At 64.7% G+C, this 112,430-nt stretch carries 111 protein-coding genes (2 of these 111 cut by a window edge); 74 read left to right on the forward strand and 37 right to left on the reverse strand.

Features of this window, described 5'->3' with window-relative positions; genetic code table 11:
• The 12 genes from RBJ75_RS27090 to RBJ75_RS27145 form a co-directional block, all read right to left on the reverse strand.
• Positions 1-259 carry the 5' portion of a hypothetical protein gene (locus RBJ75_RS27090; protein ID WP_044408684.1) on the reverse strand. The gene continues 773 nt to the left of window position 1, outside the view, so only the first 259 of its 1,032 coding nucleotides appear in the window; it begins with the start codon at positions 257-259; the stop codon falls past the left edge of the window.
• Complete coding sequence (gene hybE / locus RBJ75_RS27095; protein WP_052628878.1) at positions 256-735, reverse strand: [NiFe]-hydrogenase assembly chaperone HybE; 480 nt, start codon at positions 733-735, stop codon at positions 256-258. The genes RBJ75_RS27090 and hybE overlap by 4 nt, the downstream gene beginning before the upstream one ends.
• Positions 736-755: 20 nt before the next feature.
• Positions 756-971 carry a rubredoxin gene (locus RBJ75_RS27100; protein WP_044408681.1) on the reverse strand — a complete coding sequence of 72 codons (216 nt, stop codon included), beginning with the start codon at positions 969-971 and terminating at the stop codon, positions 756-758.
• Positions 968-1,834: a hydrogenase expression/formation protein gene (locus RBJ75_RS27105; protein ID WP_044408678.1), complete on the reverse strand. Its 867-nt coding sequence runs from the start codon at positions 1,832-1,834 to the stop codon at positions 968-970. The genes RBJ75_RS27100 and RBJ75_RS27105 overlap by 4 nt, the downstream gene beginning before the upstream one ends.
• A complete protein-coding gene (locus RBJ75_RS27110) occupies positions 1,831-2,274 on the reverse strand; it encodes a hypothetical protein (RefSeq protein ID WP_044408714.1) in 444 nt (147 codons plus the stop codon). Before RBJ75_RS27110 ends, RBJ75_RS27105 begins: the two co-directional genes overlap by 4 nt.
• Positions 2,275-2,522: 248 nt before the next feature.
• Entirely contained in the window at positions 2,523-2,819 is a 297-nt protein-coding gene (locus RBJ75_RS27115) for a HypC/HybG/HupF family hydrogenase formation chaperone (protein WP_044408675.1), read from the reverse strand.
• Positions 2,820-2,829: 10 nt separating this feature from the next.
• Positions 2,830-3,441, reverse strand: a complete 612-nt coding sequence (locus tag RBJ75_RS27120; RefSeq protein WP_044408672.1) for a HyaD/HybD family hydrogenase maturation endopeptidase — start codon at positions 3,439-3,441, stop codon at positions 2,830-2,832.
• Between the two features lie 5 nt (positions 3,442-3,446).
• The gene (gene cybH, locus RBJ75_RS27125; protein ID WP_052628877.1) at positions 3,447-4,181 is read right to left on the reverse strand and encodes a Ni/Fe-hydrogenase, b-type cytochrome subunit; all 735 of its coding nucleotides are present in this window, start codon (positions 4,179-4,181) and stop codon (positions 3,447-3,449) included.
• A 104-nt stretch (positions 4,182-4,285) separates the two neighbouring features.
• Positions 4,286-6,079, reverse strand: coding sequence for a nickel-dependent hydrogenase large subunit (locus RBJ75_RS27130; RefSeq protein ID WP_044408669.1), 1,794 nt, complete (start codon positions 6,077-6,079; stop codon positions 4,286-4,288).
• 15 nt (positions 6,080-6,094) lie between these two features.
• Positions 6,095-7,225, reverse strand: a complete 1,131-nt coding sequence (locus RBJ75_RS27135; protein WP_044408666.1) for a hydrogenase small subunit — start codon at positions 7,223-7,225, stop codon at positions 6,095-6,097.
• Between the two features lie 244 nt (positions 7,226-7,469).
• Positions 7,470-8,906 carry a nickel-dependent hydrogenase large subunit gene (locus RBJ75_RS27140; RefSeq protein WP_044408664.1) on the reverse strand — a complete coding sequence of 479 codons (1,437 nt, stop codon included), beginning with the start codon at positions 8,904-8,906 and terminating at the stop codon, positions 7,470-7,472.
• Positions 8,903-9,898 (reverse strand): HupU protein, encoded by a 996-nt coding sequence (locus RBJ75_RS27145; protein WP_044408661.1) that lies wholly within the window; start codon positions 9,896-9,898, stop codon positions 8,903-8,905. Before RBJ75_RS27145 ends, RBJ75_RS27140 begins: the two co-directional genes overlap by 4 nt.
• A 258-nt stretch (positions 9,899-10,156) precedes the next feature.
• Between RBJ75_RS27145 and nikR the strand changes: the two genes are divergently transcribed.
• The 4 genes from nikR to RBJ75_RS27165 all read left to right on the forward strand — a co-directional run bounded on the left by nikR (position 10,157) and on the right by RBJ75_RS27165 (position 17,021).
• Positions 10,157-10,606 carry a nickel-responsive transcriptional regulator NikR gene (nikR, locus tag RBJ75_RS27150; RefSeq protein ID WP_044408708.1) on the forward strand — a complete coding sequence of 150 codons (450 nt, stop codon included), beginning with the start codon at positions 10,157-10,159 and terminating at the stop codon, positions 10,604-10,606.
• Between the two features lie 178 nt (positions 10,607-10,784).
• A complete protein-coding gene (locus RBJ75_RS27155) occupies positions 10,785-12,011 on the forward strand; it encodes an exonuclease SbcCD subunit D (protein ID WP_044408658.1) in 1,227 nt (408 codons plus the stop codon).
• On the forward strand, positions 12,008-15,466 hold the full coding sequence (locus RBJ75_RS27160) for an ATP-binding protein (RefSeq protein WP_276156301.1): 3,459 nt from the start codon (positions 12,008-12,010) through the stop codon (positions 15,464-15,466). The genes RBJ75_RS27155 and RBJ75_RS27160 overlap by 4 nt, the downstream gene beginning before the upstream one ends.
• 241 nt (positions 15,467-15,707) lie before the next feature.
• Positions 15,708-17,021: a DUF2254 domain-containing protein gene (locus tag RBJ75_RS27165; RefSeq protein ID WP_044408566.1), complete on the forward strand. Its 1,314-nt coding sequence runs from the start codon at positions 15,708-15,710 to the stop codon at positions 17,019-17,021.
• 13 nt (positions 17,022-17,034) lie between these two features.
• On the opposite strand, the gene RBJ75_RS27170 is transcribed toward RBJ75_RS27165, so the two are convergent.
• Positions 17,035-19,263, reverse strand: coding sequence for a trehalose-6-phosphate synthase (locus RBJ75_RS27170; RefSeq protein WP_044408563.1), 2,229 nt, complete (start codon positions 19,261-19,263; stop codon positions 17,035-17,037).
• 205 nt (positions 19,264-19,468) lie between these two features.
• Positions 19,469-20,725, reverse strand: a complete 1,257-nt coding sequence (locus RBJ75_RS27175; RefSeq protein ID WP_276156303.1) for a cation:proton antiporter — start codon at positions 20,723-20,725, stop codon at positions 19,469-19,471.
• Positions 20,726-20,939: 214 nt separating this feature from the next.
• On the opposite strand from RBJ75_RS27175, the gene RBJ75_RS27180 reads away from it, so the two are divergent.
• From RBJ75_RS27180 to RBJ75_RS27285, 22 genes are all read left to right on the forward strand, one after another.
• Entirely contained in the window at positions 20,940-21,629 is a 690-nt protein-coding gene (locus RBJ75_RS27180; protein WP_044416755.1) for a haloacid dehalogenase type II, read from the forward strand.
• Positions 21,630-21,992: 363 nt separating this feature from the next.
• The gene (locus RBJ75_RS27185) at positions 21,993-23,342 is read left to right on the forward strand and encodes a substrate-binding protein (protein WP_044414174.1); all 1,350 of its coding nucleotides are present in this window, start codon (positions 21,993-21,995) and stop codon (positions 23,340-23,342) included.
• 274 nt (positions 23,343-23,616) lie between these two features.
• Positions 23,617-24,624 carry a branched-chain amino acid ABC transporter permease gene (locus RBJ75_RS27190; RefSeq protein ID WP_044414177.1) on the forward strand — a complete coding sequence of 336 codons (1,008 nt, stop codon included), beginning with the start codon at positions 23,617-23,619 and terminating at the stop codon, positions 24,622-24,624.
• 4 nt (positions 24,625-24,628) lie between these two features.
• Positions 24,629-25,852 carry a branched-chain amino acid ABC transporter permease gene (locus tag RBJ75_RS27195; protein WP_044414179.1) on the forward strand — a complete coding sequence of 408 codons (1,224 nt, stop codon included), beginning with the start codon at positions 24,629-24,631 and terminating at the stop codon, positions 25,850-25,852.
• Positions 25,849-26,619 carry an ABC transporter ATP-binding protein gene (locus RBJ75_RS27200; RefSeq protein ID WP_044414182.1) on the forward strand — a complete coding sequence of 257 codons (771 nt, stop codon included), beginning with the start codon at positions 25,849-25,851 and terminating at the stop codon, positions 26,617-26,619. The genes RBJ75_RS27195 and RBJ75_RS27200 overlap by 4 nt, the downstream gene beginning before the upstream one ends.
• Positions 26,616-27,365, forward strand: a complete 750-nt coding sequence (locus RBJ75_RS27205) for an ABC transporter ATP-binding protein (RefSeq protein WP_044414185.1) — start codon at positions 26,616-26,618, stop codon at positions 27,363-27,365. The genes RBJ75_RS27200 and RBJ75_RS27205 overlap by 4 nt, the downstream gene beginning before the upstream one ends.
• 360 nt (positions 27,366-27,725) lie before the next feature.
• A complete protein-coding gene (gene atpD / locus RBJ75_RS27210; RefSeq protein WP_044414188.1) occupies positions 27,726-29,192 on the forward strand; it encodes a F0F1 ATP synthase subunit beta in 1,467 nt (488 codons plus the stop codon).
• Positions 29,167-29,571, forward strand: a complete 405-nt coding sequence (locus RBJ75_RS27215) for a F0F1 ATP synthase subunit epsilon (protein ID WP_201776322.1) — start codon at positions 29,167-29,169, stop codon at positions 29,569-29,571. Before atpD ends, RBJ75_RS27215 begins: the two co-directional genes overlap by 26 nt.
• Complete coding sequence (locus RBJ75_RS27220) at positions 29,564-29,902, forward strand: AtpZ/AtpI family protein (RefSeq protein WP_044414191.1); 339 nt, start codon at positions 29,564-29,566, stop codon at positions 29,900-29,902. The genes RBJ75_RS27215 and RBJ75_RS27220 overlap by 8 nt, the downstream gene beginning before the upstream one ends.
• Positions 29,895-30,209, forward strand: a complete 315-nt coding sequence (locus RBJ75_RS27225; RefSeq protein WP_044414194.1) for an ATP synthase subunit I — start codon at positions 29,895-29,897, stop codon at positions 30,207-30,209. The genes RBJ75_RS27220 and RBJ75_RS27225 overlap by 8 nt, the downstream gene beginning before the upstream one ends.
• Positions 30,199-30,894 carry a F0F1 ATP synthase subunit A gene (locus RBJ75_RS27230; protein WP_044414197.1) on the forward strand — a complete coding sequence of 232 codons (696 nt, stop codon included), beginning with the start codon at positions 30,199-30,201 and terminating at the stop codon, positions 30,892-30,894. The genes RBJ75_RS27225 and RBJ75_RS27230 overlap by 11 nt, the downstream gene beginning before the upstream one ends.
• Before the next feature lie 30 nt (positions 30,895-30,924).
• On the forward strand, positions 30,925-31,206 hold the full coding sequence (locus RBJ75_RS27235) for a F0F1 ATP synthase subunit C (protein ID WP_044414199.1): 282 nt from the start codon (positions 30,925-30,927) through the stop codon (positions 31,204-31,206).
• A 2-nt stretch (positions 31,207-31,208) separates the two neighbouring features.
• Positions 31,209-32,129 carry an ATP synthase subunit B gene (locus RBJ75_RS27240; protein WP_044414202.1) on the forward strand — a complete coding sequence of 307 codons (921 nt, stop codon included), beginning with the start codon at positions 31,209-31,211 and terminating at the stop codon, positions 32,127-32,129.
• Positions 32,126-33,691 (forward strand): alternate F1F0 ATPase, F1 subunit alpha, encoded by a 1,566-nt coding sequence (locus tag RBJ75_RS27245; RefSeq protein WP_044414205.1) that lies wholly within the window; start codon positions 32,126-32,128, stop codon positions 33,689-33,691. Before RBJ75_RS27240 ends, RBJ75_RS27245 begins: the two co-directional genes overlap by 4 nt.
• Positions 33,688-34,590 (forward strand): F0F1 ATP synthase subunit gamma, encoded by a 903-nt coding sequence (locus tag RBJ75_RS27250; protein WP_044414208.1) that lies wholly within the window; start codon positions 33,688-33,690, stop codon positions 34,588-34,590. The genes RBJ75_RS27245 and RBJ75_RS27250 overlap by 4 nt, the downstream gene beginning before the upstream one ends.
• Positions 34,587-35,456, forward strand: a complete 870-nt coding sequence (locus RBJ75_RS27255) for an ADP-polyphosphate phosphotransferase (RefSeq protein ID WP_044414211.1) — start codon at positions 34,587-34,589, stop codon at positions 35,454-35,456. Before RBJ75_RS27250 ends, RBJ75_RS27255 begins: the two co-directional genes overlap by 4 nt.
• A 140-nt stretch (positions 35,457-35,596) precedes the next feature.
• On the forward strand, positions 35,597-36,358 hold the full coding sequence (fabI, locus tag RBJ75_RS27260; RefSeq protein WP_044414219.1) for an enoyl-ACP reductase FabI: 762 nt from the start codon (positions 35,597-35,599) through the stop codon (positions 36,356-36,358).
• Positions 36,359-36,383: 25 nt separating this feature from the next.
• Positions 36,384-37,778, forward strand: coding sequence for a bifunctional enoyl-CoA hydratase/phosphate acetyltransferase (locus RBJ75_RS27265; RefSeq protein ID WP_276156307.1), 1,395 nt, complete (start codon positions 36,384-36,386; stop codon positions 37,776-37,778).
• Complete coding sequence (locus tag RBJ75_RS27270; RefSeq protein WP_044414995.1) at positions 37,775-38,977, forward strand: acetate/propionate family kinase; 1,203 nt, start codon at positions 37,775-37,777, stop codon at positions 38,975-38,977. The genes RBJ75_RS27265 and RBJ75_RS27270 overlap by 4 nt, the downstream gene beginning before the upstream one ends.
• A gap of 269 nt (positions 38,978-39,246) precedes the next feature.
• Positions 39,247-41,652, forward strand: coding sequence for a plasma-membrane proton-efflux P-type ATPase (locus tag RBJ75_RS27275; RefSeq protein ID WP_234707481.1), 2,406 nt, complete (start codon positions 39,247-39,249; stop codon positions 41,650-41,652).
• Positions 41,653-41,684: 32 nt separating this feature from the next.
• Positions 41,685-42,815: an alpha/beta fold hydrolase gene (locus RBJ75_RS27280; RefSeq protein ID WP_044414999.1), complete on the forward strand. Its 1,131-nt coding sequence runs from the start codon at positions 41,685-41,687 to the stop codon at positions 42,813-42,815.
• A 168-nt stretch (positions 42,816-42,983) separates the two neighbouring features.
• On the forward strand, positions 42,984-43,196 hold the full coding sequence (locus tag RBJ75_RS27285) for a hypothetical protein (protein WP_044415001.1): 213 nt from the start codon (positions 42,984-42,986) through the stop codon (positions 43,194-43,196).
• On the opposite strand, the gene RBJ75_RS27290 is transcribed toward RBJ75_RS27285, so the two are convergent.
• From RBJ75_RS27290 to RBJ75_RS27310, 5 genes are all read right to left on the reverse strand, one after another.
• On the reverse strand, positions 43,163-44,083 hold the full coding sequence (locus RBJ75_RS27290; RefSeq protein WP_044415003.1) for a LysR family transcriptional regulator: 921 nt from the start codon (positions 44,081-44,083) through the stop codon (positions 43,163-43,165). The genes RBJ75_RS27285 and RBJ75_RS27290 overlap by 34 nt on opposite strands.
• A gap of 22 nt (positions 44,084-44,105) precedes the next feature.
• Positions 44,106-45,158, reverse strand: coding sequence for a YeiH family protein (locus RBJ75_RS27295; protein WP_044415005.1), 1,053 nt, complete (start codon positions 45,156-45,158; stop codon positions 44,106-44,108).
• Between the two features lie 120 nt (positions 45,159-45,278).
• Entirely contained in the window at positions 45,279-46,613 is a 1,335-nt protein-coding gene (locus tag RBJ75_RS27300; RefSeq protein ID WP_044415007.1) for an ATP-binding protein, read from the reverse strand.
• Positions 46,610-47,275: a response regulator transcription factor gene (locus tag RBJ75_RS27305; RefSeq protein WP_044415009.1), complete on the reverse strand. Its 666-nt coding sequence runs from the start codon at positions 47,273-47,275 to the stop codon at positions 46,610-46,612. Before RBJ75_RS27305 ends, RBJ75_RS27300 begins: the two co-directional genes overlap by 4 nt.
• A gap of 32 nt (positions 47,276-47,307) precedes the next feature.
• Positions 47,308-47,676, reverse strand: a complete 369-nt coding sequence (locus RBJ75_RS27310; protein WP_044415011.1) for a hypothetical protein — start codon at positions 47,674-47,676, stop codon at positions 47,308-47,310.
• 161 nt (positions 47,677-47,837) lie between these two features.
• On the opposite strand from RBJ75_RS27310, the gene RBJ75_RS27315 reads away from it, so the two are divergent.
• From RBJ75_RS27315 to RBJ75_RS27340, 6 genes are all read left to right on the forward strand, one after another.
• The gene (locus tag RBJ75_RS27315; RefSeq protein ID WP_044415013.1) at positions 47,838-48,317 is read left to right on the forward strand and encodes a hypothetical protein; all 480 of its coding nucleotides are present in this window, start codon (positions 47,838-47,840) and stop codon (positions 48,315-48,317) included.
• A gap of 49 nt (positions 48,318-48,366) precedes the next feature.
• Positions 48,367-48,669, forward strand: coding sequence for a hypothetical protein (locus RBJ75_RS27320; RefSeq protein ID WP_044415019.1), 303 nt, complete (start codon positions 48,367-48,369; stop codon positions 48,667-48,669).
• 271 nt (positions 48,670-48,940) lie between these two features.
• Entirely contained in the window at positions 48,941-49,447 is a 507-nt protein-coding gene (locus RBJ75_RS27325; protein ID WP_080901152.1) for a PadR family transcriptional regulator, read from the forward strand.
• Positions 49,448-49,517: 70 nt separating this feature from the next.
• A complete protein-coding gene (petA, locus tag RBJ75_RS27330; protein WP_276156309.1) occupies positions 49,518-50,048 on the forward strand; it encodes a ubiquinol-cytochrome c reductase iron-sulfur subunit in 531 nt (176 codons plus the stop codon).
• A 91-nt stretch (positions 50,049-50,139) separates the two neighbouring features.
• Positions 50,140-50,553, forward strand: coding sequence for a NifB/NifX family molybdenum-iron cluster-binding protein (locus RBJ75_RS27335; RefSeq protein ID WP_044408438.1), 414 nt, complete (start codon positions 50,140-50,142; stop codon positions 50,551-50,553).
• Positions 50,554-50,648: 95 nt separating this feature from the next.
• A complete protein-coding gene (locus RBJ75_RS27340) occupies positions 50,649-51,026 on the forward strand; it encodes a rhodanese-like domain-containing protein (RefSeq protein WP_044408440.1) in 378 nt (125 codons plus the stop codon).
• Between the two features lie 275 nt (positions 51,027-51,301).
• Here the strand turns inward: RBJ75_RS27340 and RBJ75_RS27345 are convergent, their stop codons facing one another.
• Entirely contained in the window at positions 51,302-51,505 is a 204-nt protein-coding gene (locus tag RBJ75_RS27345; protein WP_044408443.1) for a DUF2892 domain-containing protein, read from the reverse strand.
• A gap of 106 nt (positions 51,506-51,611) precedes the next feature.
• On the opposite strand from RBJ75_RS27345, the gene RBJ75_RS27350 reads away from it, so the two are divergent.
• Genes RBJ75_RS27350 through RBJ75_RS27360 form a run of 3 tightly spaced genes read left to right on the forward strand, consistent with a single transcriptional unit; the run spans position 51,612 to position 56,177 of the window.
• Positions 51,612-51,932, forward strand: coding sequence for an ArsR/SmtB family transcription factor (locus RBJ75_RS27350; protein ID WP_173427331.1), 321 nt, complete (start codon positions 51,612-51,614; stop codon positions 51,930-51,932).
• Positions 51,933-51,939: 7 nt separating this feature from the next.
• Positions 51,940-52,929 (forward strand): efflux RND transporter periplasmic adaptor subunit, encoded by a 990-nt coding sequence (locus RBJ75_RS27355; RefSeq protein ID WP_152647656.1) that lies wholly within the window; start codon positions 51,940-51,942, stop codon positions 52,927-52,929.
• A complete protein-coding gene (locus RBJ75_RS27360; RefSeq protein WP_044408451.1) occupies positions 52,926-56,177 on the forward strand; it encodes an efflux RND transporter permease subunit in 3,252 nt (1,083 codons plus the stop codon). The genes RBJ75_RS27355 and RBJ75_RS27360 overlap by 4 nt, the downstream gene beginning before the upstream one ends.
• A gap of 30 nt (positions 56,178-56,207) precedes the next feature.
• Here the strand turns inward: RBJ75_RS27360 and RBJ75_RS27365 are convergent, their stop codons facing one another.
• A complete protein-coding gene (locus tag RBJ75_RS27365) occupies positions 56,208-58,751 on the reverse strand; it encodes an ATP-binding protein (RefSeq protein ID WP_044408456.1) in 2,544 nt (847 codons plus the stop codon).
• On the opposite strand from RBJ75_RS27365, the gene RBJ75_RS27370 reads away from it, so the two are divergent.
• The 15 genes from RBJ75_RS27370 to RBJ75_RS27440 all read left to right on the forward strand — a co-directional run bounded on the left by RBJ75_RS27370 (position 58,714) and on the right by RBJ75_RS27440 (position 74,605).
• Entirely contained in the window at positions 58,714-58,860 is a 147-nt protein-coding gene (locus RBJ75_RS27370; protein ID WP_317528571.1) for a hypothetical protein, read from the forward strand. The genes RBJ75_RS27365 and RBJ75_RS27370 overlap by 38 nt on opposite strands.
• A gap of 581 nt (positions 58,861-59,441) precedes the next feature.
• Positions 59,442-59,738, forward strand: coding sequence for an STAS domain-containing protein (locus RBJ75_RS27375; protein WP_234707355.1), 297 nt, complete (start codon positions 59,442-59,444; stop codon positions 59,736-59,738).
• 1 nt (position 59,739) lies between these two features.
• Positions 59,740-60,105, forward strand: coding sequence for a response regulator (locus RBJ75_RS27380; protein WP_044408454.1), 366 nt, complete (start codon positions 59,740-59,742; stop codon positions 60,103-60,105).
• Positions 60,102-62,186: a chemotaxis protein CheA gene (locus RBJ75_RS27385; RefSeq protein ID WP_276156310.1), complete on the forward strand. Its 2,085-nt coding sequence runs from the start codon at positions 60,102-60,104 to the stop codon at positions 62,184-62,186. Before RBJ75_RS27380 ends, RBJ75_RS27385 begins: the two co-directional genes overlap by 4 nt.
• Entirely contained in the window at positions 62,176-62,721 is a 546-nt protein-coding gene (locus tag RBJ75_RS27390) for a chemotaxis protein CheW (RefSeq protein WP_080900873.1), read from the forward strand. The genes RBJ75_RS27385 and RBJ75_RS27390 overlap by 11 nt, the downstream gene beginning before the upstream one ends.
• A 53-nt stretch (positions 62,722-62,774) precedes the next feature.
• Complete coding sequence (locus RBJ75_RS27395) at positions 62,775-65,132, forward strand: methyl-accepting chemotaxis protein (protein ID WP_044405860.1); 2,358 nt, start codon at positions 62,775-62,777, stop codon at positions 65,130-65,132.
• A gap of 67 nt (positions 65,133-65,199) precedes the next feature.
• Positions 65,200-66,027 (forward strand): CheR family methyltransferase, encoded by an 828-nt coding sequence (locus RBJ75_RS27400; protein WP_044405858.1) that lies wholly within the window; start codon positions 65,200-65,202, stop codon positions 66,025-66,027.
• A complete protein-coding gene (cheD, locus tag RBJ75_RS27405; protein ID WP_080900871.1) occupies positions 66,024-66,662 on the forward strand; it encodes a chemoreceptor glutamine deamidase CheD in 639 nt (212 codons plus the stop codon). The genes RBJ75_RS27400 and cheD overlap by 4 nt, the downstream gene beginning before the upstream one ends.
• A gap of 8 nt (positions 66,663-66,670) precedes the next feature.
• Positions 66,671-67,732 carry a chemotaxis response regulator protein-glutamate methylesterase gene (locus RBJ75_RS27410; protein ID WP_044405856.1) on the forward strand — a complete coding sequence of 354 codons (1,062 nt, stop codon included), beginning with the start codon at positions 66,671-66,673 and terminating at the stop codon, positions 67,730-67,732.
• A gap of 10 nt (positions 67,733-67,742) precedes the next feature.
• Positions 67,743-68,864, forward strand: coding sequence for a methyl-accepting chemotaxis protein (locus tag RBJ75_RS27415; RefSeq protein ID WP_234707312.1), 1,122 nt, complete (start codon positions 67,743-67,745; stop codon positions 68,862-68,864).
• A gap of 10 nt (positions 68,865-68,874) precedes the next feature.
• Positions 68,875-69,174: an STAS domain-containing protein gene (locus tag RBJ75_RS27420; RefSeq protein ID WP_044405854.1), complete on the forward strand. Its 300-nt coding sequence runs from the start codon at positions 68,875-68,877 to the stop codon at positions 69,172-69,174.
• A 4-nt stretch (positions 69,175-69,178) separates the two neighbouring features.
• Positions 69,179-69,838, forward strand: a complete 660-nt coding sequence (locus RBJ75_RS27425) for an ATP-binding protein (RefSeq protein WP_044405853.1) — start codon at positions 69,179-69,181, stop codon at positions 69,836-69,838.
• On the forward strand, positions 69,835-71,154 hold the full coding sequence (locus tag RBJ75_RS27430; protein WP_080900869.1) for a PP2C family protein-serine/threonine phosphatase: 1,320 nt from the start codon (positions 69,835-69,837) through the stop codon (positions 71,152-71,154). The genes RBJ75_RS27425 and RBJ75_RS27430 overlap by 4 nt, the downstream gene beginning before the upstream one ends.
• Positions 71,151-71,531: an Hpt domain-containing protein gene (locus RBJ75_RS27435; RefSeq protein WP_044405852.1), complete on the forward strand. Its 381-nt coding sequence runs from the start codon at positions 71,151-71,153 to the stop codon at positions 71,529-71,531. The genes RBJ75_RS27430 and RBJ75_RS27435 overlap by 4 nt, the downstream gene beginning before the upstream one ends.
• Complete coding sequence (locus tag RBJ75_RS27440) at positions 71,528-74,605, forward strand: ATP-binding protein (protein WP_052628814.1); 3,078 nt, start codon at positions 71,528-71,530, stop codon at positions 74,603-74,605. The genes RBJ75_RS27435 and RBJ75_RS27440 overlap by 4 nt, the downstream gene beginning before the upstream one ends.
• A 45-nt stretch (positions 74,606-74,650) precedes the next feature.
• Here RBJ75_RS27440 and RBJ75_RS27445 read toward each other — a convergent pair whose 3' ends face one another.
• Positions 74,651-75,424: a gamma-glutamyl-gamma-aminobutyrate hydrolase family protein gene (locus RBJ75_RS27445; RefSeq protein ID WP_044405851.1), complete on the reverse strand. Its 774-nt coding sequence runs from the start codon at positions 75,422-75,424 to the stop codon at positions 74,651-74,653.
• A 358-nt stretch (positions 75,425-75,782) separates the two neighbouring features.
• Here RBJ75_RS27445 and atzF point away from each other — a divergent pair, with 358 nt between their 5' ends.
• The 5 genes from atzF (at position 75,783) to RBJ75_RS27470 (ending at position 81,700) form a co-directional block, all read left to right on the forward strand.
• The gene (atzF, locus tag RBJ75_RS27450; protein WP_044405862.1) at positions 75,783-77,582 is read left to right on the forward strand and encodes an allophanate hydrolase; all 1,800 of its coding nucleotides are present in this window, start codon (positions 75,783-75,785) and stop codon (positions 77,580-77,582) included.
• A 284-nt stretch (positions 77,583-77,866) separates the two neighbouring features.
• Positions 77,867-78,682, forward strand: a complete 816-nt coding sequence (locus RBJ75_RS27455) for a ubiquinol oxidase subunit II (protein ID WP_044405850.1) — start codon at positions 77,867-77,869, stop codon at positions 78,680-78,682.
• A gap of 20 nt (positions 78,683-78,702) precedes the next feature.
• Positions 78,703-80,766: a cbb3-type cytochrome c oxidase subunit I gene (locus RBJ75_RS27460; protein ID WP_044405848.1), complete on the forward strand. Its 2,064-nt coding sequence runs from the start codon at positions 78,703-78,705 to the stop codon at positions 80,764-80,766.
• Complete coding sequence (locus tag RBJ75_RS27465; protein ID WP_044405846.1) at positions 80,763-81,389, forward strand: cytochrome c oxidase subunit 3; 627 nt, start codon at positions 80,763-80,765, stop codon at positions 81,387-81,389. Before RBJ75_RS27460 ends, RBJ75_RS27465 begins: the two co-directional genes overlap by 4 nt.
• On the forward strand, positions 81,386-81,700 hold the full coding sequence (locus RBJ75_RS27470) for a cytochrome o ubiquinol/quinol oxidase subunit IV (protein ID WP_044405844.1): 315 nt from the start codon (positions 81,386-81,388) through the stop codon (positions 81,698-81,700). The genes RBJ75_RS27465 and RBJ75_RS27470 overlap by 4 nt, the downstream gene beginning before the upstream one ends.
• Before the next feature lie 14 nt (positions 81,701-81,714).
• Here RBJ75_RS27470 and RBJ75_RS27475 read toward each other — a convergent pair whose 3' ends face one another.
• From RBJ75_RS27475 to RBJ75_RS27505, 7 genes are all read right to left on the reverse strand, one after another.
• A complete protein-coding gene (locus RBJ75_RS27475) occupies positions 81,715-82,449 on the reverse strand; it encodes a GntR family transcriptional regulator (protein WP_044405842.1) in 735 nt (244 codons plus the stop codon).
• The gene (hpxZ, locus tag RBJ75_RS27480) at positions 82,446-82,841 is read right to left on the reverse strand and encodes an oxalurate catabolism protein HpxZ (protein WP_044405840.1); all 396 of its coding nucleotides are present in this window, start codon (positions 82,839-82,841) and stop codon (positions 82,446-82,448) included. The genes RBJ75_RS27475 and hpxZ overlap by 4 nt, the downstream gene beginning before the upstream one ends.
• A gap of 1 nt (position 82,842) precedes the next feature.
• On the reverse strand, positions 82,843-84,294 hold the full coding sequence (locus RBJ75_RS27485) for an AtzE family amidohydrolase (RefSeq protein WP_411194486.1): 1,452 nt from the start codon (positions 84,292-84,294) through the stop codon (positions 82,843-82,845).
• Entirely contained in the window at positions 84,242-84,421 is a 180-nt protein-coding gene (locus RBJ75_RS27490) for a DUF4089 domain-containing protein (RefSeq protein WP_044415220.1), read from the reverse strand. Before RBJ75_RS27490 ends, RBJ75_RS27485 begins: the two co-directional genes overlap by 53 nt.
• A gap of 373 nt (positions 84,422-84,794) precedes the next feature.
• Positions 84,795-85,271, reverse strand: a complete 477-nt coding sequence (locus RBJ75_RS27495; RefSeq protein ID WP_044415218.1) for a hypothetical protein — start codon at positions 85,269-85,271, stop codon at positions 84,795-84,797.
• Between the two features lie 338 nt (positions 85,272-85,609).
• Entirely contained in the window at positions 85,610-85,858 is a 249-nt protein-coding gene (locus tag RBJ75_RS27500; protein WP_044415216.1) for a hypothetical protein, read from the reverse strand.
• Positions 85,859-85,962: 104 nt separating this feature from the next.
• Entirely contained in the window at positions 85,963-86,133 is a 171-nt protein-coding gene (locus tag RBJ75_RS27505) for a hypothetical protein (protein WP_160297956.1), read from the reverse strand.
• 296 nt (positions 86,134-86,429) lie between these two features.
• Here RBJ75_RS27505 and RBJ75_RS27510 point away from each other — a divergent pair, with 296 nt between their 5' ends.
• The 7 genes from RBJ75_RS27510 to RBJ75_RS27540 all read left to right on the forward strand — a co-directional run bounded on the left by RBJ75_RS27510 (position 86,430) and on the right by RBJ75_RS27540 (position 92,524).
• Positions 86,430-87,434: an ABC transporter substrate-binding protein gene (locus RBJ75_RS27510; protein ID WP_044415214.1), complete on the forward strand. Its 1,005-nt coding sequence runs from the start codon at positions 86,430-86,432 to the stop codon at positions 87,432-87,434.
• Positions 87,435-87,480: 46 nt separating this feature from the next.
• Complete coding sequence (locus tag RBJ75_RS27515) at positions 87,481-88,296, forward strand: ABC transporter permease (protein WP_044415212.1); 816 nt, start codon at positions 87,481-87,483, stop codon at positions 88,294-88,296.
• 3 nt (positions 88,297-88,299) lie between these two features.
• A complete protein-coding gene (locus RBJ75_RS27520) occupies positions 88,300-89,085 on the forward strand; it encodes an ABC transporter permease (RefSeq protein ID WP_044415210.1) in 786 nt (261 codons plus the stop codon).
• Positions 89,082-90,164, forward strand: a complete 1,083-nt coding sequence (locus RBJ75_RS27525) for an ABC transporter ATP-binding protein (protein ID WP_044415208.1) — start codon at positions 89,082-89,084, stop codon at positions 90,162-90,164. Before RBJ75_RS27520 ends, RBJ75_RS27525 begins: the two co-directional genes overlap by 4 nt.
• The gene (locus tag RBJ75_RS27530) at positions 90,164-91,042 is read left to right on the forward strand and encodes a phosphodiesterase (protein WP_044415223.1); all 879 of its coding nucleotides are present in this window, start codon (positions 90,164-90,166) and stop codon (positions 91,040-91,042) included. The genes RBJ75_RS27525 and RBJ75_RS27530 overlap by 1 nt, the downstream gene beginning before the upstream one ends.
• 126 nt (positions 91,043-91,168) lie before the next feature.
• Positions 91,169-91,543 carry a response regulator gene (locus RBJ75_RS27535; RefSeq protein WP_044415206.1) on the forward strand — a complete coding sequence of 125 codons (375 nt, stop codon included), beginning with the start codon at positions 91,169-91,171 and terminating at the stop codon, positions 91,541-91,543.
• A gap of 147 nt (positions 91,544-91,690) precedes the next feature.
• Positions 91,691-92,524 carry an alpha/beta fold hydrolase gene (locus tag RBJ75_RS27540; protein ID WP_276156821.1) on the forward strand — a complete coding sequence of 278 codons (834 nt, stop codon included), beginning with the start codon at positions 91,691-91,693 and terminating at the stop codon, positions 92,522-92,524.
• A gap of 52 nt (positions 92,525-92,576) precedes the next feature.
• On the opposite strand, the gene RBJ75_RS27545 is transcribed toward RBJ75_RS27540, so the two are convergent.
• Positions 92,577-93,851: an NAD(P)/FAD-dependent oxidoreductase gene (locus RBJ75_RS27545; RefSeq protein ID WP_276156822.1), complete on the reverse strand. Its 1,275-nt coding sequence runs from the start codon at positions 93,849-93,851 to the stop codon at positions 92,577-92,579.
• Positions 93,852-94,381: 530 nt separating this feature from the next.
• On the opposite strand from RBJ75_RS27545, the gene RBJ75_RS27550 reads away from it, so the two are divergent.
• The 5 genes from RBJ75_RS27550 to RBJ75_RS27570 all read left to right on the forward strand — a co-directional run bounded on the left by RBJ75_RS27550 (position 94,382) and on the right by RBJ75_RS27570 (position 99,505).
• Positions 94,382-95,062, forward strand: a complete 681-nt coding sequence (locus RBJ75_RS27550; RefSeq protein WP_044414597.1) for a Crp/Fnr family transcriptional regulator — start codon at positions 94,382-94,384, stop codon at positions 95,060-95,062.
• Positions 95,063-95,215: 153 nt separating this feature from the next.
• Entirely contained in the window at positions 95,216-96,871 is a 1,656-nt protein-coding gene (gene pgm, locus RBJ75_RS27555) for a phosphoglucomutase (alpha-D-glucose-1,6-bisphosphate-dependent) (protein ID WP_044414598.1), read from the forward strand.
• Positions 96,872-96,893: 22 nt separating this feature from the next.
• Positions 96,894-97,586, forward strand: coding sequence for an NnrU family protein (locus tag RBJ75_RS27560; protein WP_044414599.1), 693 nt, complete (start codon positions 96,894-96,896; stop codon positions 97,584-97,586).
• A 98-nt stretch (positions 97,587-97,684) separates the two neighbouring features.
• Positions 97,685-98,914: an NnrS family protein gene (locus tag RBJ75_RS27565; protein WP_044414600.1), complete on the forward strand. Its 1,230-nt coding sequence runs from the start codon at positions 97,685-97,687 to the stop codon at positions 98,912-98,914.
• A 69-nt stretch (positions 98,915-98,983) separates the two neighbouring features.
• Positions 98,984-99,505, forward strand: coding sequence for a MaoC family dehydratase (locus RBJ75_RS27570; RefSeq protein WP_411194487.1), 522 nt, complete (start codon positions 98,984-98,986; stop codon positions 99,503-99,505).
• Between the two features lie 442 nt (positions 99,506-99,947).
• On the opposite strand, the gene RBJ75_RS27575 is transcribed toward RBJ75_RS27570, so the two are convergent.
• From RBJ75_RS27575 to RBJ75_RS27585, 3 genes are all read right to left on the reverse strand, one after another.
• On the reverse strand, positions 99,948-101,207 hold the full coding sequence (locus RBJ75_RS27575) for a CaiB/BaiF CoA transferase family protein (protein ID WP_080901136.1): 1,260 nt from the start codon (positions 101,205-101,207) through the stop codon (positions 99,948-99,950).
• Between the two features lie 136 nt (positions 101,208-101,343).
• Positions 101,344-102,015 carry a response regulator transcription factor gene (locus RBJ75_RS27580; RefSeq protein ID WP_044414602.1) on the reverse strand — a complete coding sequence of 224 codons (672 nt, stop codon included), beginning with the start codon at positions 102,013-102,015 and terminating at the stop codon, positions 101,344-101,346.
• 27 nt (positions 102,016-102,042) lie between these two features.
• Positions 102,043-104,331 (reverse strand): GAF domain-containing protein, encoded by a 2,289-nt coding sequence (locus RBJ75_RS27585; RefSeq protein WP_234707472.1) that lies wholly within the window; start codon positions 104,329-104,331, stop codon positions 102,043-102,045.
• A gap of 390 nt (positions 104,332-104,721) precedes the next feature.
• On the opposite strand from RBJ75_RS27585, the gene pufB reads away from it, so the two are divergent.
• The 7 genes from pufB to RBJ75_RS27620 all read left to right on the forward strand — a co-directional run bounded on the left by pufB (position 104,722) and on the right by RBJ75_RS27620 (position 109,939).
• Positions 104,722-104,877 (forward strand): light-harvesting antenna LH1, beta subunit, encoded by a 156-nt coding sequence (gene pufB, locus RBJ75_RS27590; protein ID WP_276156357.1) that lies wholly within the window; start codon positions 104,722-104,724, stop codon positions 104,875-104,877.
• Between the two features lie 12 nt (positions 104,878-104,889).
• On the forward strand, positions 104,890-105,078 hold the full coding sequence (locus RBJ75_RS27595) for a light-harvesting protein (protein ID WP_044407992.1): 189 nt from the start codon (positions 104,890-104,892) through the stop codon (positions 105,076-105,078).
• A 222-nt stretch (positions 105,079-105,300) separates the two neighbouring features.
• Positions 105,301-106,725 carry a PucC family protein gene (locus RBJ75_RS27600; protein ID WP_276156358.1) on the forward strand — a complete coding sequence of 475 codons (1,425 nt, stop codon included), beginning with the start codon at positions 105,301-105,303 and terminating at the stop codon, positions 106,723-106,725.
• An 18-nt stretch (positions 106,726-106,743) separates the two neighbouring features.
• Positions 106,744-107,412 carry a hypothetical protein gene (locus RBJ75_RS27605; protein ID WP_044407983.1) on the forward strand — a complete coding sequence of 223 codons (669 nt, stop codon included), beginning with the start codon at positions 106,744-106,746 and terminating at the stop codon, positions 107,410-107,412.
• 9 nt (positions 107,413-107,421) lie between these two features.
• The gene (locus tag RBJ75_RS27610; RefSeq protein WP_276156359.1) at positions 107,422-107,715 is read left to right on the forward strand and encodes a hypothetical protein; all 294 of its coding nucleotides are present in this window, start codon (positions 107,422-107,424) and stop codon (positions 107,713-107,715) included.
• Between the two features lie 137 nt (positions 107,716-107,852).
• Positions 107,853-109,364 carry a flavin-containing monooxygenase gene (locus tag RBJ75_RS27615; RefSeq protein WP_276156360.1) on the forward strand — a complete coding sequence of 504 codons (1,512 nt, stop codon included), beginning with the start codon at positions 107,853-107,855 and terminating at the stop codon, positions 109,362-109,364.
• A 137-nt stretch (positions 109,365-109,501) separates the two neighbouring features.
• Positions 109,502-109,939 (forward strand): hypothetical protein, encoded by a 438-nt coding sequence (locus RBJ75_RS27620; RefSeq protein WP_044418969.1) that lies wholly within the window; start codon positions 109,502-109,504, stop codon positions 109,937-109,939.
• A gap of 97 nt (positions 109,940-110,036) precedes the next feature.
• Here the strand turns inward: RBJ75_RS27620 and RBJ75_RS27625 are convergent, their stop codons facing one another.
• The 4 genes from RBJ75_RS27625 to RBJ75_RS27640 form a co-directional block, all read right to left on the reverse strand.
• Positions 110,037-110,486, reverse strand: a complete 450-nt coding sequence (locus RBJ75_RS27625) for a DUF2383 domain-containing protein (RefSeq protein ID WP_276156361.1) — start codon at positions 110,484-110,486, stop codon at positions 110,037-110,039.
• 131 nt (positions 110,487-110,617) lie between these two features.
• The gene (locus RBJ75_RS27630) at positions 110,618-111,844 is read right to left on the reverse strand and encodes a Coenzyme F420 hydrogenase/dehydrogenase, beta subunit C-terminal domain (protein WP_173427344.1); all 1,227 of its coding nucleotides are present in this window, start codon (positions 111,842-111,844) and stop codon (positions 110,618-110,620) included.
• Entirely contained in the window at positions 111,844-112,341 is a 498-nt protein-coding gene (locus RBJ75_RS27635; RefSeq protein WP_044409838.1) for a DUF427 domain-containing protein, read from the reverse strand. Before RBJ75_RS27635 ends, RBJ75_RS27630 begins: the two co-directional genes overlap by 1 nt.
• Positions 112,342-112,404: 63 nt before the next feature.
• Positions 112,405-112,430: the final stretch of a CIA30 family protein gene (locus RBJ75_RS27640; RefSeq protein ID WP_276156995.1), read on the reverse strand. Its footprint extends 466 nt past the window's final position; only the last 26 of its 492 coding nucleotides appear in the window; the start codon falls outside the window, past its right edge — the gene reads right to left on this strand; it ends in the stop codon at positions 112,405-112,407.

Raw genomic sequence — 112,430 nt, forward strand, 5'->3', positions numbered from 1 at the left:
GCGCCGCGTGACGGAAGCGGCGTTGCTGCGGCGAGGTCGCGATGCCGCGCGCGGCATCGACCGCGGTTTGGGCGGCGACACGATGCGCCGTGGAGCATAGCGCGAACAGCCGCGGCAGCAGCACCAGCATCTGCGCCACTTCGCGTCCCGCCAGCAATTTGCCCAGCGCCGGCAGCCGCCGCGGCACGATGCCGACATCGGCCACGCGACCATCATCGAGCAGCAGCGCGATATCGATGTCTGCACCGGGCGTGCTCATGGCCGCGGCTCCGTCACCGCGCCGCGCAAAAAACTGCGGCGATCGAGCGCGGCGACCACGCGGGTCTTCGGCATCTCCGGCGCGGGATGGCGGATTTCGGCGATCGCGGCTTCGGCATTGGCACGCGCTGACGCCATGTCGGCGAAGTCGAACATCGGGGAAAACAGCGAGCAACTGGCGATCCGCCCCATTCCGTCGATTTCGCCGACGGTGAAGTCGAAGGCGCCGACCGCAAAATCGTGGCTGAACGATGCGCCGCGCGCGCGCGCCGCCGGCGATCCGTCAGACGGCAGCAGCATCAGGTTCATGAACCAGGGTGTGATCAGGATGCCGCTGATCGCATCGTCATGGCTCTCGAAGCCGATCGCTTCGACCGTCAGCGCGTCATGATAGATCGGCAGGCCACGCATCGCGGTGTCGCCGATGCGGCGATAACAGGCCTCCAGCGAGGCCGCATAGGCGATGGCACTTGTCATCCGCGTCCTTCCGCCAAGCGTCAGTTGTCGCCTTCGATCATCATGAATTTGCCCCGCACCGCGTCGCAATTCGGGCAGGTCCAGTCCGCCGGCAAAGCCGTGAACGGCGTGCCGGGCGGAATCTGCGCCACCGCGTCGCCCTGCGCCGGATCGTAGACGGTCCAGCAGATGCCGCATTCCATCCTTGCGGCGTCGGCGATATCCTCGCGGACGCCGAAATTCTCAAAGCTGCTCATTTGAAATAGGCCTCTCTGATCTCGGCCAGCCGCTCGGCGGAATCCTCAAAATCCTCATTGGCGGCGATCGCAACGGTCGGCACGCCGCCGACCTCGAGCGTGTCGAGAATGATCATGTCCATGGCGTTGAAAAACTGCACCGACCAGACATTACGGACCCCGGTGGCCAGCACACGGCAGGTGCCGTAGCCGCGCGACACCAGGCGGATCGGCCCGTTGCGCAGGGTCTGCTGCAGGAAGGTCATGTCGACCGGGCTCATCGGCAGCAGCGTGAAGTTGATGACGCGCGACGGATCGCCAGGCTGATAGGCCAAAGCACGGTCGCGGATTTCGCTCAAGACCGGCATCACATTCATCGCGTCGGGCGGCGGCGTGCCGGGGACGAGATCCGGCGCGGTCAGGTCGGAGGCGGCGCGCAGCACCAGTTCGGGGATTGCCGCGACCTCGACATAGTCCCTGGGCGCGTCGCCACCCTCCAGCCTGATCTGCCACAGCCCGGCCAGCACCGATTCCTGGATCTGCGCCACCGATCCATCCGGCAGCGCCACCACGCCGCTGACCTCGCCTTCGCCGAACACGTCGGCGACCAGCTTGCGCTCCATCGCGGTGAAATCGTCGAGCCGGAATGCGCGTGACGGCGCGTCGGCGCGCTGGCTGGCGAGCGCCGCGGTGAGTTGCTCCAGCAGCGCCATCGCGCGCGGGCATTGCGCGGCCAAAGCGGCGCCGTCGAACGACGCCAGCGCCTTGATGGCACCGGCGCCGGTCAGGCTGCCGTGCCGGGCGTCGAGGCTTTCGTCGCCGATCGGGAATACATTGATCGGCTGTTCGGCGCCTTCCGGCGCCACCCAAAAACCCTGCTTCATGACGCCCCCCGATTCAAAAACGACATCGACTTGACCACCTTGGCGCTGCTGCGCGCCGGCTGGCCGCCACGGTCGAGTACCGCGCTGATCCGCGCGACGTAAACCGACCAGTCCTTGATCTTGGGAATGATCTCCAGCACCTCGCCGCCGCCCCACAGCACCAGGCTCGGATAGACCTGAACCGAGAAGCGGGTTGCCAATGCGGCCTCGGCCTGCGGCGCGATAACCGCGCCGTGCAGCCGGCCCTGGAACGCCTCGATCAATTCGGGAAGCACCACGGCGACATCGGCGGCTTCGGGCCAGCGCTGGACGTCGCCGGAAAACAGCAGGATCGGCACCGCGCCTGCTGCCTCAGCAGATGTCAGGAATGCGTCCACCTCCGCGACATCGAGTGTCGGCAGACCGGGCCGGAGACGGATGGATGGCGTGCGCGATGTCATGTTTCCTCCCATTGGACGGGTTTCCGCCTCTTGTTGGGCAATTTAGTTGTCACTCGAGTAGGTCGTATACCAACGTGAGCAAGTTGCATGCCAGCGCTGGATATCGATTATCCACCCGTAACACATTGTAATACCGCCTCATTGGCGGTGTCGGAGACCATCTGCCCAAAGGGGTGTTAATCTACCTCGCTTCATTGGATAGTTGCTTTCCACCGCCGCCATGGTGACGGTCGCGCTCCTCCGGGCGGCTAACCGTCCCGCAGATGGGGCGGCAATTGCGGCTCGCGATCGATCAGGTCGGCGAACAGATGGTCGAAGCTGTCGCCGTTGCAGGCCGCCGCCAGCCCCTCGAGGGCATTGTCGATCTGTTCGGCTTCCACGGCGTCCAGCAGCCGAACCGCATTGTCGATGAACACCAGCACCCGGGCGCCGACCGGCGGGCGGTCGAGCAGCAGCACCGAGACCCGGCGCTGCTCGCCGCGCCGTTCGCACAGCGCCGACATGCCGTTGGTTTCGACGATCGTCATGGGGATGCCGAGGCACATCGAAGGTGACCTATCCGTTGACGTTGGCGGCGTCGCGCCGCTCATAGCGCGCAAGATCGATATCATTGCCGAGCAGGCCTTCGGATTCGGCGAGCGGCGTGGTGCGCGCACTGACCGGCACGTCCCATTCGGCGAGCACCGCGCAGGCCGCCGCGATCGCCGGACCGATCTGCGCGCGCACCGGGTCGGTGAGGGGGCCGCCCCAATCCTCCAGATCCAGCGCCTGGCAGCCGATCAGCACCAGGCGCGCGGGATATCGCCCGAGCAGATCGGCCGCGCTCAGCACCTCCTGAAAGCCGGTCTGGTGTAGGCTCATCTTCTTGACGCCGGTGAATTTCGGCACCTCGTCGTCGCGCACCAGCTTCAAAGTGCCGGGGGCGACGCCGTAGTCGATGGCGTCGAACACGATCAGATCGTCGGCCTCCTGGACGAAATTGACCAGGTACAGCCCCTGGGTGCCGCCGTCGAGCAGGGTGACGTTGTCGGGCATTGTGAAGCGGCGGTGGAATTCCTCCACCACCCGGACGCCGAAGCCTTCATCCGCCCACAGAATATTGCCGATGCCGAGCACCAGCACGCGGCGCGGCCGATCCAGAGTCTGCTGCCTGTCGCGTGCGATCATGGTGCTCACCGCGGAAAATCGTCGATGTCGTCGCGGAACAGGCGTTCGCCGGACACCATCGACGAGATCATGCTCTGGCGGCTCAGGATGTCCTCGCGCACCGCGGCATAGACATGCACGATCGCGAAGATGGTGATCGCCCACATCCCGAGATGATGCCAGGTGTGCAGCGATTGGCTGTTGGGGAAGACCCAGAACATGAAGCCGAAGACTTTGTGTTGCCAGCTATCGATGCCTTCGCCTTCGGAATACAGTGCCATGCCGCTCAGCATCATGAAGATCAGGAACAGCATGAAGGAGAACATCGCCACATGCGCCAGCGGGTTGTGGCCGATATATTTCTTCGGGTCCCTGACCATGAACATGTACCATTTCAGCTCGTACAGGATGCCCCACCACCAGACCCGGTTGAAGATCGGCAGATAGAAGACCTGGCGGGAGAATTTATTGCCGACAAAGGCCCAATATAGCCGCAGCAGAAAGAACACGATCAGGGTCTGGCCCGCGGCGAAATGCGCGAAGCGGATATAGCCCATCTGGAAGCTCGCCGAGGCCTCGCCGGGGACCGACGGCAAGGGCGTGCCGATGAAATAGCCGGTGACGCATAGCACCAGGATCAACGCCGCGTTGACCCAATGCCAGATCCGCACCGGCGCTTCGTAGACGTAGACGGTCTGCAGCGATTTCACGCGCTCGCCATTGGCGTCGAGAACGCCATGCATCCGTGCAATCTCGGTCATGATCCTCTCCCTGCGGCCCGCGCTCGCCCGGTGGGCGATTCGCGCATGGGCCCTATTGCGATATGCCGGACGGGGCGGCGAGGGTGATCGCCGCCCGCGATGCATCAGCGAACCGTGACCCGGCTCTTTTCCTGGCCGTCCTCGCTCATCACATGGGTCGAGCAGGCCAGGCATGGATCGAAAGAATGCAGCGTGCGCAGGATCTCCAGCGGCTTTTGCGGATCCGCCATCGGCGTATCCATCAACGACGCCTCGAACGCGCCGATATTGCCCTTGGGGTCGCGCGGCGAGCCGTTCCAGGTGGTGGGAACGACGCATTGATAGTTGTCGATCTTGGTGTCCTTGATCTTGATCCAATGCGCCAATGCGCCGCGCGGCGCCTCAGTGAAGCCGTAGCCCTTGGCATTGGCGGGCCAGCTTTCCGGCTTCCATTTTTCGACATTGGCGGTCGACGAATCGCCGTTTTTGATCCGGTTGACCAGCTTGTCCTGGAAATGCCGCATCTGATGCGCCGCCCATTGGCATTCCAGCGCGCGCGCGGCGGTACGGCCGAGCGTTGAGAACAGAGCGGGCAGCGGCAGGCCGAGCGTCTTCAGCAGTTGGTCGGTCGGCTCCTTGAATTCCGGCTTGTTCTGCGCATAGCCGACGATATAGCGCGCCAGCGGTCCGACCTCGACCGCGTGACCGCGCCAGCGCGGCGATTTGATCCAGGAATACTTGCCGCCCTCGTCGAGCTCCTTGATGTCGGTCTTGGTGCCCTTGGCGTTGGGACCGAGCTGGTAATTCGGCTCGGTGACGCCGTCCCAGGGATGCAGGCCCTTGGTCTCGTCGGGATATTTGTACCAGGAATGGGTGACGAATTCCTGGATCTGCTCTGGATCGCCGTGATCGATCGGCAGCACCTCGCCCAGATTGCCGTTGATGATGACGCCGCGCGGCAATTTCAGGTTCGCCGACGCGTAATCATTGGCGTTTTCCGGGATGTCGCCGTAACTCATCACGCTCTTGCTGGACAGGCCGCCGCCATGCAGCCAGTCCTTGTAGAACGAGCCGATCGCGATCACGTCCGGCACATAGACCTTCTCGGCGAACTCGATGCTGCGATCGATGATCGACGACACCAGGTTGAGCCGTTCCATGTTGATGGCGCCGACCGCGCCGGTGCCGTCGACATTGATCGCGCAGGGAACGCCGCCGACCAGCCAGTTCGGATGCGGGTTCTTGCCGCCATAGATGGTGTGGATCTTGACGATTTCCTTCTGGAAATCCAGCGCTTCCAGATAATGCGCCACCGCCATCAGATTGGCTTCCGGCGGCAGCTTGTAGGCGGCGTGACCCCAATAGCCGTTCTTGAACGGGCCGAGCTGTCCGGATTCGACGAATTTGGTCAGCCGGGTCTGCAGGTCCTTGAAATAGCCGGGTGACGACAGCGGCCAGCTCGAGACCGATTGCGCCAGCAGCGAGGTCGCCTTCGGATCGGCCTTCAGCGCCGAGACGACGTCGACCCAGTCGAGCGCGTGCAGATGATAGAAATGCACGATGTGGTCGTGCACCTGCAGGCACAGCTGCATGATGTTGCGGATCGAATTGGCGTTGTCCGGGATCATGATGCCGAGCGCGTTCTCGACCGCGCGGACCGAGGTCAGCGCGTGGGTGCCGGTGCAGACGCCGCAGATCCGTTCGGTGAAGGCCCAGGCGTCGCGCGGGTCGCGGCCGCGCAGGATGGTCTCGATACCGCGCCACATCGTGCCGGTGGACACCGCGTTGCGGATCACATTGTCGGAGTCGACATTGACCTCGACGCGCATGTGACCCTCAATCCGGGTCACCGGATCGACGACGATGCGGCGTCCGGAATTGTCGAGCGAAAAGCCGTTCGGCGTGGTGATGTTGGTCATGATGCGTCCTTCCGATCAGCCGGCCGACTTGCCATTCGATGTGCCGTTCGATGTGCCGTTGCCCGGCGGGCTGTCGTCCTTGCGCCGCGCCAGATTCCGGACCGCAGTGACCCCCGCATGGGCGGCGATCGCCCCGCCGACCACCACGGCGGCGGTCTGGCCGATCTTGTCGGCATTGGCCTCGATGCCGAATTGCTTGATCGTGGTGAGCCGATCGTAAAAGCTGCCATTGTCCCAGAAGCCGTCTTCCGAGCAGCCGATGCAGCCATGGCCGGATTGGATCGGGAACGAGACGCCGTCGTTCCAGCGCACCGTCGAACAGGCGTTGTAGGTGGTCGGGCCCTTGCAGCCCATTTTGTACAGGCAATAGCCCTTGCGCGCGGCGTCGTCGTCCCATTCCTCGACGAATTGCCCGGCGTCGAAATGCGGCCGGCGATAGCATTTGTCGTGGATGCGCTGCGAGTAGAACATTTTCGGTCGGCCCTGCCGGTCGAGTTCCGGCAGCTTTCCGAAGGTGGTGATGTAGCTGACCACGCCGGTCATCACTTCGGCGATCGGCGGACAGCCCGGCACCTTGATGATCGGCTTGTTGCTGATCACCTTGTCGATCGGCACCGCATGGGTCGGGTTCGGCTTCGCCGCCTGGACGCAGCCCCACGAGGCGCAGGCGCCCCAGGCGATCACCGCCATCGAATCGTCGGCCATCAGCTTCAGCTTCTCGACGAAGGGTTTGCCGCCGTCGATACAGAACATGCCGCCTTCATTGAGCGGCGGATTGCCCTCGACGGCGAGAATGTACTGGCCTTTGTACTTCGCCCGGGTTTCCTCGAGGATCGCCTCGGCCTGATGGCCGGCCGCCGCCATGATGGTGTCGTCATAGTCCAAGGAGATCATCGACAGCACGGCGTCCTTGGCCAGCGGATGCGCCGAGCGCAGAAAGCTCTCCGAACAGCAGGTGCATTCGAGGCCATGCATCCAGATCACCGGCACGCGCGGCTTGGTTTCCAGCGCATTGGCGATCCGGCTGGCGCCGAGCGTGCCAAGGCCGAGGCTGGTCGCGGTCAGGCTGCAGAATTTGTGAAAGCTGCGACGCGTGATGCCCTGGCGGCGTATCACGTCGTAAAAAGTCTCTGTGCCAGCGCCCATGGCCCCTCTCTGACTGTTTCCTCAATTCGCCCCGATATGGCCGAGGTCGATAGCAGAAAGGTATCAGCAAGAAGCAGGCCAACCCTTCGGAGGCCACAATGAGCCGCGAAACAGCTGGATTTCGTCGCGTGGAGATCAATTAGGACGCGGTGCAACGCAGCATCGCCCTGCCGGGGCCGAAAGGAAGTTATCCTGGGTGGTAAGCAGCTATCCGGCCGCGGTGCTGCGAGGCGCGCGCCTTGGTTTAGTGAGCGGTGCAGACCATGCAGGGATCGAACGATCGCACCACATGTTGCACGGCGACAGACTCCGCGCCCGCACTGCCAACCGCGGTGCCGACCAAGGCTTGCTCCAGCGGGCCGGGCTGGCCGTCGGCATCGCGCGGCGAGAAATTCCAGGTGGTCGGCGCGATGATCTGGTAGCGGGCGATCTTGCCGTGGCGAAGCTCGATCCAATGGCCGAGACTGCCGCGCGCGGCTTCGACCATCCCGGCGCCGCGGCCCTCGTCGGGTGGCGCGACGTCGGCGCAGAACGGCTCGTTGAGCCGCAGCGCACGCACCCATGTCTCCATCGCCAGCGCCAGATGGGCGGTCTCGAGCAAGCGGGCGATGACGCGGTTGCGGACATTGCTGCCGGACTGGCTCACCAATGCGCGCAGCAGGGCATTGCCATTGACGGCCTGCCGCGCCAGCGCGCCGACTTCGACCGGGCGGCCGCCCAGCCGCGGCGCCTTGGCCCAGCTATAGGCGCCTGGTTTGTCGGCATCGGGAATCGTCGTGCTCAGCGCCGGATCGGTGGCGCCGTCGCGCATCCATGCGTGCGATACGTCCTCGGCGATCTCGGCCGTGGCAAGCGCCGCGCCGCCCGCTTGATCGAATATGCCGCGTTCGAACAGCGCGCCGTGCTCGCCATGATAGGCGCCAAAGCTCATCAAGGTGCCTGGACCCTTGCCGAGCCGATCGAGTTGCAGCGCGTCGGCGATCGCGAGGAAGCGGCCGAGATCGCCCGCGCGGCCGTCGCGCCAGCGATCGAAGGCGGCGATCGTGTCGAGCGCAAGCACCGCCTCGAGCCGGTCGCCGAACACGGAGGTCTCCAGAAACGACCGAAAGCCGCCGACGATCGATAAGAGCCGGATCCGCTCGCCGAGGTCGATCGCCCGCGTGGTGCCGCCGGGTTGAAACGCCAGGCTGTGCGGCCATTTTCCGGCGATAATGCCCATGATCTCCAACAGCCGCGCGCGGGCCGGCAGCGCGTCGCGGCTGGCGCTGCCGGTGGTGGCGGCGAAGCGTGCGGCGGTCGCCTGGTGCCAGGGCGCAGCGGCGTAAGCGTCGCGCGCGAAATCCGGCATGAAGAAAATGTAGAAATGCGTCAGATGATCGGCGGCATTTTCGGCCGCATGCGCGATATTGGCCGTCAGCACGCCGTTCGGCGCGGGCGCGATCCCGAGCGCACCGCGCAACGCCGCGACCGCGGCGATTGATTGCGACACCGAACAGATGCCGCAGATCCGCGGCGCCAGCGCCAGCGCGTCGAGCGCCGGGCGGCCATCGAGGATCTGCTCGAAGCCGCGATACAGCGGCACGGAAACTTCGGCCGTAGCGACCACGCCATCGGCGATCTCCAATCTGACTTCGAGATCGCCCTCCACCCGGTTGAACGGGCCGATGATGAGGCGCGTCATGAGGTCTGCTTGCCGCCGCGGCTGGGCGGTACCACGATGTGATCGGAGGTGGCATTCGCCCGCACGCGCTTCGGCGTGGCGGATTTCGACAGCGCCGACAGCGCGACGAACCAGGCCTTCGGCATGTCGAGCGGCAGGCCGACCGGAATGCCGGCGAGTTTGCTGGTGGCGAGAAAATTCCGCGCTGTCTCGAAGCCCGGCGAGGTGCAGGCGATGCAGGCATAGCCGCCTTTGGTGCAGGAGCCGCCGCCGTTCCAGGAGCGCTGATTGCAATCGCCCACGGCCTGGGTGGCCTTGCAACCCAGATGTTCCATCAAGCAGCCGCGCTCCGACATCGTTTCGGCGCTGGCCTTGAATTCGTAGAATTCGTTGCGCGCGCAGCCGTGATGGGCGAGGTGGTTGGCGATGAATTTCGGCCGACCATAGGGGTCGAGCTCACTGGTTGCGAGGTCGCCGCCGGACAGCGCGATCAGCGTCTCCATGATCCAGCCGGGGTGCGGCGCGCAGCCGGCGATGTTGATCACCGGCGCGCCGCGCCGCGATCGAAACGATTCGCCCAGCGCGCCGCCCGGCGCGGTGCCGTCGAACTGCAAGCCGGTGGCATCGGTGGGATTGTTGCCAGCGGCCGGAACCCCGCCATAGGCCGCGCAGCTGCCGACCGCCACCACATAATCGGCCAGCTCGGCCAATTCGGACACCCAATGATAGATCGACCGGCCGGTGCCGGCGAACATGTTGAAGCGACCGCTGCCCTGCGGGCCGCGTAGCACCGATCCTTCCAGAATCAGCGCATCGAGGGCAATCGACCCCGCCCGCACCTGGTCGAGGATCGCGACAACTTCGTGGCCGGTGGCTTCGCTCACCGAGGGGTGCCAGATCAGCCGGATTCCGAAGGATTTGAGCTCTTCGAACCAGCCGGACTGGCCGGATTCAAGCACCGCCATGGTGCAGCCGCCGCAACTGCCGCCCTGCAACCAAAGCACATTGAACATTGGCGGATGAAGGGCTTGCTGCATTCACACGGCCATCTGTTCCCTGGGATTATTCTTGAGCGATCGAGCGCTTGCGCCGATCCTAATCGGTTTTCGCCGGCAGCGTAAAGATGCGCCGTGCCGCGCGCCTATCGGGATCATCCCGGAGGTGCTCCGCCTCCGTCAAATGGCTCGGCCTTCGTCTATTCGCGCCGAAAGCTGTGCTACGATCGTTCGATCACCGGGTCATCGGACCTGCGCGCTCGCGGAGAGGCCATCATGCAACGCATCACCATCACCCTCGACGACGATCTGATGGAGGACCTCGACCGGATGATCGCCGAACAAGGCTATCAGAACCGCTCCGAGGCGATCCGGGATTTCACCCGGGCCGGGATGCAGCAGGCGGCGCAGAAGGCCGGAAAGTCCGGGGACTGCGTGGCCGCACTGGTGTATGTCTACGACCACGCCGCGCGCGATCTGTCGCGCCGCCTGGTCGAGAATTATCACGGCCACCACAATCTTTCGCTGGCGACGCTGCACGTCCATCTCGACGACGACAATTGCATGGAAATCACCGCGCTCAAGGGTTCCAACCGGGAGGTTCAGCATCTGGCGGAACACATCATCGCCGAACGCGGCGTGCGCTATGGCCGGCTGGTGATGATCCCCAACGCAGCCGCCAAGCCGCCTGCCGCGAATCGCAAAATATCCGGGCATTCGCACTGACGCCGCATTCCGCGGCCTCCGGTCACGCGGGCCCGCGGGCGACCATGTGGCGGGGCTGCCGACGATAGTCTTGATCGCAGCTTGAGCTTCTCCCTATAAGATGGCGCTCGCGCGATATCGCGCGTGACGCGAATCGATGTCGGGCCGGGTTGCGGCCGCGACGTCAGCACCGGATCTCATGCGCTTCACATTCATCCACGCCGCCGATCTGCATATCGATAGTCCGCTGGCCGGGCTCGGCCTGAAGGACAAGGCGGTCGCCGCCCGCTTTGCGCAGGCCGGCCGCCGCGCGGTCGAGGCGCTGATCGAGGAGACCATCGCCAGCAAGGCGGCGTTCCTGATCATCGCCGGCGACATTTTCGACGGCGACTGGAAGGACGTCACCACCGGACTGTTCTTTGTCCGCGCCATCAGCGCGCTGCATCGCGCCGGGATTCCAGCCTTCATCGTCAAGGGCAATCACGACGCCGCCAGCCTGATGTCGCGGGAACTGCCCTATCCGGACACGGTGACGACCTTCGCCTCCGGCAAGGCGGAGACCGTTATGCTCGACGCCTGGCGGGTCGCGCTGCATGGCCGCAGCTTTCCGCAGCGGCTCACCTCCGAATTCGTCGAGAGCTATCCGGCACGCCGCGACGGCTGGCTGAATATCGGCGTGCTGCACACCTCGCTCGACGGAACCCGTGGCCATGAGGGCTATGCGCCGTGCTCGATCGAGGATCTCAAACGCTTCGGCTATGATTATTGGGCGCTCGGTCACGTCCACGCCGCCGACATCGTCAGCCGCGATCCGTGGATCGTCTATCCGGGCAATCTGCAGGGCCGCAGCGTGCGCGAGACCGGCGCCAAGGGCGCGATGCGGGTCACCGTCGAGGACGGCCGCATCGTCGATGTCACGCCGCTGGCGCTCGACGGCGCGCGCTGGGCGCAGCTGTCGGTCGATGTCGCGGGCCTGGCGTCCGAGGACGAGGTGATGACGCGGGTCCAGGACGCGCTGGCGCAGGCTCAGGCGCAAAGCGAGGGCCGGCCGCTGGCGGCACGCGTGACGCTGGTCGGCGCGACGCTGCGGCACAATCATCTGCTGGCCCGGCGCGAGGCGCTGCAGGACGATGTGCGCGCCAGCGCCTTTCAATTGTCGGCCGATTGCTGGGTCGAACAGCTCAAGGTCAAGACCAGCCTGCCGCCGCAGCCGCACGCGGCGCTGTCGACGGCCGATGTGCTCGATGTCGATCGTCTGGTCGCGGAGGCTGCTGACGATCCGGACTTCGCCGCGGCGCTGGCCGAGCTCACCGACGCGATCAAGGCGAAACTGCCGAAAGACCTGCATGACGCGTTCGCGCGATCCGACGCGCTGGCGACGCTGATCGACGACGCGCGCGCCACGTTGGCCGGAGATCTGTCGTGAGGATCGAACGGCTGGTGCTCGAGCGCTACGGCGCCTTTGCCGACAGGACGCTGTCATTCGCCCCCGGCGCCGCGCTGCATGTCGTGCTCGGCGCCAACGAGGCCGGCAAGACCACGGCGCTGTCGGCGATCGGCGACCTGCTGTTCGGCTTCGGCGGCCGCACCGCCTATGATTTCCGGCACGACAGCAAGATGTTGCGGATCGGCGGCAGCTTTCGTCATTCCGATGGTCGGCTGATCACCGCACGGCGCCGCAAGGGCAACAAGAATACGCTGATCGACGCCGACGACCAGCCGCTGCCCGACGATCTGCTGGCGCCGCTATTGGCCGGATTGTCGCGCGAGGCGTTCGGCCGCGAATGCGGTCTGACCGCGCAGGCGCTGCGCGACGGCGGCCAGGAGCTGCTCAATGCCGGCGGCCGGCTGGCGGAAACGCTGGCGGCGAGTTCGGCCGGCATGGCGGCGCTGTCGCGGACCAGGCAGCGGCTGCAGGACGAGGCCGACGAGCTGTTCACGCCGCGCAAATCCGCCGGCAAGCCGTTCTATGTCGCGCTCGAACGCCGCGACGATTCCGACCGGGCGCTGCGCGATGCCATCGTCACCCGCGAGGCGATCGCGCAGGCCGAGGCCGCTGTGCTGCAGGCGCGCGAACAGCTCGCGGCGCTGAACGCGGCGCATGCCGAGATCGGCGGCGCGCTGGCGCTGTGGCAGCGTACGCTGCGGGTCCGCTCGCATTTGGCGCGGCTCGACGGCATCGGCGCCGAACTGGCCGCGCTGGCCGATCTGCCGCCGGTCGCCGCTCCCTCGGTGGCGGAATGGCGCGCCGCGCTCGATAGCCACGCCGCGCTGGAGCGCGAGATCGCCGCGCTCGACGCCGACGCGGCGGCCGACGCCGCGGAGATCGCCGCGATGGCGGTCGACGAGAGGCTGCTGTCGGAAGGCGCCGCCATCGATGCATTGCGCGAACGGCTCGGCGCGGTGCGCAAGGCGCTCGACGATCTGCCGCGCCGCCGCCAGGCCCGCGAATTGGCGCAGGCGCAGCTCGACGACGCGGCGCATCGTCTGGGGTTGGCATCCCATGCGGAGCTGCTGGCGCGCCTGCCGAGCGATCCGGCGCTGGCGCAAGCGCGCGAACTGATCGAGCGCAACCGGCGCGCCGCGCAGGCGATCACCGAGGCCGAGGCGCGACATGCGCGCGCGCGGCAGGAGCGCGACGACTTCATGGCCGAGGACGGCGTGGCCGATGCCGTCGTCGATATCGAACAGCTGCGGCAGCGTTTCGATGCACTCGGCGATATTCCGGCCCAGGCCGACCGGCTGCGCCGCGACGGCGCGGCCTTGAGCGCCGACAATGCGACGCTGCAGGCCTCGGTGGCGTCGCTCGATCCGTCGCCGGGCGCGCTCGACCGGTTGCGGGCGATGCCGCTGCCGGATCATGCGGCGATCGCGAAATTCGCCTACGCCACCGAACTCAGCGAGGCCGACGCCAAGCGGCTCGCCGAAGCGGCGAGTACCCAGGAAGACGCTATCGTCGCCATCGAGGCCGAATTGGTCGGGCTGTCGAGTGCCGGCACCGTGCCCAGCCGGGCGGATCTGTCGCGCGCGCGGATCGAACGCGATGGCCGGCTCGACGGCTTGCGCACGGTGCTGGATGGCGACCCGAGGGCTCGGGCGCTGCAATTCGATGAAGTGGTGCGGTCGTCGCAGGCGATCGATCGCGTCACTGACCTGTTGCTGGCCGATACCGAGCGCGCCACTCGCCACGATGACGCGCGGCTGCGGCTTGCGGCCTTTCGCGAGGAGCGCGATCGCGTCGCCGCCAAGCTCGCCATCTTGCAGACCAGGATTGCCGAGGTCGAAATCGCGTGGCGGCATGCCTGGGCCGCCTCCGGGATGACGCCCCGCTCTGCGCCGGAAATGCTGCGCTGGCGTGAGCGGTTCGACGAAATTCTGGCGCGTCTCGGCAGGCGCGACGCGCAGCAGGCCGAGATCGACGCGCTGGCGGCGCAGCTGGCGCAGGGCAAAGCCGCCATCCTCGCCTTCCTGGCCAGTACCGGGCGCGTGCCCGACGACACGCTGCCGCCGGATCTGCTGTATCGCGAGGCCAAGGCCCGGTTCGAGCAATTGCAATCCGCCTGGGCCGAGGCCAAGGCGCGTGACGTCGCCAAGCAACGCATTGACCGTGATCTGACAGAAGCTCAGGCGGCGCGCGAGCAGGCGCAAGCCGAACTGTCCGCTGCGCGCGACGGCTGGGCCGCGGCGATGGCCGGCATCGGCCAGCCCGACGCAGCCACGACGGCGCAGGCCGAAGCGGCACTCGCGGTGTGGCAATCGGTGGCGGTGCCGAAGGCGAGCTTCGAGGGCGAGGGCCATCGGGTCGTGACCATCGAGACCGACCTTGAGGCGTTCGATCGTGATGTCTTCGCGGTGGTCGATCGCGCGGCGCCGCAGTTGAAAACGCCATCGGCGCAGGACTCGTTGGCGCGGCTGACGCAGACGCTCGCCACCGCCCGCCGTGACAGCGAAACCTGCCGGCGGCTCAGCGACGCCGCGATCAAGCGCGCGGCGAGCCGCGACGCGCTGCTGGTCCGGCGCGGCGCCGCCGAAGCGGTGCTGAGCGAGGCCTGCCGGATGCTGGGCGTGGCCGGTTTCGCCGAGCTGGCGAACCCGCTGCAACGTGCCGCCGAGCGGCATCGCCTTGAGACTGATCAGGCCGGGCTGCGGCGCGATCTTTACGAGATCGGCGACGGCCGTGACGAAGCCGCGTTGCGGCTGGAGCGCGACGACCTCGATCTCGACCTGCTGCCCGGCGACATCGACCGCGAGCGGCAACGGCAGGCGCAGCTGCTGAACGACATCGCCGCGGCGTCGGCGCTGCAACATCAGGCGCAGGTCGAGCGCGATGCGTTGGTGAAGGGCAAGGACGCCGCGGCCCAAGCCACCGAGCGCGCCGACGCCGCCGCCGAATTGCTGTCGATCGCCGAACGCTGGCTGCTGCGCGCGGCGGCGGCGCGGCTTGCCACCCGCGCCATCGAGCGGCATCGCGCGATGGTGCAGGATCCGCTGATCGCGCGCGCCAGCACGCTGTTTGCGACCGCGACCGACAACGCCTTCGGCGGTCTCGGCGTCGACTATGGCGACGACGATCAGCCGATGCTGGTGGCTACGCGCGCCGATGGCGACCAGGTGCAGGTTGCCGGGCTCAGCGAAGGCAGCCGCGATCAATTGTTCCTGGCGCTGCGGCTGGCGCTGCTGGAGCGCCATAGCTCCGAACCGATGCCCTTCATCGGCGACGATCTGCTGACGAGCTTCGACGACAAGCGCACGCTGGCGACGTTGCGGTTGCTGGCCGCCGCCGGGCAGCAGCGTCAGATGATTCTGCTGACGCATCATCGTCATGTCGTCGACCTGGCGAAGTCGGTGCAGGACCAGGCGATCGATTTGATCGAGCTGTGACAGCGCATTTTGATCCGGCCGTCGCGGCCGCTCAACCGCGGGGCCGTGGCGCGGGGCACCGGCGTGGTCGTGAAATACCGTTGGATGCCGGCTTGCTAATTTGGGCGGGGGAGTGGAACTTTCAGGGCTCGCGGGAACTTTGTCCAGCATGTGGCGATGTCGTCCCGACTGGCCGGCATCGGATGGTTCTCGCCGCGATGCGCCCGGCCTCAGCCGCATGCTCGCATGACAAGGAGTTATGGTGACCGCGCGGCTTCGTAAATTTCTGTCTGACCTGGCCGAGACCTTCTGGCTGGTCCCGGCTCTGCTGGTATTGGCCGGCATCGTCGCGGCGCTCGGGTTAATTCATGTTGATCGCGTCGGTGTCGTGCCGACCGTGCTGCTGGAAAACTGGCTCTACAATGGCGGCGCCACCGGCGCCCGGACGCTGCTCGGCGCGGTGGCGTCGTCGACCATCGGCGTCGCCGGCACGGTGTTTTCCATCACCATCGCGGCGCTGTCGCTGGCCGCAGGCCAGATGGGGCCGAGGCTGCTGCGCAACTTCACCCATGACCGCGGCAACCAGCTCACCCTGGGAATCTTCTTGGGGACGTTCTGCTACACGCTGGTGGTGTTGCGCAGCGTGCGCACGCCGGACGAGGGCGCGTTCATTCCGCATCTGGCGCTGGGCGTCGGCATCGCGTTGGCATTCGTCTGCGTCGGCACGCTGGTCTATTTCGTCGGACATATCGCCAGCCGGATCAATGTCGATACCGTGGTCGGGCTGGTCAGCGAGGACGTCCAGGAGGCGATGGGGTGGTTGACCACCGACGAGCGGCAACCCGAGCCGCCGCCGCTGTCTTTCTGGCGTGACGCCGAGCCGATCCACGACTCCCGGCAGGGCTATTTGCAGCAGCTGGACGAGGAGGGCCTGGCAACCTGGGCCACGGAAAACAACACCGCGATCCACCTCCTGGTGCGGCCCGGCGATTATGTGTTTCCGGGCGCGCCGATCGCAGTGATCAAGCCGCCTTGCGAGGGGGCCGATCAGGCAGTTCGCAACGCCACCGCGCTGGGTCCGCAGCGCGTCAGCTCCACCGACCTGCGCTTCGCGATCCGGCAACTCGTGGAGGTGGCGGTGCGGGCGCTGTCGCCGGGGATCAACGATCCGCACACCGCGATCAGTGTGATGGATCGGCTCGGTACCGCGCTGTGCGAGATGGCGAAGCTCTATCTGCCAACCGGCGTGACCAAGGCGGAGGGCCGGCCTGTGTTGGTGGTCCCCCATATCCAGTACGAGGAATTGGTCGACGCCATGTTCCACATGATCAGGCAAAACGCTGCGGGGCAGCCCGTGGTGCTGATCCAGTTGCTGGAGGTGCTGACCCAGGTGGTCAGCGTCGAGCGAAAGCCCGATCGCATGGCGCTGGTCAGAAAACACGCCGATCTGGTGCTGCGCGATGCCGAACGCGATATCGCCACGGCATCCGATCTGAGTGACTTGCGGCGCCGGCATCGCGCCTTTGTGACCATGCTCCAGCACGGCCCGATGGGCCAATTCGACGCGCAGAGCTGAAGTCGCGTCGCGATCAGCTGAGATTGGCCAGATCGAGGATGCGCTGCCGCCGCCGGCTCGATGCCGCGTCGATCAGCATCCGTCCGGCCCAGCGATAGACGTTCCATTCCCTGATCTGCTGGCGCATCGAGCGCATCCGTTCCTGCTGCTCGCGCTCCGGCATCCGCAGCGCGATGTCGAGCGCGGTGGCCATTTCATGCAGATTGTAGGGATTGACGATCAACGCCTCGTTCAATTCGCGCGAGGCGCCGGTGAAGCTCGACAGCACCAACACGCCGCGTTCGTCGTCGCGCGCGGCGACGAATTCCTTGGCGACCAGATTCATGCCGTCATGCAGGCTGGAGACGATGCACAGATCGGCGGCGCGAAACAGCTTGAACACCTCGACTGCCTCGTGATGGCGAATCAACAGCCGGATCGGCTTATAGGTCTCCGAGCCGTGCCGCTGGTTGATCTCGTCGGCGAGGGCCTCCGCGTCGGCTTGCAGCGTGCTGTAGCTGGCGAGTTTGCTGCGCGTCGGGGCGGCAACCTGAACGAACACCAGCCGGTCCTTCCAGTGCGGTTCGCGTGTCAGCAGATCGTCGACCGCTCTCAGGCGATCCAGAATGCCCTTGGTGTAGTCAAAACGCTCGATGCCGATCGCCAGTTTGATATCGGCGCCGATGCCGAGCGCCGCCCTGACCTCCAACCGGCAGACCTCGACCGGGGGTTGGCCTTCGAGCGCGACGGGGGGCCACTCGATCGAGATCGGATAGGGTCGAATCATGGTTTCGTGACCGCTGAGCGTGACCGTGGCGTGCTCGCGATCGATCCGGCTTTCGACGAAGCGATCCACCGTCTCGAAGAAATTGTTGCAGTGAAACTGGGTATGAAAGCCAACGATGGTGCTGCCGAGCAGGCCATCGATGATCTGCTCCTTCCACGGACAGATGCTGAAGGTCTCGGCATTGGGCCAGGGGATGTGCCAGAAGGTGATGATGGTCGCTTTCGGCAGCCGTTGCCGGATCATCCGCGGCGCCAGCGCGAAGTGGTAGTCCTGGACCAGCACGATCGGATTGTCGGTCTTCGCCTCTTCGACCACGGCGGCGGCGAACCGCTCATTGATCGCCTGATAGTAATTCCAGTCCGACTCGCGAAACAGCGGACGCACAAAGGCGATGTGGCACAGCGGCCATAGGCCCTCATTGGCGAAGCCGTAATAGAAGCCGTCCTGTTCTTCGTCGGTGATCCACAGCCGGCGCAGCGTGTAGGCCGGATGATCCGGCGGAACGCCGAGCCTGTCGTGACGATCGACGGTGTCGCGGTCGGCGTTGCCGCTGCCATGCGCGATCCAGGTCCCGCCGCAGGCGCGGATCACCGGCTCCAGCGCCGAGACCAGGCCGCTCGCCGGCACCTGCACGGTGATCTCGCCGCTGTTGGCATCGCGGTTGTGGATATAGGGCTCTCGGTTGGACACGATCAGCACCTCGGCGTCGGGAAGCGTGCTGCGCAGCAGTTCCTGCAAGGTGTGCGGCGACCAGTCGATCTGCGCGCCCTTGATCGAATTCGGACCGCCCTCGATCTCGCCGAGCAGCTTCTTGATCTGAATGTCGATCGCCGAGCTGTCGCGGCGTCGTTCCAGCGGTATCGAACCGGAGCGAACCTCCTCGACGGCGCGGCGCAGCGAGTTCATCCAGCCGCGCAGCATCACGAACACGAACAGGGCGGCGCTGCCGGCGATGGCGACGGCCACGCCGATCAATGTCGCGATCATGAAGCCCTGGGCTTCGTTGGAGCGCGCATCGATGAAGCTGAGATCGTGCAGGATCACCAAATAGGATTTCTGATTGCGTTCGACAATCGGAAACGCGCCGACCATAATGCGCCGGCCATCATTGCGGATGTTGGAGAAGCTCACGGCCTCCGAACGCGCCACCTTCTTGCAGGAAAAAGTCGTCGGCATCAGTTTGGTGGGGGCGATCAGGTTCCCCGCTTCATTGCATAACCCGACCGCGAGAATCCGCGGGTCCAGCGCGACGCCTTCGAAGAGAACGGAGAGTTGCACGCTGTCGTCGTCGGCGATCGCGCGGACCACCGGGCCCTGAATCGCGTTATAGACGAGGCGCGATCGGGCCTCGACGTCGCTGCGCGACCATTGTTCGATCAGGCGCTTGGAAAACGGCGCGATGGCCAGTCCGAGAAGCACCGTTGCCGCAATTCCGAGCCCGAGATATTTGAGGGCGGCCTTGTAGCGATGCTGCATGTCTGGAATCCCCTGCGCGTCACGCCGTGTCTACACCACGAGCCCCGCCGCGTCAGGTCGATTCCGCTTCGCGATGGGTGGCCGGCCAACGCGGCAAGGCATGCCGCCGCAACGGCCGCGAGGCTCGTCATGGCGGTTTCGTAGGGCGAGCGGCGTCTTCATGCAACGGCCAGTCCGACAAAGCGCCGATCTGAAACGCACAGGATTATTTCTTCGTGCCGACGCCGAGCTTGCCGACCATCCAGGCGAGGCTGAGGCCCTGCACCACGATGGTAAAGACCGCGACGGTGTAGGTTGCCGCGGCCAGCGCCGGCTTGAACTCGTTGGGTGAGATCGCCAAGACCAGCGCCACCGAAATGCCGCCGCGCACGCCGCCCCAGGTCAGGATCCGGACGGTTCCCCTTTCGAAGCGATAGCCCAGCCGCAGCAGATTGATCGGCAGCGAGACCGAGAGAAATCTGGCAATCAGCACGATCGGTATCGCGGCGAGCGCGAGCGGCGCCAGCGTGAGATCGGCGCCGAGCACCAGCACTTCAATGCCGATCAGCAGGAATAGAACGGAATTCAGCATCTCGTCGATCAGCGTCCAGAACCCGAACAGATAACGGCGGGTGACGTCGCTCATCGCCAATTCGGCGCCGCGATTGCCGATCAGCACGCCGCAGGCCACGACCGCGATCGGACCGCTGACATGAAGCCTTGCGGCCAGGGCGTAGGTCCCCGTCACCAGCGCGATCGAGATCAGGACCTCGATCGGATAGTCGTCGAGCATCCGCATCCCCCGATAGGCGATGTAACCGGTCACGAGGCCCAGCAGTGCGCCGCCGCCGGCCTCGACGGCGAACAGACGGGCGAATTCGATTGGTCCGAATTCGCCGCCGGCGGTGGTCGCCGCGGCTAACAGAATCGTGAACAGCACGACGCCGACGCCATCGTTGAACAGCGCCTCGCCGGAGATGTCCATTTCCAGCGACTCAGGAATCGAGATCGTCTTCAGCGTGCTGAGCACTGCGATCGGATCGGTGGGGCTGATCAGGGCGCCGAACACCAGCGCCCAGGCGAACGGCATCGCGATGCCGAACAGTTTCGCGGCCAACCAGAATCCGGTGCCGACCAGCGCCGTCGAAATAAAGACGCCGAGCGTCGCCATGGTGCCGACGATCCATCTGCGCGACCGCAAGCGCGACAGATCGATCTGCAGGGCGCCCGCGAACAGCAGGAAGCCCAGCATGCCGTTCAGCAGCGTGTCGGAGAAATCGATGCCGCGCAGCAGCGTCGAAATTTCATGAAACACCGGCGCGTCCGGAAATGCCAGTTCGACCGCGACCAGCACCAGCGAGGCCAGCAGCCCCATCAGCAGCAGGCCGATCTGGTTGGGCAGACCCAACACGACGTGGTTGATCCACGCGAACGACGCGGTCAGCACAAGCAGGATGGCGATGACATCGAACAGTGACAACATGTGCGGTGCCTTGCAGCTTGGGGGGCTTAAACCAAAAAGCGCCGTGCAAGGCGCGATTCAAGCTTGTTCAGCCGGGCGGATGGTGGTCCCGCGTCCGGCCGGTGAAGTCAACCCTGGGCGGCCCGACGGCAGGTCGTGACACGGCTTGACTTCGTGGCGAGGCTTCGGGCTGGATGACGGACGAATCGCGTGAAGGCAATTCGAGGGGTGATCGATGGACGCGACACCGTTGATTGGGGTCAAGGCGTGCGTGTTCGACGCCTATGGCACGCTGTTCGACGTCGGCAGCGCCGCGAACCGTTGTGGCGACGTGCTCGGCTCCGACGTCGATCGGCTCGCCGCGCTGTGGCGGGACAAGCAACTGCAATATACTTGGCTGCGCGCGGCGCAGAAGCGACACGCGGATTTCTGGCAGGTCACCGCCGATGCGCTGGATTTTGCGCTGGCCAGTTTGCGGATCGAACGGCCCGGCCTGCGCGACCGGTTGCTGAGTCTTTATATAACGCTGGATGCCTATCCGGAAGTTCCGGACGTGTTGCAGCGCATCAAAGAGGCCGGCCTGCGCACCGCGATCCTGTCGAATGGGTCCCCCGACATGCTCGCCGCGGCGGTCGCCAGCGCCAAGGTGGCGGAGCTGATCGATCTGGTGTTGTCGGTGGAACAGGTCGGCGTGTTCAAGCCCGATCCAAAAGTGTATCAGCTGGCGCTCGATCAGTTGGAATTACCGGCCTCGGCGATCTGCTTTCAATCCTCCAATGGCTGGGATGCCTATGCGGCATCGGCTTTCGGCATGCAGGTGGTCTGGTGCAATCGCATGGGGCAGGTCGCCGAACGATTGCCTGGGCGTCCCGATCGGGAGATCCGGTCGCTGGCGGAGCTTCCCGGAATACTTGGCCTCGATTGAGGCCGCCCCCGACTAAACCCCTGTCATCGTTATCCCGCAATGCAGTGCACGTCGATCTCGGCGGTTCGGCGCAGCCTTGTGAGGGCGCTATGCCGGAAACCGGGAATTGGTTCGACCAGCGGCAAATAAGCGCAACGCAACAATCAGCGACGCCTCGGCCGTGATTGCTAACTTCTCATTGTCAACTACTTCGCCGGATAGCTTCGTTAGACAAATGTAGCGGTTGACGGCTTGATTGCCGTTGCCCACGATCCGGCCATCAGAGTCAGAAGAACTCGTGACCTGAGGGGACTTGTGCCCGCTTCGGGCGCGAGTTGTCTCTGTCATAAAAAAGTCAAGTCGAGGCAACCCCAGGAGAGATAGATGGCCGACAATCGGTTTATTATTGATCGTAGAACCGCGCTTAAGACCGGCATTGCAGGCGCTGCCGCTCTTGCCACCCCGGCATTTTTCATTCGCGACGCTTGGGCCGACGATTTCTGCAACATGCCGAAAGGCAAGACCGTCACCTTCGGCTTCAACGTGCCGCAGTCCGGGCCCTATGCCGATGAAGGCATGGACGAGCTTCGCGCCTATCAGCTCGCGGTCAAGCACCTCAACGGCGAGGGCGACGGCGGCATGCTGAAGACGATGAAACCGACCGCGCTGAAGGGCAATGGCGTGCTCGGCAAGAAGGTCGCCTTCGTCTCCGGCGATACCCAGACCAAATCCGACGCCGCCCGGGCATCCGCCAAGCGGATGATCGAAAAGGACGGCGCCATCATGATCACCGGCGGCTCGTCCTCCGGCGTGGCGGTGGCGGTGCAGTCGTTGTGCCAGGATGCCGGCGTGATCTTCATGGCCGGCCTGACCCATTCCAACGACACCACCGGCAAGGACAAGCGCGCTTACGGGTTCCGGCACTTCTTCAATGCCTATATGTCGGGCGTCGCGCTCGGCCCGGTGCTGGCCGAAGCCTATGGCAAGGACCGCAAGGCCTATCACTTGACCGCCGACTATACCTGGGGCTGGACCCAGGAAGAGTCGATGAAGAACGCCACAGAGAAAGAGGGTTGGCAGACCGTCAAGGCGGTTCGTACCCCGCTCGGCGCCGGCGACTTCTCGCAATACATCACGCCGGTTCTCAATTCCGGCGCCGACGTGCTGATCCTGAACCACTACGGCAAGGACATGATCAACTCCTTGACCCAGGCGGTGCAGTTCGGTCTGCGCGACAAGATGGCCAATGGCAAGAAGTTCGAGATCGTGGTGCCGCTGTTCTCCGAGCTGATGGCTCAGGGCGCCGGCGACAAGATCAAGGGCATCTACGGCACCGCCAATTGGGACTGGAAGCTCGAAGACCCGGCGACCAGCGCCTTCACCAAATCGTTCGGCGCCGAATATGGCGCTCCGCCCTCGCAGGCGGCGCAGACCTGCTACGTCCAGGCGTTGCTTTATGCCGATGCCTGTGAGCGCGCCGGTAGCTTCAGCCCGCCCCAGGTGATCAAGGCCCTGGAAGACTTCAACTTCGATGGCATGGGCAACGGCAAGACCTTGTACCGTGGCGCCGATCACCAGTGCTTCAAGGACGTGCTGGTGGTGCAGGGCAAGGAAGCGCCGAAGGACAAGTACGACCTTCTCGAAGTCAAGAAGATCGTTCCGGCGTCGCAGGTGACCTATGATCCGAAGATCTTCGGCGGTGAGCTCGGGTCGAGCGCGGCGATAAAATGCTGATATTCGCAACTGATCGAATCCGCTACAGCTGATTCGACCGGTTTGAGTCCCCGGTCGGCTGGGCCCCCAGGTTCAGCCGACCGGCTTGTGTTCTGCGGTCGTGACCGACCGAAGCGTATTCCGAAGCTGAAACGAAGCTGGAATGCCGGATCGATCGGGTCGGATCTGCCGCCGGGCGGTCCGCGATTGAACGCCATCCTTCGATCTCTCAGCGGCGTGATCATCGACGTCAGCGCCGAAACGCTGCGCATGGCTAACAGGGGGTTGAGGACGCATGGACGCCATCATTCTGCAGATCCTGAACGGGCTCGACAAAGGCGGGGCCTACGCGCTGATCGCGCTCGGGCTGACGCTGGCGTTCGGCACGCTCGGCATCGTCAATTTCGCACATGGCGCGCTGTTCATGCTCGGCGCGTTTTGCGCCGTTACTTTCAACAAGCTGCTGACGCTGGAAACCATTCGGGTTGATCCGACCCGGATGACCCCATGGGGCTCGCCGCTCGAGATCAAGACGCCCTATGTCCAGGCCATGCTCGGCGATTGGGGCAAGTTTCTGATCGACTACTCGGTCCCGGTCTCGATCCTGGTGGCGATCCCGGTGATGCTGCTGCTGGGCGTGATCATGGAACGCGGCCTGATCCGGTTCTTCTACAAGCGCCCGCATGCCGACCAGATCCTGGTGACGTTCGGCCTGGCGATCGTGCTGCAGGAGATCGTCAAGCAGATGTTCGGCGCCAATCCGATTCCGCAGGCCGCGCCGGGGATGTTCTCCGGCAGCCTGCAGATCACCAGCACGATCGTCTATCCCTATTGGCGCATCGTCTATCTGGCATTTTCACTCGGCGTGATCGCCGCCGTGTTCGCCTTCCTGCAGCTCACCACTTTCGGCATGGTGGTGCGGGCCGGGATGGCGGATCGTGAGACCGTCGGCCTGCTCGGCATCAATATCGAGCGGCGCTTTACCATCGTGTTCGGGATCGCGGCCGTGGTGGCCGGCGTCGCCGGGGTGATGTACACGCCGATCCTGCCGCCGGACTATCACATGGGCATGGATTTCCTGGTGTTGTCCTTCGTGGTCGTGGTGGTCGGCGGCATGGGGTCGCTGCCGGGCGCGGTACTGGCCGGATTTCTGCTCGGGATCCTGCAATCCTTCGCCTCGATGAACGAGATCAAATCCCTGGTGCCTGGCATCGACCAGATCATCATTTACCTGATCGCCGTCGCCATTCTGTTGGTCCGCCCCCGCGGATTGATGGGGCGCAAAGGCGTGATGGAGAGCTGATCAGATGAAGCACACCTCCAAACTTGCCGACTGGATCCTGCTGGCCTGCTTCATCATTGCGATGGTGGCGGCGCCGATCATCCTCAAACCGATCGGAGCCGGCTATCCGGATCTGCTGCAGAAATTCGCGATCTACGGGATCTTTGCGATCGGCTTCAACATCCTGTTCGGTCTCACCGGCTATCTGTCGTTCGGCCATGCCGCGTTTCTTGGCGTCGGCTCCTATGCCGCGGTGTGGTCGTTCAAATTGCTGTCGATGGATCTGCTGCCGGCAATCCTGCTGTCGGTGCTGATGGCCGCGCTGCTGGCGCTGGTGATCGGCTTCATCAGCCTGCGGCGCTCCGGGATCTACTTCTCGATCCTGACGCTGGCCTTCGCGCAGATGTGCTACAACATGGCCTATTCGGTGCTGACGCCGATCACCAATGGCGAAACCGGCCTGCGCGTGTTGCGGCACGATCCGCGCTATCTCGACGCCGCGCTCGGCAATACCGGGTTCACCCCGTCGCTGCTCGGCATGGAGATCACCGGCTGGACCGGTTATTACATCTGCGGCACGATTCTCTGTGCGGCCTTCGGCCTGTCGATCGCGGTGTTCCGTTCGCCATTCGGGATGACGCTGCGTGCCATCAAATCCAACCAGAACCGGATGGGCTATACCGGCTATCACAGCCGGCCCTATCTGCTCAGCGCCTTCATCATTTCGGGCATGTATGCGGGGCTTGCCGGTTCGTTGCTGGCGGCCACCGATCCGCTGGCCGGCGCCGAGCGGATGCAGTGGACGGCGTCCGGCGAGGTGGTGCTGATGACCATCCTGGGCGGCGCCGGAACGCTGGTCGGCCCGGTGCTCGGCACCGGCCTGATCAAATATTTCGAGAATATCTTCTCGGCCTATAATGAGCAGCAATTGTTGTCGATCTTCTCCTTCGTGCCGGATTCGATCCGCGAAGGTCTGGTCAAGACCCTGGGCCTGTTCGTGGGCGAAGGCTGGCAGCTCACGCTGGGGCTGCTGTTCATGGGCGTCGTCATCTTCCTGCCCGGCGGCATCATGGAAGGCGTGATGCGGATCTTCGGCGTCAAGCACACCCCGAAGGTCAAGTCGCTCGGCGATTCGCCGCAACGCGACGCCATCGGCGAGAGCGTGATCGAGGAAATGCCGAAGGGCCACGGCGCGCCGGGGGCGCCGAAACGGCCCCTTGACGCCAAGACGAAGGCGACCACGCCATGAGTGCGACCAACGACATCATCTTTCACATCGATCACGTCTCCAAGACCTTTTCCGGTCTGCAGGCGCTCAGCGACGTCAATCTCGACATCCGCCGCGGCGAGACCCATGCCATCATCGGTCCCAACGGCGCCGGCAAGTCGACGCTGCTCAATGTCTGCGTCGGCGTCATCGAACCGACCAAGGGCAAGGTGCTGTTCTCCGGCACCGAGCTGACCGGACTGCCGCCCTACGAGATCAACCAGCTTGGTGTCGCGCGGGTGTTCCAGACCCCGGAAATCTTCGGCGATCTCACCGTGATCGAGAATGTGATGATGGCGATGCTGTCGCACCGCGACGGCGCGTTTCGCCTGAAACTGGTGTCGCGTTTCGACGAGCAGGGCGAAATCGGCCAGCGTTCGATCAAGGAGCTCGGCAATCTCGGGTTGGGCGAGCACATCTATCATCTGGCGGGTTCGCTCTCGCGCGGCGACAAGCGGCGGCTCGAAATGGTGATGAGCCTGGTGCAGAAGCCGAAGCTGTTGCTGCTGGATGAGCCCACCGCCGGCATGGCCCGCGCCGACACCAACGCCACCATCGAAATCCTGAAGACCATCAAACAATCCGGCATGACCATCGTCATCATCGAGCACGACATGCATGTGGTGTTTTCGCTGGCCGATCGGATCACCGTGCTGGCCGGCGGCTGCGTGATCGCGCAGGGCGTGCCGGACGAGATCAAGGGCAATCCGAAAGTGATCGAGGCCTATCTCGGTGAGGAGCAGGTATGAGCGTTGAGACCGAAACCCGCCCGGCCGAGGCCGGCTCCGCCGAGCCGTTCTTCTCCTGCCGTGGCATCGACGCCTATTATGGCGACAGCTATATCGTGCAGAATGTGTCGTTCTCGCTCAACAAGGGCGAGATCCTGGCGCTGCTCGGCCGCAACGGCGCCGGCAAGACCTCGACGCTGCGCGCCATCGCCCGGGCTTCGACGCCGGTGCTGCACAGCGGTGAAATCATGCTCGACGGCGTCAAGCTGCACGGCAAGCCGAATTACGTCGCGGCCGAGGCCGGCGTGCAACTGGTCCAGGAAGATCGCCGCATCATTCCGGGCATGACGGTCGAACAGAACCTGCAACTGGCGATCATCTCGGGCAGCATCGGCTGGTCGTTCGAGCGGATCTACGAGCTGTTTCCGCGGTTGGCAGAGCGCCGCAAGCAGGAGGGCGTGACGCTGTCCGGCGGCGAGCAGCAGATGCTCGCCATCGCCCGCGCGCTGGCCCGCGATCTCAAGCTGCTGCTGCTCGACGAGCCCTATGAGGGACTGGCGCCGGTGATCCGCCAGGATATCGCCCGGGCGCTGAAGGAAGTCCGCGCCGCCGGCATTACCAGCATCATTGTCGAACAGAACGCGGTGGCGGCGTTGCAGCTGTCCGACCGCGCCGTGATCCTCGACACCGGCGAAGTGGTGTTCGACGGCTCGGCGCAATTCGTTCTCGACAGCGAGGATCTGCGTCACCGCTATCTGGCGATCTGATCGCCGCGGCGCGGCCGACGCGGCGGCGCGTGGCCGGGCGGGCATCGCCCACTCGGACTCATTCACCCACCGGGGCGTCTTTTGGCGTGCGCGTCGATCGGGCGTCGCTGCTGTTTTCGGATGTCTTCCATTCGTGATCGCTGAGGCGTTTCGGCGGCGTGCTGACGACGTTCGGCGGTACTTGCGGACCGCGGGCCGCTACCCGTCGCGGCTGATCACCGCCCGCTGGCGCATAGCGCCTCCACTTCGTTCGATCTGCATCAAATTTCTGCAGCCGCTGCCAGCGCAAAGACATAAAGCATGTCTATGTTGGGTGGCAGACATCTTGCCAAGCCCGACCGCGTCCCCCCCGGAGCTCCCATGGAAGACAGCACCAGACCATCCAATATCGGTATTGTGGTCTCGGTGCGCGGCAGCGTGGTGGATATCAGGTTCGACCGGCAGTTGCCGCCGATCTATACCGTGCTGCGCGCCGGCGTCGGCAACGCGATCGTGATCGAGGTGTTGGCGCAGCTGGATTCGCAGCATGTGCGCGGGATCGCGCTGACCCCGACCCAGGGGCTGGCGCGCGGCATGGCGGTGCAGGACAGCGGGGGGCCGCTACAGGCGCCGGTCGGCAAGGCGGTGTTGTCGCGGATGTTCGACGTGTTCGGCAACGCGATCGATCGCGTCGCCGCCCCAATCGATGTGCAATGGCGGTCGGTGCATCGCGCCCCGCCGTCGTTGGCGCGGCGCTCGACCAGATCGGAAATCTTCGAGACCGGCATCAAGGTCATCGACGTGCTGGTGCCGCTGGAGCGGGGCGGCAAGGCCGGGCTGTTCGGCGGCGCGGGCGTCGGCAAGACCGTGCTGTTGACCGAAATGATTCACAACATGATCGGGCATCACGAGGGCGTCAGCATCTTCTGCGGCATCGGCGAGCGTTGCCGCGAAGGGCAGGAGCTCTACGACGCGATGAAGGAAGCCAATGTGCTGCCCAATATGGTGATGGTGTTCGGCCAGATGAACGAGCCGCCGGGCGCGCGATTCCGGGTCGGCCATGCGGCGCTGACCATGGCCGAATATTTTCGCGACGACGAACACCGCGACGTCTTGCTGCTGGTCGACAATATTTTCCGCTTCATCCAGGCCGGCATGGAAGTGTCGGGACTGATGGGGCAGATGCCGTCGCGGCTGGGCTATCAGCCGACCATGGGTACCGAATTGTCGGGGCTGGAAGAGCGCATCGCCAATACCGACACCGGCGCCATCACCTCGATCCAGGCGGTCTATGTGCCGGCCGACGATTTCACCGATCCGGCGGCGGTGCACACCTTTTCGCATCTATCGGCCTCGATCGTGCTGTCGCGCGACCGCGCCAGCGAAGGGCTGTTTCCGGCGATCGATCCACTGCAATCCAGCTCCAAAATGGCGACGCCGGGCATTGTCGGCGAGCGGCATTATCGTCTGGCGCAGGAGATCCGCCGCACGCTGGCGCAATATGCCGAGCTCAAGGACATCATCGCCATGCTCGGTCTGGAGCAATTGTCGCCGGAGGATCGCAATGTGGTGGTCCGCGCCCGCCGGCTGGAGCGCTTTCTCACCCAGCCCTTCTTCACCACCGAGCAATTCACCGGCTTGAAGGGCAAGCTGGTCAGTCTCGCCGACGCGCTGGACGGCTGCGAGCGCATCCTCAACGACGAGTTCAAGGATTACCCGGAAAGCGCGCTTTATATGATCGGCGCGATCGACGAGGCCAAGGAGAAAGCAAAGCCGACGGCAAAACCGGCCGCCGCGGCCAAGCCCGATCGGGAGGTCGCCGATGCCGTCGACGTCGATGCATCTTAAGATTCTCCTGCCATTCCGGGTGTTTGCCGACAAGGCCGAGGTGCTGCGCATTGTCGCCGAAACCCGCGCCGGCTCGTTCGGCTTGCTGCCGCAACGGCTGGACTGCGTCGCCACGCTGGCGCCCGGCATCTTGACCTATCAGACCAAGGCGGATGGCGAGATCTTCGTCGCGGTGGACGAGGGCGTGCTGGTCAAGACCGGCGACCAGGTGTTGGTCTCGGTGCGCTGCGCTCACGGCGGCGCCGATCTCGATCAATTGCGCGCGGCGGTCGACCGCGAATTCCTGACCATGGACGGCCACGAACGAGACGTCCGCGCGGTGTTGGCGAAAATGGAGGGCGATCTGGTTCGGCGGATGGCGAGCATGCACCGTGACTGACGAATTCGAAGCCCCCGCGGCGAAGCCGCAACCCACGCTCGGCGAACAGGTCGGTGCCAAGGCGGCGCGCAAGCTGAAGGCGCGGCGGCACGCCGAGCGGGGCATCTGGTTCGGTCTCGGGATGATGGGGCTGATTGGCTGGTCGGTGGCGGTGCCGACCCTGCTCGGCGCGGCGCTCGGCCTGTGGCTCGACCGGCATTTTCCGAGCCGTCATGGTTGGACCCTGGCGCTGCTGGTGGCCGGGCTGTGCATCGGCTGTTTCAATGCCTGGTACTGGGTCGCCAATCAGGACAAGGCGATCCGCGAGGAGCAGGATGATGACAATGAATGAACTGCTGCCATTGCTGCTTGCCGGCATCGCTGGCTTGGCGCTCGGCGGTTTTTTCTTCGGCGGGCTGTGGTGGACGGTACGCAAGGTGGTGTCGTCGCCGCGGCCGGCGCTGTGGGTGTTCGGCAGCCTGCTGCTGCGAATGGCGATCGCCTTGTGCGGATTCTATCTGGTGTCGGGCGGAGACTGGCAGCGGCTGCTGAGTTGTCTCGTTGGATTCACGATCGCGCGCTTTGCCGTCACCCGGCTGACGCGGGGAGCGGGCGACGCCCGGTCCGGCGTCGCCAAGGAGGCCGGCTATGCGCCTTAGTCCCGATCAAATCATCTTCTGGCAAGTTGGATTCTTCAAGATCAACGGCACCATCGCGTTTACCTGGATGCTGATGCTGGTGCTGGTGGGGGGATCGATGCTGATCACCCGCAACCTGTCCACCGGACTCGAACGCTCGCGCTGGCAGGCGATGCTGGAAATCATCGTGATCGGCATCGAAAAGCAGATCGAGGACGTCGGCCTGCGCCATCCGAGGCGCTATATCGGCTTTCTCGGCACGTTGTTTTTGTTGATCGCCGCCGCCACCCTCTCCAGCCTGATTCCCGGCTTCGAGCCGCCGACCGGGTCGCTGTCGACCACGGCGGCGCTGGCGCTGTGCGTATTCGTGGTGGTGCCGTATTTCGGCGTCCGCGAGCAGGGCCTTGGCGGCTATCTGAAATCCTATATCGAGCCGACCTTCATCATGTTGCCGTTCAACATCATCAGCGAGGCGTCGCGGACCCTGGCGCTGGCGGTTCGCCTGTTCGGCAACATGATGAGCGGCGCGATGATCCTCGCCATCCTGCTGACCATCACGCCGTTCGTATTTCCGATCGCGATGAGCGCGCTCGGACTGCTGACCGGCATGGTGCAGGCTTACATTTTCAGCATTCTCGCCGCGGTCTATATCGCCTCCGCCACGCGCGTCAGCTCGTCCCGACACGAGCCCGACGCGTCGCGCTGAGGCGCCAACTTACCTCTCAAAGGACATGTCATGGATAGTGTCACGCTTATTGCCATCGCCTCGATCGTCACCGCCGGCCTGACGATCGCTGTGGGCAGCATCGGTCCCTCGCTCGGCGAAGGCCGCGCGGTCGCCACCGCCTTGAGTTCCTTGGCGCAGCAGCCCGATGCGGCGTCGACCATTACCCGGACCCTGTTCGTGGGCCTGGCGATGATCGAATCCGTGGCGATCTACTGCTTTGTGGTGTCGATGATTTTGATCTTCGCCAATCCGTTCTGGAATCACGTCATCGCCCAGGCCGCCGGGAAGTAGCCATGCTGATCGATTGGTTCACGGTCGCGGCGCAGGCGCTGAATTTCGTCATCCTGGTGTGGCTGTTGAAGCGGTTTTTGTACAAGCCGATCCTCGACGCGCTGGATGCGCGCGAGAATAGGATCGCCGCCGAACTGGCGGACGCCGCCGCCAAGCAGGCCGAGGCGCAACAGGAGCGCGATCAGTTTCAGCGCAAGAATGACGAGTTCGATCAGGCCCGTGCGGCGCTGCTCGGCAAGGCGACGGACGAGGCCAAGGCCGAGCGCCAGCGTCTGTTCGAGGCCGCGCGCACCGCCGCCGAGGCGTTGAGCCGCAAGCGCCAGGAGACGCTGCGCAACGATGCCGAAAATCTCAACCAGGCGATCGTTCGCCGCACCCAGCAAGAGGTGTTCGCGATCGCCCGCAAGGCGCTGGCCGACCTGGCCGGGGCCAGCCTGGAGCAGCGCATGGTGGAGGTGTTCGTGCGCAAGCTGGGCGCGCTCGACGCCGAGGTGAAGGACGGGCTGGCCCAGGCGCTGGCGTCGTCGTCGGAGCCGGCGCTGCTGCGCAGCGCCTTCGATCTGCCCGCCGAGCAACAGGCGACATTGCAGCAGGCGCTCAACGACAGCTTTGGCGGCGACATCAAGCTTCGCTACGAAACCGCGCCGGATCTGGTCAGCGGCATCGAATTTTCGACCAGCGGTCAGAAGCTGGCCTGGAGCATTGCCGATTATCTGGTGTCGCTGGAAGAGGGCATCGGCGAACTTCTGAAGGCCAAGGCAGCGCCGGAGACCACGACGGAGCCCAAAACCGAGGCCAAGGTCGAACCCAAATCGGAACTCAAGTCCGAGCCCAAGGTTGCGTCAAAGGACCAAGCCGTCGCGACGCCCGCCAAGCCGGCGACGCGATCGCGAAAGACCAAGACCGGATCGAAGCAGCAATGACCGCCGCGCCCGACAGCCTGCAGACCGTATTCGACCGCGCCTTCACCGAAATCGGCGCGGCGCGCGCGGCGTTTGCGCCCAAGCTGACCCCGCACGAAGTCGGCAGGGTGGTCAGTATCGCCACCGGCATCGCCAAAGTCTCCGGGCTTCCCGGCGTCGGATTCGAGGAATTGGTGGCGTTTCCCGGCGGCGTGCTCGGCATCGCCTTCAATGTCGACGAGGACGAAATCGGCGTGGTGCTGCTCGGTGACTATTGGCACCTGAACGCCGGCGACGAGGTGCGGCGCACCGGCCGGGTGATGGATGTGCTGGTCGGCGACGGATTGCTGGGGCGGGTGATCGATCCGCTCGGCCGGCCGCTCGACGGCAATGGCACGGTCGCGGCCGCCGGGCGGCGGCCGATCGAACGCCCTGCGCCGGCGATCATGGATCGTGCGCCGGTCACGGTGCCGCTGCAGACCGGGCTGAAGGTGATCGACGCGCTGATTCCGGTTGGCCGCGGCCAGCGCGAACTGATCCTCGGCGATCGCCAGACCGGCAAGACCGCGATCGCGATCGACACCATCCTCAACCAGCGCGGCAAGGATGTTCTGTGCATCTATTGCGCGATCGGCCAGCGCGCCTCGTCGGTGGCCAAGACGGTGGCGACGCTGCGCCAGCATGACGCGATGGACTACACCGTCCTGGTCGTCACCGAAGGCAATGATCCGCCCGGGCTGGCTTACATCGCGCCCTATGCGGCAACGTCGATCGGCGAATATTTCATGGAGCAGGGCCGCGACGTGCTGGTGGTCTATGATGATCTGACCCATCATGCGCGCGCCTATCGCGAATTGTCGCTGCTGCTGCGCCGGCCGCCCGGCCGCGAGGCGTTTCCCGGCGATATCTTCTATATTCACTCGCGGCTGCTGGAACGCGCGACGCATCTGCGCCCCGAACTCGGCGGCGGCTCGCTGACCGCGCTGCCGATCATCGAGACCGAGGCGCAGAACATCTCGGCCTATATTCCGACCAATCTGATCTCGATCACCGACGGCCAGATCTATCTGTCGCCGTCCTTGTTCGAGCTGGGCGTGCTGCCCGCCGTCGATGTCGGAAAATCCGTGTCGCGGGTCGGCGGCAAGGCGCAGCGCGCCGCCTATCGGGCGGTGGCGGGCGATCTCAAGCTGGCCTATGCGCAGTTCGAGGAGCTGGAGACCTTTGCCCGGTTCGGCGCGCGGCTGGATGACGACACCCGCAAGACCATCGCGCATGGACGGCGGATCCGGGCCTGTCTGAAGCAGCCGGAGTTTTCGCCGGTCGCGGTGCCGGCGCAGATCGCCGTGCTGCTGGCGCTGACCGCCGGATTGTTCGACGGCATCGCGCTCGATCGGATGATCGATGCGCAAAACGCGGTGCAGCAGGCGGCGGCCAACATCCCGGCGGAGATCGCGGCGCGTTTCGACAGCGCCGCCAAATTGGGCGACGCCGACCGCGAGGCGATCATCGAACTTGCCCGCCAGGCGCTGGCGCCGTTGCAGCCGGATGCCAGCGCGGCCCGGGCGGCGGACCAGCAGCCATGAGCGACACCGTCGAGGGGCTTCGCCGCAAGATCAGCAGCGCCGGGGATCTGCAGTCGGTGGTCCGCACCATGAAGGCGCTGGCGGCCTCCAGCATCGGCCAATACGAGAATTCGGTGCGCGCATTGAGCGATTATTATCGCACGGTCGAGCTCGGCCTCGGGGTGTGCTTCCGCGACCTCGTGCCGGTGGCTGCCGAGCCGGCGACGCCCCGGCCCGCCGATGTGGTCGGCGCCATCGTGTTCGGCTCCGATCAGGGATTGGTCGGACAGTTCAACGATCTGGTCGCGGACCACGCCATCAAGGCGCTGGCGGCGCTGCCTGGCGAGGTTCATGTCTGGGCGGTCGGCGAACGGGTTCACGCGCGCCTGGCGGATGCCGGGCTGCCGCTGGTCGGGTTGCTGGCGGTGCCCGGCTCGGTTGGGGCCATCACCCCGCTGGTGGCCGAGCTGCGGATCGAAACCGATGCGCGGCTGCCGCGCGATGACGGCGCCAGCCTGTGGGTGTTCCACAACCAGCCATTGTCGGGCTCGCTGTATCAGCCGGTCGGCCGCCGTTTGCTGCCACTCGATGCGCAATGGCAGCGCGGGCTGGCGAAGCTCGCCTGGCCGAGCGGAAACCTGCCGGAGGTGCTGGGTGGCGTGGCGACCTTGAAGGCGCTGATCGGCGAGTATCTGTTCATCTCGCTGTTCCGGGCCTGCGCCGAGTCACTGGCCAGCGAGAACGCCAGCCGGCTGGCGGCGATGCAACGCGCCGACAAGAACATCAGGGATCTGCTGGATCATCTGCATGGCGCCTTCCACCAGCTGCGCCAGAGCAGCATTGACGAGGAGTTGTTCGACGTGATCTCAGGGTTCGACGCCTTGGGCGGCGCGCGGCAGCATCGAAAGGAATCAAGATGAAAATCAACACCAAGGACTTTCGCGTCGGGGAGGGCGATCACGTCAAGCTCGACAAATGGCCGACCAAGGTGAAGCCGGTCTACAAGTCCAAGGAGCACTACGAGACCATGCTCGCCGAACAGGTCGCGGAGCTCAGCAAGCAGCAGCAGCTGCTCTATGCGTCCGATAGCCATGCCATTCTGCTGATCTTCCAGGCGATGGACGCAGCCGGCAAGGATGGCGCGATCCGCCATGTGATGTCGGGCGTCAATCCGCAGGGATGCCAGGTGTTCAGCTTCAAACATCCCAGCGCCGCGGAGCTCGAACACGATTTTCTCTGGCGCACCACGCGCGCTTTGCCCGAGCGCGGCCGGATCGGAATCTTTAACCGCTCCTATTACGAGGAGGTGCTGATCGTCCGTGTCCATCCGGATATTCTGCGCAGCGAATCGATTCCGGAGACGCCGCATCACGACAAGAAACTCTGGGAGGGGCGCTATCGCTCGATCGTCGACATGGAAAGACACCTGCAAGCCAACGGCACGCGGATCGTCAAATTCTTTCTGCATCTGTCGAAGGATGAGCAGCGCAAGCGGTTCCTGGCGCGGATCGACGACCCCGACAAGAACTGGAAGTTCAGCGAGGCCGACATCGAGGAGCGCAAATACTGGAAGGACTACATGAAGGCCTATGAACACTGCCTCAGCGAGACCAGCACCGAGCACGCGCCATGGTATGTCGTGCCGGCGGACGACAAGGAAAATGCCCGCCTGATTGTCTCCGAGGTGATCGTCGACGCGCTGCAATCGCTCAAGATGAGCTATCCGAAAACCACCCCCGCGCGCCACAAGGAACTGCTCAAACTCCGCAAGGAATTGGTGAAGTAGGTTTGCGCGGCGGCGCTCGGTCATGAAGCCGAGCGCAAAGCGGTGCTATGCGATACTCCCGGATGCGATCGCCGCGCGAGCGCGGTCGCATCCGGCTGTTATGCAAGATGATGCCCACCAAAATGCAATCGGAAGAAATCATGTCGCTTCAAGGCAAGAGGGGATTGATCGTCGGAATCGCCAATGAGCACAGCATCGCCTATGGCTGCGCCAAGGTGCTTGCCGATGCCGGCGCAGAACTGGCGATCACCTATCTGAACGACAAGGCCAAGCCCTACGTCGCGCCGCTGGCCGACCAGCTCGCATGCCCGATCCTGGTGCCCTGCGACGTGCGCGAGCCGGGCCAGCTCGAAGCGGTGTTCGCGGAAATCGAAAAGCGCTGGGGCAGGCTGGATTTCCTGCTGCATTCGATCGCCTATGCGCCGCGGGACGATCTGCACGGCCGCGTGGTCGATTGCTCGCAGGCCGGGTTCGCCGAGGCGATGGATGTGTCGTGCCATTCCTTCATCCGAATGGCGCGGCTGGCCGAGCCGCTGATGGCGCAAGGTGGATGCCTGCTGACCGTCACCTTCTATGGCTCCGAAAAGGTGGTCGAGGATTACAATCTGATGGGGCCGGTGAAGGCCGCGCTGGAAAGTTCGGTGCGCTATATGGCGGTCGAACTCGGCGCCAAGCGGATCCGGGTGCACGCCCTGTCGCCCGGGCCGCTGAAGACCCGCGCCGCCTCGGGCATCGCGCGGTTCGACGAGTTGCTGGAGCGGGCGCGCGCGCGCACCCCCGAGCACCGGCTGGTGTCGATCGAAGACGTCGGCAATCTCGCGGCCTTTCTGGTGAGCGACGGCGCAAGCGCGTTGACCGGCAACATCGCCTATATCGATGCCGGCTATCATATCGTCGGCTGATGTCGCAACGCTGCGGGAGCTGGAGATGGAGCAGATCGAGAACCGCACCTTCGACGAGATTCGGGTGGGAGACACTGCGAGTCTGGTTCGGACGCTGAGCTACCAGGACATCGAACTGTTCGCGATCATGTCGGGCGACGTCAATCCGATGCATGTCGACGCCGATTTCGCCAAGAGCGATCAGTTTCATCAGGTCATCGCCCATGGGATGTGGGGCGGGGCGCTGATCTCGACGCTGCTCGGCACCCAATTGCCGGGTCCGGGCACTATCTATTTGGATCAGTCGCTGCGTTTCCGCCATCCGGTGCGGCTCGGCGATACCGTCACCGTGACGGTGCAGGTGACCGAGAAGGCCGAGACCAAGCACAAGGTGCTGCTCGACTGCCGCGCCACCAACCAGCGCGGCGAGGAGGTGATCGTCGGCATTGCCGAAGTGATCGCGCCGCTGGAAAAGATCTCGCGGCCGCGGGTGCTGCTGCCCGAGGTCGATCTGCATCGCAGCGGCCGGCGCTATGAGCGCCTGATCGATATGACCAAAGGGCTTGCGCCGATCCGCACCGCGGTGGTGCACCCGGTCGACGCGCCGTCGCTGCTGGGCGCCATCGACGCCGCCCGAGCCGGGCTGATCGTGCCGGTGCTGATCGGTCCGGAGCCGAAGATCCGCGCCGCCGCCGCCCAGGCCGGACTCGATCTGGCGGCTTACGACATCGTCGCCACCGCCCACAGCGACGCCGCGGCGGCGGCCGCGGTGGCGATGGCGCGCGCCGGCCAGGTCGACGCGCTGATGAAGGGGGCGCTGCATACCGATGAATTGATGCGCGCGGTGGTCGATCACGATCTCGGCCTGCGCACCGATCGGCGCATCAGCCACGTCTATGCGATCGACGCGCCGGCCTATCCGCGGGCGCTGCTGGTCACCGACGCGGCGATCAACATCTATCCGACGCTGGCCGACAAGCGCGACATCATCCAGAACGCGATCGAGCTGGCGCATGCACTCGATATCCCGCAGCCGCGGGTGGCGATCCTGTCGGCGGTCGAGACCGTGACCGAAAGCATCCGCTCCACCCTCGACGCCGCGGCGCTGTGCAAGATGGCCGATCGCGGCCAGATCACCGGCGGCATTCTCGACGGGCCGCTGGCCTTCGACAATGCGGTGTCGATCGAAGCGGCGAAGACCAAGGGGATCGTCTCGCCGGTCGCCGGCCGCGCCGACATCTTCGTGGTGCCGGATCTGGAGGCCGGCAATATGCTGGCAAAGCAGCTGGAATACCTCGCCGAGGCGGAGGTCGCCGGGATCGTGCTCGGCGCCCGGGTGCCGATCATCCTGACCAGCCGCGCCGACAAGACGCTGGCGCGGCTCGGCTCCTGCGCGATTGCGCTGCTGCTGGCGCGGCACAAGGCCGGAGCGTTGCCATGAGCGAGGTCATAATCGTTCTCAATGCCGGATCCTCCAGCATCAAATTCGCGCTGTTCGAGGCGCATATGCGACCGACCCCGCAACATTTGATCTGCGACGGCGCGTTCGACGGCATCGGCCACCGCGTGCATTTCACCGCCACGGATCGCGCCGGTGCGGTGCTGGCCGACGACCATCTGCCGAAAGCGACCAGTCATGAGGACGCGATTGCCGGATTGATCGGCTGGATCGAGCGCACATTTCCGGATCGGGCGCTGGCCGCGGCGGGCCATCGCGTCGTGCATGGCGGGTTGGTCTTCACAGCACCGGTGCGCGTCGATGCCGTGGTCCTGCATGCTCTGCGCGAGCTCGTTCCGCTGGCGCCGCTGCATCAGCCGCATAACCTCGCCGCGATCGAGGCGCTGGCCAAGCTGCACCCGTCCTTGCCGCAGGTGGCGTGCTTCGACACCGGCTTTCATCATACCCAGCCGGAGGTCGCGGCGGCGTTCGCGCTGCCGCGACGCATCACCGCGCAGGGCGTCCGGCGCTACGGCTTTCACGGCCTGTCCTATGAATACATCGCCAGCGTGTTGCCTGCCACGCTCGGCGCCGTCGCCGCCGAGGGCAAAATCGTCGTGGCGCATCTCGGCGGCGGCTCCAGCCTGTGCGCGATGCACGAACGCGCCAGCGTGGCGACCACGATGGGCTTCACCGCGCTCGACGGGCTGCCGATGGGAAGCCGTTGCGGCAATCTCGACCCAGGCGCGGTGCTGTATCTGATCCAGCAGCAAGGCATGACCGCGGCGGCGGTCAACGACATGTTGTATCATGCCTCGGGCATGCTCGGCGTCTCCGGCGTCAGCGACGATATGCGGACTCTGCTGGCGAGCGCGGACCCGCACGCCAAGGAGGCGATCGACTTGTTCGTCTACCGGATCGGCCGCGAGTTGGGCTCGCTCGCCGCAGCGCTCGGTGGGCTCGATGCGCTGGTGTTCACCGGCGGCATCGGCGAACACGCCACCGAGATCCGCCGCCTGGTCTGCGCGCAGGCCGGATGGCTCGGCGTGACGCTCGATGCTGCGGCCAACGCCGCCGGCGCCGCGCGCATCACCATCGCCGACAGCAAAACATCGGTCTGGGTGATTCCGACCAATGAAGACCTGATGATCGCGCGGCACGTGTGGCGCTTGATCGAGCGGGGCGCTCAGACGAAGGGATGAGGAACCTTCCTGTTGGCTGGCCGTTGCGAGGCCAACGGGACCGTTGTGGGCGACAATGAGCGCCGTGGACAATGAACGCCGTATCGCTGCGCGGCGGAATGGCACTGGCGCGGACCGCCGGCGCCACACGGAATGATCGAGATTTCGGGGGCCACGAGATCTTTGGAATGGGGACAACAATGTCCGAAAATGCGTGCTCGGCTCACTCTTTCAGTTCAACCGCGAATGACCGGGCGATTGTCGCGCCGGGCGATACGGTCGGCGGTCAGATTGACAATCAAGGCCACGGATTGACCGAAGCCGAGGCTGCTCGGCGGCTCAGCCAATATGGCGAGAACGCCCTCGCCGAACACCGCGTCGGAGTCGTCGAGCGGCTGATGCATTTCTTCTGGGGGCCGATCCCCTGGATGATCGAGATTGCCGCGCTGTTGTCTGCGGTGCTGAGGCACTGGGCCGATCTCGTCATCATCCTGACCATGCTGATCATCAATGCCGGCGTCGGCTTCTGGCAGGAGTTCAAGGCCGACAACGCGGTGGCCCTGCTCAAGCAGCGGCTGGCGCTGAAAGCGCGCGTCCGCCGCGACGGCGTCTGGAAGGACGTCGAGGCGACAACCCTGGTCCCCGGCGATGCGGTGCTGGTCAAGCTCGGCAACATCGTGCCGGCCGATCTCAAGCTCGTTTCCGGCTCCTATCTCAGCGTCGACCAGTCGGCGCTGACCGGGGAATCGCTCCCCGTCGACAAGAAGGTCGGCGACGACGTCTATTCCGGCTCGATCGCCAAGCAGGGCGAAATGATCGGGACCGTCACCGCCACCGGAACGAAGACCTATTTCGGCAAAACCGCGGGCCTGGTGCAGCAGGCGACGACGGTCTCGCATTTCCAGCGCGCGGTGCTGCGGATCGGCAATTTCCTGATCCTGATGACGGTCGGCCTAGTGCTGGTGATCGCGCTGGCCGCCTTGTTCCGCCACGATCCCTGGGCAGAGACGCTGGAATTTGCGCTGATTCTGACGGTGGCCTCGATTCCCGTGGCTTTGCCGGCGGTGCTGTCGGTGACCATGGCGGTCGGCGCGGAGCGGCTGGCGCGGATGAAGGCGATCGTATCGCGGCTGGTGTCGATCGAGGAAATGGCCGGCATGAACATGCTGTGCAGCGACAAGACCGGCACCATGACCAAGAACGAACTGACGCTGGGCGATCTCGAACCGATGCAAGGCGTCAGCCGCGACGACCTGATCCTTTCGGCTGCGCTGGCGTCGCGCCGCGATGCGCCGGATGCGATCGATCAGGCGATTCTCGCCGGCGCGCCCGCGGCTGACGTGCTCGACAGCTATCGTGTGCTGAGCTTCCAGCCGTTCGACCCGGTCGCCAAGCGCGCCGAGGCCGAGGTCGAACGCGACGGCAGGCGCTTTCGGGTCGCCAAAGGCGCGCCTCAGGCGATCTCCGCGCTCTGTGGCCCCGGCGCCGAACAGGCCCGGACGGTGGCCGCGGCGGTCGAGCGCGACGCCTTGCGCGGTTTTCGCACGCTCGCGGTGGCCCGCACCGACGCCGACGGCGAATGGCGGTTTCTCGGACTATTGCCGATGTTCGATCCGCCGCGCGACGATTGTGCCGAGACCATCGGGGCGATTCGCGCGATGGGTGTCGACATCAAGATGGTCACCGGCGATCACGAGGCAATCGCCAGCGAAATCGCCGGCAAGCTGCAACTTGGCAAGAACATCGTCGTCGCCGACAGTGTGTTCGCGCAGGCCGACGCTGCCGGGCAATTGGCACGGATCGTCGCCGCCGATGGCTTCGCGAGGGTGTTTCCGGAGCACAAATTCAAAATCGTCAAGACGCTGCAGGACGCCGGGTATATCGTCGGCATGACCGGCGATGGCGTCAATGATGCCCCGGCGCTGAAGCAGGCCGACGACGGCATCGCGGTCAGCGGGGCGACCGACGCTGCACGCGCCGCCGCCGATCTGGTACTGACCGCGCCGGGCCTGTCGGTGATCGCCGCCGCGATCGAGGAGGCGCGCCGCATTTTCGAGCGGATGAACAGCTACGCGATCTATCGCATCGCCGAGACCATTAGGTTGCTGCTGTTCATGACCGCCAGCATTCTGGTGTTCAATTTCTACCCGGTTACCGCGGTGATGGTGGTGCTGCTGGCCCTGCTCAACGATCTGCCGATCATGATGATCGCCTATGACAACGCCCCGGTCGCGCCCGGCCCGGTACGCTGGGACATGAGGCGCGTCCTCGTGGTCGCCTCGGTGCTCGGCGTCTACGGCGTGATCGAGAGCTTCGGCTTGTTCTGGATCGCGCGCGACTATCTCGGGCTCGATCCGTCGCTGGTGCAGCCGCTGATCTTCCTCAAGCTGCTGGTCTCCGGCCACATGACGATCTACCTCACCCGCAACACCGGCGCGATCTGGCAACGGCCGCTGCCGAGCTGGAAGCTTGTGGTGCCCTGCGAATCGACGCAGCTGATCGGCACGCTGGTCGTCGTCTATGGCTGGTTCATGTCGCCGACCGGCTGGCAGCTCGCCTTGATGGTCTGGGCCTATGCGCTGGTCTCGTTCGTGGTGGCCAGTCTCATCAAGATCGAGACCTATCGGCTGCTCGACCATCGGGGTTCGCAGTCGCGTCACCTGCGCCGCATCGAGCGCCACGTTGCCTCGGCGTGATCCGTCCCGTTCCGCAATCAAAGGAAGCTAAGATGCAACAAGAAGCGCCCGTGAAGCCCTCCGATCTGTCGTTGGCCAGCGTCCCGGCGTTCTGGCCGATGTCGCTGGCGGCCACGATGTTCGAGCAAGGCACCGCTCTCGTCGCCAAGAACCTCAAATTCGTGGACGAGGAGATCAAGATCCACGGCAATCTGCGGCCGCAATTGGCGACGCCGAACCGGGTCCGGCTCGATCTGCGCACCATGGTGCTGCGCGACTATGGCACGCCGGGCGGCATTCCCACGCTGGTCGACGCGCCGCATGCCGGCCACACCGCAATGATCGCCGATTATCACAAGGGCCAGAGCCTGGTGGAGACGCTGCTGGCCAACGGCATCGGACACGTCGCCTTGACCGACTGGAAGTCGGCCACCGACGACATGAAGGATCTGGAGATCGACAACTACCTCGCCGAGATGGTGGTGGCGATCGACGACCTCGGCGGCCGGGTCAATCTGGTCGGGCTGTGTCAGGGCGGTTGGGTCTCGGCGATGATCGCCGCGCGATTTCCCGACAAGGTCAACGCATTGGTGCTGGCCGGGGCGCCGATCGACACCGACGCCGGTGACGGCCCGATCAAGCGGATGGCCCACAAATCTCCGGCCTCGTTCTATCAGGAGCTGGTCGGTCTCGGCGGCGGCCTGATGAAGGGCAAATTCATGTTGCGGGGCTGGAAGAACATGCATCCGCAGCAGCATTATATTCAGGACTACATCGATCTGTACGAACACATCGACGAACCCGGCTATCTGGCCAAGGAGGAGACGTTCGAGAGCTGGTATGAAAACCCGATCGACCTGCCGGGGCGCTGGTACATTCAGGTGATCACCCAATTGTTCAAGGAGAACAGGCTGGCCAAGGGCGAGTTCGTCGGCCTTGGCCGCAAGCTCAATCTGCGCGACATCACCTGTCCGGCCTATCTGCTGGCGGGCGCCAGCGACGATATCACCACGCCCGAGCAGGTGCTCGATGCGGCCAAATATCTCGGAACGCCAGCCGATCGCATCATGCACAAGACGGTGCCGGGCGGTCACATCGGTCTGTTCATGGGCGCGCGGACATTGCAAGAGCATTGGCCGCCGATCGCACAATGGATCGTCGCGCAATCGCGCGCATCCGCGTGAGCCGGCACCGCCGGGCGACAAAATCCCGTGACTGCGCACCACGCGTCGCGGCGAGCCAAAGTTTCTCCCCATTCAGGTTCATGCTGCGGTCGGCGTCGACCGACCCTCGACCACGACGGGCCATGTCGAAGTCGATCCGCGTCGGCGCGATGACGAGAGGTGACGGCGATGCCTCAGTTTGATCCGTATCTGATTCAGCTGATGAGAACCGCGCTTGAAGAGGTGATGAAGCGCGTGCCGCTTGAACACGCCACGCCGGCGGTGAAGGCTCATCTGGCCGAATGCATTCTCAAGGCGGCAGCGCAGGGGCAGACCAGCTATGACGGCTTGATCGCCTCCGCCGCGGATCAGATCAACGCGATCGTCGCCTGGCTGACCTGAGCGGGCGGCACACCTTCCGCGACCAGCCGGTCGAATTCCTGCCCGGCCTGCGTCACATAGCGCTCCTTGTGCCGCAGCGTGAAGAATTGCCGTTTCGGCATCGCGACGTCGACCGCGACCAGCGTTCCGGCCTTGATCGCGGCCGCGACGACCAGCCGCGACACCACCGTCACGCCGGCGCCGGCTTCGACCGCCGAGCGCACCGCTTCGTTGGAGGGCAGTTCCAGCGCGACGTTCAACTGGCGCGGATCGACGCCGAGGCCAGGCAGCGCGGCTTCGAACATCGATCGGGTCCCTGAACCGCGCTCGCGCAGGATCCAGCGCGCGGTGGCGAAATTGCGCGGCAGCGGCGCGCGCGTCGCCCAGGGATGCGCGGGATGGACCACCAGCACCAGGTCGTCATCGGCCACCGGCGAGATCGACAGCGTCGGATCATCGATCGCGCCCTCAATGTAACCGATATCGGCGGCGCCCTCCTGGACCAGCCCGGCGACCGCCTCGGTATTGCCGATCATGACCTTGATGGCGATGCCCGGATGTCGGGCCTGATAGCGGCCGATCATCGGCGGCAGCCAGTAATTGGCGACGGTCTGGCTCGCGGCCAGGATCAACGAGCCGCTTTTCAATCCGGCAAGATCGGTCAGCACGGTTTCGGCCGCGGCGGCGCGCGCCAGCACCGCCCGCGCCTCGACCAGAAACACCCGCCCGGCCTCGGTCAAGGCGATGCGCCGGCCGATCCGATCGAACAAGCGCGTGGCATATTGCGCTTCCAGCGCGGCGATCGCCGCGCTGGTGGCCGATTGCGTCAGATTGAGGTCGCGCGCGCCCTGGGTGACGTGCTCCCGCGCCGCCACGGCGACGAAGATGCGCAATTGTTCAAGCGTCATGCGGCCTCATCAGGGACTTTCATCACATGGTAATCTTGACCAGCATCAGGCTGAAGCTGGAAATGAACAGCGCGGCGGCAAGCCCCAGCAGCAGCGGCCGCAACCCCTTGGCGCGCAACTTGTCGATCTTGGTTTCGAGCCCCATCGCCGCCAGCGCCATCGCCAGTAGCAAAGTGGTCGCGCTGGCGATCCCGGATTTGATTTCGGGCGGAATGGCGACCAGGCTGTTGAGGCCGACCATGGCGATGAAGCCGAACACGAACCACGGCATCGGCGCCTTGGCCGAGTTCGCGGCGTGGCCGTGGCGGCGCAGCCGCCGTGCCGCCAACAACCCCAGCGCGATCACCACCGGCGCCAGCAGCATGACGCGGGACAGTTTGGCGATGGTGGCGAATTCGCCGGAGTCGCGGCCGTTCTGGAATCCGGCCGCCACCACCTGGGCGATTTCGTGGATCGAGGCGCCCGCCCACAAGCCGTAGCCATGCGGGCTCAGCGCCAGCAGGCCGGGCAGCAGCGGATAGACGAACATCGCGATCGAGCCGAACACGGTGACGCAGGCGATCGCATAGGCGACGTCCTCGTCATGCGCTTGCGTGACCGTATTGGTGGCGATCACCGCCGAGGCGCCGCAGATCGAGGTGCCGGCGGCGATCAGTTCGGTGAGCTTGCGATCGACGCCGAGCAGGCGGCCGAGCCAGGTGGTGAACAGAAAGGTCGCGACCAGCGTCAGCGCGATCACTGCGATGCCTTTGCCGCCGACGGCGGCGACCTGCGCGGCGGTCAGCTGCAGGCCGAGCAGCACGATGGCCAGGCGAAGCAGCCGGCGCAGCGCGAAGGCGACGCCGGCGTGGGCCTTGTGCGGTGTGCCGATCACGTTCTGAAACGCGATCCCGATCACGATCGCCAGAATCATCGGGCTGAAAAATGTCGCGCCGGGCAATTGCCGCAGCGCATAGGCGGCGGCGGTGACGATCGCCGCCAGCAACAGGCCCGGCCAGATGCCGGTGGCGAGCGGCGGCGCCTGTGGCTCGCTGGCCGCGTGTGGCAAAGTTGGGTTGCGGACCAGTGCGTTCATGACCGAGTTCCTTTGATTGCTCTCTCGGCCGACCATCACAATAATCGATCAATCGATCCAACGCATAATATGCGTTAAATCGTTCGGTTCAATCGATTGATTCTGGAGGGTTGGCTCGGCTCAACCGGCCGGCAGGTCCAGTTCGGCGCGCAGCCCGCCGAGCGGCGAGGGCGACAGCGTCAGCCGACCGCCATAGAGCTCGGCCAGATGTGCCACGATCGACAGGCCAAGCCCGTGGCCCGGCTTGTCGGTGTCGAGCCGGCCGCCGCGCGCGAGTGCCGCGGTCCGGCCCGCGGCGTCGAGGCCCGGGCCGTCATCGTCGATGGTGACGGCAAGTCGTTCGCCGGCGACGGCCGCGCCGATCTCGATCCGCTCGCGGGCCCATTTGCCGGCATTGTCGGCGAGGTTGCCGATCATCTCGCCGAGATCGTCGGCCTGGCCGGCGAAGCATGCATCCGCTTGCGTGGCGACCGTGATGGCGCGTTCCGGATACAGCCGCTTCAGGCTGAACTGCACGTCGGCCAGCACGCCGTCGAGCGCCGCGCGGGCATGCGGCGAGCGGAAACCGGCGGCGGCACGGGCGCGCACCAAATGATGCTCGACCGCCTGGCGCATCTTGCTGATCTCGGCCTTGATGATGCCGCCGGCTTGCTCGTCGAGTTGGCCGGCCTCGTTGCTGATCACCGCGATCGGCGTCTTCAGCGCGTGGGCGAGGTCGCCGGCCTGTTCGCGAGCGCGTTCGATCATCGCCTGCCGCTGCCGCAACAGAGCGTTGATCTCCTGGATCAGCGGCAGCACCTCGGCGGGGCTGTCGCGCTCGGCGAGCTGGTCGCGCGATCCGAGCCGGATGGCGTTCAGCGCCGATCGCACATGGCGCAGCGGCCGCAACCCATAGCCGACCTGCAACAGCACCAGGACGCCCAGCGTGAGCCCGAGCACCCCGAGCGACAGCGCCAGATTGCCGGCGAAGCGGCGGACGTCGGTATGGATGTCGGTGCATGGCCCGGCGACCAGCACCGTCAGCGGCTGCGGCCGTCCCGGCAGCACGATGTCCTGCACGATCAGCCGCAGATTCTCGCCCGCCGGACCTTTGACATAGCGATAGGCGTGGGGTTGTCCGACACCCGGGCCGGGGACGCCGAGCGACCGGCCGCTCAGCGAGGGCGACGCGCGCAGGATCCCGCCGTCGGCCAGAATTTCCCAATACCAGCCGGATAGCGCCGGCTGAAACCGCGGATCGGCGGGCTCCCACGACAATGTGGGGGCGCCATCGGCGCCGATCTCGGCGCCCGCCGCCAGCTCTTCCAGATGATCGTAGAGCGTGCGGTCGAAGCGCTGTTCGATGTGAGAACGAAACAGCCAGACCAGCAGCACGCCGGTGATGGCGAGCGACACCACGATCCAGGCCAACGAGGCGATGACCAGACGAAACCGGAGCGAGGGCGCGTGCGTCATGGCTGTTGCGCGCCGATCTCGTAACCCTGACCGCGGCGGGTGCGGATCAATTCGGCGCCGACCTTCTTGCGCAGCCGGTTGATCAACACCTCGATCACATTGGAATCGCGATCGTCGTCCTGCCCATAGATATGTTCGGTGAGTTCGGTCTTGGAGACGACCTTGCCATTGTGCATCATCAGATAGGCCAGCGCGCGATATTCCAGCGCGGTGAGGTCGAGCGGCGCGCCGTCGCGGCTGATGCGCTGCGACGATGGGTCGAGGCACAGGCCGGCGGAGCTGATTTCGGCCGCGGCATGGCCGGAGGCGCGGCGGATCAGCGCCTCGAGCCGCGCCCGGAGCTCCTCGATCTCGAACGGTTTGGCGAGATAATCGTCGGCGCCTTCGCGTAGCCCCACCACCTTTTCCCGCCACGACGCCCGCGCGGTCAGGATCAGCACCGGCATCGCACGTTTGGCGCTGCGCCAACGCCGCAACACCGACAATCCGTCGATCACCGGCAGGCCGAGATCGAGAATGACGGCATCGTAGTCCTCGCTGTCGCCGCGAAACCAGCCGTCCTCGCCATCGGTGCTGTGATCGACCATGTAGCCGGCATGGCCCAGCGCATCGGCGATCTGCCGCGCCAGCCTGATATCATCTTCGATCAGTAAAATTCGCAAGCTGCGCTCCCGCGCTCATGCCGCTCGCCGGGTTACGAGTGGCCAATCTTGCAGTCGCGTCTGCCGCCGGACTCTGCGCTGGCGCCGTCCAGCGGCTCGAGCGTTCTGGCGTCGAACTTCAGCCACACAATCCGGCCGTCGGGCGGAAACACCTTGACCATGTAGGTCAGAATCCTGCCTTCGAGATCCTGCGAGGTGCGGTCGATCCTCAGAATACTGGCTTTCGGATAGCGCGCCTTGATCTTGGCCAATAGTCGCTGCATCGCCGCGGTGGTCTCGACCGGGGCGTCGCCGCGTAGCGCGCAAGGCGCCGCGGGCGGCGCGTCGATCTGCGCCACCGCCGATATCGGCAGCAGCGCCAGCATCACGGCCGCGAGCGACGATGTGGTGATCCGGGGCATGATCAATCCTGCATTTGCGAGAGGTGTGGGCCCGCATCACGGGCCAGCAGGACGTCATTCTTGCGCCACGGGACCTTACGGCAAGCTGACGATGGCTTTCAGGGTCGCGACAGAGCCGCGCTCCTAGTGTCTGCCCGACAATCAATCTTGGGAGACTTCAGATGAGCAGCAAACCATATAGCATTCTCGCACTCGGCGCCGTTGTCGCCGCGTTGTCGTTTCCGGCCTTGGCGCAAGGTCCGGGTCCTGGCGGCCCCGGTGGCGGGCCGGGCTTCGGCAGGGGCGGCGGGGGAGGCAGCCAGATGGGCGTCCTCACCGCGCTATGCGCCAAGGAGATCGATGCCTATTGCACCGCGACGCCACGCGGTCCGGCCGCTTGGGTCTGCCTCAAGGGCCATGAAAAGGATCTCAGCGAAAACTGCGTGGCCGCGGTCGAAGGCACCGGCCCCGACATGGGGCCGGGCATGGGTCCGGTGGCGCGGCTGTGCATGACCGAAATCGCCGACAATTGCGCCGGGATCGAGCATGGCACCGGATTGGTCCGGCAATGCCTGGACAATTCCCGCAGCAAGCTCAGCGAGGGATGCCGCATGGCGCTCGACAATACCGGCTGGGGTCGGCGCCGCGCCGGGCCGCAGTGATCCGCACAGCCAACCTGATTCTGAGTAACAACGAAAACGGAGAATGACGATGACCAAAACCCTACTGATCGCTTCCGCGCTGTTCGCCGCTCTGTCTGTCGCATCGAGCGATCCCGCCGCCGCGCAATTCCGCGGCGGCGGCAATGGCAGTGGCCCGGTCGGGCAGATGTGCGCCCGCGATATCAACATTCATTGTGCCGGTCTGCGGCACGGTAACCGCGGCGTGCGCAATTGCCTCGTCAGCCATCGCTCGTCGCTGTCGCGATCCTGCCGCGCCGCGCTCGACGGCACCGGCGGCGGCCGCGGCATGGGACGCATGGGCGGCGGCATGGGGATGGGCCGCTATCGCTGATCCCACGCCATCGCATACGCGCGGTGCCATTACGGGCGCCGCGCGCTTCCGCCTACGGGCGTACCGGCAAACGAAAGACCGCCCGGTCAACATCAGGAGTGCCGACCGCAGACATAGCCAAAGATATATCTGTACAAGTCTGCTACGAGTTCTATCTTAAGCTATATCTTTTGAAAGGTAGCCCGTGGCAGATCAGCGAAATTGTGGTTCCGGCGGCGGCTGTGGTGGCCGAGGGCGTGGATTTGGCTGGCGCGGCGGACGCGGCGGCGAGATGCGCGTCGGCCGGATGCTGGCGCAGGGTGACCTGAAACTGATCGCCTTGGCATTGATCGAACAACAGCCGCGCCACGGCTACGACATCATCAAGGTGCTCGAGGAAACTACCGTCGGCGCCTACGCCCCGAGCCCCGGCGTGGTCTATCCGACGCTGACCTTTCTCGAAGAGGTCGGCTTCCTGACCTCGCAGCCCGAAGGCGCCAAGAAGCTCTATGTGATCACCCCGCGGGGCAGCGCCAATCTGGCCGACAATCGCGCCATCGCCGACGCGGTGCTGGATCGGCTGGCGGCGTTCGGCGCGCGCACATCGATGCTGCTCCAGCGCGACAGCGAGGACGCCGAGCGCGCCAATGACGCGCAATCCGATTTGCCGCCCTTGCTACGCGCCGCGCTGATCAATCTGCGCGACGTCGCCGGCAAGCGGCTGGCCGACAATCCCGACGCCGAAGCCGAATTGGTCGCGATCCTGGCGCGCGCCGCCGGCGAGCTGCGCAAGGCGTGAGCGACCATGACCTAACCGTTTCGACCCAATGGCCGCCCGCTGAGCGGCCATCCGCCAACAGGAGAACGACATGACTGCCATTCCAGTCGAGCCAAGCCGCCGCGATATCCTCTACATTGCCACCGGGGCGGTCGCCGCGGTCGGCGCCGCGGCCGTGGCCTGGCCGATGATCTCGCAATTCAACCCCGACGCCTCCACTGTCGCCGCGGGCTTTCCGCTCGAGGTCGATCTAGCGCCGCTGGCGGTCGGGCAGGTGATCAAGGTGTTCTGGCGCGGCCAGCCGATTTTCATCAATCATCGCACCCCAAAGGAAATCGAAGCGGCGCAAACCGCCGATTGGCAATCGATGCGCGATCCGCAGCCTGATTCGGCGCGGGTTCTGCCCGGCCACGAACAATGGCTGGTGGTGTCGGCGATCTGCACCCATCTGGGCTGCATCCCGACCGAGCATCAGGGCAATTTCGATGGCTGGTTCTGCCAGTGCCACGGCTCGCAATATGATTCCTCGGGCCGGATCCGGCTCGGGCCAGCGCCACTTAACCTGGCGTTGGTGCCTTACGAATTTGTTTCCGACGACAAGATTCGTATCGGCAAGGCCTGATCTACTCAAATGTTGGCGAGGCCCGAATGCGGCCCTGCCAAGAATCCCCAGACCCATGCGCCGTAGCGGCGCAATTTTGATTGGACTCATCATGCGTATCGCCATCGCCAGCCAGAACTTCCGCACCATCACCGGCCATGCCGGCATGACCCGCCGCTTCATGGTGTTCGATGCCGAGCCGGGCCGCCCGCCGCAGGAAGTGGCGCGTCTCGATCTGCCGAAGGATCAATCGATCCATGAATTTCGCGGCGAGGGCGCGCATCCGCTGGATGCCGTGCAGGTGGTGATCGCGGGTAGCGCCGGCGCCGGCTTCATCAGCCGGATGGCGTCGCGCGGCGTCAAGGCGGTCGCGACCTCGGAGACCGATCCGGCAACCGCCGTGGTCAACTACCTGGCCGGAACGCTCGCCGCGCCCGCGCCCGACGATCATGAGGGCCACGCCCATGACGGAAACGAAGGCCATGACAAGGACGGCGGCTGCAACTGCAATTGCGGTTCAAATTGACGGTGGCCATCGGCGCTAAGCGCGAGTATGCAATTGTCCTCGGTTCAATTGTCGATCACTTGTCGAAAACTCGTTGAACACTTGGAGAACTCGCGATGAAGACAGTCCAGATGATGGTGGCGGAAGCCGACGCCGAAGTGCCGCGGATCAGCCCGGCCGATGCCAAGGCATTGCTCGGCCAACCCAACGTGCTGTTTCTCGACGTCCGCGAACCGGCCGAGCTTGCGGCCGCCGGCAAGGTGCAGGGCGCGCTGTCGGTCCCCAGGGGTCTGGTTGAATTTCGCGCCGATCCGGCATCGCCGCTGCACGACGCCGCCTTCGATCGCGCCAAGACCGTGATCGCCTATTGCGCGTCGGGCGGTCGCTCGGCGCTGGTCGGCAAGACCCTGAAGGACATGGGCTATAGCGACGTGCGCAATCTCGGCGCCTTCAAGGGCTGGCTCGACGCCGACGGCGCGACCGAAAAAGTCTGAGCCGGCGCACGCCGGAGCTTGGTAGCAACATGGCAGGCCACGTTCATCGTGGCCTGCTTTGTATTGGGGCGCAGAGCTTGGCGGAGTTCAGCTCAGCAAATCAGAGTGTTGGGTTCGTCATTGCGAGCCGAGGGCAGCGCGCAGCGCTGTCAGAATGCGAAGCAATCCAGGGGCGGCCTGTGCGGTCCTGGATTGCTTCGTCGCTGCGCTTCTCGCAATGACGCAGCTGAGCGTCTGTCGCCGTTGAGGCTTGAAGCGTTTGACTTGCCAGTCGCTCAGGAAAACGCGCAGCCATTGCTGAGGCCGAGTTTCTTGAACACCATCGCTGCCGGACAGAACCCGGTGAACGAGGCCTGGATCATGTTGAGTCCGGCGAATGCGCTCAGCAGCAGCCAATAAGGGCTGACGAACCAGCCTAGAGCCAGACCGAGTAGCACTATGGTTCCGGCGAAGCCGAGGACGGCTTGATCGAGATTCATCGCGGTCTCCCTTTGCTAGGTCGGGGACTTGCCCGACGGCTGAATGACGCTTGACGTATATTCTAATATCTGTATATATGCAACTATGAAATTAGATATCGAGATGATGGAAGCCGCCGCCGATCAAGCCAGCGATCTGCTCAAGGCGTTGTCGAACCGGCACCGGTTGCTGATCCTGTGCCAGTTGATCGATGGCGAGCAATCGGTCGGGCACCTCGCGGAGCTGCTTGGTTTGCGGGATTCCGCAGTGTCTCAACATCTGGCGCTGCTGCGCAAGGACGCGCTGGTAACGGCGCGGCGCGATGCGCAGACGATCTATTATTCGATCGCCAGCGAGCCGGCGCGCGACGTGCTGACCACGCTGTATCGCGTGTTCTGCCCGCCGGATGTCGGCAAGAAATCCAAGAAAATATCGGCGAAGGCGTAAGGTGAACATGCGCGTTTTGATGGCAATCGGCCTGCTGGCCACGATCGCGTCGGGCCCCACAGCGGCTCATGCGGACACATTCACCGTTGCGTCCCATAGCGTCGCCGACGAGAAGGCGGTGTTCGCCACCGTGGAGAGCATCAGCGTGGTGCCGGCGCGCAGCCGCATCGGCGGGACCGTGATATCGCTCAAAGTCCGCGAAGGCGACAGCGTCACCCGCGGCCAGGAGATCGCCTCCATCGGCGACGACAAGCTGGCATTGCAGATGCGCTCGCTCGACGCCCAGATCCAGGCGCTGCAGGCCCAGGCCAGCCAGGCGCAGATCGATTTCGACCGCATCAACGGCTTGGTCGAACGCGGCACGCTGCCGCGGGTCAAGCTCGACGAGGCGCGCACCGCGCTCAACGTCGCCCAGAACGGTCTGCGCGCCAAGACCGCGGAGCGCGCGGTGGTGCAGCAGCAATTCAACGAAGGCCAGGTGCTGTCGCCCGATGACGGCCGGGTGCTGAAGAAGATGGTGACCGTCGGTTCGGTCGTGCTGCCTGGCGATCAGATCGTGACCGTGGCGCAGCAGCACTACAAGCTGCGGCTGCGGGTGCCGGAGCGGCATGCGCGTTTCCTCAAGAAGGGCGACAAGGTTCGCGTCGACGGCACCGAATTCGGCGACAAGGCCGCGAAATTCGGCACCATCGATCTGGTCTATCCGCAGATCGAGGATGGTCGCGTGGTGGCGGATGCGACGGTCGAGGGATTGCCGCAATATTTCGTCGGCGACCGGCTGCGGGTGTGGATTTCCGGCGGTGACCGCGACGCTTTCGTAATTCCGGCGCGTTACGTCACCACCGAATTCGGGATCGACTACGTGCATATCGGCGAGCCGGGCCGCAGTGTCGCGGTGCCGGTGCAGCGCGGCCGCGAACATCCGACGCCCGAAATGCCCGACGGCCTCGAAATTCTCTCCGGGCTACGCGACGGCGACAGACTGGTGCAACCGTGAATCTCGGACTGTCTGGCCGACTGACCAAGGCCACCATCAATTCGCCGCTGACGCCGCTGTTTCTGCTGGCGTCGCTGGTCGTGGGGTTGATTGCGCTGTTCGCGATTCCGCGTGAGGAGGAGCCGCAGATCAGCGTGCCGATGGTCGACATCCGCGTCAACGCCGACGGCTTGCACGGCCCCGACGCGGTCGAACTCGTCACCAAGCCGCTGGAAGCGATCGTCAAGGGCATCGACGGCGTCGAGCATGTCTACAGCCAGACCGAGGACGATCGGGTGCTGGTGACCGCGCGGTTCCTGGTCGGGACCTCGTCCGACGACGCGATCCTGCGGGTCCACGAGAAGATCCGCGCCAATCTCGACCGCATACCGGTCGGCATCCCGGAGCCGTTGATCGTCGGTCGCGGCATCAATGACGTCGCCGTCACGGTGTTGACGCTGTCGCCGAAGCCGGAGGCGGCCGCGCGCTGGACCGACAAGGATCTCTACGAACTCGCCGACAAGCTGCGCTCCGAACTGATGAAGGTCGACAGCGTCGGGCTGACCTATATTTCCGGCGGCGGCGCCCAGCAGATCCGGGTCGAGCCCGACCCGGAGAAACTGTCGCTGTACGGCGTGACGCTGCAACAGCTCGTCGCCAAGGTGAAGGACGCCAATCGCTCGTTCCTCGCCGGCCAGGTGCGCGACGCCGGCACGATGCGCAGCGTCTCGGCCGGGCAGACGCTGATGGGCATTCCCGATATCGGGCTGTTGCTGATATCGACCCGCGACAATCGCCCGGTCTATGTCAAGGACGTCGCCTCGGTGATCGTCGGACCGAATGCGGCCGAGCACCGGGTCTGGAACGACGCCCGCGACGGCGGCGGCAAATGGGACCGCGTACCGGCGGTGAGCCTCGCGCTGGCCAAGCGCGCCGGCGCCAATGCCGTGGTGGTGTCGAAGAACATCAAGGATCGGCTCGCAAACCTCAAAGGCCGGCTGATCCCGAGCGACGTCGCCGTCACCGTCACCCGCGACTATGGCGAGACCGCCAACGACAAGGCCAACGAACTCTTGCTGCATCTCGGCATCGCCACGATCTCGATCGTGGTGCTGATCGCGATCGCGATCGGCTGGCGCGAGGCGGTGGTGACCGCGGTGGTGATCCCGACCACCATCCTGCTGACGCTGTTTGCCGCCAATCTGATGGGCTACACCATCAACCGCGTCAGCCTGTTCGCGCTGATCTTTTCCATCGGCATCCTGGTCGACGACGCCATCGTGGTCGTCGAGAACATCGCCCGGCACTGGGGGATGAAGGATGGCCGGCCTCGGCTGCAGGCCACCATCGAGGCGGTGGCCGAGGTCGGCAATCCCACCGTGATCGCGACGCTGACCGTGGTGGCGGCCTTGCTGCCGATGCTGTTCGTGTCCGGGCTGATGGGGCCCTATATGGCGCCGATCCCCGCCAATGCCTCGGCGGCGATGCTGTTCTCGTTTTTCGTGGCGATGGTGGTGGCGCCGTGGCTGATGCTGCGACTGGCGCCGAAACAGGGCGCGGCCATCGCGCCCCATGGCGATCACGACGAAGGCCGGCTCGGCCGGCTTTACCGGCGCTTTGCCGGGCCGGTGGTGCGCAGCCGGCGCGCAGCCTGGATCTTCCTGATCGGCGTCGGCATCGCCACGCTGGCCTCGATGGTGCTGTTCTATACCAAGTCGGTGACGGTGAAGCTCTTGCCGTTCGACAACAAGTCGGAAATCGCCGTGGTGGTCGATCTGCCGGAAGGCGCGACGCTGGAGGACACCGAACGCACGCTGTTTGCCGCCGCCGACATCGCCCGCGGCCTGCCGGAGATCACCTCGGTGCAGAGCTATGCCGGAACCCCGGCGCCGTTCAACTTCAACGGCCTGGTGCGGCACTATTACTTGCGCGAGCGTCCCGAGCTCGGCGAGCTGCAGGTCAACCTCGCCGAGCGTGGTGATCGCAGCCGCGCCAGCCATGCGATCGCGCTCGATCTGCGCGAGCGGCTGAAGGCGCTCGACGTGCCCGCCGGCAGCAGCGTCAAGGTCGTCGAAGTGCCGCCCGGTCCGCCGGTGCTGTCGACGCTGCTGGCCGAAATCTACGGCCCCGACGCCAAGACCCGCCGCGCGGTGACGGCGGAAGTGAAGAAGATCTTCAAGCAGGTGCCGTTCATCGTCGATGTCGACGATTCGATCGGCGAACCGCGGCCGCGGCTGCGGCTGTCGATCGATCAGGACCGGCTGGAATTCTTCGGCGTCGAGCAGAAGGACGTCTACGACACCATCCAGACGCTGTTCGGCGGCATGCCGATCGGCTATTCGCATCGCGGCGAGGATCGCAACCCGATCGAGATCACGGTGGGCCTGCCGAAGCGCGACCTGGAATGGAACGAGGCGCTGGCGTCGACGCCGGTGCCGGCCAATACGCTGCCGGGCGCCAAGACCGTGGTCGAGCTCGGCCAGCTGGTGAAGGCGACCCGTGAGGTCGGTTCGCCCTTGATCTTCCGCCGCGACGGCCGTTTCGCCGACATGGTGATGGCCGAACTCGCCGGAAAATTCGAGGCGCCACTCTACGGTTTGCTGGAGGTTGACCGGCTGATCGAGGCCCATGACTGGGGCAAGCTGCCGAAGCCGGCGATCAGCCTGCACGGCCAGCCCGAGGACGAATCCCATCCGACGCTGCTGTGGGACGGCGAATGGGAGATCACCTGGGTCACCTTCCGCGACATGGGCGCGGCGTTCGGCGCGGCGATCCTCGGCATCTACGTGCTGGTGGTGGCGCAGTTCAGAAGCTTCAAGCTGCCGCTGGTGATCCTGACCCCGATCCCGCTGACGCTGATTGGCATCCTGATCGGCCATTGGCTGCTCGGCGCGCCGTTCACCGCCACCTCGATGATCGGCTTCATCGCGCTCGCCGGCATCATCGTGCGCAACTCGATTCTGCTCGTTGATTTCATCCGGCATTCGGGCGGCGAGGGCAAGACGCTGCGCGAGGTGGTGCTGCAAGCCGGCGCGGTGCGGTTCAAGCCGATCCTGCTGACCGCGCTGGCGGCGATGATCGGCGCCGCCACCATCCTGCTCGATCCGATTTTCCAGGGCCTGGCGATCTCCCTGCTGTTCGGGCTGGCGTCGTCGACGCTGCTCACCGTCCTGGTGATCCCGGCGATCTACATCGCGCTGCGCGACAAACCGACCCCGCCGAGCCCAAGCGCGCTGTCGTCGGATGCATCGACCAGGGCGCCGGCCTGACCCGCCACCGGTCCGGCGGGTCGGCTGCGGTCAGCAGCTGGCCGCGTCGGCATTGCCGCGGGTCCAGCGAATGATCTCCGCATACAGGGCGTCCGGCTGGATCGGCTTGGTCAGGAAGCTGGTCATGCCCGCGGCGAGGCAGATTTCGCGCTGGCCGACCAACGCGTTGGCGGTCAGCGCGACGATCGGGATGTTGCGTTCCGGTCCATCCAGCGCGCGGATCGCCGTCGCCGCTGTCATTCCGTCCATCACCGGCATCTGCATGTCCATGAGGACGAGATCGTAGGATTTCTGTTGCACGGCTGCGACGGCAACCTTGCCGTTGCCCACCACGTCAGGTTGATATCCGCGGCGCGACAACAGCTTGAAGATCAGCTTGCGAATGATCGCATCGTCCTCGGCCACCAGGATTTTGAGCGGGCTGCTGGCGGCATCGATGCTCGGCTGCAGCGGCGGTTCGACGATTGGCGGCCGTTCGCCGAGCTGGCACTGCAGCGTGAACCAGAATGTGCTGCCATGGCCGGGCTCGCTGTTGACCCCGATGGCGCCTCCCATGGTGCGGCAGAGCTGACGGCAGATCGCCAGACCAAGGCCGGTGCCGCCATATTTCCGTGACACCGAGCTGTCGGCCTGGGTGAACGGCTTGAACAGCGTGGCTTGAACATCGCGCGGAATGCCGGCGCCGCTGTCGATCACCTCGATACGTAGTTCGATGGATCCATCGGGCGACGGCTGTTGCGACGCCACGACGCGCACCGAACCCTGCTCGGTGAACTTGATCGCATTGCCGACCAGATTGAGCAGGATCTGCCCCAATCGGCCGGGATCGCCCTTCAGCCACGCCGGCATGTCGTCGCTCACCGTGGTCTCGAGCCGCAGGCCGCGCTCGCGCGCCTTCGGCCCGAGTAGCATGCCGATGGCGTTGATTGATTGCCGGACGCTGAAATCGATCGATTCCGGCGTGAGCTGCCCGGCCTCGAGCTTGGAGAAATCCAGGATGTTGTTGACGACGGTGAGGAGGTTGCGGGCGGATTCCTGCGCCACGGAGGCGAGCTCCTGTTGCTCGGCGTCGAGCGCCGTGCCGCACAATAATTCGATCATCCCCATCATGCCCGCCATCGGCGTGCGAATCTCATGGCTCATCATCGCCAGGAAATTCGACTTGGCCCGACTCGCCGCCTCGGCGGCATCCTTGGCGACGCCGAGTGCATCCGCGGTCGCGGTCAGTTCGCGCTTTTGCGCTTCAAGCCGATTGCGGGCCTGAACCAGGTCCTGGAGCCGCTCGGCCAACACCCGTGCGGCGCGCTCGCGCTCGCTGATGTCCTCATGCGTCGAGACCCAGCCGCCATCGGGCGTCGGCATTCGCCGGATTTCGAGCGCACGGCCGTCGGCAAGGCGGCAGATATGGCTCTGTCCGGTCGAATCGAGCGGCGCACGTCGATCGACCGGAATGTCAAAACTGCCACCGATCGCCTCGAGGTGCTGAATTAATTCGTCATGACTTGTTCCCGGTCCGACCTGCAAATCGTCGAGGCCGTAGAAGTCGCGGAATCGGGAATTGCAGATCACCAGCCTCATGTCGGCGTCGTACAGGCTTAGTCCCTGCGACATGTTGGTCAGGGCGGTATTGAGTCTTTGTCTGCCCAGCGCCAGCTTTTCCTCGGACAACTTGCGCTCGTGGGCCAGCCGCCGTCCGATCATCAGGAATATCGCGACGATCACCAGCGCCAGCAGGCCGGCGACCACCACCAGAAGCTTTGTTTGTTCCCGCCACTCCGTCAGCGCCGCGTCGGTCGTCGTTGTGGCAATGATGACGATCGGGAAGCTGCGTATCCTGCGCGAAGCTATCAGGCTATCCACGCCGTCTACCTGGGCTCTCCGTAACGTGGTCTCATGATCAGCGGTCGCCGCGGCCCTTCGGAAGTTGGCGCCGAGATTCTTGCCGACCAATTCGTCGATACGGGGAAAATGCGCGAGCAGATTGCCGTCGAGATGAGCCATCGTGACGGTCGTGCCGTTGCCTAATTGCAAGGTTTCTAGGAATTTTTCGAATTTGTAGATGTCGATACGTTTCGTCATGATCCCGAGAAAATCGCCATGGGCGTTGCGCAGACCGCGCGCCAGCAGCGCGATGGGCTTGCGCGTGAGGCGGCTGCGAAGAGCCTCCACCAATGTCGTCTCCGATGTGGAGTTCGTTTTGAACGCGCTGAAATAGCCGCGATCCGCGACGTTGATCACGGGAAGCGGGCCGCTTTCCGATATATTGATCATCGTGCCATCTGAATCGAACAGGACAATGACATCTGATCCGGATTTCCCAGCCTCGGTCCTCAGCAATTGCTGCGTATCGGCACCTGAAAGTCGTCGCCGGAATTCTTCGGGTGAAGCAATGTCGGAAATCCGCAATCGCACGCTGAGCAATTCCTGGCCACCGACATAATCATCGAACTGCTGATCAAAATGGCTGGCCAGCAGCGAAACGGTGTTGCCAAGTTCGCGTTGATGGTCGGAAATCTCCCGTTGTCGAAAGGTGTCGATGACGAAGGTGGTGCTGATTGTCAAAACGGCGATCATCAACGCGCCGCTCAGGATGATCCACAGGAACTTGCCGCCCGGCGTGGCCGGTAGCGCGGCGGGCGCCGCGATGCTGGTTTCCGCGATCGACTCCGATTCTGTGCTTTGATGTGACTGCGACAAATCGTGTACTCCGCTCCGCTGCCCTCTCGATGACGGAGATAACCGAATATTGCGTTATTATCCGCGGAAATGATCCGTTAGGAGGTGTTTTCGCGGGTGAATCGAATGTGCCCCGTATCAGTACGAGGCGTCAGCGATCGGGAGCGGATGACTCGTGGGGATGCAAGCCCGAATGTCAGCACGGGGGAATCGTCGCTACGATCCGATTCGTCAATGAGTCAGATGTGGCCGACGGCTTGATACGTAGTAATACGTGATCTGGTCTATCTGACGGTTGATGAGATTGCGGAATCCGAATTGTTGAATCGCGATAAATGTAACGGACTACGTGCTCGTAGTTGTACGATCAACGAAGTTAACTACTCGCCAACAAGTTCGGGCCAGATTGCGATCTCGATAATCAGCGCCACTCGTCTGCATTGCGGCCAGTGTCGATAACGGATGAGGCGCCCCATCACACGTGCCGCGTGAAAGGAATGGCGCTCAGCGATTTCTCGCAGGCGGCAAATCTTCGTCGGCTGCGGGCAGGTGAGGCAGACGAGCGTAATTGGGCAAGGGGCAATCGTCGTGACAATTTTTTCCTCTCCAGATTCGGATGCGAAATGCCTGCCGCAAATGCTCGATCTGCCGCAGGCCAATGGTCTGAGGGACGACCTGATCCAATTGCTGGCGCAGGGCGCCGTGGTGCTGGATGCCGCCGCGGTCGAACGGATGTCGACGCCCTCCGTGCAAGTGTTGCTGGCGGCCGGGCGCGCCGCCGACGCAGCCGGATCGGAATTGCAGATCGTCAACGCCTCCGAGGCGTTTCGAGCGGCGATCGACGATCTCGGGTTGCGAGCCGAATTCAAGAATTGGGTGATGTGAAATGGCGAAGCGAATACTGACGGTCGACGACTCCAAGACCATGCGGGACATGGTGGCGTTCACCCTGAAAAGAGCCGGATTTGATGTCGCCGAGGCCGAGGACGGCAAGGCCGCGCTGGTGGTGCTTGGCGCATCCAAATTCGACCTGATCATCACCGATCTCAACATGCCGAACATGGACGGCATCTCGTTGATCAAGAACGTGCGGGCGGCCTCGTCGCATCGCGCGGTCCCGATCCTGATCCTGACCACGGAAAGCGACGGGACCAAGAAGGCCGACGGCAAGGCCGCCGGCGCGACCGGCTGGCTGGTCAAGCCGTTCAGCCCGGAAAAATTGATCGAACTGGTTCAACGCGTATGTCCATGAACCAGGAAGGCGAGGGATATCCGCTCGCGCAGTTTCGCAAGACCTATTTCGAGGAATGCACCGAACTGCTCGATGCGTTGCAGACGAATCTCGATCTGCTCTCGAACGGCAGCGGCGATGCCGAGATTTTGCACGCCATCTTCCGTTCGGTTCATTCGATCAAGGGCGGTGCCGGTGCGTTCGGCTTCGCCGAGCTGGTCGCGTTCTCCCATGTCTTCGAGAGCCTGCTCGACGCCATGCGCGAGCAGAAGGTGTCGTCGGGGCCGGAGATCGTGCAGCTGCTGCTGCGCGCCAGCGATGCGCTCGCCGATATCGTCAACGCCGCGCGGACCGAGCAGGCGCTGGACGCCGGTTTCGGTGCCGAGATCGTCGCCGCGATGGAAGAGGTGCTGGCGGGCGCGGGGGATGGTCCGGCCGAAACCGATGGAGCGCCACCGCTCGACGCAGGCGGCCCCGAAGTCACCGGCGAGCGGCGTTATCGGATCGCTTTCACGCCTCACACCGAAATGCTGCAGAAGGCCAACGAGCCGCTGTTGCTGGTGCGGCAATTGCGCCGACTCGGCGGCGTCAGTGTCGAGGTCGATTGTTCGTGCGTGCCGGTGCTTGCGGCGCTCGACCCGGAGGCTGCCTATCTGAGCTGGACGTTCATTCTCGACACCGGCGCGCCGCAGAGCGCCATTCACGAAGTATTCGAATTCGTCGAGGACGATTGCGAGCTGCAGGTGACGCCGCTCGACGTCGAGGCGCCGGCGCCGGCCGCGGCCGCCGCGCCGCCGGTGGGCCCGGTCGCGGCGGTTGCCGTCAAGGTCGCCGAGCCCGCCGCCGCGGCGCCGACGGCGACGCAATCGATCCGCGTGGATGTCGACAAGGTCGACCGGCTGGTCAATCTGGTCGGCGAACTGGTCATCACCCAGGCGATGCTCACCGAGCAGGGCACGCTGCTGCCGGCCGATCACTATCCGGCTTTGATCCAGGGCATCGAGGCGCTGGCGCAAAGCGCGCGCGAATTGCAGGAAAGCGTGATGGCGATCCGCGCCCAGCCGGTCAAATCGGTGTTCGCCCGGATGCCGCGGGTGGTGCGCGATCTCGCAGCCACGCTCGGCAAAGAGGTGCGCATCGTCACCGCCGGGGAAATGACCGAAATCGACAAGACCGTCATCGAGCAGCTCAACGATCCGCTGACGCATATGATCCGCAACGCGCTCGATCACGGCATCGAGGGGCCGGATGACCGGGTCGCGGCCGGCAAGCCGCGCCAGGGCACCATTCATCTGTCGGCCGCGCAACGCAGCGGGCGCATCGTCATCGAGGTCTCGGACGACGGCCGCGGCATCAACCGCGAGAAGGTGCTGGCCAAGGCGCGGGATCGCGGCTTGGTGGCGCCCGGCGCGTCGCTCAGCGACGAGGAGGTCGACAATCTGATCTTCCTGCCGTCGTTTTCCACCGCCGAGGTGGTCTCGAATATTTCCGGCCGCGGCGTCGGCATGGATGTGGTCAAGCGCAACGTGCAGTCGCTCGGCGGCCGCATCACCGTGCATTCGCGGTTTGGCGCCGGCTCCCGCTTCACGCTGTCGCTGCCGCTGACGCTCGCCGTCGTCGACGGCATGGTGGTGTCGGTCGGCAAGGAGACCTTCATCATCCCGCTCACCGCGATCATCGAAAGCCTGCGCCCGCGACCGGCCGACATTCACCCGGTGGTCGGCCGCGGCGATGTGTTGGCGCTGCGCGGCGAGTATCTGCCGCTGATCCCGCTGCACAAATGCTTCGACGTCGCCGGGGCGATCGCCGATCCGTGCAGCGGCATCGTAATCGTGGTGCAAAGCGAAAGCGCCGGCCGCGTCGGCGTGATGGTCGACGAACTGCTCGGCCAGCAGCAGGTCGTAGTGAAGAGCCTGGAGGCCAATTACGACCCGGTCGACGGCATCAGCGGCGCCACCATCCTCGGCAACGGCCGGGTGGCGCTCATTTTGGACATCGCCCGGCTCCGCGAGATCGATGCCGAACCGCGACCCGAAAAGCCATCCCCCATTCACCCGGTCGCTATCAGCGCGCCGCGAGAGGAGATCACCCATGCAGCCTGATCAGACGTCGATCGCCGGTTTCGCTCAGGACGATCTCGATGCGCCGCCGGGTGGCGAGAATCGGCAGCAATTCATCACCTTCACGCTCGGAGCCGAGGAATACGGCATCGACATCATGGTGGTCCGCGAGATCAAGGGCTGGACCGACACCACGATGATTCCGAACGCGCCGGTTCATGTCCGCGGCGTGATCAATTTGCGCGGCGTCATCGTGCCGATCTTCGACCTGCGCGCGCGGTTCGGAGTCGGCCTCACCGTCCCCACCAGCATGCATGTGGTGATCATCGTCGCGGCCGGTACGCGGACCATCGGGCTGCTGGTCGATACCGTGTCCGACATCATCTCGATCGATCCGAAGGCGATCCGGCCGGTGCCCGAAATGGGACTCCCGACCGAGGATCAGTTCCTCGAAGGATTGGTGGCGATCGATAACCGGATGGTCACGCTGGTCTCGCTGGCTGGGCTTTTCGGGAATTCCGCCGAAGCCAGCAAGCGACACTTCAAGGGCGATGCCGCGACGTCGAAGGCCGCCTGATCCGAGCGTTCCAGTCAATTGAATCGCTATCCAAAACAATCGAGGACACCGTCATGATGCACGAATTGGACGCCCAGGACGATCTGGATGTGGCAAAGCCCGCGCCCGTCAAAGCCAGCAAGAAGAAGGCAAAGCCCGCCGCGGTGAGTTCAGCGACGCCATCGTCGGGCGCCGATCGCAAATGGCGCAGCATCGTCGATGCCATCAGCCGTTCGCAGGCCATGATCGAATTCGCGTTGGACGGCACGATCATGGAAGCCAATACCAACTTCCTCACCGTCTTTGGCTATGCGTTGGACGACATCAAGGGGCGGCATCATTCGATGCTGGTCGACCCGGCCTATCGCAGCAGTGCGGAATATCGCGCGTTCTGGGAAAAGCTCGGCCGCGGCGAGCACGATTCCGGCGAGTACAAGCGCATCGGCAATGGCGGCAAGGAAATCTGGCTCGAAGCGAGCTACAATCCATTCATGGGTGCCGACGGCAAGCCCATCGGTGTGGTGAAATACGCGACCGACATTACCCAGCGCGTGATCAAGAATGCCGATGTCAGTGGTCAGATCGCCGCGGTCAACAAGTCGCAGGCGGTGATCGAGTTCGGCCTCGACGGCACGATCCTGAAGGCCAACGATAACTTCCTGAACGCGGTCGGCTACGCGGCGGCGGAGCTGGTCGGTCAGCACCACTCGATGTTCGTCGATCCATTGTATCGCGGCAGTCCCGATTATCGCATGTTCTGGGACAAGCTCGGACGCGGCGAATATGATGCCGGCCAGTACAGGCGATTTGGCAAGGGCGGCCGGGAAATCTGGCTCGAGGCGAGCTACAACCCGATCCTCGGCCCCGACGGCAAGCCCTACAAGGTGGTGAAATACGCCACCGACATCACGGCTCAAACCGTCAAGAACGCCGATTTCAGCGGTCAGATCGAAGCCGTCAACAAGGCCCAGGCCGTGATCGAGTTCACGCTCGACGGCAAGGTGCTGCGCGCCAATGACAACTTCCTGAATACGATGGGCTACGTTTCCGCCGAATTGGTCGGGCAACACCACTCGCTGCTCGTCGAGCCGGCCTATCGGCAGAGCACCGACTACCGGATGTTCTGGGACAAGCTCGGCCGCGGTGAATACGACGCCGGGCAGTACAAGCGGGTCGGCAAGGGCGGCAAGGAAGTCTGGATCCAGGCCAGCTACAATCCGATCATCGGTCCGGACGGCAAGCCCTTCAAGGTGGTGAAATACGCCACCGATATCACCCTACAGGTCAAGGCGACCGAAGCGCTGCAGGCCGCCGTGCAGCAGACCCAGGACGTCGTCAACGCGGCGAAGGAGAACGATCTGCGCCACCGCGTCCCGCTGGAAGGCAAGACCGGTGAGATCGCGCAGCTGTGCGAGGGCGTCAATGGCCTGCTCGACACCATGTCGACGATGATCGGCGAAATTTCCGAGACCTCGCACACGCTCACCACGGCAGCGCGCGAGATCGCCACCGGCAACACCGATCTGTCGCAACGCACCGAAGAACAGGCCGCCAGTCTGGAAGAGACCGCAGCCAGCATGGAGGAGCTGACCAATACGGTCAGGCAGAATGCGGAAAACGCCCAGCAGGCCAACAAGCTCGCCTCGTCGGCCTCGGACGTCGCGTTGAAGGGCGGTTCGGTGGTGGCCGAAGTGGTGCAGACCATGGACGGCATCACCCATGCGAGCCGCAAGATCGCCGACATCATCGGCGTGATCGACGAGATCGCGTTCCAGACCAACATCCTGGCGCTCAACGCGGCGGTGGAAGCCGCGCGCGCCGGCGATCAGGGGCGCGGCTTTGCGGTGGTCGCCGCCGAAGTCCGCAACCTGGCTCAGCGCAGCGCCAACGCCGCCAAGGAGATCAAGGGGCTGATCTCGGATTCGGTCTCCAAGGTGGAATCCGGCTCGCGCCTGGTCGATACCGCCGGCAAGACCATGGAAGAGATCGTGCAGTCGGTGAAGCGCGTGACCGACATCATGGCGGAGATCTCCGCGGCCTCGCAGGAGCAGCGTGGCGGCATCGAACAGGTGAACAACGCCGTCACCCAGATGGACAAGGTCACGCAGCAAAATGCCGCGCTGGTCGAGGAAGCGGCCGCGGCTGCCAAATCGATGGAAGACCAGACCAACTCGATGTCGGAGATGGTGAGTCAGTTCCTGCTGTCGGAAGGCTTCGAGGGTAGTCACCACGCGCCGGCAAAGGGCGGCATGAGGCCGACCGGCAATCCGGTCGTCGATCGGACGCTGCGCTCGGCCAAGGAACCGGTATCGGCGATCCGGTCGCGGCCGTCGGCCCATGGCGGCGAGAGTTCCAGACAGCAGCGGGTCGAGGAGGAGCCGGTGCGACGTCGCGTTGCGGCGGGCGGCGATACCGACTGGAAGCAGTTCTAGGCGAGGCATTGGCGCCGGTTCATCGCGATGAACCGGCGCATCAGGCGACCGTGGTGAGGAGAGTTTCGTGCAGCAGGACTATGTTCTTCAGGACGGCGACTTCCGCAAGATCGCCAATCTGGTGATGGAGAAGACCGGAATCGTCTTGAGCGAAAAGAAGCGCGCCTTCATTCACGGGCGGCTCGGTCGACGGCTGCGGATCCTGGGCCTGGAGGATTTCAGCCAGTACTGCCGCCTGCTGGAGAGCCGCGCCGGCGAAGACGAACGTCACATGCTGATCAACGCGGTGACCACCAACCATACCAGCTTCTTCCGCGAGGAGCATCATTTCGACTACCTCACCAAAACGGTGTTGCCGACCATCGCAGCCCCATACGGCAACAAGCCCGGCCGGCTGCGGATCTGGTCGGCCGGCTGCTCGACCGGGGAGGAGCCGCACACGCTGGCGATGATGCTGCGGGAATTCCGGCCGTCGCTGGCGGACTGGGACGCCAAGATCCTCGCCACGGATCTCGACACCAACGTCGTCAGCCACGCCGCCACCGGGCTTTATGACGCCGATCGGCTCGAGACGATCCCGGCCGCCTATCGCAAGCGTTACGTCACGGTGGAAGATGACGGGCGATTCCGGATCAACGACGAAGTCCGCTCGCTGATCAGCTTCGCTCCGCTGAACCTGCTGGAAAAATGGCCGATGAGCGGCCCGTTCGATGTGATCTTTTGCAGGAATGTGGTGATCTATTTCGACAAGCCGACGCAACGCACGTTGTTCGATCGCTATGCCGAATTGCTGCGGCCCGATGGCTGGCTGTTCATCGGCCATTCCGAGAGCCTGCTCAACGTCACCAATCGGTTCAGCCTGGTCGGGCGCACAATCTATCGCAGGACGTCATGAGCCGGCATTCGCGCATCCACGGGGTCAAGCCCGCAGGCGACGCCGCGACGCAGTCCGGCGTGCGGCGCTATCGCGATCCGCGGTTCGACGCGACTGCGGTCAAGGTGTTTCCCGGTGAGCACTATGTGACCGCGGTCGCCGACGAAATGCTCGTCACCATCCTGGGCTCCTGTGTCGCGGCCTGCATCAGAGATCCGCTCGCCAATGTCGGGGGCATGAATCACTTCATGTTGCCGGAAGCCGCGGGCGCCGGCTGGGACACCGCGTCGGATACGATGCGTTACGGCAACGTCGCGATGGAACGCCTGATCAACGATATCCTGGCCCGGGGCGGCTCGCGCCAACGTCTGGAAATCAAGGTGTTTGGCGGCGGCAATGTGATGCGCGGGACCACCAATATCGGCCACCGCAACGCGGAGTTCGTCGAGAGTTATCTCGGCGCGGAGAATCTGCCGATCGCCGCCCATCACCTGCGGGGTAACCTGCCGCGCCGCGTCCATTATTTCCCGGCCACCGGCAGGGTCATGCTGCTCGAATTGCAACGCACCGAGGAGGAAGCGGTGGTCCGCAGCGAGCGCAACTACAAATCAAAAATCCAGGTCGAACCCGTGGCGGGTTCGGCGGAACTGTTTTGAGGTCGACCATGCAGCCCATTCGCGTACTCATCGTTGATGACTCGGCCTTCGTCCGGCAGGTGCTCACCGAATTGCTGTCGAGCGACCCGACTATCCTGGTGGTGGGCGCCGCGCCGGACCCGATCGTTGCCAGGGAAATGATCAAGGCGCTCAATCCCGATCTGATCACCCTCGATATCGAGATGCCGCGGATGGACGGATTGGCGTTCCTCGAGAGGATCATGGCGTTGCGGCCGATGCCGGTGGTGATGATTTCGTCGCTGACCCAGAAGGGCGCCGACGCGGCGCTGCGGGCGCTGGCGATGGGCGCGGTGGATTACATCGCCAAGCCGATGATCGGCTTGAGCGAAGGCTTCCAGGCGCTGAAGGACGAGATCATCGCAGTCGTGAAGGTTGCGGCCAAGGCAAAAGTCCGGGTGGCCTCGCCAGACAGGGCGCCGATGGCGCGCCTCGGCACCGGCCAGCACTACAGCTCGTCCGAGAAGGTGATCGCGGTCGGCGCGTCGACCGGCGGCGTCGAGGCGTTGCAGGAATTGCTCACCGCGTTTCCGGCGGATTCGCCGGCGATTCTCGTGACCCAGCACATGCCGGCTGCCTTCACGGCTGGTTTCGCCAATCGGCTCGACCAGTTCTGCGCGGTGACCGTGAGCCAGGCCAAGGACGGCGAGCGGGTGTTGCCGGGCCACGTCTACATCGCGCCCGGCGGCTTCCATATGGAATTGGCGCGCTCGGGCGCCAACTATGTGTGCCGGATCGGCAGCCAGCCGCCGGTGTCCGGACATCGGCCGTCGGTCGACGTGCTGTTCCGCTCGGTGGCGAAGGCGGCCGGCGCCAATGCGGTCGGCATCATGCTGACCGGCATGGGCTCCGACGGCGCGCAGGGAATGTTGGAAATGCGCCGAGCCGGCGCCTCCACGATCGGGCAGGATGAAGCGAGCTGCGTGGTTTACGGCATGCCGAAGGCGGCGTTCGATTGCGGGGCGGTCGAGATCGAACTGCCGATCCGGAAAATCGCCCAGCAGGTGCTGCAGAATTGCGAGGCTTTGGCGGGCCGCGGCGTGCGGGTGTGACATGCTCGCAATGAAGAAAAAGCGCTCCGCGCCCGTCGAGATGGCGCTGCCGCCGCCGGCCGCGGAGCCGTGCGAGTCCGTCGCCACCGACCACGATGCGCTGTTGCGAAGCTGGATGTCGCTGGCGGAGATGCAACAGCGGATCATCAAGGTCCTGACCGCCGAAATCAGCCAGACCTCAGGCTTCGTCGAGACCGAGGCGGACCAGCTCAGCCAGAAGTTTCAGACCCTCGCGGTCAGCGCGCAGCAGCAGACCGAGCGAGTCCAGAGCCTCACCAGTCTGGCGCAGGTGGTGGAGTTCGAGAACCAGAATTTCGCCGTTCAGGATATCGGCTCGTTGCTGGAGCAGACGCTGACCGACGTCGTCTCGAAAATCCTGATGCTGTCGAAGGATTCGATGTCGATGGTCTATGCGCTCGACTCGCTCGGCATCAACGTCAAGCGGGTCGACGCCTGCATGGTACGGCTCGAGCAGATCAACCGCACCACCAACATGCTGGCGCTGAACGCCCGGATCGAAGCCGAGCGGGCCGGCGAGGCCGGCAACGCATTTCGCGTCGTCGCCAATGAGGTGCGCGAATTGTCGAAGGCCACCGACTCGCTCGCGGCGACGATGAACACCGAGCTCAAGCTGGTCCGCGAAGGATTGACCTCCGGCCAGGAGACCTTGCGTCGCGTCGCGACCATCGACATGTCGGACAATATCCTCGCCAAGGACCGCCTCGATTTGCTGATCGGCGCGCTGGCCAAGCGTAGCGCGCAACTGAAGACCACCGTCGACAGCGCGATCAGCGAGGCCGAGATCATCTCCGGCGTGGTCGACGGCATGGTGACCGGGATTCAGTTCCAGGATCGGACCAAGCAGCGGCTCGAACACGTGGTCGAGACGCTGAACGTGATCGGCGAGGCCGTCGAGGAAGTCAAATCCAGCACCGTGGCCCTGGTGCCGGAGCTGTCCGAATTACAGCCGGCCGACATGGAATGGGTCAGGAAATTGCTCGATCGTTACACGTTGAGCGAGGTGCGCGAGCGGTTCATCGCGCAGGTTGTCGATGGGCACACGTCGCCATTGCCCGAGCAGTCCTTGGCGGAAAGCGAACCGGCACACGGCGGATCAGTCGAACTATTTTAGGGAGAGTCAAATGCGCTTCGTATTCAAGGGCAGCGATGCCACGGTGTCCCTCACCGGCGAACTCACTTTCGTCGATCATCAGGCATTTCGCGAGGTCGCGGACCGTCTGGGCGCCTCCACCGGCAAGACCATCGTGATCGAGCTTGCGGACCTCGAATTCATCGATTCGGCCGGCCTCGGAATGTTGTTGATCGCGCGCGAGGAGGCCCGCAAGACGAACCGGACGCTGGTGCTGCGCGGCGCCAAGGGGCAGGTCGGGCGGATGTTCGCATTGACCAAGTTCGACACGCTGTTTTCCGTGGAGGCGTAGCGCGATGGCGACAGTCGCTGACCCCGAGATAGCAACGGCAGAACTCGAATCCAGTACCGTATGCTGGGACGGGCTGGCGGAAACGTCGCTGGCGTTGTCGCTGCTGCCGCCGGCGAGGGTCTGCGTCGAGCACCATCTGATCGTTTCACAGAAATGGCAGTCGCGCCCGCGCGCGGTCTGCCGACACTTGGGATTGGTGCTGACGACGCGCTCGGCCTATCGTTGCATGGTGGCCAAGCCGTTCGTCGATGCGATCGCGGAGCGGATCGAACTGTCTGCGGACGTCCGGGAGCGGGCGCATACGGCGCTGCAGGAAGCGGTGATGAACGCGGTGCTGCATGGCAATCTCGGGCTCGACTCCGCTTTGCGCGATGATCTTGCCGGGATGGACAAGACCCACGCGACGATCGAGGAGCTGCTGTTGACGCCGCAGGTGGCGCTGAGCGCATTGCGGATCGACGCGATCTGGAACAGCCACCATCTCATCATCATCGTGCGCGACAGCGGCAATGGCTTCGACAGAAAACAGCTGCCGACGTCGGAGGAATGGATGGCCTCCGGCCATATCGGCAGCGGCAGGGGGCTGATGATCCTCGAGGCGTTCTGCGACCGTCTGGCCCTGCTGCGCGGGGGCACCGTGATCAGGCTGGGATTCCATCTATGAACCAATCGGTCGACAGAAAATCGGGCGGCGAAAGCGTGGTTCGAACACGAACCAGCAAGAGCATTTTCGTGTCGAAGATCCTGATCGTCGACGACGACCCGCTGTCGTGCCGGTTGCTCGAGGCGATCCTGAAGAAGCATCAATTTCGCAACCTCCGATTCGCAGACGGCGGGATTTCGGCGCTGGAGCAGATCGACAGCTTCCGGCCCGATCTGGTGCTGCTCGACATGCAGATGCCGGATCTCAGCGGCCTGGAAGTTGTCGAACGGGTGCGCCAGCGGCCCGAGCTGATCGACATGGCGATCCTTGCGCAGACCGCCACGGTCGACCGCAAGGAAATGGGCACCTTGTTCATGGCGGGGGTGTCCGACTTCCTGTCGAAGCCGATCAATCCTGCGGAGCTGATCTCGCGCGTCGCGGTGCATCTGGAGCGTCAGACGCTGTTGCGCGAATTGCGCGACTATCGCGGTCGGACATCGCAGGAGCTGGAGGCCGCCCAGCGCATGCAAGCCGAATTGCTGCCGGGGCCGTTGCTGCAGCAGGAAATCGCCCACGAGGCGGGGCTGCGGATCGGCTGCTATGCCCGTCCGTCGTCCGAAATCGGCGGCGACCTCTGGGGGCTGCTGCCGATCAGCGCAGGCGTCTTCGGCATATTCCTCGCAGATTTTGCCGGCCACGGCGTCACCGCGGCGCTGAATACGTTTCGGCTGCACGCGCTGATCCACGAATACCGGGCGTTGCACGGCGAGCCGGTCGAGCTGGTGACGATGCTCAACGAACGGCTGGCGCGGCTGCTGCCGCCCGGCCAGTTTGCAACCTTTCTCTACGTCGTGATCGATAGCGAAGCGGACCTGCTGCGCTATGTTTCGGCGGGGGCGCCGCCGCCGATCGTCACCACGGGCCGCGACGGACCGTCGGAATTTGCGGAGGCCAACGGCGTGCCGCTGGGCGTCGCGCGGGGCGTGCAATACGATCTGCACGAACGGCCGTTCACGCCGGAGTCGCGTTTGCTGCTGTTCAGCGACGGCCTGCCGGAATTCCCCGACGATTATGGCGACCGGATCGGTGACGATGGGCTGCTGGGTGCGATCTCGGTGGCGGATCCGGAATTGACCCCCCATGAGGTCATCGAGCTGGTCTGCAACGTCGCGGGGATCGGTCCTGAGAGTGCGCTGCCTGACGACACCACCATTATTTGTATCGATCGTCGCGTTCCGAGCTGCGAGAGCCCGGGTGAGCGGTCGCTGTTTGACGACGACTGGGAGACGCTGTCGCCCGGCCAGGCCGGTGCCTTGGTGTTGGAGCAGCAGCAATGACGACCGGCCAAACGGACGACGGGCTGTTCGACGAGGCGCAGATCGGAATGCTGCGGGATGCGATCGGTCCGGATGATTTGTTCGCGATGCTAGCCGCGCTGCCACCTGCGGCCGCGCAGTCGCTCGCCGCGATCTCCGTCGCATTGGACTCGAACGACGTCGCGCAGGCCAAGCGCGCGGCCCACCTGCTCAAGGGCTGTGCAAGCACGTTCGGCGCATCGGGTCTGGCGGCGATCGCCCGCGAGATCGAATTGGAGCTGCCGTCGATCGAGACGATCCAACATCGGATGCCGGCCCTGATCGAGACGTTGGACCGGACCACGGCGGCATTGAAGGGGGTAGCCGGCGTCACGATGCAGGAGCATGGCGGATCGTGAGCCTGACACCGGATGATTTCGAGCCCGAGGTCGATGCAGAACTGGAGGAGCGGGAGGGGAAGTTTCCGATGATCGCTGCCGCCACCCTGTTGGTGGTGCTGATGGTCGTCGCCGCCGTCTTCAATATCTGGACCTTGCGCCAGCGGGTCGAGCGGGAGACCAAGGACAGCCTGTCGAAGATCGTTCTCGTGACCGCGGAACAGACCTCCCGATCGTTTCAGTCGGTGGTGTTGGTGCTCAATGACGTGGTCGAGCACCTCTCGGAGCAGCGGCTCGACACCCCGGAGAATTTCCGATCGGACAAGGATATCCGCCCGGTCCACCGGATCCTTGCCGATCGGGCGTCCCACCTGTCGCAAGTCACCAACATCATCATTGCCAACGCCGCCGGCGAGTTGGTCAGCACCTCGCGGTCATGGCCGACGCCGGTGATGTCAGTCGCGGGTCGCGAGCAATTCCGCCATTTGCGCGAACATGATGATGGCCAGATTTTCATCTCTCAGCCGGTGGTGAGCAAGCTGGACGGATTATGGACGATCTATGTGGCTCGCCGCATCAATGACCGCGAGGGGCAGTTTCTCGGCGTGGTTCAGGCCGCCATGAAGCTCAACCATCTGGAGCAGCTCTATAAGGCCGTGTCGTTCGAGCAGGGCGGTTCGACGTCGCTGATCAGGAGCGACGGCGCCTTGCTGGCGCGTTACCCGGTCGATGAGAGCATGTTCGGTCGGCGCCTCGCAACGACTGACGAGAAGGTCAAGGCCGCGATCAGGAACGACGATTTCGCAATCACCGTCGGGCTCGACGGGGTGGTTCGCTATGTGGCGCTGAAACGGGTCAACAACTTTCCGCTTACCATTGCGGCCGCGGTGACCAAGGACGCGATGCTTGCCTCCTGGCGTGAAGACGCGGCGATCTTGCTGTTCGGCGCGTTCGGCGCCGTGGCAGGTGTCTTGATGCTGCTATACGCCTTGGCGCGACGGATACGCCGCGGCCGCCAATCCGAATTTCTTTTGGCTCGGCAGAATCGCAAAATTGCGCGCAGCCGGCAGCTGCTGCTCGACGCGCAGCGTGTCGGCAAACTCGGCCATTGGATTGCGGACGCCGCCGGCAGCAACGCGGCATGGTCTCCGCAATTGTTCGAGATCGCCGGATTGGAGCCGGCCGCGGCTGTGCCGCTGGAAACCGTGATCTCGCTTATTCATCCCGATGACCGTCAGCAGTTTCTGGCATTGCTTGAAAAATACGACAATCGGACGGGGCACCTGAGCGTTGAACATCGCTGGGTCCGACCGGATCACAGCGTCCGGTGGGTGCGCATGGAGGCGGATCCCCGGCTGGATTCCGACGGGAGCGTCATCGGCCTGTTTGGCATCGTGCAAGACATCACCGAACGCAAGCAGGCGGAGGAAGCGGCGCTGGCGTCCCAGCACTTGCTGTCCGATGCCATCGAATCGATCTCCCAAGGCTTCGTGCTTTACGACAAGGACGACAGGTTCGTGGCGGCGAACAGCCATTTTCGCGATATGTTTCCTGCCTTGGCGAGATTGATGAGTCCGGGGCGCAGCTTCGAGGAGATCCTGCGCGCCGCCTACGACAATGGTCTGGATGGCATCGATACCGACGGGCTGGATTGGGAGGCCTGGATTGAGCGTACCTTGGCCTGGCACAAGACGGTGGAGCAGCCGCTCGAACGTTATTACGCGAATGGCCGCTGGATCAGGATGGTGAACTACAGGACGTCGGACGGCGGCCTTGCCGGACTGCGCACCGACATCACCGATTTCAAGAAGATTGAAAGGGCGCTGGAGCAGAAGGTCGATGATCTCGAAAGGGTCCGCATCGATCTGGAGGCGCAAAAGCGCGAGCTGGTGCAGACCTCGGCGGATCTGACCATCGCCAAGGAAGCGGCCGAGGCGGCCAGCCGCGCCAAGTCCGACTTCCTGGCGATCATGAGCCATGAGATCCGCACGCCGATGAGCGGCATGGTCGGGATGATCGACCTGCTGCGCGATACGTCGTTGACCGAGGAACAAAGACGCTACGCGGCGCTGGCCAAGGAATCCGCGGCCGGCCTGCTCAGCGTGACCAACGACATTCTCGACTTCTCCAAGCTGGAAGCCGGCGAGGTGAAGCCGGAAGCGATCAATTTCGATGTCGAGCATCTGATCGGTGGCGCGGTGTCCTTCATGACGGCGAGGGCCGAGGAGCGGGATCTGCGGATCAACGAGATTCTCGCGCCCGATCTGCCGAAATGGATGATCGGCGATCCGAGCCGGATTCGGCAGATCATCCTGAACCTCGTCAACAACGCCATCAAATTCACCGAACACGGCTTCGTTACAGTCTCGGCCTCACATCGCGACCTCGGCGATGGAAACATTGAGCTGCGCATCGAGGTCGCCGACAGCGGGATCGGCATTCCACCGGAGGTGCAAGCCAAGCTGTTCAATCCGTTCGTTCAGGCCGACACCTCGGTGTCGCGCAAATATGGCGGCTCCGGTCTCGGCCTGGCGATCTGCAAGCAGCTCTGCGAAATGATGAGTGGATCGATCGGAGTCCGCAGCGGCTATGATCAGGGCAGCACGTTCTGGTTCGTCGTCCAGGGCAAGCTTGGCGAAGCCCCAGCGGTCATTAGCAAGGCGATCGAGCTGGTGGTTGACGGAGACCTGTTCCTGCATATCCTGCTCGCCGAGGATAGTCCGATCATCGCCAGTCTGGTTTCGACGCTGTTGGGTAAGCGCGGCTATAGCGCCGACATTGTCGGCAACGGCAAGCTCGCGGTCGCCGCGGTTCAGCAGAAGGCCTATGACCTGATCCTGATGGACGTGCAGATGCCGGAGATGGACGGCATTTCGGCGACGAAGGCGATCCGGGCCTTGCCCGGACCGCAGCGGAACATTCCGATCATCGCGCTCACCGCCAATGCCTTTGCCGGCCAGCGCGAAACCTATCTGGCGGCCGGGATGAACGACTATGTGACCAAGCCGATCCAGCCGACGGAATTGTTCGAGGCGGTCCGTCGCTGCGGTCAGCAAACGCCGGCGTGGATCGTCGAACCGGAAATGTCGCATTGAGAGCGGCAGGGCGCGGCAGCTCTGCCGGGGGCGGCGCAGGCCGCGCTATTTGCTGTCCCTGTAACTGCGCAGCGCTTCGCCGAACTTCTGAAACAATGCGCGGTTGATCGGGTTGCGTTGCGGATCGTATTCCGCATGCCATTGCACGCCGAGCGCGAACCCCGCGGCGTCGGCGATCCGGATCGCCTCGATCGTGCTGTCTTCGGCGACGCCCTCGATCACCACCCGTTCGCCGGGGTTGAGGATGCCCTGGCCATGCAGCGAGTTGACCTTGATCACGTCGCGTCCGAGCAATTCGGCGAACAGGCCGCCCTTCAACAGACGGACCTCGTGGCGATCGGCGAACACAACTTCGGCGTCCGGATGAATCTCGCCATTCGCCAGCCGCGGCATCCGGTGATTCATCCGCCCCGGCAAGTCGCGAATCTCGGGATGCAGCGAGCCGCCAAAGGCGACGTTCATCTCCTGAAATCCCCGGCAGATTCCAAACAGCGGCACGCCGCGCTCGACGCAGGTCCGCACCAGCTTCAGCGCCAGCAGGTCGCGGGCATTGTCATAGGGCTCGTGACGGGGATCTGGTTCGGTGTTGAAATGGGCGGGATGAACATTGGCGCGGGCGCCCGTCAGCAGGATGCCATCGACCAGCGCGAGCAGCTCATCGACATCGGTGAGGTCGTCCATGCCGGCGAACATCACCGGAAAGGCGTCGGCCACCTCGTCCACCGCGCGCAGGTTGCGTTCCCCGACATGCTGGACCGCATATCGATTTTCGACGAGATGTGAATTCCCGATCACGCCGACCACCGCTCTGCGGGCCATTCGAATCCTCCCTGATCAACCGCGCGACCATACAGCCACGATCGGAAAAATCGAGCATCACGATCGGCGATCTGAGGATTCCGCCGATGTGCGATCTCGCTCCGCATGGCTTGCAGCCATCGCATACGGCCCAGACGCCACCAGGCGGTCGCTTTTCGCGCTCAGGCGCGCCATACGGCCTATGGTCGTGACCGCGCTTGTGCATGCGTCCTATGCTGCGTCCACCGCCCTTGTTCGGGCCGGCCCGATTGGGCAAAGTGGCCCTTAATTTCTGATCCGGAGACAGCTTGCTGTGCCTGAGATACGGCCCGGTTGGCTCGGACAATTCGGATTGCAGTATCGGCCCTGGAGCGAATTCGTGCCTGAAACCGTCGAAGCGATTGTTGCCGCGCATCGTGCCGGAACCCTGACGCCGGCGCAGACCGTGGCGCGCAGCTATCAGCGGATTCGCGCTTATGACGATCCGGCCGTGTTCATCGCATTGCGCGACGAGGCCGAGGCGCTGGTCGAGGCCGTGGCGCTGGCGGGCAGGGATCCGGCGCAGCTGCCGCTCTACGGCGTTCCCGTTGCGGTGAAAGACAATATCGACGTGCTGGGCTTGCCGACCACCGCGGCCTGTCCGGCGTTTTCCTATCTGCCGGCGCGTGACGCCGGCGTCGTGGCCCGGCTGCGCGCCGCCGGCGCCATCGTGATCGGCAAGACCAATCTCGATCAATTCGCCACCGGCCTGGTTGGTGTGCGCTCGCCCTACGGCATTCCGCGCAATGCGGTGCGCGCCGACCTGGTCCCGGGCGGATCGAGTTCGGGATCGGCGGTCGCGGTGTCGGCCGGCCTGGTGCCGCTGGCGCTCGGCACCGATACCGCGGGCTCGGGCCGGGTTCCGGCGATGCTCAACAACATCGTCGGGCTGAAGCCGAGCCTCGGGCTGATCTCGACCGCCGGCGTGGTGCCGGCGTGCCGGACACTGGACTGCGTCTCGATCTTGTCGCTGACGGTCGACGACGCCATCACCGCGCTCGGCGCGATCGCCGGGCCGGACGCCGACGATCCTTATTCGCGCGCCCGCCCGCTGGCGCCGCTCGGCGGTTTTCCCGCTCAGCTCCGGCTCGGCATTCCGCGCAACGGGCAATTGCTGTTCTTCGGCGACAAGGTTTCGGAGCAGGCCTATGAGGCGGCAATGCAGCGCTGGACCGCGCTCGGCGCGACGCTGGTCGAGTTCGATCTCGAGCCGCTCTACGAGACCGCGCGGCTGCTCTATGACGGGCCGTGGGTGGCCGAGCGCTATCTGGTGATCCGCAACCTCCTGGCCTCCGCGCCCGACGCGGTGCATCCGGTGACCCGCGAGATCACCATGGCGGGCGCCGATCTGTCGGCGGCCGACACCTTCGCGGCGCTATATAGGCTGCAGGCGCTGCGCAAGCATGCCGATCGCGCCTTCGCGGCGATCGACGCCCTGGTGCTGCCGACCGCGCCGACCGCCTACACCACCGCACAAGTGCTGGCCAACCCGATCGAACTCAACAGCCGGCTCGGCACCTACACCAATTTCGTCAATCTGCTCGATCTCTGCGGGTTGGCGTTGCCTGCGGCGATGCGGGCCGACGGCATTCCGTTCGGCGTCACGCTGCTGGCGCCGGCCGGGCGCGATGCGCAGCTCGCCAGCATCGGCCGGGTGTTTCATGCCGATACCGGGCTGACGATGGGGGGCCGGGGACTGCCGCAGCCATCGCTCGCGGCGGTGTCACCCGCGCCGCAAGCCGACGAAATCCCGATCGCCGTGGTCGGCGCGCATCTGTCCGGCATGGCGCTCAATGGCGAGCTGCGGGCGCTCGGCGCTCGCTTGCTGCGCCCTGCTGCGACCGCGCCGGACTACAAGCTTTATGCGCTGGACGGCACCACGCCGCCGAAGCCTGGCATGCTGCGGGTCGCGCCGGGCGCCGGGGCGAGCATCGCGCTTGAATTGTGGTCGCTGTCGGTGGCGGCATTCGGCAAATTCGTCGCGGCCATTCCGGCGCCGCTGTCGATCGGCACCATCGTGCTGGATGATGGCGACAGCGTCCAGGGTTTTCTGGTCGAGGCCGCGGCGGTCGAGGGCGCCCGCGATATTTCGTCATTCGGCGGCTGGCGCGCCTTCATGGCGCAGAAGGCCGCGGAGTGATCGCGCGGTCGCTCCGCCGCTGCCAGCACAAGCATCGCGGCGTTGGGGGCGGGGCGCTGTGCTTGGCGGCGACCGCGATCGGCGATAAATTGGCAACGTGGTCAATTCGAAGGAACCCGGATCAGTCGATCGGGTTCACCATGAAGCCGCCACCAAAGCCGGCCATCTGCAAATCTCAGTAAAAGGCCAGTCTCAGTGTGATCAACACAGCCTTGTCTCTTTGGTCCGGTATTCCGGCGGGCCGGCGGATCCCAGCATCGTGCGTTCGGATTATTGTTGTCGCGATGCTGCCCTTGCTGCTGGGTGGATGCGGGGTGCTCGAGCGCGGCGTGATGAACCATGCGGGGCCGATCGCCGAAAGTCAGTGGCATCTTTATCTGATCGTCGGGGCCGTGTTGATCTTCGTCGCCGGCCCGGTGCTGCTGCTGACCCCGATCATCGCCTGGCACTATCGCCTGTCGAACAAGCACAGTGCGTTCAGGCCGCAATGGGTCTTTTCCTGGCCGCTCGAGGGCCTGATCTGGATCCCGCCGATCGCCATCGTCATCGGCCTGTCCTTCGTGATGTGGCACTACACGCAACGGCTCGATCCCTACCGGCCGATCGCGTCCAACCAGCCGGCGCTCGAGATTCAGGCCGTCGGATTCGACTGGAAATGGCTGTTCATCTATCCGGACCAACATGTAGCGCTGCTCGACAAATTGGTGATTCCGGTTGGCCGGCCCGTTCATATCAGCCTGACCAGCGGCACCGTGATGCAGTCCCTGATGATCCCCCGACTTGGCGGTCAGATCTACGCGATGGCGGGGATGACCACCCAGCTCAACCTCGCCGCGTCCGAGGCTGGGATATTTCGCGGCGAGAACACCCAGTTCAACGGGGAGGGTTTTCAGAATCAGAAATTCGATGTGACCGCGTTTGCTGCGGACGATTTCGAGCGCTGGCTGGCCGACGTGCAGGCGGCTTCCCATCCGCTCGACGCCTCTGCCTATGCGGAGCTGTTTGAAAAATCGACTCCGCCGGCGCCGATCGATTTCTCGTCGGTGCCGGAGGGCTTGTTCCAGCGCATTCTCAAACAGTCCCGGGAGCCGAGATCGTGACCGCAGGGATCTGGCCCGCCATGCTGGGCCGCTTCAATTGGGATGCGCTGCCCTTCGTCCGCGCGTGGGAGCACCCCACCGCCAGCGAGATCATCGGCGCCGGTGCGGCGCTGATGGTGATCGTCGGCGCCGTCGTCGTCGTGGCGCTGATCACCTGGTTCGGCAAGTGGCGCTATCTGTGGTCGGAATGGTTCACCAGCCTCGATCACAAGAAGATCGGCATCATGTATATCGTGCTGGCCTTCGTCATGCTCAGCCGCGCGCTGATCGAGGCGGTGCTGATGCGGATGCAGCAGGCCGCGGCGATCCAGGATTCCGGCTTCATCGCGCCGGATCATTTCGCGCAGCTGTTCAGCACGCATGGCAGCATCATGATCTTTTTCATGGCGATGCCGTTTCTCACCGGCGTCATCAACTATGTCCTGCCGCTGCAGATCGGGGCCCGCGACGTGTCGTTCCCGCTGCTGAATTCGATCAGCCTGTGGCTGACCGGCGGCGCCGCCGGCCTGATGATGGTCTCGCTCGTGATCGGGCGGTTCTCAACCGGCGGCTGGAGCGGCTATCCGCCCTATACAGAGCTCGCCTTCAGTCCCGATGTCGGACCCGACTATTGGATCTGGGCGGTGACGCTCGGCTCGCTCGGCTCGACGCTCACCGGGCTCAATTTCGCCGTCACCATCTACAAGATGCGCTGCCCGGGCATGGATTTGATGCGGATGCCGCTGTTCGCGTGGACGGCGCTGTGCACCAGCATCCTGATGATCTTCGCGATGCCGCCCCTGACGGTGGCGACCGCGCTGCTGGCGCTCGATCGCTATCTCGGCTTCCACTTCTTCACCAATGATTTCGGCGGCAATATGATGAACTATGCCAATCTGTTCTGGCTGTTCGGTCATCCCGAAGTCTACATCCTGATCCTGCCGGCCTTCGGGGTCTATTCCGAGGTCGTCTCCAACTTCTCCAGCAAGGAGCTGTACGGCTACACCTCGTTGGTGCTGGCCACCATGGCGATCGCCGTGCTGTCGTTCACGGTCTGGCTGCATCATTTCTTCACCATGGGACAGAGCGCCAATATCAACGCGGCGTTCGGCATCGCCACGATGACGATCGGCGTGCCCACCGGGGTGAAGATCTATGATTGGATCTGGACGATGTTTCGCGGCCATGTGCGCTTCACCGTGCCGATGCTGTACTCGCTCGCCTTCATGATGACCTTCGTGCTGGGCGGCTTGACGGGAATTATCCTGGCCTTTCCGCCGCTCGATTACCTGGTCCACAATACTCTGTTCCTGGTGGCGCATTTCCACAATATGCTGATCCCGGGGCTGCTCTATGGCATGCTCGCGGCCTATCACTACTGGTTTCCAAAGGCGTTCGGCTTCCGGCTCAACGAGAGATGGGGGCGGATGTCCTTTGGCTGTTGGGTGATCGGCTTCTATCTGGCGTTCACGCCGCTTTATGTGCTGGGCGCCGCCGGCGTGGCGCGGCGGACCCAGGGGATGTTCGATCCGGAATTCCGGCCATGGCTCTATGTCGCTGGTCTTGGCGCGCTGGTGCTGCTGGCCGCGCTGATGTCGCTGTTCGTGCAGCTGTGGGTCAGCATTCGCGACCGCGATGCCAATCGCGTGGTCGCCGGCGATCCGTGGGACGGGCGCGGCCTGGAATGGTCGACCTCGGCGCCGCCGCCGGAATATAATTTTGCTACGATTCCGCACGTCGAGGCGCGTGACCCGTTTTACCGACGCAAGCGCTCCTTGGCCGATCCCTATGCGCCGGCGCCATCCTACGAAGACATCGAACTTCCGCGCAACACGATGGTCGGCCCGGTGCTCGGGGTGGTGGGTGCGGCGACGGCGTTCGGCCTGGTCTGGCATATCTGGTGGCTGGCGATCGCCGGTGTCCTGACGATCGTCGCGACCGTGATCGCGCGCAGCTTCGCTCGCGACGTCAGTAAGATCATTCCCGCCGAGGAGGTCGCGCGCACCGAGACACGCTGGCTGCAGGCGGTGGCGGCGGCGACGCCGATTCCGCGGGAAATCGAGATGACCTCCGCAAACCAGGGGCTGGCGGAGGTGACCGGATGAGTTCGAACGAAGTCAAACATGCCGGCCTCAATCTCGGCGACACCGACGAAGCGACGCATGACGAGGCCGGCAGCGCGATATTCGGCTTCTGGGTATTCCTGATGAGCGACGCGGTGATGTTCGCGTTGCTGTTTGCGACCTATGGGGTGATGTTGTCCGCCACGGTCGGCGGCCCGACCCCGGCTGGCGAGTACAAGATCGTCCCGGTCTTTATCGAAACGCTGATCCTGCTCACCAGCAGCTTCACCTTCGGCATGGCGTCGGTTGCCATGAAGCACGGCGCGCATCGCGGCCAGCTGATCGGCTGGTTGGTGGTGACGCTGCTGCTTGGACTGGCCTTTCTGGGCATGGAGCTGAACGATTTCGCGACGATGTTCGGCGACGGAGCCTATCCGACCCGCAGCGGCTATCTGTCGTCGTTCTTCGCGCTGGTGCCGCTGCACGGCCTGCACGTCTTGTTCGGGAGCATCTGGATCGTGGTGATGATCGTCCAGGTGATGGTGTTCGGTCTGGATGCCCGGGTGAAGATCAACATCCTGCGGCTCGGGCTGTTCTGGCATTTTCTCGATATCGTGTGGATCGCGATTTTCTCCGTGGTCTATCTTCAGGGGCTGATCCGGTGAGCGAACCGAACGATAGCAAACGGGATGAGATTCGCTCCTACGCGATCGGCTATGGCCTGGCGCTGCTGTTGACCTGCGCGGCGTTCGCCGCGGTGCGCTGGCCTGTGGCTGCCGCGAGCACCACGCTGGCGATCGTGCTCGGCCTGGCGCTGGTCCAGATGGTGGTCCAGTTCCGCTTCTTCCTGCACATCACCTTGCGGAAATCGGCCCGCGACGATCTTCAATTGATCCTGTTCTCGACTCTCATCGTGGTCCTGATGGTGTCCGGCACGCTTATCATCCTGGCCAATCTGCACCACCGGATGATGTAGCGGTCGGTCGGGACCTACTTCGACTCCGCATAGGTTTCATATTCGCCGCGGACCAGCCCGATATGGGCGCGCATCGCCGCGGCGGCGCCGGCGCGGTCGCCGCGCATGATCGCCACCACGACGCGGTCGTGTTCGAGCTGCGACTTCGCCAGCCGGCCGAGATTGCGGAACTGGGCGCGGCGGAACGGCTGCACCCGAACGCGGGTCGCCAGCGTGATCTCGGCGATATAGCCGTTATGCGAACCGGCATAGATCGCATTGTGAAACCGCTCATTGACCTCGTGGAAGCGCTCGGGATTGCCGGCGTGGCTCAGCCCCCGGAGTTCCTCGTGGATTGCCTCCAGCGCGTGGCGCTCCAGCGGCGGCATCCGCTCGGCAGCGAGGCCGGCGCACATCGCCTCCAGCTCGGCCATTGCCTCGAACATCTCGGCCAGTCGCGCCGGCGACGGCCGCGCCACGACGGCGCCGTGATGCGGGCGGGACTCGACGAGGCCGGACGCCGCGAGCTGCCGCAGCGCCTCGCGCACCGGTGTCCGCGATACGTTGAAGCGTGCCGCCAAGGTGGTCTCGTCAAGCGCCGCGCCCGGCGCCAGCGCGCCGCGCACGATGTCGTCGGCGAGTTGGATGCGCAGATCCTCGGCGCGGGTGATCTTGCCGGGATTCGCCCGGACGGCCCGGCCGATCGGTTCGGTGTTGCGCTGCCGCGGCGCTCCCGCGTGGGGCGGCACCGGGATGTCGTCGACGCTCATGTCGTGTCCCGCGTATCCTCGATGATGCTCACATGCGCGGCGACGATACGCCAGCCCTCCGAAAAGCGTATCCAGGTCTGCATCTGCCGCCCGACCTTGCCCGGCACCGTGTCGCGGTAGAACAGTGTCGAGGCCACAGCGGCATCGCGGCCATAGCTGGTGATGACCGTTTCGGCGGTGCGGCGCATCAGGCCGACCGGCGAGCGGGCGGCGCGGAATCCTTGGATCGCCGCATAGCCGTAGAGGTTTTCGCCGATGCCGTAGCGCAGCGTCCGCGGATCATTGCGAAACAATTCGCCGAGCGTGGCGGTATCATTGCTGACCAGCGCGGCCTCGTAGCGCGCGAAGGCGGCGCCGACTTCGGCCAGCACCTCGGGAAGGTCGATCTCCATCTCAAAACCCCTTTGGCCGCGGTGCCACCGCCACTCCGGCGCGTTCCAGTGCGGCCGCCACCCGCAGCGCCAGATCCTCGCGCCACGGCGCCGCGATGATCTGCACGCCGATCGGCATCGGCTGCAGCGCAACCGGCGCCGCCACCACCGGAAGGCCGATAAAGGAAATCGGCTGGGTGTGGATGCCGACATGGGCGCGGACCGGCAGTTCGACGCCGTCGAGCACGAAGGTCTGCTGTCCGAGTTCGGGGGCGATGCAAGGCGTCGCCGGCGCGATGATAATGTCGACGTCGTTGAACAGTTCAAGTACGCGGGCGCGATACCAGCGGCGGAATTTCTGGGCGCGATCGATTAATGGCGCCGGGATCATCGCCCCGGCCAAGAGCCGGTCGCGCACCGCCGGGTCGAAATCACTCGGCCGCTGGCGCAGCCGGTCGAGATGCAGCGAGGCGCCCTCGGTGGTGCTGATGACATAGGCCGCGGCGCGGGCGCGCGCGACTTCCGGCAATTCGACCGTCCTGGTCACGCCGAGCGCCTGGCAGACGCGGGAGACGGCCTCGCGCGCCTCGTCGAACAGATTGGCCTCGAAGTAACCGCCGGCCCGCGCGATCCGCAGGTCGCCGATATCCTGCGCCAGCAGACTGCCGACCGGCTCGACATCGCGCCTGCTGCAGGCGGCGTCGCCGGCATCGGGGCCCTGCATCGAATCATAGGCCAGTGCCATATCGGCGACGCTGCGCGCGAACGGGCCGAGATGATCGAGGCTGGCGACGAAGGGAAACGAGCCGGCGCGCGACAGCCGGCCATAGGTCGGCTTCAGGCCGAAAACGCCGCAAAACGACGCTGGCACCCGGATCGAGCCGTTGGTGTCGGAGCCCAGCGCCAGCGGCACCAACCCGCCGCCGACTGCGCTGCCGGAGCCGCCGGAGGAGCCGCCAGTCATCCGCGTCGGATCGTGCGGATTGCGCGACGGGCCGTCATGGATATTCTCGCCGGTGAAGTCATAGGCGTATTCGCCCATATTGAGCGCGCCGATCAGCACCGCGCCGGCCGCTTCCAGCCGCGTGATCAGCGTGGCATCGCGCGCCGCCGGTGGCCGGTCGCGATTGATCTTCGATCCGGCACGGGTCGGCAGGCCGGTGATGTCGTACAGATTCTTGACCGCGAACGGCACGCCGGCCAGCGGCCCGACATTGTCGCCGCGCGCCAGTGCCGCGTCGATCGTGCGCGCGCGTTGCCGGGCGCGTTCGGCGACCACGTCGGTAAAGGCGTTGAGCACGCCATCATGCGCGGCGATCCGCTTGAGCGTTGCCTCGACGGCGTCGAGCGCGGAGAGCTTGCGGTTCGCGACGGCTTGCGCGGTCTGCGACGCGGAGAGCCAGTCGCCCCTGGCGTCGGGATCACGCTGCAAAGACACTGGCCGGCTCGCTGTCGTCGGGGAGGGGGAATTCATCGACCAGCCGCGCCAGGCGCAGCGACACGTCGAGATTGGCGCGCACCGCGGGCTTCCATTGCGGTTCGATCGGCAGCGCCAGCGCGGCCGCGACGGCGTCGATATAATTGTCGAGAGGATCGGGCATTGGTGTGAGGCCTCGTGATTGAAGGGGCCGGGCGCTCCGTGAGGGCGCCGAGGCAAGATGTTCAACCGGGCCACACTCGCAAGCACCGTGCCAAGCGCTGCCGAGCTCGTGGCGATGATCTATGTCTTTGTTTTTTCAGACCAAACGCGGGAGTTGGTGGGTGCTCGACCGGTTTCGAACAGGCTCAATTGCATACAAAGCAAGAAAACAGCTGAAAAAATAGCCGGGCGTTACGCCGATTAGGATCGGCTGGCCGACAGCGTTTCAGCGCTGCGCACCCCATGGCTCGTCGGCCGGGGATCCACGAAAACGGCGGCGAGGCTGGCCTCGCCGCCGCTGTAGCAAGCTCTTTCGAGTGGATCAGTTGATCTTGTCAGTTGATCTTGGCGCTGCTTTCCGGGCGCGCCGCCGGGGGCGGCGTGTAAAGCACCTTGTCATTGGAGACCTTGGATTCGATCGCCGTCGTCGGGCGGACGATCGATCTCTGGCCACGATAGATCTCGACCGCGAACCAGATGGCGATCGCCAGCGCCACCAAAGCGACCTGGTTGGGCGGCAGCAGCAGCGACAGCGCAATCAGCACCACCGCGACCGTGGCGGCCTTCACGACCGTGTCGCGATCGTTGAAGATCATCCCGAAGCGGTCCCAGTTTTCGCCTTTCCAGAGCGGTGCGGTCAGACGGTCCAGGCCGAACCTGGTCCAAGCCCCGTTGAAGCCGAGCCTGCGGGCCCAGAGAAGATACAGAGCGGACGAGAATACCACCAAGGAAGCGACGGCCCCGACCGGGCCTGCCGCATAGCCGATCACGACGACCAGAGCGGCCGTGAATGCAATGATCCAATATTGCATCTGCTTACCTCTTTTCACCCGATGGCGGGCGCCTTTCTAATGATTCGAGACTGCGTAGTAGCAACTTCAATATGAACTGTTTTTTCTCAACGCGCCGCAAAAATATCAATTGATAGTTCTGTCAAGACCTCGCCGTGCGATCCTGCGGTAATGGGTTCAGGTTTTGCACAAGGTTTAAACAATTGCAGCGGGCGGATGCCGGCCGGCGAACCGATCGGCGACCTCGAACAGATATAGCGATGTCGTCGGTTAAACCGATCCGCCCAGTTCCACCATTGCCGATACAATGCCTCTGCGCTGCGGCGAGAAGCAACAGACCAGCCACTATCTGTTCAGACCTATCTATCTGTCAGGCCCTGCTGTTGCTCTGCGGCGGCGATCTTGGCGTTGCGTAGGCGCTTGGCCTCACGACTTCCCATGAACGGCGTGCCGAGTTTGCGCGCCTTGGCCTGAACCGAGGATTGCGCGCGCTTCAGCGCGGCGGCGGCCCGAATCGGCGACGCGCCGCTGGCGACCAGCTCCTTCAATTGTTCGATCTGTTGGTCGTCCCAAACCTTGCACGAGTTCGTCTTGCCTGAAATTGCCATTTTCAAAATCCCGAGTAGTTGTTCAACGCCGCGATCTGGTGAGATTACTGATAGTTACGCGTGCGGTGGATTTTCAGCGGATACGGGTTCGGTCGAGCTACCGCTCAATCCGGCGGTCGCAACGTCGAATCGCGCCATCTCTCCGCTCGTTCGATCTGAGCAATGCGCTCCTTCTCGATCAATTTGTCGCGCTCCAGGGCGTCCATCTCTTCGCTTCCCCGCAGTGCCGCTTGTTCGGCGAGCCGGCGGCGGTGATGCAGATCGAGCTTTGGCATGACCTCCTCCCGTCACTCAAATATGGCGGTACAAGTTTTGACGATTGTTAAGGTTCCCCTACTCTCGCAATCACTTTATGTCCGACATCGGACATTGACCTCCGCGTTTTCCGCCGCGATTTTCGCCTTTTGGTTGTGTCATGGCTCGATATGACCCTGATTGCCTTGCTCCGGCGCGGCGGCGGCTGTCGCAAACCCGTCATGCGCGCGCGGTAGTGGATGCCGCTCAGGACTGCGCCGCGGTCGCCGCGACATCGCGCGATCATCCAAGCTAGATCATCCAAGGACATTCGCTCATGAAGATCTCTCACGTCGCAGCAGCGCTATTGACGCTGTCGGTTGTGGCCGCGCAACCGGCGCGCGCCGCCGATGTGATCTGCTACAATTGCCCGCCGCAATGGGCCGACTGGGCGTCGATGCTGAAGGCGATCAAGAAAGACCTGAACTACGATATTCCGCACGACAACAAGAATTCCGGTCAGGCGCTGGCGCAGATCATCGCCGAGAAGGCCAATCCGGTCGGCGATATCGGCTATTTCGGCGTCACCTTCGGGATCAAGGCCAAGTCCGAAGGCGTGCTCGAGCCCTATAAGCCGGTGCATTGGGATCAGGTCGATGCCGGGCTGAAGGATCCGGACGGCTACTGGACCACGATCCATTCCGGCACGCTGGGGCTGTTCGTCAACAAGGACGCGCTCGGCGACAGACCGGTGCCGAAATGCTGGAAGGATCTGTTGAAGCCGGACTACAAGGGCATGGTCGGCTATCTCGACCCGTCCTCGGCGGCGGTGGGCTATGTCGGCGCGGTGGCGGTCAATCTCGCGCTCGGCGGCTCGGCGCAGAATTTCTCGCCGGCGGTGAATTTCTTCAAGGCGCTGCGCGACAACGATCCGATCGTGCCCAAGCAGACTTCCTATGCGCGGGTGGTGTCGGGCGAAATTCCGATCCTGTTCGATTATGATTTCAACGCCTATCGGGCGAAATATGCCGAGAAGGGCAATTTCGAATTCGTCATTCCCTGCGAGGGATCGGTGAAATTTCCCTATGTGGTCGGCCTGGTGAAGAACGCCCCCGACAAGGAGAAGGCCAAGAAGGTGATCGACTATCTGCTGTCGGACAAGGGTCAGGCGATCTGGACCAATGCCTATCTGCGTCCGGCGCGCCAGATCGAATTGCCCGAAGCGGTGAAGGCCAAGTTCCTGCCGGATCCCGACTATGCCCGCGCCAAAAGCGTCGATTGGGGCGAGATGGAAACCGTGCAGAAGGGTTTTGTCGCCCGCTATCTCGCCGAAGTCCGTTGATGCCGCTGGCGTCACGATCGAAGCCGGGCAGGGGCGTTCCGTCCTGATGTCGCATCGTTCGTTTATTTGGATCTGCCTGTTGCCGCTGGCGGTGGTGACGGCGGCGTTCTTCCTGCTGCCGATGGCGCGGCTGGTGGTGGTTGGGGCGCAGGGGCCACGGGGCCTCGCCGAATATCTGGCGATCCTCACCGAGCCGCGCTACCGCGCCACGCTGATCAATACCGTGGTGCTGGCCTCACTGACAACGCTGGCGACGCTGGCGATCGCCACCGTCTCGGGCATCTTCCTGCAGCGGCATCGCTTCCCCGGCCGCGCCGTGCTGGTGGCGATGCTGACCTTTCCGCTGGCGTTTCCCGGCGTGGTGATCGGCTTCCTGATCATCCTGCTGGCCGGGCGGCAGGGCCTGATCGGCGCGATCTCGAACGATCTGGTCGGCGAGAAGCTGGTATTCGCCTATTCGATCGAGGGGCTGTTTCTCGGCTATCTGTATTTCTCGATCCCGCGCGTGATCCTCACCATCATGGCGGCGGCGCAGAAGCTCGATCCGGGGCTCGAGGAGGCGGCGCGCTCGCTCGGCGCCGGGCCGTGGGCGGTGCAGCGTGACGTCGTGCTGCCGGCGCTGGGACCGGCCTTCGTGGCGTCGGGCGCAATCGCCTTCGCCACCGCGATGGGCGCCTTCGGCACCGCCTTCACGCTGGCCACCAATATCGACGTGCTGCCGATGCTGATCTACACCGAGTTCACGCTGGCGGCGAATTTCTCCACCGCCGCGGCGCTGTCGATCGGGCTCGGGCTGATTTCCTGGGCGATGCTGGCACTGGCGCGCGCGCTCAGCGGCGGCGCCGTCGCGGCGACCGGATAGGCCATGCGCGACCGTCTGATCTTCACCGCGCAATTGCTGTTCACGCTGCTGGTCGCCGGTTTCCTGGTGGTGCCGGTGCTGCTGTCGATCGCGGCCGGCGTCACCGTGAATTATTTTCGCGGCCTCTCCTCGGGGCTGACGCTGCAATGGGTGTGGCAGGTGTTCGAGCTCTATTCCGACACCATCACGCTGTCCTTCATCATCGCCTTCGCGACGCTGGCGGTGACGCTGCTGGTCGGCGTGCCGGCGGCCTATGCGCTGCATGTCCGCGGCGGGGCGCTGTCGCGGATCGTCGAGGAGCTGATCACTCTGCCGCTGGCGATTCCGGGCCTCGCCATCGCGCTGGCGCTGCTGCTCAGCTATGGCGGCTTCGGCGATTTCCGCCGCTCCTGGCTGTTCATCATGGTCGGCCATGTGGTGTTCACCATGCCGTTCATGGTGCGCTCGGTGATGGCGGTGTTCGCCACCATCGACATCAAGACCCTCGACGAAGGCGCGGCGTCGCTCGGCGCGCCGCCTTGGCGACGGTTTGTCGACATCGTCGTGCCGAATGCGATGCCGGGGATTCTGGCCGGCGCGCTGATGGTGGTGACGCTGTCGCTCGGCGAATTCAACCTGACCTGGATGCTGCATACGCCGATGACCAAGACGCTGCCGGTCGGACTCGCCGACAGCTACGCCTCGATGCGGCTGGAGGTGGCGTCGGCCTATACGTTGATCTTCTTCATCATGATCGTGCCCTTGCTGGTGGCGATGCAATTATTCGCGGAGCGGGAGCACAAGGCATGATGACGATCGTGGGGCACGGCGCGTCGGTGCGGATCGAGGCCTGCGCCAAGACCTTCGCGGATGGCACGCGGGCGCTGGCGCCGGCCACGCTCGACATCGCCCGCGGCGAAACCCTGGTGCTGCTCGGGCCGTCCGGTTGCGGCAAGACCACGATGCTGCGGATCATCGCCGGGCTGGAACGCCCCGATGTCGGCGGCGTTGTGCTGTTCGACGGCGCCGACATGACCGCGGTGCCGATCGAGAAGCGCAATATCGGCATGGTGTTTCAGTCCTACGCGCTATTTCCCAATATGAGCGTCGCCGACAATATCGGCTATGGCCTCAAGATCCGCGGCGTCCCCAAGGCTGAACGCGCGGCGCGCGTCGCCGAGCTGGTGGCGTTGACCAATATCGCCGGGCTGGAGCATCGGCGGATCGATCAATTGTCCGGCGGCCAGCGCCAGCGCGTCGCCTTGGCGCGCGCGGTGGCGATCCGTCCCGGCATCCTGCTGCTCGACGAGCCCTTGACCGCGCTCGATGCCGCCTTGCGCGACCGGCTGCGCGGCGAACTCAACCGGCTGCTGCGCTCGCTTGGCATCACCACGATCTACGTCACCCACGACCAGGCCGAGGCGATGGAGCTCGGCGATCGCATTGTGGTGATGCGCAAGGGCGAGATCGTCCAGATCGGCGCGCCGCGCGACATCTACTTTCAGCCGAACAGCCGTTTCGTCGCGGAATTCATCGGCGCCGCCAATATCATCGAGGCGCCCATCGCCGACGGCCGGCTGCTGCTGCCCGGCGGGCGGCTGCCGATCGCCGAGGGCGGTTCGCGCGCCGCGGCCGTCGCGATGATCCGGCCCGAGACCATCGCGATCGTCGCGGCCGCCGACGCGGCGCTGACCGGATTGATCGACAGCGTCAGTTTCATCGGCGATCGTCAGCGCATCGTGGTCAGCGGCGCCTCGGAGCGACCGCTGACGATCGATGCGCCCCACACCGTCACGGTCACGGTCGGCGAGCGGATCGGCCTTGCGATCGCCCCGGATGCGATCCGGCTGCTGCCGGACGACGCGCCGCAACCCGCCGGAGAGCCATGATGCCGCGCCAACCGATTTTGATCGCGCAGATTTCCGACCTGCACATCAAGCCGCCCGGGCAGCTCGCCTATGGCCGGGTCGATACCGCCGCGGCGCTGACGCGCTGCGTCGCGGCGCTCAATGATTTCGCGCCGCGGCCGGATCTGGTGGTGATTTCCGGCGACCTTGCCGATACCCCGAGCGCGGCGGAATACGACCATCTCAAGCAATTATTGGCGCCGCTGCAAATTCCGTGGCTCGGCATTCCCGGTAATCACGATTCCCGCGCGCTGATGCGCGCGGCGTTTCCGCAAGCCGGTTATCCCGAGGCTGGCGCGCTAAATCAGATCCGTGCTGTCGGCGAGCTCGATATCGTGCTGCTGGATTCCAGCGTGCACGGGCAGCCGCATGGCGAACTCGACGCCGCGACGCTGCAATGGCTCGATAGGACGTTGGCGGCATCGCAGCGCCCGGCACTGCTGTTCCTGCATCATCCGCCGTTTCGCACCGGGATCTGGCACATGGATCGGCAGGATCTGCTCAATGCCGCCGCGCTCAGGGAGGTCGTCACCTGGCATCCGCGGGTTCGGCTGGTGGCGGCCGGCCATGTCCATCGCGCCGTCCTGACCGTGTTCGCAGGCGCAGCAGCGACGATCTGTCCTGCGCCCAACCACGCGGTGGCGCTCGACCTAGCCGAATTGATCGCTCCGTCATTTCGGGTCGAACCGCCGGCGTTTCATCTGCACGCCTGGTTCCCGAGCCAGGAGTTTAGCGAACAGCGCTCCAGCCACCCGGATTTCGGCGAACCGGACTTCGGCGAGCTGGTCACCCATATCGTGCCGATCGGAGGTTTCGACGGGCCGCACCCGTTCTTCGGGCCGGACGGCAAGCTGCTCTGAGGCCTTTCGCAAGGCCGAGCCCCCAACGGCGCGGCTTACGTATAAATACGGTAGTGTTTCAATATTTCCGCAATCCTGGAACGATCGGTCGCTCAAACCCTTGATGCGTATGAGCGAGGTCCAGTAATGTCCGGTTTAGTTAACAAGCGGCCGGTGGTGCTGGTGGTAGAAGACGATATCCTTCTACGGATGAACGCGGTCGAGATGATCGAGGATGCCGGCTTTACGGTGCTGGAAGCCGCCAGCGCCGACGAGGCAATCGGCGTGCTTGAGCAACGGGATGACATCACGGTGGTGTTTACCGACGTTCAGATGCCCGGTTCGATGGACAGCTTGAAACTGGCGAAGGCGGTGCGTGGCCGCTGGCCGCCAATCAAGATCATCGCCACCTCCGGTCACGTGGATATCAAGGACGGCGATCTGCCCGATGGCGGTCGTTTCTTGGCGAAGCCTTACAGCTCGTCGCAGATCGCTGATGCACTGCACCAACTGATAGCATGACGCGGGAGATGCGGCCGGCTCCGACGAGGCTTGTAATCTCTCGCTATTTCGGCCGATATTGGCTACCGGAGTGTTAGGAACGATCTGTGCGTGTGATCGGCGAACGCACTTCCAGTCAGGGGCTCGAACGCGGTAGATCGACGATTTATGAAGCGACCTCTTATCATCCTTCTGAGTCTCTGCCTGATCGCGGTGGGTGCGTATCTGACGTTCAGCAAATGGGCGATCAGGCACGAAACGCTGGCCTTGTTCGATACGACGCGCAACCGCGCCATCGCGATCGATATTGCGGTGCGATGGGATACCGAGATGAAGGCCGACGCCGGGATGGCGGTCCTTCCTGTCGCGATCATCAGCCATGGCAACACCGTCAAGAACACCGAATACTCGTTCCTGGCGAACGTGTTCGCGGCGCGGGGCTATCTGGTCGCCAGCATCCAGCATGATCTGCCGACCGATGCGCCGCTGATGACTACGCCCGGTTCGCTTTATGTTGGCCGGCTGCATGTCTATGAGCGCGGCGAGAAGAACATCCTGTTCGCGATCCGCGAGCTGAAGAAGATCAAGCCGAATGCCGACTATCAGCATCTGACTCTGGTCGGTCATTCCAATGGCGGCGACATCTCGATGTTCTTCGCCCAGCAGCACCCCGAACTGGTGCGGCGGGTGGTGACGCTGGACAATCTGCGTGTGCCGTTCGTGACCTCGGGTGCTGCCAAGATCCTGTCGTTCCGTTCCAAGGACCCCCACTTCAAGACCGATCCGGGGGTGTTGCCGGACCCCAAAGTGGCGAAGGAGGCGGGCATCGACATCGTCCAGACCGGCGCCCAGCATACCGAGATGAGCGACCGCGGCCCGCAAAGCGTCAAGGAGCGGATCCAGGCGACGCTCGATCAGTTTCTCAGCGAAACCACCGCCAGCAATCTCGCGCCGGTTGCCAAAAGGCCGAGGATCGGCGATCCGAGGGCGATGGGACCATAGCCCCGCGCGGCGCGATAGCCTTCCTGGACACCAGCCATACGGGTTGCCGGCGCTATGTCACCGGCGTTCGATCGATCGCGAAGTGGTCGAACCAGGCTTGGCGCTGCCCGGCGATCAACTGGCCGATCATGGCGCTTGCCATATAGCTGAAGGTGATGCCGTTGCCGCCATACCCATAGGCGGCGAACAGATGGCGATGGCCGGGCACCTGACCGATCAGCGGCAGGCCGTCGACGGTGGTGCTGAACGCGCCGGACCAGACGAATTCGGCGAAGGTATCGGCCTTCGGCCACAGCAGATGCAGCTTGCGGCGCAGGATCTCGGCCTTTGCGGGCATCAGGGCGTCGCGCGCGTCCGGCTCGACGATCTGGTCGTCATCCTCGCCGCCGATCACGATCCGGTTGTCGATCGTGGTCCGGGCATAGAGGTAGGGGCTCGACGCCTCCCAGATCAACGCGCCGTCGCGCCACAGCGTGCCTTGGGCCTGCGGCGGTGTCGCGATGACCCAGCTCGAGGCGGTCTTGTGCAGATCGGATGTGACGATGTCGGGCATCACATAGCCGGTGGCCAGCACGACATTTGCCGCCTCGATGGTGCCGCCGGTGTCGGTCGCGACGGTGACGGCCCCGCCGCCGCTGTCGAAGCTGACCGCCTCGGCGTCGAACAGCATCGCGCCGCGGGCGACGGCGGCGCCAAGCAGCGCGTGCGAGAGCCGCAGCGGATCGACTTCCGCCGAGCCCGGCGAGACGATCGCGGCATCGCGGTCGAAGTCGAATTCGGCGCGCAGCGTGCGGTGGTCGAGGAATTCGCCGGGCAGGCCGGCGCGCTTGCGCAATTCGTGTTCGGCCAGCAATTCGCGGGCACCATTGTCGCCGCCGGCCAGATAGACCGTGCTGCGCTGGCGCAGCGAACCGACCTCGGGCATCGCGTTCACCAGCTCGTAGAGGCCGCCGACCGCGCCGAGGCTCAGCCGATACACTTCGGCGGCGCGCTCGAAACCGTAGATCGCCGCCAATTCGACCAGCGACCGGTCGATTTCCCATTCCAGCATCGCGGTCGAAGCCACGGTGCTGCCGAAGCCCGGCCGTTCCCGGTCGATGATGCAGACCTGATGCCCGAGCCGGGTCAGCCGTTCGGCCATCATCGAGCCGGTGATGCCGGCGCCCACGATCAGCACATCGACGGCGATGTTGTGCGTCAGCGGCTTGCGGATCAGCCGCTTGACGCCGGCCGCCCATGGCGACATCCCGCCGCGCAGATCGCTTTGCCGGGTGGCGTCCGCATCATCGAGCAACAGCCCGCCGGCACCTTGCGAAACATCGTCCATCAATAGCAGCCTTGAGCAGACGTTGCGGCGACCAGCTGCGAACCTGTCGCGATCGGCGCTTCAACGAGACCGCCGACGGCGGACTGCCGGGTCGGGTATTGGTAATTGGTCAAGACGGACCCTTTCCGGAACGCTGTGCACATGGCGGGTACGCAACCGCCGTTGCGGCCAACGGTTCCGCGCTGCTGGCGATCCATCCTGCCGGCGTCAGCGCTGCCCAGCTTCGCTTGGCAATCGCAGCCGTGACGCCGCGACCTGTTCCTTAGTCCGGTTCCGGACAAAGAAAAATTTCCGACTTACTTTGGCTGCAATCACTGGCCGTTGCACTCCAATAGCCTTTGCGAATCCCGACATCCGCGCCCCAATCCGGGCTAAGCCGGTAACCGGACAGACAAATCAGCTTGCGCGTTCTTATATGTAGGTCTTCCGCGGTAGCCCTATCGGAGCGCCTTCCACCTCACCCCTGCGGTTTGCGGCCCGATCCGACCGGGCAGGAATCCGTAGTGCCAATTTCAACTGCTGGACGACCTTTGGATAACAAGCTCCTGGCCGCATTGCCGCGGCCCCAATATGACCTGCTTGCGCCGCATATGACCAACGCATCGCTGGAGCAGGGCATGGTTCTGCTTGAGCCCGGTGACGAGTTCGACCATGTGTTCTTCCCCCACAACGGCATGCTGTCGCTGCTGGCCGTGCTCAAGGACGGCAAGGCGATCGAAACCGCCACCGTCGGCAGCGAGGGCGTGGTCGGAGCGATGGCCGGGCTCGGGCTTTACAAGTCGCTGGTTCGCGTCGTGGTGCAGATGTCGATGTCGTTGACCAAAATCCCGTCGTCGCAATTCAGAAAGGCCGCCACCGGCAGCGATGCGATCCGCAGCCTTTGCATCCAATACAACGAGGTGCTGCTGTCGCAGGCCCGCGTCACCGCGGCCTGCAACGCGCTGCATGTGATCGAGGCGCGGTTCTGCCGCTGGCTGCTGCAATCCGCCGATCGCGCCGGCGGCGACACCGTCAACCTGACCCAGGAATTCCTCGCCGAGATGCTCGGGGTGCGGCGGACCTCGGTGACCGAGGTGGCAACCAAAATGCAGAACGCCGGAATCATCACCTATTCGCGCGGGGTGATCAAGATCCTGAACCGGCCGGCTTTGGCGAAGATGTCCTGCGAATGCTATCAGACGCTGCTGGATCAATCCGAAGCGCTGCTCTGAGACGATCCGGGCCCGACGGCGCCAGCAGGGGCGCCCGGTCTGTGCCGCTATGTTCCCAATCCAAGCCATTGGTCTGGTCGGCCGAAACCGCGGCTTGACGATCGTCGCCCGGCGGGCGAGGGATCACGCTGTGATTCCACGCATGGAGCGACAATGGCCGCTGAAGTGAGCCCGTCTGCGGGTAAGACCATCGAGCCGTCGAAATTGGTGAACGTGCCGCGTCTGGTGACGGCGTATTTCGAGGGCAAGCCGGATCCGGCGGTGCCGGCGCAGCGTGTGGCGTTCGGCACCTCCGGTCATCGCGGCTCGGCCCTCAACAATGCCTTCAACGAGGCCCATATCCTGGCGGTGAGCCAGGCCTTGTGCGAGCACCGCCGCAAGGCCGGCGTCACCGGGCCATTATTCGTCGGCATCGACACCCATGCGCTGGCCGAGCCGGCGCTGGCCAGCGCGCTCGAAGTGTTCGCCGCCAACGACGTCGAGGTGATGATCGACGAGCACGACGGTTATACGCCGACGCCGGTGATCTCGCACGCGATCCTGACCTATAATCGCGGCCGCAGCTCCGGCCTCGCCGATGGCGTGGTGATCACGCCGTCGCACAATCCGCCGGAAGATGGCGGCTTCAAATACAATCCGCCCAATGGCGGGCCGGCCGACATCGACATCACCTCGGGCATCGAGCGCGCCGCCAACGCGCTGCTGGAAGACGCGATGCGGGGCGTCAAGCGGATCTCGCTGGAGCGCGCCCGCAAGTCGGCGCATGTGCATCGCTATGATTATGTCGGGCCCTATGTGGCCGACCTGGAGAATGTCGTCGACATGGCGGCGATCCGCGATTCCGGGGTCAAGATCGGGATCGATCCGCTCGGCGGCGCTGCGGTGCATTATTGGCGGCCGATCATCGAACGCTACGGCATCGACGCCACCGTGGTCAGCGAGGTGGTCGACCCGACCTTCCGCTTCATGACCGCGGACTGGGACGGCAAGGTGCGGATGGATTGCTCGTCGCCCTATGCGATGGCGCGGCTGATCGCGATGCGCGACGATTTCGACGTCGCCTTCGCCAACGACACCGACGCCGACCGCCACGGCATCGTCACCCGCTGGAACGGGCTGATGAATCCGAACCATTATCTGGCGGTGGCAATCAATTATCTGTTCGAGAACCGGCCGGATTGGAGCGCCGACGCGGCGATCGGCAAGACCATCGTGTCGAGCGCGATGATCAACCGCGTCGCCACCAGGATCGGCCGCCGGCTGGTCGAGACCCCGGTCGGCTTCAAATGGTTCGTCGACGGGCTCGGCGACGGTTCGTTCGGCTTTGCCGGCGAGGAGAGCGCCGGCGCCTCGTTCTTGCGCCGCGACGGCACAGTGTGGACCACCGACAAGGACGGCCTGATCCTCGGCCTGCTCGCCGCCGAGATCACCGCGAAAAGCAAGATCGGTCCCGGCGAACTCTACGATCATCTCACCGCCGATCTCGGCGTGCCGTTCTATGAGCGGATCGACGCCGCGGCGTCGGTGGCGCAGAAGAACCTGCTGAAGTCGCTGTCGGCCGACCAACTCGGCCTCAAGGAACTGGCCGGCGAGCCGATTCATGCGACGCTGACCACGGCGCCGGGCAACGGCCAGCCCTTCGGCGGCATCAAGGTGGTGACCGAGAACGGCTGGTTCGCGGCGCGGCCGTCCGGCACCGAGGAGGTCTACAAGATCTACGCCGAGAGCTTTCTTGGCGAGCCGCATCTGCGCAAGATCCAGCAGGAAGCCCAGGATGCGCTGAGCGCGGTGTTCGCGAAGGGATCGTGAGACCGCGCAGCGGGGGCGCAAATTGAACGGCTGGGCCGAATTCGTCGCCGCCTTCGCGGTGTTTCTGCTGTCGCATGCGGTGCCGACGCGCCCATCGGTGCGCGCCGTGCTGGTCAAGGCGCTGGGCGAACGCGGCTTCCTGCTCGCCTATAGCGGCGTCTCGGTCATCATTCTGGCCTGGCTGATCGCCGCCGCCGGGCGGGCGCCCGTCGTCGTGCTGTGGCCGTTCGCCCATTGGCAGATGTGGGCGCCGAATCTGGCGATGCCGCTGGCCTGCATGCTCGCCGCCTTCGGCGTCGGCGCCGCCAATCCGCTGTCGTTCGGCGGCCATCCGAACCGCCGGTTCGACCCCGCGCATCCGGGAATCATCGGCGTCGTCCGGCATCCGCTGCTCTGGGCGATCGCGCTGTGGTCGGGATCCCATGTGGTGCCCAATGGCGATCTGGCTCATGTTTTTCTGTTCGGCGTGTTCGCATTGCTGGCCTTCGCCGGCATGGTGGTGATCGATCGCCGCAAACGGCGGCAATTCGGCGCCGAGGCCTGGACCAATATGACGCAGCGCACGTCGTTCTGGCCATTCGCCGCGCTGATCCGTCGGCGCTGGCGGCCGCGGGTGCTGCGGATCGATCCGAAGCGGATCGCGATCGGGCTGCTGGCCTGGCTGGTGCTGCTGTTGGCCCATCCGCCGCTGATCGGCGTATCGCCGCTGCCCTGAAGTCGGATCGCCGCAATCGCCCGGAACGTTGTGCTGGCACAACCAGCTGCGGCTGCGTTGCAATAGAAAGAGCCGACGCCATCCAGCGGGGATCCGACATGACGGCCACCATCGCCACCCAATCCGCACCGCCCGAAGCCAAACGGATTCCGGTTCCGCGGTTTCGGCCGCATCACGGCTGGACCATCCTGTCGACCGGCTTCCGGCCATTCTTCCTGCTCGGCGCGACCTTCGCCGCGTTGGCCGTGCTGATCTGGCTGCCGTTCTTCCACGGCGAAGTGACTCTTGCGACGGCGATGGCGCCGCGCGACTGGCACGTTCACGAGATGCTCTATGGCTATCTGCCGGCGGTGATCACCGGCTTTCTGTTCACCGCGATCCCGAACTGGACCGGTCGCCTGCCGATCCAGGGCACGCCGTTGCTGACGCTGGTGATCGTCTGGCTCGCCGGGCGGTTCGCATTGGCGTTTTCCGCCGACATCGGCTGGCTGGCGGCGATGCTGATCGATTGCAGCTTCCTGCTGCTGGTGGCGCTGGCGGCGAGCCGCGAGATTCTGGCCGGCCGCAACTGGCGCAACCTCAATGTCGTGGTGCTGATCGCGCTGCTGCTCGCCGGCAATGTGGCGTTTCATCTCGAAGCCCATGTCAGCGGCGCTGCCGATTTTGGGATGCGCGCCGGCATCGCGGTGGTGATCGTGCTGATCGGGCTAATCGGCGGCCGCATCATCCCGAGCTTCACCCGCAACTGGCTGGTGCGCGAAAATCCCGGCCGACTGCCGGTGCCGTTCAATCGTTTCGACATCGCCATCATGGCCGTCAGCGCGATGACGCTGCTGGTGTGGGTGCTGCGCCCGCAGGGCGTGGTGACCGGCGCGCTGCTGGCGCTGGCCGGCATCCTGCATCTGGTGCGTCTGGCGCGCTGGGCCGGCGATCGCACCTCGAAGGAACGCCTCGTGCTGGTGCTCCATGTCGGCTACGCCTTCGTGCCGCTGGGTTTTCTGCTGACTTCGGCGGCGGCGTTCGATCTCATTCCCAGCAGCGCCGGCGTCCATGCCTGGATGGTCGGCGCCGCCGGGATCATGACGCTGGCGGTGATGTCGCGTGCCACTTTGGGCCATAGCGGCCAGCCATTGACCGCGACGCGCGCCACCCAGGCGATCTATGGCGGCGCGCTGGTCGCGGTGCTGGCGCGGGTCTGCGCGGTGTTGCAGCCGGCCTGGAGCGACGCCTTGCTGCATGTCGCGGCGTTCGCCTGGGCGGCGGCGTTTCTCGGCTTCGCGATCCTGTTCGGACGCCTGCTGATCGGCCACGGCAAGCCGGCGCGGTGATTGCGGCCGGTGCGATGGCGTCGCGGCCCGCGAGCGGCTAACCTGCAACAAAACAACAGGGGGACGCGCGTGACGGCAGCATCGAATCCGCCATCAGTGACCAAAGAGAGCGCGCCGCGCGCCGCTTTCGACAGATCGGCGCACCGGCTGGTCGAACCGCGCCCATTCGCGGCGCTGCAAATCGGCGAACGCTTTTGCCTGCCGAGCCGGACCGTGACCGACGCCAATTTCGCGGCGTTTCAAAGCGTCTCCGGTGACAATCATCCGATCCACTACGATATCGAATATTGCCGCGCCCAGGGCCATCCGGGGCTGCTTGCGCATGGTCTGCAGGTGCTGTGTTTCACCGCGGCGGGAGCCGGGCTGTTTCCGCATGTCATCGGCGAGGCGCTGCTCGGCTTCCTGGCGCAATCGTCGAAATTCCACAAGCCGGTCTATGCCGGCGACACGCTGTATCCCGAGCTGGTGATCGCGGCACTGACGCCGCAGCGCACCACCGGCATCGTCACCGTGACGTCGTCGGTGCACAACCAGCGCGGCGAATTGGTACTGAGCGGCGAGCAGACCTACCTGGTGCGGCTGGCGACGTGATGACTTGGCGCTGAAACAACGATGTGGTCATTCCGGCGCGAGCAGCTTCGCTGCGCGCGAGCCCGGAATCTCGCTGAGGCGCTGCCTTCGCGGCGCGCGTTCACCTCTCCCCGCCGGGGAGAGGTCGGATTGCGCAGCAATCCGGGTGAGGGGGGACGAATTCACGAGGGGTCGTACCCCCTCACCCCGACCCTCTCCCCATGGGAGAGGGGGCGCGCTGCCGGTGAGGCGACGCATTGCATGAGCCGCGTTGACTTAGCGACGCGCTGCCTTCGCGGCGCGCGTTCACCTCTCCCCACCGGGGAGAGGTCGGATTGCGTAGCAATCCGGGTGAGGGGGCTGATCTCACGAGAGGACGCCCCCCTTCTCCCCGGCCCTCTCCCCATGGGAGAGGGAGCGCGCTGCCTGTGGGGCGGCGCATTGCATAAACGGGTTGCGTTGGCTACGCGCCGCCCGAAAATTTGGCGATCTCGCCGTCCGAATAGCCGGCCTGCTGGAGCAGCATCACGGTGTGTTGGCCGAGCGAGGCCACGCGCGGGCCGGCGCTGGTGTCGGCGCCCGACATCCGGAACGGCAGGTTCAGCACCTTGAAACTGCCGCCGTCGTCGCTGACCTCGGCCAGCGCTTGGCGGTGCGCGATCTGCGGGTCGGCCATCGCCTCGGCGACGCTGCGATAGGCCGAGCAGGGCACGCCGAACCGGTTCAACTCGGCCAGACATTGCTGCGTGCTGAGCGTGCGCGACCAGGTCTCGATCCCGGTCATGAAATCCTCCCAATTGTCGCGGCGGTCGGCGTAGTTGGCGTAGCGCGGGTCGGTGATCCATTCCGGATGCCCGGAGGCCAGCACGAAATCGGCAAACGTCTTTTCGCTCGCCACTGCGACCATCACATAGCCGTCCGCGGTTTCCATCGGCCCGAACAGCGGACGGCTGGGCATCGTCACCGGAAATTGCGCCCACTGCATTTCGTTCAGCGTCAGCGACAGCATCGATTCCAGCATCGAGACGTCGATGTGCTGGCCTTCGCCGGTATTGGCGCGCTGATACAGCGCCGACGCCACCGCCCCATACGCATAGGCGCCGGTCACCACATCGGCCAGATAGATGCCGCAATAATCCGGCCGGTGGCGTCCGGGTTGATAGGCCAGATGCGCCATGTCGTAGCCGGAGGCGGCATGGATCACCGGCGCATAGGCCGGCAATTCCGAGGACGGGCCGGTCTGGCCGTAGCCGGAGATCGAGCAATAGATCAGCTTCGGATTGAACCCGCGCAGCGTCGGATAGTCGAGCTGCAAACGCTGCATCACGCCGGGCCGAAAATTCTCGACCACGATGTCGGCGTCGGCGACCAGCCGGCGCACCGCGTCGCGGCCATGCGGCGATTTCAGATCGAGCACGAGGCTCTTCTTGCCGACATTGAGCTGGCCGAACGCGGTGCTGAAACCGTCGCGCAGCGGCGGCCGGGCCCGCATCGTCTCGCCCTCGGCGGTTTCGATCTTGATGACCTCGGCGCCCATGTCGGCGAGCATCCGGGCGCAGTGCGGCCCCGCGATGGTAGTGGAAAAATCCAGCACGCGCAGGCCCGCGAAAGCCTTTGTCGCCGAAGATTTGGCCGAAGAGGCGGTCGCCGAAGCACAGGTCGAGGCTGTCAGGTGCGACGCCGTCTCGGCGGACAATCGTGGCGGTCGCGGCTCGGCGCTCATGGTGGATTTCCCCCAGGGCCGCCGGGGCAGGCGCGCGCGACATCGCGCGGCGGCAGCGTTCCGGAGGCAGCATTTCTTGTTGTGGGGGAAGCTAGCGGTTCGGTAGGCCTCGATCAAACGCTTAATCGCTCGCGCGCTATGGGTCGGAGAGCCAGCCCATGCTGAGCGCGAAGCGGACCACTTCGACGCGGTTATGGAAGCCCAGCTTCGCCATGCCGCGCGCCTTGTAGGTCTCGACGCTCTTCGATCCGATCTGCAATTTGGCCGCGATGGTCTTATTGCTGTGGCCGACCGCGGCCAGCCGCAGCACCTCGATTTCCCGCGTGCTGAGTTCGGCGACCGCGTTGCTGTGGTCGCTGCTGTGAAGATGCGGGGCGGCGCGGCCGATGGCGCGGCCGGCGATCGCCGGATCGAGATAGAGGCCACCGGCGCCGACTGCGTGGATGCCGCGGATCAGCTCCTCGGTGGCCGAGCGTTTTAGCACATAGCCGGCGACGCCGAGATCGAGCAGCTGCTTCAGATAGGCGCCGTCCTCATGCACGGTCAGCACCAGCACCCGGCATTCCGGGCAGGCAGCGAGAAATTTCCGCGCCACCTCGATGCCGTTCAGGCCGGGCATAGACAGGTCGAGCACGGCGACGTCGGGGCGCAATTCGACGGCGCGGCGCAGCGCGCTGGGGCCGTCGCTGGCCTCGCCGACCATTTCGAGTCCGGCATCGCCGGCGACCAGCGCCTTCATGCCGCTGAGTACCACCGGATGATCGTCGGCGAGGAACACCCGCAGGCGGGAGGCTGCTTCCTGATCCATCGATTGTCGTTCCAGTCGTGTCATGCGTTACAACGGAATGCGAGCGAACAGAGCGGTGCCCTTGCCGGGCGCCGATTCGATTTCGAGCGAGCCGCCGACCAGCGACAGCCGCTCGCGGATCCCGAGCAGGCCCAGCCGCTCCGGCAGCTTGGTGTCGGGGTTGGGGCCGGCAAAGCCGCGGCCGTCGTCCTCGACGATCATCGTCACCTGCTGCTCCGCCAGCCGCAGGATCACCCCGACATGGCGGGCCTCGGCGTGGCGCACGATGTTGGTCAGCGCCTCCTGCAGCACGCGGTACAAGGTGGTTTCGATCGGCGCCGGCAGGCGGCGTTCGCCGAGCGTCAAATGCAGGTCGAACCGGACCCCGGCCTTCTGGCTCCAGGAATCGAGCAAATGCTGGATCGCGGTCTGGATGCCGAGATCGTCCAGCGCGGTCGGACGGATCTCCCAGGCCAGCCGGTTGACCTCGCGGCCGATATCGACGGTCAGACTCTTGATGCCGGCGATGCGCTGGCGCATCTCGTCGCTGCCGGGCGTGGCTTGGCCGATGCTCTCGATGCCGAGATGCAGCAGGGTGAGCGATTGGCCGAGCGTGTCGTGCAATTCGCGGGCGATCCGCAACCGCTCAGCTTCCTGGTCTTCCACGGTGCGCCGCAGCACCTGCGACAGGTCGGCCTCGACCGATGCGCGCCGTTTGGTTTCCTGGTCCAGCGTTCGCGCCACATCCTGCGATTGCCGCAAGCCCCGTTCGAGCTGGCGCATCAGCTGCTCCTGCAGCAGCCGCGCCGATTTGCGTTCGCGGGCGATCTGTTCGATCCGCCGCAGCACCACGTCCAGCAGCGACAGCCGCAGCCGATGCGCCGCCTCGATTTCCGACTCGCGCCAGGGCCGCGCGTGCAGCCGCACCGATTGCTGCCACGCCGCCAAGCCGTGCCGCTCGAGCCGTTCGGCGCCGGGGCTGGCCGGCTTGGTCGGTTGCCCGGCCCAGCTCACGCTCCGGATCGCTTCGGGCCGGAACCAGAGCAGGTAGTCGCGCGGCGTCTTCGAGATTGACAGTGCCAGCAGGCCGCAGGCTCGGTCGGCGTAAGCGGCGGCGGGCGGATAGATCAGCGGCAGGCAATCGCTTTGAAACACGCCGTCATTGGCGCTGGCGCCGAGCCAGCCGATCAGCGCCTCGACCTGGTCGGCGCTCGGCGTGACGCCGAGGGCGGTGAACTGCCCGTCGATCCACAGCCCGACGCCGGCCGCCGGAATGAAGTCGAGCAGATTGGGGTGAAACCGGATCAATCCCTCGGCCAGGTCGGATTCCTGGCTCATCCGGGTCACCAGCTCCTCGTGAATCCGGGTGCTGCGCAGCCGGGCCTCGTATTGCTCCGCCGCGATCCTGGCTTCCAGCTGCGACGACATCAGCTCGGCGAACATGTCGCAAGCCTCGCGCAGCCGATAGGGCAGATAGCGCGGCGCGCCGTGGTGGCAGGCGATCAGGCCCCAGAATTGGCCGTGTTGCACGATCGGCAGCGACATCGACGCCACCACGCCGAGAGCGGCGAGAGTGTCGCGATGCGCCGGCGAGACGCCGCGGATCACGCTGTGGCTGAGATCGAGCGGCGTGCCGTCGCGCGGATGCAGCGCCGGAATGATCGGCGCCGCGGCGTGGCGCGCGTCGGGAATCGCCCGAAGCCCGTTGATCCGATCCAGCGCGCGGCCGTGTTGGGAGATCTGGGATGCCGGGTAGCGCAGCCCGCGCAAGGAATCGACGCCGTCGCCCAGCGCCTCGGCTGTCACCTCGCCGCTGCCGTCGGCCAGGACGCGACAGATCAGCACCCGGTCGAAACCGGTGACGGCGCGCAGCTCGGCGGCGACGGCGTCGCACAACGCTTGGACGGTGTCGGCACGCCGAACCCGGCGGATCATCAACTGCACCAGCGCCAGCGCATTGTCCGGCGCCGCTTCGCGCTGCGGCTCGAACTCCAGCACCAGCAAGCCCGACGCCTGGTGGGCGATGACGTCGACGCTGGTGGCGTCCGGGGCGGTGAGGGTGAAGGCGTGCAGCGGGCGGGCGATGTCGCGATCGCCCGACAGCAGCGCGCGCAGCCGCGCGACCCGGATGCGGTCGATCGCCGGAATGGCGGTTGCGGTCTGGCCCAGCAGTGCGGCCGGCGGGGCCCCCAGCAATCCGGCGGTGTCGCCGCCGGCATGGACGATGCGCAGATCGACCGGGTCCAGCGCCAGCAGGGCGCCGTGCGGCTGGACCGCCGCGGGCGGGTGAATCGGTGCGCGGCCGCAGCCCGTCGGCTCCGGCGCGGGTGCGTTCACAACTCTGAGTTCTGACGATTTGTCAAGAGCCGATCGCATCACATCTAACTCAATTTTCCGTGTCCGGGAGTCGGCGGACCGGTTTGAGAATGTCCGGTATGACACGGACAGTCAGCAGTGTCATGTTAAATTGACAAAGATGTGTGTCAGGCTAGTCTTACAATCACTCGGAAGTGATAGGGGGCTTTGGGCCATCTGTCTGGACGGGTCTGGAAAGGCTTCCGCCTGGTCCATCGTCTCGACATCGCGTGATTTGTGGTCGGGCGCGGAGGGGTGAGGAAGCGACAACACGATGCTGAGACCAACGAACATCCGTTCGACGTAGCAGCGCATCACACCTACGTGCGGGTTCAGCACGACACTGATCGTAAGTCTCTTAGGAGGTTTGTTATGGTTGACGATCCGAACAAGGTCTGGCCGACTGGTCTGACAATCGCGGAATCGGAAGAGCTCCACAAGCATGTGATCGACGGCACCCGCGTCTTTGGCGCGATTGCGATCGTCGCTCACTTCCTGGCGTATGTTTATTCGCCCTGGCTGCATTAAGGAGTATCGACAATGAATCAAGGTAGAATCTGGACCGTGGTCAAGCCGACCGTTGGTCTCCCCCTGCTGCTCGGCAGCGTTACCGTGATCGCAATTCTCGTTCACTACGCGCTGATCTCGCACACCACCTGGTTCCCGAAGTACTGGAACGGCAAGACCGCCTCGATCGAGAGCTCGGTCATCACGCCCTCCATCGTCTGATACGGCTCATCAAGAGCTATGGTGGCTGGACCGGGATCCACGGGTCCCGGTCGCTTGCTTTGCGGCCGGCTTGCTTTGGAGTCGACCCGCTTTGGGCCGAAGCGCGGGCGATGACGGCGGCCAGCCGTCGATCTTACGCCACGATGTCGTGGCGCTGTTTCCAGTTTGAGATCGGGGCGGGCGATGCTGTCGCCGGGCCTGCGTCAGATGGAATGCTCAACGATGAACCCAGTCAGCCGAAAAGTCATGCAGGTATGGGCTGAGCTCGGCCCGCGGTTTTTGCCGTTCGCCGATGCCGCGACGCCGGATCTACCGCTGTCCAGGCTGCTGCGTCTGTCGCTGTTTCAAGTCTCGGTCGGCATGTCGCTGGTGCTGCTGGTCGGCACGCTGAACCGGGTGATGATCGTCGAGCTCAACGTTCCGGCTTCGATCGTCGGCATCATGGTGTCGCTGCCGCTGCTGTTTGCGCCGTTCCGGGCGCTGATCGGCTTTCGCTCCGACATCCACAAATCGGCGCTGGGCTGGCGCCGGGTGCCGTTTCTCTACAAGGGGACGATGGTGCAGTTCGGCGGCTTGGCGATCCTGCCATTCGCGCTGCTGGTGTTGTCCGGCAGCGGCGATGCCGGCCACGCGCCGGCCTGGATCGGCCAGGCCGCGGCCGCGCTGGCCTTCCTGCTGATCGGTGCCGGCGTGCACACCACCCAGACCGTCGGGCTGGCGCTGGCGACCGATCTGGCGACGCCGGAATCCAGGCCGAAAGTCGTCGGCCTGATGTACACCATGCTGATGTTCGGCATGATCGCCAGCGCGATCATTTTCGGCATGCTGCTCGCGGAATTCTCGCCGGGGCGACTGATCCAGGTGATCCAGGGCTCGGCCGTGGTGACGATCGTGCTCAACGGCATCGCGGTTTGGAAACAGGAATCCCGCGGCCAGGCCCGACAGGCGGCCATCAAGGAGATCAGCACAAGTTTCCGTAAATCCTGGAACGTGTTCATCAGCGGCGACAACGCGATGCGGCGGCTGGTGGCGGTCGGGCTCGGCACCATGGCGTTCAGCATGGAGGACGTGCTGCTTGAACCTTACGGCGGCCAGATCCTGCATCTCAGCGTCGGCGACACCACCAAGCTGACCGCGGCGCTGGCGATCGGCGGGCTGCTCGGCTTCGGCCTTGCCTCACGCGTGTTGAGCCGCGGCGCCGATCCGTTCCGGATGGCGAGCGCCGGCGCGCTGGTCGGCATCCCGGCATTTCTGTGCGTGATCCTGGCGGCGAGCCTGTCGGCGACGCTGCACCCGGCCTTGCTGTTCGGCACCGGCACGCTGCTGATCGGTTTCGGTGCCGGCCTGTTCGGCCACGGCACGCTGACTGCGACCATGAATGCGGCGCCGAAGGATCAGGCGGGTCTCGCGCTCGGCGCCTGGGGCGCAGTGCAGGCCTCGGCCGCGGGCGCGGCGATCGCGCTCGGCGGCATCCTTCGCGATGTCGTGAGCGCATTCGCGCCGACAAATGCCTGGGGGGCGGCCGCGGGCTACAACTTTGTCTATTGCCTCGAACTGCTGCTGCTTCTCGCGACGCTCGTGACGATGGTCCCCCTGATCCGACGGCGGGACACTTTATTGATGCAGGGCCAACCGAGCAGGTCCTGAGACTGAAACGGAGTAAACATGACCCAGACCATTACCCGGTTGTACGATTCCAGCAGGCAGGTCGCCGCTCTTGAAGCCGACCTGAAGAAGAGCAATTTCAAATACAACGTCGTCAGCGCCGTGCAGTCGGGCAAGACCGGCTCGGTCGATGACATCGTGGCGGCGCTGACCCGGGCTTACGTGCCGCGCTCTGAAGCCAGGGTCTATGCCGAGCCCGTCAAGAAGGGCGGCGTCGTGGTCGCGGTGCTGGCGGAGTTCGGCTTCGCCGCCAAGGCGGCGGAGATCCTCGATCGCTACAGCCCGAACCAGATCAGCGTGCCGCAGAGCGGACCCGCCGCGGTCGAACTGAGCGAGGCGACCCCGTTCTCCAATATCCTGCACGCCCCGGTGCTGCTGGATAGTTCGGGCCCCTACAAATCCTATTCGGGCGACATGCTGCTGACCGACAGCGACAAGTTCTTTTCCGGCACGCCGCTGCTGGCCAACACCTCCGGCCCCTACAAGTCGTTCTCCGGCGTGCCGTTGCTGCTCGACAGCAGCGGCCCCTACAAGTCGTTTTCGGGCACGCCTTTGCTGCTCGAATCCAAAGGCCCGTATAAATCTTATTCGGGCGAGCCATTGTTGATGAACAATCCGACACCGTTGTCGACCTGGCTGGGTCTGCCAGTCCTGTCGTCCAGAGCATAGGATCCCAAAATGAGCACCGAAACCTACCAGTCATATTCCGGCACCCCGCTGATTCTGGAACAGGAGGGCGAGTACAAGTCGATGTCCGGCACGCCGCTGATCCTGCAGCAGGAGGGCGAGTACAAGTCGATGTCTGGCACGCCGCTGATCCTGCAGCAGGAAGGCGAGTACAAGTCGATGTCCGGCACGCCGCTGATCCTGGAGCAGAAGGGCGAGTACAAGTCGATGTCCGGCACGCCGTTGATCCTGGAGCAGAAGGGCGAGTACCAGTCGTTCTCGGGCCTGCCGCTGCTTCTCAAGTAAAGCCTTGCCTTCACCACAACGCCGCGGGTCGCGATGCCCGCGGCGTTTTGCTGCCTGGAACCGAAAAAGCGCTGGGCAAAGCCGGACCCGCGGGCCACAATGCCGGCAACAGATAAAAAAAGACGAGGAAACCGCCCGTGCTCGATACCGTTTCCGCTGCCGCCAGGTCGGCCGCCCATCCGCAAGCCATTGAACATTTCGACGTGCTGATCGCCGGCGCTGGCATTTCGGGAATAGGCGGCGCCTATCACCTGACCACGCAACGCCCCGGCACCAGCTTCGTCGTGCTCGAAGCCCAGCACAGTTTTGGCGGTACCTGGCTGACCCATCGCTATCCCGGGATTCGCTCCGACAGCGACCTCTACACTTTCGGCTATCGTTTCAAGCCGTGGACCGGCAAGCCGATCGCGACCGCGGCCGAGATTCGCGCCTATATGGGCGAGGTGATCGACGACAATGATCTGGCTCGCCACATCAGATATGGCCACCGCATCGTGGCGGCGCGCTGGTCGAGCGCGGACAATCGCTGGAGCATCGAGGCGGTCCGCACCGACAGCGGGGAATCGGTGCGTATCACTGCGAATTTTCTCTGGATGTGCCAGGGCTATTATCGCCACACCGAAGGTTACACGCCGAACTGGCCCGGCATGTCGGAGTTCAAAGGCCGCATCGTCCATCCGCAGACCTGGCCGGATGATCTCGATTATGCCGGCAAGAAGGTGGTGGTGATCGGCTCCGGCGCCACCGCGGCGACAGTGGTGCCGGCGATCGCACCGAGCTGCGACCATGTCACCGTATTGCAGCGCTCGCCGACCTATTTCATTCCCGGCCGCAACAAGATCGAGCTTGCCGATACGCTGCGCGAATTGGGCGTCAACGAGGACTGGATCCACGAGATCGTGCGCCGCAAAATCCTGTTCGATCAGGCGACGTTTACCAAGCGCGCGGTCGGCGAGCCCGAACTGGTGAAACAGGAATTGCTGGCCGGCGTTCGCGCTCATCTCGGGCCTGACTACGATCTCGATCCGCATTTCATGCCGAGCTACCGGCCGTGGCGGCAGCGTATCGCCTTCGTCCCCGATGGCGATCTGTTCAAGGGCATCGCCTCCGGCAAGGCCTCGGTGGTGACCGACGAGATCGAACGCTTCACCGCGACCGGCATCGCGCTGAAATCCGGCGCGGCGCTCGAGGCCGACATCATCGTCACCGCCACCGGCTTCAACCTCAACGTGCTCGGCGACATCGAATTTTCGATCGACGGCAAGCTGCTGGATTTCGCCGACACCGTCACCTATCGCGGCATGATGTTCACCGGCGTTCCCAACATGGTTTGGGTGTTCGGCTATTTCCGCGCCAGCTGGACCCTGCGCGCCGATCTGGTGGCTGACTTCGTCTGCCGGCTGCTCGGCCACATGGAACGCAACGGCGCCGCCAGGGTCGTGCCGCAATTGCGACCGCAGGACCAGGACATGCCGCTACTACCCTGGATCGATCCGGAAAACTTCAATCCGGGCTATCTGATGCGCGGGATGCATCTGCTGCCCAAGCGCGGCGACAAGCCGGAATGGCAGCATAGTCAGGACTATTGGAGCGAGAAAGACGAATTCCCGTGTATCGATCTCGACGATCCTGCCTTCGTCTACGAATGAGGCCCCGCGACTAAGCCGGCGCCGCGGCGCGCGGATTGTTCCGCGCCGCGGCGTCGCGTTCGGGGTCGGAACCAAATTAGCTGTCCTCCGTTTCGTCCACCAGTGACAACCGAGCTTTACATTGGCAGGAGGACTACATGGACGGAAACCATCCGATTAGTTGGCTTATGTTCTTCACGCTGGCCGCTGGCGTCGTCATCGTCGGCCTGGCATTCATCAACTTCATACGCTCGCGATCCAACCGTGAAATTGCCGCGGAGACGTTGGAAGGCCGCGGCACCGGGCGAGGCGCCGCCGCGGATGGCGCCCTGCCGGAACTGGGGGGCCTCGCCGTCTTCGCCCTGATCGCGATGGGCCTTTTGGCGCTGGGCAATAATGCCAGGTCGAACAGCGAAACCGCGCAGATCGCCACGCCGGCTGCCAGCTCGACGACGACGACCGGGACTGGAACCGGGGCGGCTTCGCCCACCACCCAGACCGTGCCGCGGATCTACAATCGTGACGGTGCTGCGGCTCCGACCGCGTCAGATACCGGTATCGGCGCGGCCAATGGATCGACCGGACAGCCGAAGTAATTCAGACAAGAGTCATCCGGCTCATCATGCCGGACACGAAATCGGGGGCTCAAGGCCCCCGATTTTTTTGCCGTCTTTGCGGTCCTGGTTCGCGCGATCATGATGCAGCTTTGTAGCTCGCGTCTTGCTGCTGCATCAGCGCGATCTTCTGCTCGATCTTGCCGCGCTGCGCGCTCAGCATGCTGGCGATCGCGGGCGATCCGGCGGTGACTTTCAGCGCGTCGTCATATTTGGCGACGTTGCGTTTTTCGCCATCGATCAGGCCCGGCAACACGCTGCCGTCGAGGCCGTTGAACAGCGAGCGGACATTCATGATGGTGCGGTGAACCAGGCTCATGAACGAGCCATCCTCATCCGCGGTTTCGCCGGCATTGATCAGCGCGCCGCCGAGTTCTTCGGCATTGGAATCGTGCAGCGCGATCATGTCGCGGAACAGCGGCGTCATGCCCTTGCCCTCAGCGTCCTCGAGAGCTTCCTCATAGCCGCTACGCGCATCGATCGCGCTGGTGTGCAGCGTCTTCAAATGATCCAGAATATCCTTGTCCAAGATAACCTCCAGTGATCGGGTCAGGCGCGCCGCGCGTCGATGTCATCACCGACGCCAGCGGCCGCGACCATAACCATCCAGGAGAATGCTGGTTCCTATGCGCGCATGCTGATAGAGCGAAGACGGCGGTATTACTTGGTTCGTTCACCGTCTTTCGGCTCGACTCCGTATGGAGTTACCAGCGCCCAGACATGAGCGGGGATCATGTTCTTCATCCGCTGTGGATATTGCCGACGCAGATGCAGCACGGTTTCCACTGCTTTCATTTCGACCCGGGCGCGGGCGAATTCCAGCCCGCGCGGCCCGACCTTCGGCATCAGCCAGCCCATCAGCGGACGCAGCCAGTTCGGCATGCCGCGCACTGGCAGGCCGCCGGCGGCGAGTTCGACATTCTTCAGAAAGCCCTTCACCGGGCCGGCGCGCTTGCCGGCGCTGCCGGGCTCGCTCAACTTCACTTCGTCGCCGAGCAGATCGAGCAATTCCTCGCCGCGCGTATTGCGTACCAGCAGCCATTGCTCGCCCTGGCCACCCATATAGCCGACCGTGATATCGGCCAGCGAATTCGTGTAGTCGACGCAGGTGCGGCAGGTCATCGGAAAGAAATCCGGCGGCAGCTTCGAGATCGGCAGCTTGAGGAAGGGAATCTCCTTCACCGCGCCGTCGGCAAAGCGCAGCTCGACATGATAATCGGCGCGGAATTCCAGATAGGTGATGGTGTCGGGCTGGTCCGACAGCAGATCGAGAAAGCCGTGAAAATTTTCGGTGGTGGTGTTGTCGGAGCAGGGCGTGCCGATCACATAGAGCCGCTCGAAGCCGAGCTGTCGTTCCAGCGCCCGCAGCGCGTGGATCTGGCAGGGAATCCCGATCACCGCGAGCCGCTTATAGCCGGCGGCCAGCGCCGGTTCGAGCAGCGCCAGCGACGGCGCGTAGCCCATCCGCATGCCGCGGCATTGCGCCATGCCCTCGGGCTTGGTCACCAGCACCGGCATCGGCTTCCATTTGTCGCCCGGGTCCGGCGCCATGGTCAGCACCGCGTCGACCGCTCCGGTCTCCAGCAGCCGCTCGGCGATCCGCGTGGTGATGCCGGTCCATTGCGCGTTTTCGCGCGGCGTTTTCATCGCGGCGCGCACCATGCGGCGGAACGGGCCGAAAAATTCCTCGTCAGGCCGTGCGGGATCGCGGGTGCGGCCATGGACGCGGCGCTCCATCGCCGGATAGTCCGGCTTGATGAACTGGCAGGCGTGGCCGCATTGCTTTGGATCGCTCATCCGCGACACGCCGCAATCGGTGCACAGCTCGCGCGGCGCGGCGGCGTTGACAGGCGGTGCCCAGAGCGGCGCTGGTGAATCGTCGCGCATCACCATCCGCGTGTCCCCGCGCCGCCCTTGAAGGGGCCGACGATTTTCGTGGTGATCCAGCCGCCGTAGAAATCACCTTGCTGCGGCTGCACCCGCTCGTCGCCGACGAAACAATCATCGACTCGCGAGGCGTAGAAGGCGAGGTGGCCGGCGATTGCCGCGAAAGCCGGTGTTGGTGTCGGATAGCTCCAGGCGGCGTTGTCCGACCGTCGCTCGCCGACTTCCAGCGACCAATATTTGGCGTGGCCCTTGAATTCGCACCAGGACTGCCCCGGCGCGGGCCGCAGTGCCGCGGTGCGGATATCGGCCGGCGGAATATAATAGACCGGCGGATGACTGGTTTCGAGCACGCGAAATCCTGACACGCTATCGGCGATGGTCTCGCCATTGAACACCACGCGCAACCGCTGCGCGACCGGTTCCAGGCGCGGCGGGCGTGGATAATCCCACACCGATTCCTGGCCTTGCGCGGGGATGTCGGGCTTCGGTCCGAACATGGTCCCTCTTTGTAGGAAGCGGCGGGGTCGCTCGCCATTCGTCAAAAGTCAGATCGGAGCAGATCAATAAAATGCCAGCCGCGCAACGG

This window comes from Rhodopseudomonas sp. BAL398 (genome assembly GCF_033001325.1).
Taxonomy (GTDB): Bacteria; Pseudomonadota; Alphaproteobacteria; order Rhizobiales; family Xanthobacteraceae; genus JARJEH01.

What these genes read in the sequence shown, in the direction of transcription:
- RBJ75_RS27255 (WP_044414211.1), top strand. Translation starts at nt 34,587, where the DNA reads ATGAAAATCAACACCAAGGACTTTCGCGTCGGGGAGGGCGATCACGTC.
- RBJ75_RS27180 (WP_044416755.1), top strand. Translation starts at nt 20,940, where the DNA reads ATGGACGCGACACCGTTGATTGGGGTCAAGGCGTGCGTGTTCGACGCC.
- RBJ75_RS27395 (WP_044405860.1), top strand. Translation starts at nt 62,775, where the DNA reads ATGATGCACGAATTGGACGCCCAGGACGATCTGGATGTGGCAAAGCCC.
- RBJ75_RS27575 (WP_080901136.1), bottom strand. Translation starts at nt 101,207, where the DNA reads ATGAGCGCCGAGCCGCGACCGCCACGATTGTCCGCCGAGACGGCGTCG.
- RBJ75_RS27230 (WP_044414197.1), top strand. Translation starts at nt 30,199, where the DNA reads ATGCGCCTTAGTCCCGATCAAATCATCTTCTGGCAAGTTGGATTCTTC.
- RBJ75_RS27115 (WP_044408675.1), bottom strand. Translation starts at nt 2,819, where the DNA reads ATGTGCCTCGGCATCCCCATGACGATCGTCGAAACCAACGGCATGTCG.
- RBJ75_RS27315 (WP_044415013.1), top strand. Translation starts at nt 47,838, where the DNA reads ATGAGCAGCAAACCATATAGCATTCTCGCACTCGGCGCCGTTGTCGCC.
- RBJ75_RS27610 (WP_276156359.1), top strand. Translation starts at nt 107,422, where the DNA reads ATGAGCACCGAAACCTACCAGTCATATTCCGGCACCCCGCTGATTCTG.
- RBJ75_RS27225 (WP_044414194.1), top strand. Translation starts at nt 29,895, where the DNA reads ATGAATGAACTGCTGCCATTGCTGCTTGCCGGCATCGCTGGCTTGGCG.
- RBJ75_RS27385 (WP_276156310.1), top strand. Translation starts at nt 60,102, where the DNA reads ATGAACCAGGAAGGCGAGGGATATCCGCTCGCGCAGTTTCGCAAGACC.
- RBJ75_RS27530 (WP_044415223.1), top strand. Translation starts at nt 90,164, where the DNA reads ATGCCGCGCCAACCGATTTTGATCGCGCAGATTTCCGACCTGCACATC.
- RBJ75_RS27580 (WP_044414602.1), bottom strand. Translation starts at nt 102,015, where the DNA reads ATGGATCAGGAAGCAGCCTCCCGCCTGCGGGTGTTCCTCGCCGACGAT.
- RBJ75_RS27505 (WP_160297956.1), bottom strand. Translation starts at nt 86,133, where the DNA reads ATGCCAAAGCTCGATCTGCATCACCGCCGCCGGCTCGCCGAACAAGCG.
- RBJ75_RS27525 (WP_044415208.1), top strand. Translation starts at nt 89,082, where the DNA reads ATGATGACGATCGTGGGGCACGGCGCGTCGGTGCGGATCGAGGCCTGC.
- cheD (WP_080900871.1), top strand. Translation starts at nt 66,024, where the DNA reads ATGAGCCGGCATTCGCGCATCCACGGGGTCAAGCCCGCAGGCGACGCC.
- RBJ75_RS27265 (WP_276156307.1), top strand. Translation starts at nt 36,384, where the DNA reads ATGGAGCAGATCGAGAACCGCACCTTCGACGAGATTCGGGTGGGAGAC.
- hpxZ (WP_044405840.1), bottom strand. Translation starts at nt 82,841, where the DNA reads ATGGAGATCGACCTTCCCGAGGTGCTGGCCGAAGTCGGCGCCGCCTTC.
- RBJ75_RS27490 (WP_044415220.1), bottom strand. Translation starts at nt 84,421, where the DNA reads ATGCCCGATCCTCTCGACAATTATATCGACGCCGTCGCGGCCGCGCTG.
- RBJ75_RS27320 (WP_044415019.1), top strand. Translation starts at nt 48,367, where the DNA reads ATGACCAAAACCCTACTGATCGCTTCCGCGCTGTTCGCCGCTCTGTCT.
- RBJ75_RS27630 (WP_173427344.1), bottom strand. Translation starts at nt 111,844, where the DNA reads ATGCGCGACGATTCACCAGCGCCGCTCTGGGCACCGCCTGTCAACGCC.
- RBJ75_RS27370 (WP_317528571.1), top strand. Translation starts at nt 58,714, where the DNA reads ATGACGAAGGTGGTGCTGATTGTCAAAACGGCGATCATCAACGCGCCG.
- RBJ75_RS27425 (WP_044405853.1), top strand. Translation starts at nt 69,179, where the DNA reads ATGGCGACAGTCGCTGACCCCGAGATAGCAACGGCAGAACTCGAATCC.
- nikR (WP_044408708.1), top strand. Translation starts at nt 10,157, where the DNA reads ATGCAACGCATCACCATCACCCTCGACGACGATCTGATGGAGGACCTC.
- RBJ75_RS27130 (WP_044408669.1), bottom strand. Translation starts at nt 6,079, where the DNA reads ATGACCAACATCACCACGCCGAACGGCTTTTCGCTCGACAATTCCGGA.
- RBJ75_RS27310 (WP_044415011.1), bottom strand. Translation starts at nt 47,676, where the DNA reads ATGCCCCGGATCACCACATCGTCGCTCGCGGCCGTGATGCTGGCGCTG.
- RBJ75_RS27595 (WP_044407992.1), top strand. Translation starts at nt 104,890, where the DNA reads ATGAATCAAGGTAGAATCTGGACCGTGGTCAAGCCGACCGTTGGTCTC.
- atpD (WP_044414188.1), top strand. Translation starts at nt 27,726, where the DNA reads ATGGAAGACAGCACCAGACCATCCAATATCGGTATTGTGGTCTCGGTG.
- RBJ75_RS27270 (WP_044414995.1), top strand. Translation starts at nt 37,775, where the DNA reads ATGAGCGAGGTCATAATCGTTCTCAATGCCGGATCCTCCAGCATCAAA.
- RBJ75_RS27365 (WP_044408456.1), bottom strand. Translation starts at nt 58,751, where the DNA reads ATGATCGCCGTTTTGACAATCAGCACCACCTTCGTCATCGACACCTTT.
- RBJ75_RS27460 (WP_044405848.1), top strand. Translation starts at nt 78,703, where the DNA reads ATGCTGGGCCGCTTCAATTGGGATGCGCTGCCCTTCGTCCGCGCGTGG.
- RBJ75_RS27420 (WP_044405854.1), top strand. Translation starts at nt 68,875, where the DNA reads ATGCGCTTCGTATTCAAGGGCAGCGATGCCACGGTGTCCCTCACCGGC.
- RBJ75_RS27240 (WP_044414202.1), top strand. Translation starts at nt 31,209, where the DNA reads ATGCTGATCGATTGGTTCACGGTCGCGGCGCAGGCGCTGAATTTCGTC.
- RBJ75_RS27285 (WP_044415001.1), top strand. Translation starts at nt 42,984, where the DNA reads ATGCCTCAGTTTGATCCGTATCTGATTCAGCTGATGAGAACCGCGCTT.
- RBJ75_RS27120 (WP_044408672.1), bottom strand. Translation starts at nt 3,441, where the DNA reads ATGATCGCACGCGACAGGCAGCAGACTCTGGATCGGCCGCGCCGCGTG.
- petA (WP_276156309.1), top strand. Translation starts at nt 49,518, where the DNA reads ATGACTGCCATTCCAGTCGAGCCAAGCCGCCGCGATATCCTCTACATT.
- RBJ75_RS27635 (WP_044409838.1), bottom strand. Translation starts at nt 112,341, where the DNA reads ATGTTCGGACCGAAGCCCGACATCCCCGCGCAAGGCCAGGAATCGGTG.
- RBJ75_RS27140 (WP_044408664.1), bottom strand. Translation starts at nt 8,906, where the DNA reads ATGACGCGCCTCATCATCGGCCCGTTCAACCGGGTGGAGGGCGATCTC.
- RBJ75_RS27345 (WP_044408443.1), bottom strand. Translation starts at nt 51,505, where the DNA reads ATGAATCTCGATCAAGCCGTCCTCGGCTTCGCCGGAACCATAGTGCTA.
- RBJ75_RS27195 (WP_044414179.1), top strand. Translation starts at nt 24,629, where the DNA reads ATGAAGCACACCTCCAAACTTGCCGACTGGATCCTGCTGGCCTGCTTC.
- RBJ75_RS27520 (WP_044415210.1), top strand. Translation starts at nt 88,300, where the DNA reads ATGCGCGACCGTCTGATCTTCACCGCGCAATTGCTGTTCACGCTGCTG.
- RBJ75_RS27175 (WP_276156303.1), bottom strand. Translation starts at nt 20,725, where the DNA reads ATGTTGTCACTGTTCGATGTCATCGCCATCCTGCTTGTGCTGACCGCG.
- RBJ75_RS27620 (WP_044418969.1), top strand. Translation starts at nt 109,502, where the DNA reads ATGGACGGAAACCATCCGATTAGTTGGCTTATGTTCTTCACGCTGGCC.
- RBJ75_RS27540 (WP_276156821.1), top strand. Translation starts at nt 91,691, where the DNA reads ATGAAGCGACCTCTTATCATCCTTCTGAGTCTCTGCCTGATCGCGGTG.
- RBJ75_RS27390 (WP_080900873.1), top strand. Translation starts at nt 62,176, where the DNA reads ATGCAGCCTGATCAGACGTCGATCGCCGGTTTCGCTCAGGACGATCTC.
- RBJ75_RS27200 (WP_044414182.1), top strand. Translation starts at nt 25,849, where the DNA reads ATGAGTGCGACCAACGACATCATCTTTCACATCGATCACGTCTCCAAG.
- RBJ75_RS27455 (WP_044405850.1), top strand. Translation starts at nt 77,867, where the DNA reads ATGCTGCCCTTGCTGCTGGGTGGATGCGGGGTGCTCGAGCGCGGCGTG.
- RBJ75_RS27110 (WP_044408714.1), bottom strand. Translation starts at nt 2,274, where the DNA reads ATGACATCGCGCACGCCATCCATCCGTCTCCGGCCCGGTCTGCCGACA.
- RBJ75_RS27250 (WP_044414208.1), top strand. Translation starts at nt 33,688, where the DNA reads ATGAGCGACACCGTCGAGGGGCTTCGCCGCAAGATCAGCAGCGCCGGG.
- RBJ75_RS27300 (WP_044415007.1), bottom strand. Translation starts at nt 46,613, where the DNA reads ATGACGCACGCGCCCTCGCTCCGGTTTCGTCTGGTCATCGCCTCGTTG.
- RBJ75_RS27600 (WP_276156358.1), top strand. Translation starts at nt 105,301, where the DNA reads ATGAACCCAGTCAGCCGAAAAGTCATGCAGGTATGGGCTGAGCTCGGC.
- RBJ75_RS27325 (WP_080901152.1), top strand. Translation starts at nt 48,941, where the DNA reads ATGCGCGTCGGCCGGATGCTGGCGCAGGGTGACCTGAAACTGATCGCC.
- RBJ75_RS27515 (WP_044415212.1), top strand. Translation starts at nt 87,481, where the DNA reads ATGTCGCATCGTTCGTTTATTTGGATCTGCCTGTTGCCGCTGGCGGTG.
- RBJ75_RS27205 (WP_044414185.1), top strand. Translation starts at nt 26,616, where the DNA reads ATGAGCGTTGAGACCGAAACCCGCCCGGCCGAGGCCGGCTCCGCCGAG.
- RBJ75_RS27495 (WP_044415218.1), bottom strand. Translation starts at nt 85,271, where the DNA reads ATGCAATATTGGATCATTGCATTCACGGCCGCTCTGGTCGTCGTGATC.
- RBJ75_RS27235 (WP_044414199.1), top strand. Translation starts at nt 30,925, where the DNA reads ATGGATAGTGTCACGCTTATTGCCATCGCCTCGATCGTCACCGCCGGC.
- RBJ75_RS27430 (WP_080900869.1), top strand. Translation starts at nt 69,835, where the DNA reads ATGAACCAATCGGTCGACAGAAAATCGGGCGGCGAAAGCGTGGTTCGA.
- RBJ75_RS27475 (WP_044405842.1), bottom strand. Translation starts at nt 82,449, where the DNA reads ATGAGCGTCGACGACATCCCGGTGCCGCCCCACGCGGGAGCGCCGCGG.
- RBJ75_RS27340 (WP_044408440.1), top strand. Translation starts at nt 50,649, where the DNA reads ATGAAGACAGTCCAGATGATGGTGGCGGAAGCCGACGCCGAAGTGCCG.
- RBJ75_RS27410 (WP_044405856.1), top strand. Translation starts at nt 66,671, where the DNA reads ATGCAGCCCATTCGCGTACTCATCGTTGATGACTCGGCCTTCGTCCGG.
- RBJ75_RS27280 (WP_044414999.1), top strand. Translation starts at nt 41,685, where the DNA reads ATGCAACAAGAAGCGCCCGTGAAGCCCTCCGATCTGTCGTTGGCCAGC.
- RBJ75_RS27190 (WP_044414177.1), top strand. Translation starts at nt 23,617, where the DNA reads ATGGACGCCATCATTCTGCAGATCCTGAACGGGCTCGACAAAGGCGGG.
- hybE (WP_052628878.1), bottom strand. Translation starts at nt 735, where the DNA reads ATGACAAGTGCCATCGCCTATGCGGCCTCGCTGGAGGCCTGTTATCGC.
- RBJ75_RS27415 (WP_234707312.1), top strand. Translation starts at nt 67,743, where the DNA reads ATGAAGAAAAAGCGCTCCGCGCCCGTCGAGATGGCGCTGCCGCCGCCG.
- RBJ75_RS27565 (WP_044414600.1), top strand. Translation starts at nt 97,685, where the DNA reads ATGACGGCCACCATCGCCACCCAATCCGCACCGCCCGAAGCCAAACGG.
- RBJ75_RS27100 (WP_044408681.1), bottom strand. Translation starts at nt 971, where the DNA reads ATGAGCAGCTTTGAGAATTTCGGCGTCCGCGAGGATATCGCCGACGCC.
- RBJ75_RS27355 (WP_152647656.1), top strand. Translation starts at nt 51,940, where the DNA reads ATGCGCGTTTTGATGGCAATCGGCCTGCTGGCCACGATCGCGTCGGGC.
- RBJ75_RS27605 (WP_044407983.1), top strand. Translation starts at nt 106,744, where the DNA reads ATGACCCAGACCATTACCCGGTTGTACGATTCCAGCAGGCAGGTCGCC.
- RBJ75_RS27215 (WP_201776322.1), top strand. Translation starts at nt 29,167, where the DNA reads ATGCCGTCGACGTCGATGCATCTTAAGATTCTCCTGCCATTCCGGGTG.
- fabI (WP_044414219.1), top strand. Translation starts at nt 35,597, where the DNA reads ATGTCGCTTCAAGGCAAGAGGGGATTGATCGTCGGAATCGCCAATGAG.
- RBJ75_RS27245 (WP_044414205.1), top strand. Translation starts at nt 32,126, where the DNA reads ATGACCGCCGCGCCCGACAGCCTGCAGACCGTATTCGACCGCGCCTTC.
- cybH (WP_052628877.1), bottom strand. Translation starts at nt 4,181, where the DNA reads ATGACCGAGATTGCACGGATGCATGGCGTTCTCGACGCCAATGGCGAG.
- RBJ75_RS27535 (WP_044415206.1), top strand. Translation starts at nt 91,169, where the DNA reads ATGTCCGGTTTAGTTAACAAGCGGCCGGTGGTGCTGGTGGTAGAAGAC.
- RBJ75_RS27145 (WP_044408661.1), bottom strand. Translation starts at nt 9,898, where the DNA reads ATGTTCAATGTGCTTTGGTTGCAGGGCGGCAGTTGCGGCGGCTGCACC.
- RBJ75_RS27485 (WP_411194486.1), bottom strand. Translation starts at nt 84,294, where the DNA reads ATGAATTCCCCCTCCCCGACGACAGCGAGCCGGCCAGTGTCTTTGCAG.
- RBJ75_RS27510 (WP_044415214.1), top strand. Translation starts at nt 86,430, where the DNA reads ATGAAGATCTCTCACGTCGCAGCAGCGCTATTGACGCTGTCGGTTGTG.
- RBJ75_RS27290 (WP_044415003.1), bottom strand. Translation starts at nt 44,083, where the DNA reads ATGACGCTTGAACAATTGCGCATCTTCGTCGCCGTGGCGGCGCGGGAG.
- pgm (WP_044414598.1), top strand. Translation starts at nt 95,216, where the DNA reads ATGGCCGCTGAAGTGAGCCCGTCTGCGGGTAAGACCATCGAGCCGTCG.
- RBJ75_RS27435 (WP_044405852.1), top strand. Translation starts at nt 71,151, where the DNA reads ATGACGACCGGCCAAACGGACGACGGGCTGTTCGACGAGGCGCAGATC.
- RBJ75_RS27545 (WP_276156822.1), bottom strand. Translation starts at nt 93,851, where the DNA reads ATGGACGATGTTTCGCAAGGTGCCGGCGGGCTGTTGCTCGATGATGCG.
- RBJ75_RS27135 (WP_044408666.1), bottom strand. Translation starts at nt 7,225, where the DNA reads ATGGGCGCTGGCACAGAGACTTTTTACGACGTGATACGCCGCCAGGGC.
- RBJ75_RS27350 (WP_173427331.1), top strand. Translation starts at nt 51,612, where the DNA reads ATGGAAGCCGCCGCCGATCAAGCCAGCGATCTGCTCAAGGCGTTGTCG.
- RBJ75_RS27295 (WP_044415005.1), bottom strand. Translation starts at nt 45,158, where the DNA reads ATGAACGCACTGGTCCGCAACCCAACTTTGCCACACGCGGCCAGCGAG.
- RBJ75_RS27380 (WP_044408454.1), top strand. Translation starts at nt 59,740, where the DNA reads ATGGCGAAGCGAATACTGACGGTCGACGACTCCAAGACCATGCGGGAC.
- RBJ75_RS27185 (WP_044414174.1), top strand. Translation starts at nt 21,993, where the DNA reads ATGGCCGACAATCGGTTTATTATTGATCGTAGAACCGCGCTTAAGACC.
- RBJ75_RS27335 (WP_044408438.1), top strand. Translation starts at nt 50,140, where the DNA reads ATGCGTATCGCCATCGCCAGCCAGAACTTCCGCACCATCACCGGCCAT.
- RBJ75_RS27445 (WP_044405851.1), bottom strand. Translation starts at nt 75,424, where the DNA reads ATGGCCCGCAGAGCGGTGGTCGGCGTGATCGGGAATTCACATCTCGTC.
- RBJ75_RS27465 (WP_044405846.1), top strand. Translation starts at nt 80,763, where the DNA reads ATGAGTTCGAACGAAGTCAAACATGCCGGCCTCAATCTCGGCGACACC.
- RBJ75_RS27105 (WP_044408678.1), bottom strand. Translation starts at nt 1,834, where the DNA reads ATGAAGCAGGGTTTTTGGGTGGCGCCGGAAGGCGCCGAACAGCCGATC.
- pufB (WP_276156357.1), top strand. Translation starts at nt 104,722, where the DNA reads ATGGTTGACGATCCGAACAAGGTCTGGCCGACTGGTCTGACAATCGCG.
- RBJ75_RS27155 (WP_044408658.1), top strand. Translation starts at nt 10,785, where the DNA reads ATGCGCTTCACATTCATCCACGCCGCCGATCTGCATATCGATAGTCCG.
- RBJ75_RS27500 (WP_044415216.1), bottom strand. Translation starts at nt 85,858, where the DNA reads ATGGCAATTTCAGGCAAGACGAACTCGTGCAAGGTTTGGGACGACCAA.
- RBJ75_RS27170 (WP_044408563.1), bottom strand. Translation starts at nt 19,263, where the DNA reads ATGCAGCATCGCTACAAGGCCGCCCTCAAATATCTCGGGCTCGGAATT.